The organism is Pseudoduganella sp. GCM10020061 (assembly GCF_042683405.1).
In the GTDB taxonomy this organism is placed as follows: domain Bacteria; phylum Pseudomonadota; class Gammaproteobacteria; order Burkholderiales; family Burkholderiaceae_D; genus Telluria.
This window is the reverse complement of sequence record NZ_JBHUJS010000001.1, coordinates 343,426-456,897: the sequence shown is the minus strand read 5'-3', so window position 1 is coordinate 456,897 and position 113,472 is coordinate 343,426. Positions and strand designations below refer to the sequence as shown.

The window sequence follows — 113,472 nt, the reverse complement described above, 5'->3', positions numbered from 1 at the left end:
GAACACGAGCACGTGCATACGGAGGCATGCGACCACAGCCACGACCATCACCACGGCCACCACAGCGACGACATCGCCGCCTTCGTGTTCAAGAGCACCCGCCCGTTCGACCCGGAACGCCTGGACGAATTCCTCGGCGGCCTGGTCCAGGCTTTCGGTCCGCGCATGCTGCGCTACAAGGGCGTACTCTTGATGCAGGGCGCCGACCGCAAAGTGGTATTCCAGGGTGTGCACCAGATGATGGGCAGCGATATCGGGGCAAAATGGCCGGATGGCGAGGAACGTGGCAGCAAAATGGTCTTTATTGGTAAAAATTTACCGAAAGACGTCTTTATCCGCGGTTTGGAACAATGTTTGGTATAAACTATTCCGGTTTTGCGATGCACGGGGTCTAGGCCGGCGGTATCTGAGGCGGGTCCCGGCGTTGACCAACTGACATATACCGGGATGCCAAATGAAGGAAACCGTGACCAAGACCGCGAAGAAAACCACTGCCGGCGCAGTGGCCGCATCGTCCCGCAAGACGGGTGTGCTGAAAGACGTGAAGGTTGCGGCGAAGGCCGCGCCAGCCAAGGCCAAGGCGGCCGAAGCGAAGCCGAAGACGGCGGCGCGCAGCAGCGCGGCCAAGACCGCGGCGGTCAAGCCGGTCAAGACGACGGCAGTCAAGCCGGCAGCCAAGGCGGCCCCGAAAGCGGCGCCCGTCAAGCCGGCGGCCAAGAAGGCGACGTCCAAGGTAGCGGTCAAGCCCGCAGCAAAACCGGCGGCGAAATCCGCGAAGACGGCTGAGAAGCCGGCCGCCAAGCCGGCGGCCAAAGCAGCACCAGCCGCCAAGGCTGTCAAACCGGCAGGGAAAGCAGCCCCTAAGAAGGCTGTCGCGAACCCCGTGGCACCGGCCCCCAAGGCGCCGGCAGCCCGGAAAACGGCGGCGAAACCGGCCGCGCAAGCAGCCGATCAGAAGGTGCACACCGGACACGAAGCGTCCGGGGTTGTTCCCGAGATAGCTGATAAAATGAAATCCACTGTCGTATCAAAGGTAAGTGAAGTCATGACTACAAAAAAACAATCCGCTGCAGCGGCTGCGAGCGCAGAAGGCAGGCTCCTGACCGAAGACGAAATCCGCGCGATGGATGACAAGGATTATATGAATCCTGCGCAGCTGGCCTTCTTCAAGGCCAAGCTGCAACAGCTCGAGCGCGACCTGCTGAAGAACGCGGACGAGACCACCGAACACCTGCGCGAAACCGTGCTGGTGCCGGACCCGGCCGACCGCGCCACCATCGAGGAAGAACACGCGCTGGAACTGCGCACCCGCGACCGCGAGCGCAAGCTGCTCAAGAAGGTGCAGCAGTCGATCGCGGCCATCGACGCCGGCGACTACGGCTGGTGCGAGGAAACCGGCGAGCCGATCGGCATCCCGCGCCTGATCGCGCGCCCGACCGCGACGCTGTCGCTGGAAGCGCAGCAACGCCGCGAGCTGAAGCAGAAGCTGTACGGCGACTGAGTCTTCCCCGGCACCCACTCCCAACAAAAGCATGCGGCCTCAACCCCGCATGCTTTTTTGTTTCCAGATGCGACAGTGCAACGCAAGGTCTTTCCTATAGGCTACACTTGGTGACTATTTGAGACATTGCGCTACATGCGGCGCAGGCGTGCACGATTTTTTGGCGCGCCGTGCTAATTTTGGCCGGCAACGACAAGGTAACGGACAGCGACGTGGGACTTTTCTCCATCTTTAAGGGAAAAAGCAAGGGCCAGCCGGCAGACCCGGACGGCTTCCCCGACTCGCGCCTGTTGCGCGGGGAGACCACCCGCCTGGGCGACAGCGAGGAAGAGCGCGCGCGCCAGCGCGAGGTGGCGCGCGCCACCGCCCTCAAGATCGACGCCATCGAGCAGGCCATGGCTTCGGACATCTTCGACAACGAGCCGGCCTGGGGCAGCGAGCGCCTGCGCGGCACGCGCCATGCGGCCAGCAACGACGCGGCCAACCCCACCCTGCCGATGGAAGAGCTGGCCACCACCCAGCTGATCGGCGACGACGCCCTGCCCGACACCGCGGTGGAGGCCGAAAGCGCCCCGCTGGCGGAGGAAGTGGCCCTGATCTGGGCCAGCGGCGAAACCGAACTGGCGCGCCATATGCTGCAGGGCGGCCTGGGCGCCGACCGCGCCACCTGGTGGATGCTGTTCGACCTGTACCAGATCGCCGGCGACCAGGCCGCCTTCGACGACCTCGCGATCGACTACGCCAGCCGCTTCGAGACCTCCCCGCCGACCTGGAAGCCGCTGGCCTACGGCGGCAGCGCCGTGGTCGGCGTGACCCCGACCGAAGCCTTTGCCGGCCGCCTCGATGCGGGCGTCGCGCCGCAGGTCGAGCGCCTGCGCGGCCTGAAGGATGCGCGCCTGCGCGTGCGCCTGGAATTCGACCGCGTGACCGACTTCGACGAGGAAGGCTGCGCGCTGGTGCTGGCCGCGCTGCAGTCCCTGCGCGCGCGCCGCGCCGAACTGGTGCTGTCCGGCGCCGCGCACCTGTGCTCCCTGCTGCGCGCCACGCTGGCCGTGGGCCGGCGCGACTCCGGCGAAGCGCCCTGGCTGCTGCTGCTTGAGCTGCAGCTGCTGTCCGGCAGCGAAAAAGCCTTCGAAGAAACGGCGATGGACTACTGCGTCACCTTCGAGGTCTCGCCGCCCTCCTTCGAGAAGCCGGCCGGCGTCGAAACCGCACCCGCTTCCCCCGCGCGCGCCGCCACCGGCGACCGCTTCCTGCTGCCGGCCACCATCGGCGGCGATCCGCACGAGCTGCTCGACCAGGTCGACCTGTACATTTCCCAGTACGACCCGGCCGTGCTGGACTGCTCGCACCTGGTGCGGGTCGACTACGCCGCGGCCGGCGCGCTGCTGAACCGCATGCGCCCGCTGGCCGGGGAACGCCGCATCGAACTGCGCGACATGAACCACCTGGTCGCCGCATTATTCAGGCTGGTCGGCTACGCCGACATCGTCCGGATGTTTCCCCACAAATACTGAAGTATCTTGCAATTCTGGTTTCCGGCCCCACTTTCTGAGGCATCGAATACTTTGAGGCAGATATGGAGCAATTTCACGGCACCACCATCCTGTGCGTACGGCGCGGCAGGAACGTCGCGCTGGGCGGAGACGGCCAGGTAACCCTGGGCAACGTGGTCATGAAGGGTTCGGCGCGCAAGGTGCGCAAGCTCTTCAACGGCAAGGTCCTGTGCGGCTTTGCCGGCGGCACCGCCGACGCCTTCACCCTGCTCGACCGCTTCGAGGCCAAGCTGGAAAAACACCAGGGCAACCTGCTGCGCGCCTCGGTCGAACTGGCCAAGGACTGGCGCACCGACCGCGTGCTGCGCCGGCTGGAAGCGATGCTGCTGGTGGCCGACCACGAATCGACCCTGATCATCACCGGCAACGGCGACGTGCTGGAGCCGGAAGACGCGATCGGCGCGATCGGCTCGGGCGGCAGCTATGCGCTGTCGGCCGCCAAGGCCCTGCAGGAGCACACCGACATGCCGCCGGCGGAAGTGGTCAAGAAGGCCCTCACCATCGCCGGCCAGCTCTGCATCTACACCAATCTGTCCCACACCATCGAAACCCTGGGCGAAGAATAAATGAACATGACACCGCTGGAGATCGTCTCCGAACTGGATAAACACGTCGTCGGCCAGGGCAAGGCCAAGCGCGCGGTCGCGATCGCGCTGCGCAACCGCTGGCGCCGCCAGCAGGTCGCCGAGCCGCTGCGCCACGAGATCACGCCCAAGAACATCCTGATGATCGGCCCGACCGGCGTCGGCAAGACCGAGATCGCGCGCCGCCTGGCCAAGCTGGCCGACGCGCCGTTCATCAAGGTCGAGGCGACCAAGTTCACCGAAGTGGGCTATGTCGGGCGCGACGTCGACACCATCATCCGCGACCTGATCGACATCGGCGTCAAGCAGACCCGCCTGGCCGAGATGGCCAAGGTGCGCAAGCGCGCCGAGGACGCGGCCGAGGAGCGCATCCTCGACATCCTGATCCCGCCGGCGCGCGACTTCGGCTTCAAGGTCACCGAATCGGACTCGCAGCAGCACGAAGGCGATGCCACCCGCCAGACCTTCCGCAAGCGCCTGCGCGAAGGCGCGCTGAACGAGCGCGAGATCGAGATCGACATCGCCGAGGCCGGCCCGCAGATGGAAATCATGGCGCCGCCGGGCATGGAAGAGATGACCGAGCAGATCAAGTCTATGTTCTCGGGCGTGGGCGGCGGGCGCAAGAAGGCGCGCAAGGTCAAGATCAGCGAGGCGATGAAGCTGCTGACCGACGAGGAAGCGGCCAAGCTGGTCAACGAGGACGAGCTGAAACAGAAGGCGATTGTCAACGTCGAGCAGAACGGCATCGTGTTCCTGGACGAGGTGGACAAGATCGCGTCGCGCTCGGAAGTGGGCGGCGCGGACGTGTCGCGCGCAGGCGTGCAGCGCGACCTGCTGCCGCTGGTCGAGGGCACGACGGTGAACACCAAGTACGGCATGATCCGCACGGACCACATCCTGTTCATCGCTTCGGGCGCCTTCCACCTGGCCAAGCCGTCGGACCTGATTCCCGAGCTGCAGGGCCGCTTCCCGATCCGCGTGGAACTCGAATCGCTGTCGATCGCCGACTTCGAGCGCATCCTGACCAGCACCGACGCCTGCCTCACCAAGCAGTACGAGGCGCTGCTCGCGACCGAGAACGTGACCGTGGACTTTACGCCGGAAGGCATCACGCGCCTGGCCGAGATCGCGTTCTCGGTCAACGAGCGCACCGAGAACATTGGCGCGCGCCGGCTGTACACGGTGATGGAAAAGCTGCTGGAAGAAGTGTCGTTCAGCGCCAGCGAGAGCGGCGGCCAGACGGTGCGGATCGATGCGCCCTACGTCAACGAGCGGCTGGACAAGCTGTCGGTCAACGAAGACCTGTCGCGCTACGTGCTCTGACCATGGCGAACAAGGCGCTTGCGACCCGGCAGAAGATGCGGCTCAAGGTGGAGCCGTCGCAGGCGTACGGCAAGCCGCGCAATCCGGTCGCGGTCGCCGCCAAGCAGCGTTCGGCCGGCTCGCACGAGCGCAGCAAATCGGCCGAACGCCAGCTCCTCAAGCGCCTGCTCGCCAAAGCTCCCCTGAAACCCGAGGACAGCGAATAGAGGGGACTGTCCCTGGCTACCAGATCGGCCCGAGGAACAGGTACAGGGTCGCATCCCCTCCCCTGGTCGCCCCGGCCGCGAAATACGCCGGCCCGAACCGCGTATCCACCGAGAGGAAGGCGCTGCCCGCCTGCTTGAACCTGCGCTTCTGCTCCGGATCGGCGTGATCGTAACCGCCCCCGACTTCCAGCGAGAACCCGCCGCGCACCGCGCCGCCGAGCGTGAAAGGCAATGAGGCGAATTTGCGCGCCATGACCAGCCGCGCCAGCGCGGTGCTGCGCGCTTCCACCGATCCCACCGGCGTGCCGGAGAGCCGCATGAAGCCGCCCAGCATGCGCGGGGCCGTGCCTTCCTGCGCGCGCGCCCACTCGCCATACACATGGCCGGCCCATTTATCGAGCTGGAAGGCCGACAGCGCCACCACTTCCGACTGCGCCAGGCCATCCGTGCCTTCCGACGAGCGCGAGCGCTCCAGCTGGGCATCGATCAGCGTCCCGCGGGTCGGGAAGCCGGGCGCATCCAGCGTATCGAGCCGGTAGCGCACGAACTGCGTGGTGTCGTAAATGCGCAGGGTCTCGAACGACGGATCCTCCGGGATCGCCGGCCGCACGTCGGCCGAGTAGCGCGCCACGCCCAGCTGCACGTCGCCCCAGTCGCCCAGCCCGCGGCCCAGCACCATGTTCACGGAGCGCACGTTGTAGTCGACCCGGCTGATGCGCCGCCCTTCATTGAACACGTCGCCCCAGGCCGAGGCGGTACTCAGCGACGACGCCGCGTACCACTGCGATCCCGGCGCCAGCGGCTGCCACCACTGCATGCCGAACTCGCGGTGCGTGCCGATGCGCGCCACCGTGCGCAGTTCCGCGCCCAGCGGATTGAGGTTCGACTTCACGTGCATCAGCTTGATCGCGTAGGTGTTGTCGTCGTCGAAGTCGCTGGCCAGCTCCAGGCCGACGCGCACGCGGTTGCTGGCCCACGGCGCTTCGGTGGTGCGCACCACCACGCTGCGCTCCTGCCCTTTGTCGGTCACCTCGGTTTCGACCCGCGCCAGGTCGCCGCGGCCGTACAGCGTGCGCGCGGCCTGCCGCACGTCTTCGCGCGTGACCGGTTCGCCTTCCTTCAGGCCGGTCTGCACCGCCAGCGCCTTGGGGTTGATCGAGCCGGAGGCATGCACCTCCAGCTTCGCCAGGCGCAGCGCCGAGTCGCCCTGGACCGGCGTGGAGACCCGGCGCTGTTCCAGCGCTGCGTATTCGTCGGCGCTGATCGCCAGCGGCGCGAGGCGCGCCGCCAGCGCACGGGTAGCTTCCTCGCCGGCGCGGATGGCGCGCTCGTAGCGGGCAAAGTCGAGGAAGGTGACGCCATCAAGGTCGGGCGAGACCAGGATGTCGTGCGGCTTCAGTTCCTGCAGCGAACGCTGGACGTTCTGCTCGGTGAGGATGTTGATCATCTGCTGCGCCACGCCCACCGCGCTGGTCAGCTCCTTCTCGGGCGCCAGCGGCGTGCCCACGTTCACGGCGATCACCACGTCCGCGCCCATCGCACGCGCCAGGTCGACCGGCAGGTTGCGCACCAGGCCGCCGTCCACCACCAGGCGCTGGTTGATGCGGATCGGCGCGAACACGCCCGGCACCGCCAGCGAGGCGCGCATGGTCATGAACAGGGGCGTGTCGACCAGGTCGACCAGCTCGCCGGTGACCAGATCCGATGCCACCGAACGGAACGGCAGCGGCAGCCGGCTCACCGGGGTGTTGCGGGTCCCTGCCGGCAGCAGCTTGTCCAGCGCGGCCTCCAGCGCCGCATTGCCTGCGGCGGCGGGCGGCAGGGAGGCACCCTTGCTGCTGACGCCGAACTCGATCCGGGACGGCAGCAGCAGGTCTTCCTCGCGGCGCCGGAACGCCAGGTCGTCGCGCGCGGGACGGTCGGCGACTACGCGGTCCCAGTCGGTGTTGCGGGCGGTCGCTTCCAGCTCCTGCAGGGTGGCGCCGGCTGCATACGCGCCGCCCACCACGCTGCCCATACTGGTGCCGACCACGTAGTCGACCGGCACCCGCATCTCCTGCAGCACGCGCAGCACGCCGATGTGGGCAAAGCCGCGCGCACCGCCGCCGGACAGGACCAGCGCGACGCGCGGCCGCTTGACGGCCGGGGCTGCGGCCGGGGCCTGCGCCGCAGCGGGGTGGGGAATCAAGATGGCGAAGGCGCACAGGGCCATCGCTGCACGGGTGAACGACATCCTGCCTCCTGCGGCTGCGGTTATCGGGTGGGGACGGTGGTGGGCTGCACCGGCGGCGGCATGCGCACCGGCGGCGGCTGCTGTTCCTGCTGCGGCACGAACGCCGGCGGCGGCACATAGGGCTGTGCCGGCTGGCCCTGCGGCGGCGCCAGCGGACCCGGCGCGTTGGTCACGGTGCCCGTCACCTCGACGTAGGCCTGCTGCGCAGGAGGTGCGGGCGGCGGCGTGGCCGCCTGGACGGCAGGCTGCGGCGCCGTCCCGGCCTGGACCGGGGCGGACGACGCAACCGGCGCGGCCATGTCCGGCGCCGGGCGCGCTTCCTGGACCAGGTCGATGCGCTTGGCCACGCCGCCCTCGGACAGCATGACGTAGCGCGGATGCACTTCCTGCACCACGACGCCAGGCACGATCTCGCGGCCGATGAGCACCGCCTTGGCAGGGTTGCCGTCGGCGACGATGATCGCCACGCTCTCGCGTCCGGCCGCCACCACGCCGGTCAGCTGGTAGTTGCTGGCGACCGCCGCCACCTGCGCGCCGCCGAACAGGCCGATGGCGCTGGCGACCGACGGCGCGGGGCGCTCGGCCGGCGGCGGCGCCGCGATCGGACGCTGCTCCGGCTTGTACAGCTGCAGGGCCCAGTAGGCGCACGACGCGGACAGTGCGGCCACGGCAAGCACGTTCAGAATAAGGGGCAGGCGCTTCATTGTTCTCCTTCGTTAGCGCACCAGCTGGTTAATCTCGATGATCGGCATCAGCACGGCGAGCACGATCAGCAGCACCACCAGGCCCATGGCCAGGATCAGTACCGGCTCCAGCAGGCCGGCGATGGTCAGGGTGCGGCGTTCCAGGTCCGCCTGCTGCGCGTTGGCGGCCCGCTCCAGCATCTGCGGCAGTTCGCCGGTGATCTCGCCGGCGCGGATCATGTGGATCAGCATGGGCGGGAACAGCTTTTGGGCGGACAGCGAGCGCGCCAGGCTGGCGCCTTCGCGCACGCCGGCGCTGGCGTCTTCCACCAGGTCCTTCATCGCCACGTTCGACAGCGTGTCGCGGCTGGTTTCCAGCGCGCGCAGGATCGGCACGCCAGAGCCGGTGGTGATCGCCAGCGTGCTGGCGAAGCGCGCCGTGTTGAGGCTGCGCTCGAACTTGCCGTAGATGGGCGCGGTCAGCAGCCAGGTATGCCAGCGGTGCTTGAGCACCGGATTGCGCAGCGCGCGCCGCCACAGCATGAACGCGCCGGCCAGCAGCAGCGCCACATAGATGCCGTAGGCGCGCACGAAATCGGAAATCCCCAGCATCACCACCGTCAGGAACGGCAGCTTCTGCTTGGTGTTGGCAAACACCGAGACGATCTGCGGCACCACGTAGGTGAGCAGGAAGATCACGATCGAGAACGCCACCACGGTCACGATGGCCGGATAGGTAAACGCCAGGCGCACCTTCTGCACCAGCGCGTTGCGGCGCTCGATGTAGTCGGCCAGGCGCGACAGCACCCGCGACAGCTGGCCGATCTGTTCGCCGGAGGCGACCAGCGCGCGGTAGATCTCGGCAAAGTCGCGCGGGTGGCGCGACAGCGCGTCGGAGAACGAGGCGCCGCCCATCACTTCGGAGCGGATCGATGCGACCAGGTCGCGCACATAGGTGCGCTCGGCCTGTTCCAGCAGGGCCGTGAATGCCTGTTCAAGCGGCAGGCCCGCTTCCAGCAGGCTGGCCAGCTGGCGCGTGAACAGCGCCAGCTCGACCTGCGACAGCTTCTCGCCGAATGCCCTGCCTTTGGCCGCGCCGGTTTCATCCACCTGCGCGGCGATGGCCTCGACGCTGATCGGCGTCAGTCCCTGCGCGCGCAGGTCGGTGCGCGCGGCGCGCGGGCTGTCCGCGTTGACCACGCCCTTGCGGGTGGCGCCGCTGTCGTCGGCCGCTTCGTAACGGAATGCCGCCATCCTAGTCCTTCGTCACGCGCAGCAGTTCGGCCTGGGTGGTCACGCCTTCGCGCAGCCAGCGCTCGCCGTCTTCGCGCATGGTCTTCATGCCGGCCTGCTGCGCCGCTTCGCGCACTTCCGCTTCCGACGCGCGGTTGTGGATCTGCGCGCGGATCGATTCGTTCGTCTCCAGCAGTTCGTACACGCCGACGCGGCCCTGGTAGCCGGTAAAGCCGCACTTGTCGCAGCCCACCGCGCGCCATTCGGCGCCGTGCTGGGTCTTGCAGGCCGGGCACAGCTTGCGCACCAGGCGCTGCGCCAGCACGCCCAGCAGCGAGGACGACAGCAGGAACGGCTCGATGCCCATGTCCAGCAAACGCGTCACCGCGGCCGGCGCATCGTTGGTGTGCAGCGTGGCCAGCACCAGGTGGCCGGTCAGCGAGGCCTGCACCGCGATCTGCGCGGTTTCCAGGTCGCGGATCTCGCCGATCATGATCACGTCCGGGTCCTGGCGCAGGATCGCGCGCAGCGCCTTGGCGAAGGTCATGTCGATGCGCGCGTTGACCTGGGTCTGGCCGACGCCGGCCAGGTCGTACTCGATCGGGTCCTCCACCGTCATGATGTTGGTGGTGGCCGCGTTCAGGCGCGACAGCGCTGCGTACAGCGTCGTCGTTTTACCCGAACCAGTCGGTCCGGTAACCAGCACGATGCCGTGCGGCTGGTTGATCAGGCCGTCGAAGTGCGGCAGCATGTCGGCGCTCATGCCCAGGTGCTGCAGGTCGAGCCGGCCCGCTTCCTTGTCCAGCAGGCGCAGCACGGCGCGTTCGCCGTGGCCGGTCGGCAGGGTCGAGACGCGCACGTCCACCGGTTTGCCGCCGATGCGCAGCGTGATGCGTCCGTCCTGCGGCAGGCGCTTTTCGGCAATGTCGAGCTGCGACATGATCTTGATACGCGAGATCAGCGAGGCATGGATCGCCTTGCGCGGCCGCACGATGTCGCGCAGCGCGCCGTCGATGCGGAAGCGCACCACCGAGGTCTGCTCGAACGGCTCGATGTGGATGTCCGATGCGCCTTCGCGCAGCGCCTGCGTCAGCAGCGCGTTGATCATGCGGATCACCGGCGCGTCGTCGCTCGATTCCAGCAGGTCCTCGATCGCCGGCACGTCCTGCAGCAGGCGGGTCAGGTCGAGTTCCTGCTCGAACTCGTCGGCCACCTGCGAGGCGTTGCCGCCCGCGCCGGCGTAGGCGCGCGCGATCGCTTCCTCGAGGTCGGCGCGCTCCATCGGCTTGAGGTGGACACGGCCGAAGCGGCGGCTGACCTCCGCGATCGCGGCCGGGCTGGTCGCGCGCGACACCCACACCTCGACCGGCTGGCCTTCCGCCTCCACATGGGCGAGCACCGCGTTGTCGCGTGCGAACGCGAACGGAAGCAGCGTATTCATTTCTTCACTGGCCGGGCTGGCGGTGCGGGAGGCATCGGCGCCATCGCGCCGCCCGCCGGCGGCTGGCCATTGACCAGGGGCGGCAGCACCGGCGCGCCCAGGTTCTCCAGCAGGATGGTGTCGTCGGCCGGCTTGGCCTTCTCGCCGGTGGCGCGCATGTACTCGTAGCGGTCGGTCGACAGCGTGTTGCTCTGCTCCTTGGTGCGCACGATGACCGGGCGCAGGAACACCATCAGGTTGGTCTTGCGGCGCTGGCGCGTCTCGTACTTGAACAGGTTGCCGATCACGGGGATGTTGCCCAGGCCGCGCACCTTCTCCTCGTTGTCGCCTTCGCGGTCCTCGATCAGGCCGCCCAGCACGATGATCTGGCCGTCGTCGGCGATCACGTTGTTCTCGATCACGCGAATGTTGGTGGTCACGCCGGCCGGTGCGTTCACGCTGGCCGGGTCCACGCTCGAGGTCTCGTGGTAGATCGCCATGTTGATGGTGCCGCCTTCCGAAATCTGCGGGCGGATCTTCATCATCAGGCCCACGTCCTTGCGGTCGATGGTCTGGAACGGATTGGTGTTGTCGCCGCCGGTGGTGGTGAACTGGCCGCTGATGATCGGGACGTTCTGGCCGACCTTGATGGTGGCCAGCTCGTTGTCCAGCGTGAGCATGTTCGGCGTGGACAGGATGTTGGCGTTGCCGTCGGTCTCCAGCGCATGCGCCAGCGCGCCCAGTCCCAGCTCGCCGTTGATCTGCTTGAAGATGCCGATCGACAGGCCCGGACCCGGCACCTTCTTGGTGATCATCTCGACCAGGCCGTTGCCGGCGCTGGCGTTGAACACCTGCGCGCCGCCGACGCGGTACTTGCTTTCACTGTCGCCCGACAGTCCCAGCCACTGGATGCCGAATTCCGACGCCTTGGCCGAGCTCACCTCCACCACCAGCGATTCGATGTAGACCTGCGCTCGGCGCACGTCGAGCATGTCGATCACGCCGCGCAGGTTGCGGTACACCGCGTCGCTGGCCGTGATGATCAGGGTATTGGTCGAGGCGTCCGCCTGGATGAAACCGGCCGCCGACGAGCCGGCCGACATCGCGCCCTGCTGCGCCTGCTGTGCGAGGCGAATGCCGCCCTGCTGGTTGCCCGGCGCCTGCACGGTGCCGAAGCCGGCGTTGCCGACGCTCTGCGTACCCGACCCCACCGAGCCGCCCGCGGTGCCGGTTTCCGGCGCCGGGATCGCGCTCGGATCGCCCGACACCACCGCGCGCAGGGTCTGCGCCAGCTTGGTGGCGTCCGCATTCTTGAGGTAGACCACGTGCACGTTGCCCGCCTGCGAAGTCGGCTGGTCCAGCTTGGCCACCAGCGAGCGCGCCAGGTTGGCGCGTGCCGGCGACGGCGCGCGCAGCAGCAGCGAGTTGGTGCGCGGATCGGCCATCACGCTGACGCGGCCGGAGTCGCCCGTCTGCGAGGCAGGCTCCATCAGCTTGTTGATCATCGGCGCGAGGTCGCTGGCGATCGCGTGGCGCAGGTTGATCACGTCCACGTCGGCCGCCACCGGCGCGTCGAGCGCGGCGATGATCTTGGTCAGGCGCTGCAGGTTGTCGGCGTAGTCGGTGATCACCAGGCTGTTGTTGCCCGGGTTCGCGCTGACCGTATTGTTGGGCGAGATCAGGGGACGCAGCACGCCCGCCAGGTTCACCGCCGACTCATACTGCAGGTGGTAGATGCGCGTGGCGATCTGGTCGCCCTGCGTGCTGGACCGGCCCATGCCGACCTGGGTCGGCGAGCTCTGGATCTTGGCGTCCGTCTCCGGCACGACCTTGGCAAAGCCGTCGCCCATCACCACCGAGTAGTTCTGCAGGCGCAGCGCGGAGCTAAGCAGCGCGAATGCCTGCGACTTGCTGACCGATTTTTCGGACACCAGCGTGATCGTGCCCTTGACGCGCGGATCGATGATGAAGGTGATGCCGGTGTAGTGGCCGACCGCCTTGATCACGGACTCGATGTCGGCGCCCACGAAGTTGAGCGCGGCCGACGACGACGATTGTCCCGCCTGGGCATAGGCCGGCAGCGCGGGCGCGGCGCCCAGCGCCACGGCGCAGCACATCATCAGCGCGGCAGGGAGGCGGCGCAGGGCCGGGGAAGTGTGAAGCCTTGGCTCTTTAGTCATCATTTGAACTCTAACGCGATAATTTTCTTGTCGCCCACCTGGCGACGTTGGCCCAGCAAATTCAACAGGTTGCCCATCGTATCCTCATACCCGTGGCCGGCGCTGGCCTGGCCGGAGAAACGCAGGCGCCCGTTCTCGAGCGCGCCGGTCCCTTCCAGCACCAGTGCGCCGCTCACGGTCGACAGCAGCAGCTGCGCATTGGCGCCCTGCCAGTCCATCGCCAGGCGGTAGGAACCCAGCGGGCGGATCGGCGACAGGCGCGAACTCATGTCCTGCATCTCGAGCGTGGTGCGGCCGGTGACCGCCACCGTCTTGTCCTGGCGCGCCAGGTCGAGCGAAGTCCACGACATCTGCATCACGCCCGACGGCGCGATCGTGTTCAGCGGCGCGCCCAGCCCTGCCAGCGCTTCGGCCGGCAGCTTGAGCGCACCGGCGCTGACCTGCCACGCCGACCACGATCCGGTAATCGTCACGGGCTGCACCAGCGCATCCGGATTCTGCAATGTCATGTTCACGCGGCCCAGCAGCGCCAGCGGCGACAGGGTCCACTCGAAGCGGCCCGGCAGCAGCGGCGTGACGGCGCCGGACGGGCCGGGAGCGCCGCCCAGGAAGGCGGAGCCGTTCCACAGCGTGCCCTGCGCGTCGCCCAGGGTCAGGCGCCCGCCGGTCTGCTTCTCGACCAGGCTGCCCAGCCAGCTCGCGGGCAGCGACACGAGCAGCGTCACCGCGACCGCCAGCAAGGCCGCGCCGCCCCACAGGAGGACGCGCTTCATTGGCCGCCCCCGCCGTTCTGGCGCAGCGTCAGCGTGCCGCCCACCATGCCTTCGGCGCCCTGCGCCGACAGGTCCATGTCCTGCACCAGGATGCGGCTCTCGCTGCGCTGCGCGTCAAGCCAGCTGACGAGGTTGGCGAACGCGACTTCCTTCACCTGGATCTTGGCGAATTCACCGGTCATCGTGATCGACTCGGCCTTGATCGAGCGCGCGGCCAGGCTCGCCGTCAGGCTCTCCTGCGTCATCGGCGCGACCTGCGGCATGCCTGCACCCTTGAGCGCCTGCGCCTCGGCCGCCATGGCCTGCAATTGCGCGGCCTGCTGGCGCAGCTCGGGCAGGGCCTTCTTCAGGTTGGCGCGGCCTTCCACCGCCGGCTCCACGAACAGCGAGTACACCAGCGCCAGCGCAACCACGCTGCCGCCCACCGCCAGGTACCTGCGCTCCTGCGCGGTGCGCGCATTCCAGTACACCAGCACGCCTTCCTTCAGCTGGTTGTAGACGTTCTCGCCCTTCATCGCGTGCCTCCATCGCTGCGCAGCTGCCAGGTGTTCGGCGCCGTCTCTTCCAGTGTCACGCCCTGCGTGGACAAGGCATCCTTCAGGCGCGTCGCGGTCGCGGCATCGGTGGTGGACGGGTCGGCTTTCACCACCAGCGCGCCGTCGCGGTACTGCATATTGGCGACCACGGGGCGGCGGCCCAGCGCGCCGCCAGCCTCGCCCAGCGCGCCGGCCAGGTAGATGAATTCGCTGCGCCCGACTTCGCCCGTGCTGGCCTTGGCCGCTTCCAGGTTCTTGCGCATCTGCGCGACCGGGTCGAGGATGGTCTCGTTCGGATAGGCGGCCTTGAAGGTTTGCGTCATCGACTGCTGCACGGCGGCGGCTTCGCGCTTCATGCGCAGCCATTCGACGTTCAGGCCGAACAGGTTGACCACCACCGCCGCGACCGCGAGGCGCACCGGCCAGCGCCAGCGCTTCCAGTCGCGCGGCTGCGCGCCTGCGCTGCCCAGCGCCGGCACCAGGTCGAGCGTGGTCGTCTTCGATCCGTTGATCAGGTGTTCCCAGCGCTCTTCCTCCAGCCGTACCCCGTCCGCGGCCGCACGCAGCTCGTCCAGGATGGCGGCCGGCGCGTACACCGTCAGCGGCGCCTCGCCGGCGAACGTGCGCGCGGCGAGCAAGGATTCCGCGGGGCTGTCCGCCAGCGCGATGCCGAAGCCTTCGTACAGGCCGGTGCGCAGCGCCAGCTCGTCCGGGCCGATGTGAGCGCTTGCTTCGCCCGGCTGGAGCGGCAGGCAGAGCTGGGTCGGCACGGCAGCGATGCTGCGCGCGCCCAGCGCCAGCAGCGCCTTGACGACCGCTTCCAGCCACGCGCGCTGCGTGACCGCGATCGAGCGCATCCCATCGGGCGATGCGGCCGGCGCGGCGACCAGCGCGCAGTCGAGCGGATCGGCCAGGATGTGGTCTTCCACGAGTCCGGGCAGCGCCGCTTTCAGCTTGGCGGCCGGCAGCGGCGGCACCTTCAGGTGCAGCATGGTGACGGTCGACGCGGGGAGCAGCAGCACCACCTTGCGGGCGGCGGCGATCAGTTCTTCCAGTCCCTTGAGCGCACCGGCGCCCTGCTGCAGGATGGCGCCGTTATCGCCGACCAGTGCAAAGCCGCATGCGGCGGCCTCGCCCTCGAGCCGTGCCGGATACCGGATATATAGTGTCGTCAAATCGTTTGCTCTCGTTCTCAGTTTTGCCGGATCCAGACCAGCGTCGTGCTACGGGGTGCGGCCAGCTGGCGGTTGATCAGCGCCTGCGTATTCAACGCTGCCCGGTCCAGCCTGATCCGGCTCTCGACCAGGAACCACTCGCTGACCACCGCGTAGGTCTTCAGGCCTTTCGGGGTGAACCGCGCCCGGTTCTCGAAATCGGAGTCTTCCTTGAACGCTGCCGTTTTCCGCGCCGCGACCAGCGCATTCGCCTCCCCGACCGACTTGCCCATGACCGCCGCCAGCACTTCCGCCGATGCCGTATTGACGTTCACCCGGCTCCGCTTGGGCAGCACGATCACGAACTCGCGCAGCTTCGCCACCATGGCCGGCGTGAACCCTTCCACCGCCAGCAGGTCGTCCACGCTCGACAGCCCGATCGGCCTGCCCTGCCCCGAAGCCTGCGGCGCGGCGCCTCCCGCTCCCTGCTGCGGCGGCGCGCCCACTTGCGCGCGCAGCACCGCCTGCGCCACCCGCTGCGCCAACGCGCGATTGAGCTGCAGCCGTTCCAGCAGGTTCCCGAACACTTCCACTTCTTCCGGAATGATCATCCCGCCGTCGGCCAGACTCCTGAGATTGTAACGCGAGGCGGCGTCAATAATCCGTCCCGAAAGTGTCGCATCGAAAGATTCTCCTTCGATGCGCTCGCGTTCGATGTACTGGTCCAGGCGCGTTTCGGCCAGCGGCGTGGCCCAGACCTGGTCGAGCGAGGTCCACTGGTTGAAGCTGGCGTCCGAGTGCAGGATCAGGCGCGCGTAATCGAGCGCGCCGCGCAGGATCCACCGGGTTTGCAGCTGCAGGCGCTGGTTTTCCATGGTGCGCACCTGCACCTGCTGCTGCCAGAACAGGCTGGCGACGATGGTGACGGCGAGGGTGGTGAGCAGCAGCGCCGTCACCACGGCCACGCCACGCTGGCGGGTCAGCCGCATCACACGCCCCCCAGCAGGAAGACTTTGGTCATCGGGACCTGCTGGCCTTCGACCGTGATCGCCACTTCCATCCCGGCCGGCGCCTCGTTCATCATGGCGGGGGCGGCGACCGCGTTGGGCGCGGCGGTCATGCCCTGCGGCGCCATCGCGGGCGACGCGGCGGGCCGCCACATGCTGGTTTCGAACACGCGCACGGTGAGTTCGTTCACGCCCTGCTGCAGCACCACAGGCGTCGCGGGATTGGCGTTCGAGACGGCCGCCTTCCACATGATGTCGATCTGCGCCATGTCGCGCGTGGCGAGCGACTCGCGCCGCACCAGGGTGCCGTTCTCGATGCGGTAGGAGACCACCTGCAGCCGGCTCGGCTGGTTTTCGGCGTACACCATGCGCACCAGGGCCAGCTGGGTATTGTCGGCCGCCAGCATGCTGCGCCGGCCCAGCACGGCGGGCGTGGCCAGGTGCTCGCCATCGCTTTGCATCTGCGCGAACGCCAGCTGCATGCCGCGCGTGGTATTCATCTGCGCAGTGAGCGCTTCGCGCGCGCGCACGATGCCGTCCAGGCCGCGCCAGCCCAGCACCGCGACCAGCGCCAGGATGGAGATCGCGACCAGCAGTTCGACCAGGGTAAAGCCGCGGTTCTTCATCGTTCGCGCATCACCAGTTGGACCAGCTTGATGATCCGGCGCTCCGGCGCTTCGATCTCGAACACCGAGACTTCGATGCGGCGCAGGCGCGGGTTGGGCGATGGCAGGACTTCCTCCTCGCACACGAGGTTCAGGTCGCCCTGCGGGCAGGGGAAGGAGCGCTTGCCCACCTCGGGGAATTCGCGGCGCAGGCGCACTTCCACCAGGCGGTTCTCTGCCGACCAGGTGGCCATCATGGCCGCGCGCAGCCCGCTGCTGTTGGAGGCCAGGCTGCCGACCGCGCGCAGCGAGGCGCCGAGGGCGGTGCCGACGATGACCAGCGCGACCAGCACTTCGAGCAGAGTGAATCCGCCCACACGCGCAGTTCGACTCTGCCGGAAATTCAGCATGGATACCAGCCTTCGCTGGTATGACGGTGGCATCTGGTGTTGGCTCATTGAACGGTAAAGTGGCCGATGCCGTCGGCATGGATGGCGACGGCATGAGCGCCGTCGGCCAGGGTCAGCACGAACGGCCGGTCGACCGGCTCGCGGCCGAAGGTGATGCGCAGCGGGTTGGCCTGCCCCGCGCCGGGCGGGTCGAGCGACAGCGAGATGGGGCTGTGGCTGAAGGCGCGCTCGCGCAGCATGTCGTCCTGCGGCAGCGCTTCCCAGCCGGTGTCGGTGCGCACCAGGAAGCGGTAGCGGTCAGGCTGCGCCTCGAATACCACCTGGCGGTTGCGCACGATCGCTTCGTCGCGCGCCAGCTGGAGCAGCAGCGCGATGCGGTTCGCCTCCTTCTCCAGCGCTTCGCGCGGGCCCGGCACGATGTTCAGCGACACGACGCCCAGGGCGATCCCGATGATCACCATGACGACCATCAGCTCCACCAGGGTGAAGCCGCGTGCCGCCTTCCACTGCTTCATCTCACTCCCAGGAACCGACGTCGGCGTCGTCACCGGCGCCGCCCGGCTGGCCATCGGCGCCGAGCGAGAATATGTCTACCTCGCTGTGGATGCCCGGCGACAGGTACTGGTAAGGGTTGCCCCATGGGTCCTTCGGCAGCTTCTCGACATAGCCGCCGCCTTTCCAGCCGTTGGCGGACGGGCCGGTGGTCGGCTTGCTGACCAGGGCCTGCAGGCCCTGTTCGGTGGTCGGGTAGCGCTGGTTGTCCAGCTTGTAGAGCTTGAGGGCCTGGCCGAGCATGGCGATGTCGGCGCGCGCCGCGGTCACGCGGGCTTCGCCGGTGCGGCCCAGCAGCTTCGGCACGACCAGCGCGCCGAGGATCCCGATGATCACCACCACGACCATGATTTCGACCAGCGTAAAGCCGCGCTGGCGGCGGTTTTCAACAGTGTGCATATGTGTCTGTTTTAGAAAGGGTGGGAAAGTATAACCACTTTTACTGCTGGGTAACCGCACGAAGTGCAGGCGACTCCTGCACGAACGGCGCGATGCCCAGCTCTTTGTGAACCTCGGACGGAATCACCAGGTGACCGCGGGTGATCACCGCGGCGACCTTGCGGATGTCGCCGATGTTGCGGGTCGGGTCGCCATCGACCAGCACCAGGTCGGCCAGCTTGCCCGGGGTGACCGAGCCGCGCTCGTGCGAGGTCAGCGTGTACCTGGCGCCATTCCTGGTGGCGACCTGCAGTGCCTGGGCCGGGGTCAGGCCTGCTTTCACCAGCATTTCCAGCTCTGCCTGAAGGGTAAAGCCGGGCATTTCATCGGTGCCGGCGACGATCGGCACGCCTTCCTTGTACAGGCGGCCCACGAATTCGACCATCTTGCGGTACGACTTTTCATAGCGCGCCAGCGTTTTATCGTCCGGGATCTTCATGGTGCCGACGCGGAATCCGCGCGCGACGTCAGGCGGCATGTGGTCGGCGACCGGCGCGAATGGCTCGTTCATGTCGCCGTCCTTCTGCTTCAGGAACGCGAACGTGGCGAGCGTGGGGTCGATGACAGTTCCTTTCATTTTCAGTCTCGAAATGAAATTTTTGATCACCGGCGAATTGAAATCCAGGTCCGCGGTCTTCTCGGACGGGAGCACGAAGCGCTCCAGCGTGCGCGTCTCGGTCTGCGGCGTGGCCAGGAAGTTCAGCATGACCTGGTTGATGTGGTTGATCTCGTCGTAGCCCGCGTCCAGCGCCTCGAACGCGCGCAGGCCGGCCGGGATGTGGCCGGACACGCGCAGGCCGCGCTGGTGCGCGTACGCCACCGTGTCCTTCAGCAGCGTCGGCGGGAACGAGTTGTAGATCTTGAGCTGCGGGTAGCCGTGGCGCGCGTACCAGTCGATCGCGTTCTTGGCTTCGGCCAGCGTCTTGACCACGAAGCCGTTGTTGGCCGAGTACGGGCTATCCCCTTCCAGGAAGCCGGCCGGGACGATGTGCGGGCCGAACAGCGTGCCCTTTTCCAGGTCGTCCATGATCGACTGCAGCTGCTCGTTGTCGTTGCCCATGTCGCGCACCGTGGTCACGCCGGCGGCCAGGTTCAGGCCACCGTCCCAGCGGCTCGCGTGGCCGTGCATGTCGAACAGGCCGGGCAGCAGCACGCGGCCCTGCGCGTCGATCTCGCTGTGCGCGCCCGACACCTTCGAGCCGGCCGGCAGTACGGCGGTGATCCGCCCGCGCAGGACGTACACGTCGGACTGCTTCGTCAGCACCGCCTTGTCGCTGTCGAACACGCGCGCGTTGCGGATGACGGTCAGGCCAGGCATCGGGTGCATCAGCCTGGCCGACAGCTCCTGCAGCATCTTGGCCTCGGCCGCCTTCTGGCGCTCGGTCAGCGGCTTGACCGCATCCTTCCAGCCTTCCTCGATCAGGGCCGCGTAGCCGGGATAGATCGATGCGAACACGCGCGGCGCGGCGCCGGTGGTGGCCCACACCAGCTGCGGACGCAGGCCGATGCCGGTCTGCGCGATCAGCTGCACCTTCTGCTTGCGCCCATCGGCGGCGGTGACGTCGAACTCCTCGATCGTGCGCTGCGACAGCGTCCCCGTCGGCAGCAGCGGCAGCGGCGCGCCGTTCCGCGCGGCGATCGCGCCGATCGACGCCGACACCGGCACCATCGAGCTGTTCAGCGGCACGTAGAACGCGCCGCCATTCAGTTTCGTGCTGCCCTGCTCCGTGGTGGAACGCCAGCTCGCCACGCCATCCTTCACTTCGAAGCGCTCGTCGACCACCGCGCCGTAGGTCGAGTTGCCCTTGACCGCATATTCGCTCATGGTGCCGTCGGCAGCAAAGCGGATGGTCTCGGTCAGCTCCGGTCCGCGTCCGTTGTCCTTGAAGATGTACCTGACCCGCGTGACCCCGTCGTCGCCCTGCTCGACTACCTGCTCGCCGGCGCGCTTGCCGTTATCGACAAAGATGTCGTAGCGCGTGGTGGTGGCGGCGTGCGCCTGCACGCCAAAGCCTGCCGCGAGCAGCAGTGCATAGATGGGCTTCATTCAGGTCTCCTTGTTGTTATCGTGATGGCATACGGGGCATTGCGGATCGCGCGCCACGGCGATGGTGGTCCATTCCATGCGGCGCCCGTCCAGCATCGACAGGCGTCCGGTGAGCGGCTCGCCGGCGCCGGTGACGAGCTTGAGCGCCTCGGCCGCCTGCATCGAGCCGGCGATGCCGACCAGCGGCGCGAACACGCCCATGGTGCTGCAGGCCGCGTCCTCGAAGCGCTGCCCCTCGGGGAACAGGCAGGCGTAGCACGGCGAGGCCACATCGCGCGGATCGTACATCGACAGCTGCGCGTCGAAGCGGATGGCGGCGCCCGACACCAGCGGCACGCCATGCGCGAAGCAGGCCCGGTTGACCGCATGGCGGGTGGCGAAGTTGTCGCAGCAGTCGAGCACCACGGAAGCGCCGCGCACGATCTCGCCGAGTCGGTCGCCGGACACGCGCTCGCGCAGCGCAAGGACCTCGATGTCGGGATTGATCGCCAGCAGGGCGTCGCGTGCCGACTCGACCTTAGGCGCGCCCACGCGCTGCGTGGTGTGCACGATCTGGCGTTGCAGGTTGGTGAGATCGACGTCGTCGTCGTCGACCAGCGTGATGCGGCCGATGCCGGCGGAGGCCAGGTACATGGCGGCCGGCGAACCCAGTCCGCCCGCGCCGATCACCACCGCGTGCGCGGCAAGGATCTTCTCCTGCCCTTCGATGCCGATGTCGTCGAGCAGGATGTGGCGCGAGTAGCGCAGCAGCTGTTCGTCGTTCATCGGCCGGGATTACTTGACCGCGGCAGCCGGGGCGGCTGCGACCGTGGCGCGCGCGGCCGGTTTGGACAACTGGACCGGCAGGCCCTTGAAGTGCCGGATCGCCTGCGCCAGCTGGAAGTCCTGCGCGCTGCCGTATTCGAACTGCTCGCGCTCGCGCAGCAGCGCCAGCGCGCGCTGTTCCTCTTCCGGGTCGCGCACCTGGCGCGCCGACTCGGGCGAGGACTTGTTGGCCAAATGCCGTTCCAGGTCCGCTTCGCGCATCAGCAGCGCATCGACCGTGTCGCCCTCGGCGGTTTCATCGACCGGCAGGTCCGGCACGATGCCGTGCGCCTGGATCGAGCGGCCCTTCGGCGTGTAGTAGCGCGCGGTGGTCAGCTTGAGCGCGGTGTCCTCGGTGAGCTGGCGCAGGGTCTGCACCGAGCCCTTGCCGAAGGTCTGCGAACCCATCACGACGGCGCGCTTGTAGTCCTGCAGCGCGCCGGCCACGATCTCGGACGCCGACGCCGAACCGGCGTTGACCAGCACCACCAGCGGCACGGTCTTGAGCTGTCCCGGCAGGCGCGCCAGCGGATCCTCCTCGCCCGGCTCCACGTAGTATTCCTTGCGGCCGTAGAACACCTGGTTCGAATCGGCGACCTGGCCCACGGTCGAGACGATCGGCTGGTTCTTCGGCAGGAACGCCGCCGTCACCCCGATCGCGCCCGGCAGCAGGCCGCCCGGATCGTTGCGCAGGTCCAGCACCAGGCCCTTGATCGCGCTGTCCCTGGCGTACAGCTCGCGCAGCTTCTTCGCCAGTTCGGTGAGCGTATCGTCCTGGAACTGCGCCACGCGCACCCAGGCGTAGCCCGGCTCCACGAAGGCCGCCTTGACGCTTTTGACATTGATTTCCTCGCGCACGAGGGTGAACGGCAGCGGCTTTTCGGTACCGCGGCGGGCGATGGTCAGCGTGACGCGGCTGCCCGGCTCGCCGCGCATCCGTTCGATGGCGTCGTCCAGCGACAGCCCGCGCACCGGCGTGTCGTCCACGCGGGTGATCAGGTCGCCCGCCTTGACCCCGGCGCGCCACGCCGGCGAATCCTCCATCGGCGCGACGATCTTGACGTAGCCGTCCTCGCTGGCGACCTCGATGCCCACGCCGACGAACTTGCCCTCCACGCTCTCGCGCATTTCGCGGAACGCTTCCTTGTCCAGGTACACCGAGTGCGGATCGAGCGACGCGACCATGCCGCCGATCGCGTCGGACAGCAGCTTGCCGCCGTCGACCTTTTCGACGTAGTCGGTCTGGATCAGGGTATACACGTCGGCCAGCTGGCGCAGCTCTTCCAGCGGCAGCATGGCCGGCCCGCCCTTCTGGGCGAAGGCGGAGAACTGCACCGAGACCGCGATCCCGGCCACCATGCCGATGCCGACCAGGCCCAGATTCTTCAATTTCATGCGCGCCACCCGCTTCGTCAGAACTTGACCCAGCTCGCCGGATCGAATGCGCGGCCGAGATGCCGCAATTCGAAGTATAGACCCGATTCTTCGTTACCGCCGGTGTTGCCGGCCGTGGCGATGGCGTCGCCGCCCTTGACCGCGTCGCCGGCCCGCTTGAGCAGCGACTGGTTGTTCCCGTAGATGGACAGGTAGTCGTTGCCGTGGTCGACGATGATCAGGTTGCCGAAGCCGCGCATCCAGTTGGCGAACACCACCCGGCCCTGCGCCACAGCGCGCACTTCCGCGCCCTCGTTGGCCTTGATGAACATGCCTTTCCAGCTCGGTCCTTCGTTGCCGCGCTTGGCGCCAAAGCGCGCCGCGACCGTGCCCGCCACCGGCGCCACCATGCGGCCTTTCAGGTTCACGAAGCTGCCGTTCGGCGCGGCCGGGGCCAGCGTCACCTCAGGCACTTCCTCTTCCTCGACCTTCGCTGCGGCGACCTTCGGCGGCTCGACATCGTCGATCGGGTCGGTCGGCTTGAACGGCGCGGGTGGCTTGGCGCCCGGCCTGGCCGCGTTCTCTTTGGCGATGCGGTCCGCTTCGGCCTTGGCTTTGGCGGCAGCCAGCTTCGCGGCCCGCTGTTCCTCGCGGCGCTTGGCGGCGGCTGCGGCCTTGGCCTGCTGCTCGCGGATCAGCACGGAGAGGTTGTCCACCAGGCGGCCGAGGCGCGCTTCGTCGCGTTCCAGGCTGCCCACCTGCTTGCGCTGGGTGACCAGCTTCTGCGACAGGGTGCTGAGCAGTTGCGCGCGCTTGGCCTTCTCCTGCTCCAGCTTTGCCTTCTGCTGCAGCTCTTCCTGCGCGATCTCGTCCAGCTCGGCCTTGGCGTTGAGCGCGTCCTGCGTATTGGCTTCCGCCGCGGCCAGGTTGGCGCGCAGCGAATCGAGCAGGCGCGCCTTGGCCTGCGACACGTAGGCCATCATCTGCAGGTCGCGGTTGATGCGGTTCGGGTTGTCGCCGGACAGGAGCAGCTTCATGCGGTCCTCGCTGCCGGCCACGTAGTGCTCCTTGAGCAGCCGGGCAAGCTGGCGCTTCTGCGCCTCGACCGTGGCGGCAAGCTGTGCGCGCTTTTCCTCCAGCTGCAGCACCTTCTGGTTGGTCTGCGCGGTTTCCTCGGCCAGTTCGCGCAGCGAACGGTTGGCGTCCGAGATCGCTTCCTCGGATTCCGCCAGCTCGTCGGCCACGTCCTCCTTCTGCGCCTCGGTGCGGCTGATCTCCTTCTTCAGCGCGCTGAGCTTCTCGCGGATGTTCTCGCGCGACTTCTCCGCCACAGCCTTTTGCTTGCTGCGTTCCGTGGGTTTGGCGGCAGGTGCCCCGGACGCGCCGGCTGCGAGCAGCGCCAGGGCGGCGGCCAGCGCCACCCGTTGTACAAACGATTTCAAGCTTACTTTGCCTTACCCTGGTTCGCGACAGCGTGCATCTTGGCGGCGATCGCTTCCTGGTCGCCCAGGTAATAGTGGCGGATCGGCTTGAGGTCGGCATCCAGCTCATACACCAGCGGCTGCCCGTTGGGGATGTTCAGGCCGACGATGTCCTTGTCGCTGATCCCGTCCAGCATCTTGATCAGGGCGCGCAGGCTGTTGCCGTGGGCGGAAATCAGGATCTTGCGGCCGGCGCGGATCGCCGGGGCGATGTCCTCGTCCCAGGCTGGCATCACGCGCGCCACGGTGTCCTTCAGGCACTCGGTGAGCGGGACCTGCTCGCGCGGCACGTTGGCGTAGCGCGGGTCGTCGAACGACGCGCGCGGATCGTCGCGGGCCAGTTCCGGCGGCGGGATGTCATAGCTGCGGCGCCATACCAGCACCTGCTCGTCGCCGAATTTGGCCGCGGTCTCGGCCTTGTCCAGCCCCTGCAGCGCGCCGTAGTGGCGCTCGTTCAGGCGCCAGTCGTTCTTCACCGGAATCCACATCAGGTCCATCTCGTCCATGGTCAGCCACAGCGTGCGCACCGCGCGCTTGAGCACCGAGGTATAGGCCAGGTCGAAGGTATAGCCCTCCTCCTTGAGGATCTGGCCGGCGGCGCGGGCTTCCGACATGCCCTGCTCGGTCAGGTCGACATCGGTCCAGCCGGTGAAACGGTTTTCGCGGTTCCAGGTGGATTCTCCGTGGCGCATCAAGACGATTTTGTACATAGCTTCCGGTCAAAAGTGGTTTAAGGTCGAAAAACGCCTTCTATTTTATAATGGCCGGATTGCATGAACCATTGGAACTTTGTGTGGAATTTTTAATCGATAACATCTTGCTCGTCGCCATCGCGGCTTTTTCCGGCATCGCCCTGATGCTTCCCGCGTTTCGCGGCAGCGGCCGGCGCTCGAGCCCGACCGAAGTCATCCAGTTGATAAATCGTGGTAAGACCACCATCTTGGACGTAAGCGATGCTGCAGAGTATGCCAAAGCACACCTGCGCGACGCCAAGCACATCCCATTGGGTGAACTCCCTGCCCGCATCGGCGAGCTCGGCAAGGCCAAGGACCGCACGGTCGTGGTCGTGTGCCAGCGTGGCAACCGCGCCGACCGCGCCGTGCGCCAGCTGGCCGCCGCCGGCTTCACGGATGTAACCAGCCTCGACGGCGGACTCGCGGCATGGCAGGCAGCCGGCCTGCCGGTCGCCAAGTAAAGAAAGGAACAACGATGACAGCCCAAGTACTCCTCTACAGCACCGCCATGTGCCCTTACTGCGTGCGTGCCGAACGCCTGCTGGAAGCCAAAGGCGTGAAGAATATCGAGAAAATCCGTGTCGACCTCGACCCGGACCAACGCGTCGTCATGATGGAACGTACCGGGCGCCGCACGGTTCCCCAGATTTACATCGGCGACACCCACGTGGGCGGCTTCGACGACCTGTACGCACTCGACCAGGCCGGCAAGCTCGACCCCCTGCTCAACGGCGAATAAGCGCCGTACCAGGCGCGGCGGCGAAACTGTTCTACCGAACAATTGGTTTTGATACAATTGCCGTCGCGTTTTTAAAAAGCTACCGCTACGCAGTCGGACGGCCGGAGCCGTCCCTTAATTTTTAAACGAAAGCGTTCCATGTCCGAAGAAAACCAGCAACCAGTATTCCAAATCCAGCGCGTCTACCTGAAAGACATGTCGCTGGAACAACCGAATTCGCCATCGATCTTCCTCGAGCAGGATGTGCCGCAGATCGAAGTGTCGCTGGACGTTGGCGCCGAGACCATCGCCGACAGCATCTACGAAGCTTCCGTGACCATCACCATCACCGCCAAGGTGAAGGACAAGGTCGCGTTCCTGGTCGAAGGCAAGCAGGCTGGCATCTTCGAAGTGCGCCACGTTCCTGCAGACCAGATGGAGCCACTGCTCGGCATCGGCTGCCCGAACATCATCTACCCGTACCTGCGCGCGAACATCGCCGACGTGATCACCCGTGCCGGCTTCCCGCCAGTGCACCTGGCCGAGATCAACTTCGAAGCGTTCTACCAGCAGCGCCAGCAAGCCCTGGCACAGGCGGCTGCAGGCACGCCGGCAGCATCGACCGAGCAGCACTAAGCAGCACAGGGGCCTTCGGGCCCGGGGCGGCCTGGCGCCGCCATCCGTCACGCCGGCATGCCGGCGTGACGCCATTTACTGGGCCTGGTCATGACATTCGCACGCCTGATCGCAGCCACATCCATCGTCGCCCTCGCTCCCGCCATCTGCGCGGCAACCGACTTCAAGACCGTCGGACCGGCGCCGGCCATCTTCTATGACGCACCCTCGCCCAAGGCGCCCAAGCTGTTCGTGGCCCCGGCAGGCATGCCCGTCGAAGTCGTGCTGCGCTACGGCGAATGGGTCAAGGTGCGCGACTTCCACGGCGACGCCGCATGGACCGAAGCGAAGCGCCTGATGCCGCGCCGTAGCGTCGTGGCGCGCTTCGACGGCGTCGAAGTGCGCGCCTCCGGCGAGGACGGCGCGCAGGTCGTGATGTTTGCGGACAAGGGCGTCGTGCTGGAACTGGCCGATCCCGAGATCGCGGCCTGGGTCAAGGTGCGGCACAAGGACGGCATCATCGGCTACGTCAAGGCCTCGGACCTCTGGGGCATCTAGAAATCACCATGCAATCACATCACACACCGCGCAAGGTCAGCGTGCTGGGCGCAGGCGCCTGGGGCACCGCCGTTGCGATCGCGCTCGCCGCGCGCCACGACGTCGTCCTGTGGGGACGCAGCGCCGACACCATGCAGGCCATGCAGCGCGACCGCGAGAACGCGGCCTACCTCAAGGGCTATCCCTTCCCCGGGTCGCTGCAGGCCAGCGCCGACTTCGACGCCGCGCTCGCGCACGTGGGGGCGGACGGCCTCCTGATCGCCGCCACGCCGGTGGCCGGACTGCGGCCGCTGCTCATGCAGCTCAAGGGCCGCAACATCCCCAATATCGTCTGGCTGTGCAAGGGCTTCGAGTACGACACCGGGCTGCTGCCGCACCAGGTCGTGGCGGAGGTATTGGGCGACGGCGTGCCGGCCGCCGTACTGTCGGGACCTTCGTTCGCGCAGGAAGTCGCGCGCGGACTGCCGTGCGCGCTGACGGTGGCGTCGCTGTCGCAGCCGCTGCGCGAAAAAGTGGTCGCCACCGTGCACGGGGCGAACCTGCGCCTGTATTCGTGCGACGACGTGGTCGGCGTCGAGGTCGGCGGCGCGGTCAAGAACATCATGGCGATCGCCACCGGCGTGTCGGACGGCCTGGGGCTCGGGCTGAACGCGCGCGCGGCGCTGATCACGCGCGGGCTGGCCGAGATCACGCGGCTGGGCACGGCGCTCGGCGGACAGGCCAGCACCTTCATGGGCCTGACGGGGATGGGCGATCTGATCCTCACCTGTACCGGCGACCTGTCGCGCAACCGGCGCGTGGGGCTGGGGCTGGCCGAGGGCAAGAGCCTCGATACCGTCGTGCGCGAGCTGGGGCACGTGGCCGAAGGCGTGCCGTGCGCCAAGGCGGTGCGGGATCTGGCGGCGAAGCTGGGGGTGGATATGCCACTCACCAATGCGGTGGCGGGCGTGCTGTTCGACGGCGTCGATCCGCGCACGATGGTGGCGGCGCTCCTGGCCCGCGATCCCCGCGGCGAGTGAGGATGGATGGGGACGGTCCCTGCGGGGACAGTCCTCTGTCCTTGCTAGCAGGGGTGGAGCAGGATGGTCATCAGGCCAATCGAGTCTTCGCTGGCGCGGATGGCGTGCGGGACGCCGCCGCTCAGGTACAGCATTTCCATCGGCTTGAGCGTGGTCGTCGTGCCGTAGGCGTCCACGGCGAGCTCGCCTTCCAGGCATACCAGCGACATCTCCCCTTCCAGCTTGTGCTCCGGGATCGGCCTGTCCTTGGTGACGAGGATCCGCATCAGTTCCATGTGCTCGGTCTTGGCCAGCGCGACCGACGTGAACGACGCAATGTCGTCGTCGCTGCGTTTGAGCGAAATCCTGTCTCCCGATGCCGCATGTTGCAAAGCCATTGGAACTCCTCCGTTATTGTTCGCTTACCTTCACGCCGCGCAACCACTCGACCAGCGCATAGGCGTCCTTCATGCCGCGCACCAGGTCCGGCACCAGCCGGTCCGGCTCATTGACCTTGAGCGGCACCTCGTTCCAGACAAAGAAGCTCTTGAATTTAATGTACTCGATGTGCTCGTGCGCGGGATCGAATCCCTTGGGCGGCCGTTGCAGGCGCTCCTCTTCCGCGAGGTCGCCGTAGCTTGCTCTCAAGGCCTTATTTTTGAGTACTTTCGAAAATCCTGTCGCATCGTTGGCAATGCGCTCGCGGATCGCTTTCAGGCGCGGCGCCGGCGGAATGTATTCGCCGGCGCCGTACAGCAGCTTGCCGTCCTGGATGTGGAAGTAGTAGGTCGGCCCGCCCGCATGCGTGGGGCGGCGCTTGTCGTTCGGCGCCAGCGCGGCGGAAAAATTGGTCTTGTACGGCCGCTTGTCGGCGGCAAAGCGCACGTCGCGGTTGATGCGGAACATGGCCTTCTTCGGATTGCAGTCCGCGATCAGCGGATCGAACTTGCCCAGCTCGCGGATCAGTTCCGTCACCACCTGCAGGAACTCCTCGCGCAGGATGTCGTAGCGCGGCTTGTTCATGATGAACCAGGGACGGTTGTTGTTCTCGGAAAGTTCGTTCAGGTATTGCGTCAGGTCGCGCAGGTGCATCGGGGTCCTCTTAACGGGCGCGTGGCCGCTTCCCGACGCTGACGTCCAGCGTGGCTTCGCGGTTGCTGCGCAGGACCGTCATTTTAGCCTTGCGGCCGGGCGGCAGCTTGGCGATGAGGTTGAGCATGACGGTGGTGTCCGGGACCGGCTGCCCGTTCACCGCCAGGAGGATGTCGCCCGGCTTGATCCCGGCACGGTCGGCCGGGCCGTTGCGCACCACGCCGGCGATGATGGCGCCCTTGTCGCGCGGCAGGCCGAAGCTCTCGGCCAGCTCCGGCGTGATGTCCTGCGATTCGACGCCGACCCAGCCGCGCTCCACATAGCCCTTGAGGATGATCGATTCGAGCACAGAACGCGCGGTCGACACGGGGATGGCGAAGCCGATGCCGACCGAGCCGCCGGTCTGCGAGAAGATCGCCGAGTTGATGCCCAGGAGGTTGCCGCGCGTGTCCACCAGCGCGCCGCCCGAGTTGCCGAAGTTGATCGCCGCGTCGGTCTGGATGAAGTCCTCGAATTCGTTGATGCGCAGGTTGGTGCGGCCGACCGCGGAAATGATGCCCATGGTGACGGTCTGGCCGACGCCGAACGGATTGCCGATGGCGAGCACCACGTCGCCGACCTTGGCCTGCTCCGGGTGGCCCAGCATCATGACGGGCAGGTTCTTCAGGTCGATGCGCAGGACCGCCAGGTCGGTCTCGGGATCGGTGCCGACCACCTTGCCGATGGCGCGGCGGCCATCGGGCAGCACGACCTCGATCTGGTCGGCGGCCTCCACCACGTGGTAGTTGGTCAGGATATAGCCATCGGGACTCACGATCACGCCCGACCCCAGGCTGGCGTTTTCCGCCTGCGGGTTGCGCTCGCCGAAGTAGCGGCGGAAGAACGGGTCGTTCAGCAGCGGGTGGTTGGGCGGCAACGCCTTGGAGGTGAGGATGTTGACCACGGCCGGCATGGCGCGGTCGGCCGCCTCGCGGTAGCTGCCGGACGGCGGCAGGCCGGGAGACTGGATCAGCGCGGCGGGACGGGCGCCTGTGCCCAGCTCCACGGTGCGGACGGGACCGCGCAGGAGGTCCGGACGAACCGCCGCGATCACCATGTACAGCGCAAGGCAGATGGTGACGGCTTGGGCAAACAGCAGCCAGTAACGTCGCATGTCCCCAGTCTCTCACAAAAAGGGAAAAGGCTCTGTCACCGCTAAAGGAAAGGCGGTCATCCCGGCGAAGGCCGGGATGACCGAAGCGCTAGCGCCTGAGGCTGTCGCGGATCTCGCGCAGCAGCAGCACTTCTTCGGCGGCGACGGCCGCGGCGGCGGCATCCGGACCGCGGCGCGCCTTGTTGATCAGGCGAACCATCTGGAAGATGATGAACGCCAGGATGAGGAAATTCAACACGACCGAGAAGAAGTTGCCGTACGCGATCACCGCGCCCAGCTTCTTCGCCTCCGCCAGGGGCAGCCCGGCGGCCTGGTTGTTCAGCGCAATGTAGTAGTTCGAGAAATCCAGCCCGCCCAGCAGGTAGCCGACTGGCGGCATGATGATGTCGTTGACCAGGGAATCGACGATCTTGCTGAACGCCGCGCCGATAATCACGCCGACGGCCAGGTCCACCACGCTGCCCTTGACGGCAAATTCTTTGAATTCCTGCATCATGCCCATGCCTGCCTCCTCTGTATTGACCGGTAACCGGTGACTGATATTACCAAAGTTGCAAGAGGATGGGCGACCGCCGGTACCCGCCGCGGCGTATTTTCGACGGTCCGGCTGCCAAAAAGCCATGAAAAGCCGCCTTCGGATGGGGCTGTCAACAACTTTTTATTTAACTCGCCATCTGCTTCCCTTATAATTTAAGGTTGCTAGAAGCTCCCTTTGCTTCTCAAGATTCCGCATTTTTGACTGATTGGGGTTGGTATGAGTAACGAAAAGCAGGTCGATTCAGGTCGACGCGGCTTGCTCGTCGCGACGTGCGCGGCGGGTGGTGTCGTCGGTTTGTCCACCGGGGCGGCGCTGGTAAGCACGTTCCAGCCGTCGGAGCGCGCGAAAGCGGCCGGCGCGCCTGTAGAAGTGGATATCGCCGGCATGCAGCCGGGCGAAATGAAGACCGTGGAGTGGCGCGGCAAGCCGGTATGGATCATGCGCCGTTCGCCGGAGATGGTCGAGTCGCTCAAGAAGACCGATGACCAGGTCGCCGACCCGAACTCGGAGCGCGCACCTGACGTACTGACGCCGGAATACGCACGCAACGAATGGCGTTCGATCAAGCCGGAGTACCTGGTGGCCGTGGGCATCTGCTCGCACCTGGGCTGCTCGCCGACCGCGCGCGTGACCCCTGGCGCGCAGCCGAACCTGCCGGACGACTGGGCAGGCGGTTTCCTGTGCCCATGCCACGGCTCCACCTTCGACCTGGCCGGCCGCGTGTTCAAGAACAAGCCTGCACCGGACAACCTCGAGGTACCACGCCACATGTACCTGTCGGACACCCGCATCATCATCGGTAAAGACGAGAAAGGCGAAGCATAATGGCCGCGTTTAAAGAAACCAAACTGCCGGCCGACGCGCCGGCAGCACAAAAGGCGCTGGCCTGGGTCGACGACCGCTTCCCGGCCTCGAAGCTGTGGTACGACCAGTGGGGCCGCTACTACGCCCCGAAGAACTTCAACTTCTGGTACATCTTCGGCTCGCTGGCGATGCTGATCCTGGTGCTGCAGATCGTCACCGGCATCTTCCTGACCATGCACTACAAGCCGGACGCCGCGCTGGCCTTCGGCTCGGTCGAATACATCATGCGCGAAGTCCCGTGGGGCTGGCTGGTGCGCTACATGCACTCCACCGGCGCTTCCGCGTTCTTCATCGTGGTGTACCTGCACATGACCCGCGGCCTGCTGTACGGTTCGTACCGCAAACCGCGCGAACTGATCTGGCTGTTCGGCTTCGCGATCTTCCTGATGCTGATGGCCGAGGCGTTCTTCGGCTACCTGCTCCCATGGGGCCAGATGTCCTACTGGGGCGCACAGGTGATCGTCAACCTGTTCGGCGCGATTCCGCTGATCGGCCCTGACCTGTCGCTGTGGATCCGCGGCGACTACGTCGTCTCCGACGCGACCCTGAACCGCTTCTTTGCGTTCCACGTGATCGCCCTGCCGCTGGTCCTGCTGGGCCTGGTGGCTGCGCACCTGATCGCGCTGCACGAAGTCGGCTCGTCCAACCCGGACGGCATCGAAGTGAAAGAGAACCTGGGCCCGGACGGCCATCCGGTCGACTCGATCCCTTCGCACCCGTACTACACCGTGCACGACCTGTTCGGCGTATCGGTGTTCCTGGTGATCTTCTCGGCGGTGGTGTTCTTCGCCCCTGAGATGGGCGGCTACTTCCTGGAGTACAACAACTTCATCCCGGCAGACTCGCTGAAGACCCCGGCGCACATCGCTCCGACCTGGTACTTCACCCCGTTCTACTCGGTGCTGCGTGCGATCACCTCGGACTTCCTGAACGTGCTGATCGTCGCGATCGCTGCGTACGTGGTATTCGTCTGGATGAAATCGAAGCTGTCGTTCAAGACCAAGGCAGCGATCGCCGTCATCGCGCTGCTGTGCATTATCGGCATGCTGCCTGGCATGCTGGATGCGAAGTTCTGGGGCGTCCTGCTGTTCGGTTCGTCGGTCGTGATCCTGGCCTTCCTGCCATGGCTGGACAAGTCGCCGGTGAAGTCGATCCGCTACCGTCCTGACTGGCACAAGTATGTGTACGCCGTGTTCGGCCTGTCCTTCGTGACCCTGGGCTACCTCGGTACCCAGCTGCCAACCCCGGTCTACACGATCCTGGCGCAGGTCTGCACCCTGGTCTACTTCAGCTTCTTCCTGCTGATGCCATGGTGGAGCCAGATGGGCAAGTTCAAGCAGGTGCCATCGCGCGTGACCTACCACGCGCACTGATAGACGACAGAGGATAACAATGACTTTTTCGAAAAAACTGATCGCTATCCTGGCCCTGGCTGTGCCGGGTCTGGTATTTGCGTCCGAAGGCGGCTTCCCGCTGGACAAGGCGCCACAGCGCAACAGCGTGACCTCCCTGCAGAACGGCGCGCGCCTGTTCGTGAACTACTGCCTGAACTGCCACTCGGCCACGTCGATGCGCTACAACCGCCTGCGTGACCTGGGCCTGACGGAAGACCAGATCAAGAACAACCTGCTGTTCTCGGCAGACAAGGTCGGCGAAGTGATGCATACCGCGTTGCGCCCATCGGATGCCAAGGAATGGTTCGGCGTGGTGCCACCAGACCTGTCCGTGATCGCGCGCGCCAAGGCGTCGCCGGCCGGCAGCGGTGCGGACTACCTGTACACCTACCTGCGTACCTTCTACAAGGACGACACCCGTCCGACCGGCTGGAACAACATGGTGCTGCCGAACGTGGCGATGCCGCACGTGATGTGGGAGCTGCAGGGCGTGCGTACCGCCAAGTTCGTGGAGGAGAAGGATCCGCACGACGCCAGCAAGATGGTGCACAAGTTCGCCGGTTTCGAGCGCGTCTCGCCTGGCAAGCTGAGCGACCAGGAATTCGACGCAGCAACTGCCGACCTGGTGGCCTACATGGAGTGGATGGCCGAGCCGGTCGCTGCCCAGCGTAAGCAGCTGGGCGTATGGGTCCTGATGTTCATGACCCTGTTCGCACTGCTGGCATGGCGCCTGAACGCGTCCTATTGGAAAGAAGTGAAGTAATCCGTCACAAGAAGCTTTCTTCGTACACGTTCGCTGCCCGCTCGCGCGGGCAGTCATTTTCGGGGTGGACCGCTAGCCGTTTCACCCCATTTGCTTCTAAGGAACACACATTATGATGGTTCTCTACTCTGGCACCACGTGCCCGTTTTCCCAGCGCTGCCGCCTGGTCCTGTTTGAAAAAGGCATGGACTTCGAAGTGCGCGACGTCGACCTGTTCAACAAGCCGGAAGACATCTCGACGATGAACCCGTACGGCCAGGTGCCGATCCTGGTCGAGCGCGAACTGATCCTGTACGAGTCGAACATCATCAACGAATACATCGACGAGCGCTTCCCGCACCCGCAGCTGATGCCGGCTGATCCGCTGATGCGCGCGCGCGCCCGCCTGATGCTGTTCAACTTCGAAAAAGAGCTGTTCGTGCACGTGCATGTGCTCGAGTCCGAGCGCAACAAGGCCAACGACAAGAGCCACGACAAGGCACGCGCCGAAATCCGCGACCGCCTGACCACGCTCGCGCCGCTGTTCCTCAAGAACAAGTACATGCTCGGCGACGAGTTCTCGATGCTGGACGTGGCGATCGCCCCGCTGCTGTGGCGCCTGGACCACTACGGCATCGAACTGTCGAAGACCGCCGCGCCGCTGATGAAGTACGCCGAGCGCATCTTCTCGCGCCCTGCCTACATCGAAGCGCTGACCCCGTCCGAAAAGGTCATGCGCCGCTGATCGCGCTAGAATGGGGACTGTCCTGCCGCCCTGGCGCTGCGGGACTGTCCCTGTCTTTGCAGTACAACGTACCACCGTCTCTCAATGTCCGAAATCTCCACCAAACCCTACATGCTGCGCGCCATCTACGAATGGTGCACCGACAGCGGATACACGCCCTACATCGCGGTCAAGGTCGATGCGGCGACGACCGTGCCGATGGAATACGTGAAGAAGGGCGAGATCGTCCTGAACATCAGCTTTGGCGCCACCGCCGCGCTGAAGATGGACAACGATGCGATCACGTTCAACGCGCGCTTCGCGGGCGTGTCGCGCCAGATCTACGTGCCGGTGCAGAACGTGCTGGCGATCTACGCCAACGAGAACGGCCAGGGCATGGCATTCGAAGTCACCAAGACTGCCGCCGAAATGCCCGCGCCAGCCAGCGCCGCGCCTGCGCCTGCGCCGGCCCCCGCACCTGCGGCCGCCTCGCCATCCCTGTCCGCGGTACCGCCAGGCAGCGATGCGCCGGCCGCCAGCCCGTCGCCCGACGGCGACGACGAGCCGCCCCGCAAGGGTCCGCGCCCGACCCTCACGCGGATCAAATAGCGTATAATTTGGGCAAAGTTACCGCCGGCTTAGCTCATTTGGTAGAGCAGTTGATTTGTAATCATCAGGTGGCCAGTTCGAAACCGGCAGCCGGCACCAGCATGCGAAAGCCCAGCCCTCACCGGCTGGGCTTTTTGTTTGGAACGCCAACGATCGCTGACCCGGGCTGCTAGCGGTCCGGGCCGAATACCGCGGCTGCCCCGTCCAGGATACGCCGTACTGCCGGGTGACTGTACACCCGCTGCACCGATACCACATAGAACTGCTCGATCATCGACGGCACTGTTCCTACCTGCTCAAGCCCGTATTCCGTACGAATCGCACTCGCCAGCACCGCGGGCGCAACGATAAAGCCGGCAGCGGCGCGGGCGAACGACTTCAGCAGCGCGCCGTCATCGAATTCGCCCACCACGATCGGCCGCAAGTCGTTTGCATCAAACCAGGAATCTAGCTGGCTCCTGACTGCTGCTTCCGGCATCGGCAACAGGAACGGCGCGAGCCTTAACCGGTCCGGAAAAGCGCCCGGCCACTGCCGGCACAAGTCCGGGTGGCCCAGCACCGCCAGTTCGCTCACACCGAGCAGGCGGCTGTGGCCGCGCAGCGCCCCGCCCGGTGGCAATGCGCGGTCGGAGATCACCAGGTCGAGCTTGTGCGCGGCCAGGTCGACGACCAGGTCCTCGAATCGTCCTTCGCGGCAGCTCAGGTGCATCGCCATGCCGGCTTCGCGGGCGGGCTGCATCAGGCGGAATGCCATTGTCTTGGGAATGATGTCGCAGATGCCGACGCGCAGCGTTTCCTGTCCAGCCAGTACACCGCGGCGTACTACCTGCTCCAGCTCGCCACCCAGGTCGAAAATCCTTGCCGAATAATCCAGCACCGTCTTGCCGGCGTCGGTCAAATATAACAACCGCCCTCTTTTCTCGAACAGCTCAGCGCCCATCTGCTCTTCCAGCAGTTGCAGCTGCATGCTGATCGCCTGTGCCGACACGTGCAGCTTCTCGGCCGCACGCACGACGGTCCCAAGCGTGGCCACGGTGTGGAAATAGTGCAGGTGTTTATAGTTGAGCACGGGGACACCTCAATAAAAATTGATGGTCCATATAGTTTATTCGATTTTACTTTCGCATCTGGCGCACCTACAGTGAACCTATCCCCCAATCATCCGTGGAGAGAAGATTATGGAATGGTTAACTGTCCTGTGGCTTGGTGCACCTGCCTGGACCTGGCTGGTTTTCCTGGCGATGGTGCTCGCGCTACTGGTGCTCGACCTGGGAGTGCTCAATCGTGACGATCATGTGATCGGCGTGCGCGAAAGCCTGAAGTTGTCCGCGCTTTACGTCACGGCCGGCCTGCTGTTTGGATTGTGGGTGTGGCATGAATTCGGCGGCGAGAAGGGGATGCAGTTCTACACGGGCTTCCTGATCGAAAAGAGCCTGTCCCTGGATAATATTTTCGTCATCTCCCTCATCTTCGCCACCCTGGCGATTCCCCCTGCATACCAGCATCGCGTGCTGTTCTGGGGCATCGTCGGCGTGATCCTCACGCGCGGCGTGATGATCGGTTTCGGTTCGACCCTGGTGGCCAGCTATTACTGGACCCTCTATATCTTCGGGGCATTCCTGATCGTTACCGGCATCCGCATGTTCTTTGTGCACACGGGCAGGGAGGACATTCGCAATAGTGCGGTCCTGTCCTGGCTCCGGCGCCACCTGCGCGTGACGGACGGGCTGCATGGCAACGCCTTTCTTGTGCGCATACCTGACCAGGCCGGGAAACCGCTGCTCTACGCCACGCCGCTGTTCCTTGCGTTATGCATGGTCGAAGCGACGGATGTGGTGTTCGCGGTGGATAGCGTGCCTGCGATCTTCGCCATCACCAGCGACCCGTTTATCGTCTACACCTCCAATATCTTCGCGGTGCTCGGCCTGCGCGCCCTGTACTTCGCCCTGGCGGCAATGGTGGAGCGCTTCAGCTACCTGAAGTATTCGCTGGCAGCCGTGCTCGTGTTCATTGGTTCGAAGATCTTCATTGGCGACTTTGTGTTCGATGGCAAGGTACCCGCATGGCTGTCGCTTGCCGTCACTGGCGGCCTGATCCTGTCCGGTATCGCGTATTCCTTGTGGCGTACACGTCGGCACGGCACCGGGACGCCGGCGCACGGGGCCGGCTAGAGCTGGCCGCAGCCCGACCGTGGAACCGACGAGTTGAGAGCATGACAATTTCCCGACAATTTTGTCGTTGATGCGGCCAAGCGCCCGATGGTAGCGTGGGCGCTCCTGCTCATTCATCTCCATTACCATGAAAACTTTCGTTCTCTGCGCAGTGACGGTTTGTTTGCTCGCCGGCTGTGCGTCCAGCAAAGATATCGCAACCAAGGAAGAAGCCGCCGACATGCCGGAGTACACAACGGGCAGCATCATTGCGCAGAAGTCGAAATCGAAGAAGACCGACGTCCAGACCTTGCCCACGGAAAAGCTGGGCGAGATCCAGCAGAACAGCTCCATCCCGATGCGCTGACACAACAAGGGGGTATATCGCCGCTGATGCCCTGCGGCAACATACCCCCCTCCTTTTTTTGGTTTCCTCTAGGGAAGAGCGATACTCCCCTCCCCCGCATCGAGACGCTGAAATGTGCGCGTCATTCGTGTGGTAGTTTTTGCGGCATGCTGCTAGGATAGTTGGCGGAACGCAAATCCAACCTCCCCCACCATGACCACTCAACCTCAGCCAGAACTGGCGTTCCTCTCGGACGCCGGAGACGTCGGGATGCGCTTGCGCGATTACGATTGGTCAACTACGGCGCTGGGGCAGCCAGCCGATTGGCCATCGGCAATGCGCACTGCACTCGGCATTGCGCTGCATGGCCCTCTGCCCAGCTTCCTTTGCTGGGGCGACGATCTGCTGACCTTCGCCAACGACGCTGCATTTTCCCTGCTGGGCAACCTGGACCTTCCCTGCGCGCCTGCGCAACAGCTGTTCGCTCCTGCCTGGGAGATCGTCGGGCCGGCGCTGGCATCCGCCATGGACGGGAAAGCGCACTGCTCAACTGAACTGGCACTGGTCCAGCAGCTCGCCGGTGTGGCCGAACATCGCCCCTGCACGTTTTCCTGCACGCCGGTGCGCGACGACAGCGGCGCCGTCGCCGGCGTCCTGTGCACGCTCACGGAAAACGGTGGCCGTGCCAATGCGATCGCGGAACTGAAGGAGAAGGAGGACGCGCTGCGCGACCTCAGCGCGCGCCTGGCCGACGAAGCGGCGGCCTACGCCGCCGACCGCGACCGCGTCTGGCGCATTTCGCAGGACATCATGGGCGCGGCCTCGCTCGCCACCGGCAAGTTCCTGACCGTGAACCCGGCATTCACCCAGACCTTCGGCTGGAGCGAGGAGGAAGCGACCTCGCGCCCCTTCATGGAGATGGTGTATCCCGACGACCGCGAGGACGTCGCGCTCCACATGCACAAACTGGCGACCACCGGCGAGCCGCTGGTGCGCTACGACACGCGCGTGCTGCACAAGGACGGTTCGCACCGCTGGGTTTGCTGGACCATCGTCCCGGAAGGCGAACTGCTCTACGGCGTGGCGCGCGACATCACGGCGGAGAAGCAGCAGGCCAGCGCGCTGCGGCTCGCGGAGGAAGCGCTGCGCCAGTCGCAAAAGATGGAAGCCGTCGGCCAGCTGACGGGCGGCCTCGCGCACGATTTCAACAATATGCTGGCCGGCGTATCGGGCCACCTGGAGCTGATGAAGCTGCGGGTGCGCCTGGGCCAGTCGGATGACCTGATCCAGCGCATCGATTCGGCCATCGGCATTACCAAGCGCGCCGCGGCGCTCACGCACCGCCTGCTCGCGTTCTCGCGCCGCCAGGCGCTGGACCCCAAGCCAACCCGGGTGAACGAACTGATCATGTCGATGAACGACCTGTTCCGCCACTCGACCGGCCCGTCGGTCCGGATCCTGACGGACCTGTGCCCGTCACTCTGGACCACCCTGTGCGATCCCAACCAGCTGGAAAACGCGCTGCTCAACCTCGCCAACAACGCGCGCGATGCCATGCCCGGCGGGGGCGACCTGCGCATCGAGACCAGGAATATCACGCTGTGCGAATCGACCGCCTCGCAATACGGCGATGTGGCACCCGGCGAATACATCGCCATCACCGTGAGCGACAACGGCGTCGGCATGGAGCCATCGGTTGCCGCGCGCGCGTTCGACCCGTTCTTTACCACCAAGCCGCTGGGCCAGGGCACCGGCCTCGGCCTGTCGATGGTGTACGGCTTCGCGCAGCAATCGGGCGGGCACGTGCGCATCTCGTCGGTTCCGGGGGCGGGCACGTGTATCCTGCTGCGCCTGCCGCGCCATATGGAAGTCGCTACGCTGCCCCATCCGCCGGAGCAGGTGGATGCCGACGAAGGCATCGGTGGCTCGGCAGTGATCCTGATCGTGGAAGACGAAACGGAAGTGCGCGATGTGATGACCGACGCGCTGCGCCTGCAGGGCCACACCGTGGTGGCAGTGGGCGACGCCAGCGCCGCCCTCCGATATCTCCAGTCGAACAAGCTGCCGGACATCCTCGTGACCGATATCGGCCTGCCAGGCAGCATGAACGGACGCCAGCTGGCCGACCTGGTGCGCGCGGATGCGCCGGGCCTGCCCGTGCTGCTGGTGACCGGCTACGCCGAGGGCATCGTGATGAAGAACGAAAGCCTTCCCGCGCAGATGGAACTGCTGATCAAGCCGTTCGCGCTCACCTCGCTGGTGACCAAGGTCGGACAGATGACTGGCCAGCGGCCGCCGCAACCGGCCGCCGTCTCCCTGTAGTTCCTGCAACTAACCCGGCAACTGCACCCCACTACCCATGAAATTGATTCCGCTGCTCGCCGCCTGTGCGTTCATGCCTGTAGCGTTTGCCCAGCAGGCGGCCTTTGCCACCCACGCCGCGACGCCGGCAGGAAACCGCCATGACCGGGCGGTGCAAGGGATTTACGAACAGCGCGAAAAGGATTGGCGCAACGGCGCCGTGGTGTACCAGGTGCTGGTGGACCGCTTTGCCCCCAGCGCCAACCTGGCGGCCAAGCGGGCGCTGTACCCTGCCCCCAAGGTCCTGCGCGGCTGGGACGAGGTGCCCAGGCGCGGCGTGTACCTGGAGGGCGAACGCCTGTGGAGCCACGAGATCGAGTTCTGGGGCGGCGACCTGGCGAGCCTAGTGGGCAAGCTCGGCCACGTGCAATCGATGGGCGCGGATGTGCTGTACCTCAATCCCATCCACCTTGCGTACACCAATCACAAGTACGACGCGTTCGACTACAACGCCGTGTCGCCGGAGTTCGGCACCCGCGCCGACGTGAAGGCGCTCGCGGCCAACGTGCACCAGCGCGGCATGAAGCTCGTGCTGGACGGCGTGTTCAACCACATGGGCCGCAACTCGCCCAGGTTCCGCGACGCGTTCGCCAATCCAAAGAGCGAGTGGCGCGACTGGTTCTACTTTGGCCCGCAGTACCAGAGCGGTGCGCGGGTGTGGTGGCTGGCGGAAAACCTGCCCGAGCTGAACCTGGAGAATCCGAAGGTGCGGGCCCATGTCTACGGCGCGCCCGACTCGGTGGTGCGCAGCTACCTGCGTGACGGCGTCGACGGCTGGCGCCTCGACGTCGCGGTAGACATCGGCTTCAAGTGGCTCGATGAGCTGACGCAGGCCGCGCACAAGGAAAAGCCCGGCTCCCTGGTCGTCGGCGAGATCGCCAATTATCCGAAGGAATGGTTCCCCTCGGTCGATGGCGTCATGAACTTTACGCTGCGCGAGATCGTGCTGCGCCTGGCGGGCGGCAAGCTGGAAGCGCCGCAAGCCCAGCGCATGGTGGACCGCATGGTGGCCGAGTCGGGCACCGACAATTTGCTCAAGAGCTGGCTGATGCTCGACAACCACGATACCTCGCGCATTGCCACGGTGCTGCCCGTCGAGCAGCAGCGCAGGCTGGCGCAGGTGCTGCAGTTCACGCTGCCCGGCGCTCCCAATATCTATTACGGCAGCGAAATCGGCATGACGGGTGAAGGCGACCCCGCGATGCGCGCGCCGATGCGCTGGGACCTGGTGCGCGACGACAACCCGACACTGGGCTGGACGCGCCAGCTGGTCAGGCTGCGCAAGCAGCACCGCGCACTGCGCATCGGCGACTACCGGCCCGTGACCAGCCACCGCCTGTTCGCGTTCGAGCGCCACACCGACCGCGCTCGCGATACCGTCATCGTGCTGGCCAACCCGTCTAGCGCGGACGTGGCGGAAACCGTCATGCTCGGCAACAGCAAACTGATGAACAACTGGATGATGGTGGACGCGCTGACCGGCGCGAAGATCCAGCTCGTCTCGGGCCTGCTCGACGTAAAGCTCCCGGCGCACACGGTGCTGGTGCTGGTGCCGGAACTCTCGCCCGGCGGCGGCTACAGCGCCTACAAACGCGTGCAGTAGCGGCAGGCGCGGCCGCTTCCAACCGGCGTAAAACGCACTTCATCGCGCAAAATCCGCAGCTCGTCGCAATGCGATGGTTGACGTGGACGGACCTCTCTATAGTTCAATCAACCCCACCGCATTTCGACAAGGAGCATTGACATGAACATCGCACGCAACATGGAAGCCATCTTCGTTCTCGTACTCGGCACCCTGGTCGCACAGGGCGTAGCGACGGCAGCGATCAACGCGAAACCTGTCAACGCTTCGGTCGCCACTTACACCGTCAACGACGCCGGCATCGCCGTCGTGACGGTTACCGCCAAACGCCTGACTGCTGCCCAGAAAGCAGTCGACGCCTAAGCCGCGCATCTCCAACACTGCCCCAAAGCCCAGCTTTCCCAGCTGGGCTTTTTTTCGTCCATGTCACCCGTCGTCCCAGCGCAGTCCGGGCCCATGCTGAGCTGCATTCACCGAGGCGCCTCCAATGGCGACGGCAAGGAATGGCGATTCGTACCAGGCCTCATGTGGCGAAAACTGCAGTTCAGCGCGCGATTCGTGCAGCTCGTCGCAATGCGATGGTTGACATCGGCGGGCCTATTTATAGTTCACTCAACCCAACGCATTTATCGACAAGGAGCACTGACATGAACATCGCACGCAACATGGAATTCATCTTCGTTTTCGTCCTGGGCACCCTGGTGGCACAAGGCATCGCGACGGCAGCCATCAATGCGAAATCAGTCAATGCTTCGGTCGCCACTTACACCGTCAACGATGCCGGAATCGCCGTCGTGACGGTCACCGCCAAACGCCTGACCGCCGCACAAAAAGCGGTCGGCGCATAAGTTCGCCAACCACAATACGAAACACGGAGAACACAACCATGACCCGACTCTTCCAGGCAGCAGTCATCGCCACCGCCTTGTGCGCCAGCGGCGCCGCCCTCGCTCAGCAGGTGAGCGAAACCCGTCCCGTCGACGGCCGCGTCTCCCGCATCGAGCTTGGCGGCGTAATCGAGCTGATCGTCAAGCAGGGTCCGACCGCCTCGCTCACGCTGTCCGGCGACAAGCGCCTGGTGTCGCGCGTCACCACCTCGCAGAAAGGCGACGTGCTGGTCATCGATATGGACAAGAGCACCTTCAGCTGGGGCCGCGACAACGGCTCGGTCAAGGTGCACCTCACGGTTCCGCAACTGAGCGAGCTGACCTCCACCGGCGTGGGCGCATCCACGCTCACGGGCTTCTCCGGCAACAGGATCTCGCTGGTACAGGAAGGCGCCGGCTCGATCAACATGAACAGCAACTACAAGTTCGTGAAGGTCCGCCTGGGCGGCGTGGGCAGCATGAAGATCGAATCGGGCGCCAGCGAGGAAGTCGACCTGTCGCTCGCAGGCGCCGGCAAGATCAGCATCAGCGGCAAGGCCAAGGTGCTGCGCGCATCGCTCGGCGGCCTGGGCGGCCTGGATGCCAAGGAGTTGTATGCGGATTCGGTCGACGTCGATATGAGCGGATTGGGTGGCGCAACCGTCTACGCAAAGCATTCGGCCAACGTGAACCTGTCGGGAATGGGTTCGGCAACCGTGTACGGCAAGCCCGCACAGCGCACCACCAACGACCACGGCATGGGCTCGGTGAGCTGGAACTGAACGACAGGCCGGCTTCAGCCCCGCGCACCCGGGGCAGCCGGCCGCACGGCCTTCCCGGCCGCTGCCGATTCCCTCCCCTTCGCCGCGCCTTGCAGCTTTGCAGCCGCGGCGGAGGCCACCACCGCAGGACGCGTACTCACCTGATCCTTGCCGATCACCAGCCGCATGTCGGCCTTCCAGCACTGATCCACCTGTACCATCGTTGCAGCGCCGAAACGTTGCGCCAGCTTTGACGCGGCATCCTGGAATCCGCTCACGTACTCGATCCGGGTGCGATCGACATTGAATCCTTTTTCGTTGGTCAGCCTCACCACGCGCAGCTTGTCGCTGGCGAGCTTTCGGGCAGTCGCTGCGGCCATGCCGCGCACGCCATTCCCGTTGCGAACCTCCAGCCGCACCAGCGCTTGCGCGGATTCCACCGCGCTCTCCACCGTGGAAGGCAAGTCCACCGGCGCGGTCACGACTTGCGGCGGCGCCTCCTCCGCATACCCGTCGGGCGCCTGCGCGATACGGACCGGCTCTGCCGGCAGCGGCGCCACGACGGCCTGGGGCTCTCCTTCCACCAGCTGCGGCTGTGCAGTGATGGTGCGCAGGTCGATCACGCCGCCGCTTGCGTCCAGCACACGCGCGGCCCAGTCATCTTTCGGACGCGCAGGCGCCTCGACGGCACTGACAATGGCTGGCACGCGCGAGCCCCTGGCCAGCGCGTAGTCGACAGTAAATTCGTGGCGTTCCAGCGTGGCGGCTTGCCGGAACATCATCTCGGCGCGCGCGTGCTTGCCAAGCTTGCGCAGCGCGCTGCCCAGGTGCATCCAGCCGCGCGGATTGAGCGGATCGAGCAGGCAGGCCTTCTCCAGCGAAGCGAGCGAGGCTTCATATTCGCCGTTGAGGAACAACGCGTAGCCGAGATTGCGGTAGAGGTAGGCCGCCTCCGGCCCTGTCTGCGTAGCCGTCAGCGTGCGCCAGATCCGGATCGCGCCGGCGTAATCGGCCTTTTCGGCCAGCTGGGTGGCGATAAGGTTGCGCGCGGAAGGAGAATCGTCCGCCAGCTCGGGAATGCGCGCCGGCCTGTCGTCCGGCGTATTGGCGCAGGCCAGCAACAACGCGCTGGCGCAGGCGGCGGAGATGCGTTTCATCGTCGTGCTCATGTCGGGCTCCGTGGTCATCCAGGTTTCGCAAAGATGGCCATGGCCTGGATGACCGCAGGGCCGAGCAGGACCATCATGAGGGTCGGGAAGATGCAGAAGATCAGCGGGAACAGCAGCTTGAGCGCAATCTTGGCGGCGGCCTCCTCCGCCACCATGCGGCGGCGCACGCGCAGGTTATCCGAGTGCACGCGCAGAGAGTCGCCCATGCTGGTGCCGAAGCGCTCCGACTGGATCAGCATCGCCACGAGCGAATCGACGTCCTCCACGCCGCTGCGCAGGGCCAGGTTGCGCAGCGCCTTCTCCTTGGTGAAGCCGGCGCGCATTTCCATCAGCACCAGCTGCAGTTCCTGCGCCAGCGTGACGCTCTTGATATGGATTTCGGACGCGACTTTCACCAGCGCGCGCTCCAGGCTCATGCCGGCCTCCACGCACACGGTCAGCAGGTCGAGCGCGTCGGGGATGGTCTCGAAGATCTCGCGCTGGCGCCGCGCCGCCACCCGCCGCAGCACCAGGTTGGGGATGTAATAGCCCGCAGCCGTGCAGGTCAGCAGGATGACGAGGTAGCGCTCGCCCGCCAGCGACGGCTGCGTTACCAGCAGGACCAGCGCGGCCAGCAGCGGCAGCGCTAGCGCCAGCACCGATTTGGCGGCCAGGAACAGGATCGGCGCGCCGCGCTTGCGCCAGCCGGCATTCATGAAGCGGGTGCGCAGCGCGGATTTCTCCCAGCCTTCTTCGGGCACCGACAGCTTGGTGAAAGGCTCTGCCACCCGCGCCACCCGGTCGACCCAGCCATCGCCTTCCAGCGGCGAAGGCTCGTCGTGGCCGGTCAGCCTGCGCAGCCGGGCTTGCAGGCTGCGCGGCGAGAACAGCGACAGCGCGACAAACACCAGCGCGCCCACAACCACGAACACGATCAGGAGAAAGACGATCTGGCGTGATTCCATGGCTGCCCCCTAGACTCGGATGTGGATCACGCCGCGCAGCCAGGCGATACCGACCAGGATCATCGTCAGCCCGAGCCAGATGATCGTCACGCCGCTGGGGTGGTTCCACAGCACGCTGATGTATTTGGGATTCACGATCGACATCGCGGCGACGATCACGAACGGCATCAGCGACAGGACCCAGGCCGACAGGCGCCCTTCCGCGGACAGCACGCGCACGCGCGCCCGCAGCTGCAGGCGCTGCCGGATGATCGCACTGATGCTGGCCAGGATCTCGGCCAGGTTGCCGCCCGACTCGCGCTGGATCACGACCGCGATCACGAGGTAGCGCACGTCGGTCAGCGGCACCCGCACGGCCAGGTTGTGCAGCGCGTCCGTCATCGGCACGCCGTAGTGGATCTCCTCGTGCGCAGTGCGGAACTCGACGCCCAGCGGCTCGGGCAGCTCGGTGCCGGCCATCTGCAGCACGTTGGCAAACGAGTGGCCCGCGCGCAGCGCCCGCGAGATGAAGTCGGCCGCCTCCGGCAGCTGCTCTTCGATCTTCTTCATGCGCTTGGTGCGCGCCCGGACCAGTATCCCGTACGGGATCGACGCGAGCATGAGAATGATGCAGGCCGCGGCCGGCAGCGGGACCGGGAAGGTCATCACGAGCGCCACGCCGAGCAGCAGCGCGCCGGCCGTCAACCCGAGCGCGCGGCTCACCAGCCAGGGCAGGCCGGCCTGGACGAGCAGCCGGTCGACCCGGGCCGCGCCGGGCAGCGCATGCAGGAATTCGTCCAGGCTCTCTCCGTTTGCATAGCGCCGCTGCTTGAGGATCGAAACGTCCTCGCTGGCCGCGCCGGTGCCGGTGGACATCAGGCGCAGGCGCATGCCAATGCGGCGCGCGCTGGCGCCGTAGCGTTCCGTCCACCAGACAAAGGCTCCCTCCAGCAGCAGCACTACCGCGGCGAATACCAGGACGGCGAATATGTAGAAGAGATTGTCCATTATTCGTACACCCTCATCGGATCGAACACATCGTCGGGAACCGGCACCCCGAACAGGCGCAGGCGTTCGGCGAAGCGCGGACGCACGCCGGTGGCGCAGAAATGCCCCTTGACGCGGCCGTTGGCATCCATGCCGCTCTGTTCGAACTTGAAGATCTCCTGCATGGTGATGATCTCCCCTTCCATGCCGGTGATCTCCTGCAGGCTGACCAGCTTGCGGCAGCCGTCGATCAGGCGCGCCACCTGCACCACCACGGTGATGGCGGAACAGATCTGCTGGCGCGTGGCGCGGATGGTCAGGTTCACGCCGGACATGCTGACCATGTTCTCCAGCCGCGACAGCGCGTCGCGCGGAGTGTTGGAGTGGATGGTGGCGAGCGATCCCTCGTGGCCGGTGTTCATCGCCTGCAGCATGTCGAGTGACTCGGCGCCGCGCACCTCGCCCAGGATGATGCGATCGGGACGCATGCGCAGGGCGTTTCGCACCAGTGCGCGCTGCGTGACCTCGCCCTTGCCCTCGATGTTGGGCGGGCGCGTCTCCAGCCTGACCACGTGCGGCTGGCGCAGCTGCAGCTCAGCCGCGTCCTCGATGGTGACGATCCGTTCCGAGGCCGAGATGTATCCCGAGATCAGGTTGAGCAGCGTGGTCTTGCCGCTGCCGGTGCCGCCCGAGATCAGGATGTTGACCTTGGCGCGCCCCAGTGCCGACAGCACCTGCACCATCGGCGGCGACAGGCTCTTGAAGCCGAGCAGGTCCTCGGTGGTCAGGGGAACGGCGGAAAAGCGGCGGATCGAGAGCAGCGGCCCGTCCACGGCCAGCGGCGGGATGATCGCATTCACGCGCGAACCGTCCGGCAGGCGCGCGTCCACCATCGGGCTGGCTTCGTCGACGCGGCGGCCCACGCGCGAGACGATCTTCTCGATGATCTTCATGAGGTGCGCGTTGTCGTGGAACGAGATGTCGGTCAGTTCGAGCTGGCCGCGCCGCTCCACGTACACCTTGGAATAGGTGTTCACCAGGATGTCGGACACGGTCGGATCGGACAACAGCGGCTCGAGCGGGCCGAAGCCGAGCATCTCGTGCTGGATGTCGAGCACCAGGTTGTGCCGCTCGTGCTGGTTCAGGACGATGCGCTCTTCCTCGATGATGCGCCCGACCAGCAGCGCCAGCTCGTGCTTGAACTGCTCGCTGGTGAGCCGCCTCAGGCGTTCCAGGTCGATGCGGTCCAGGATCAGCTGGTGCATCGTCTTCTTCAGCTCCTGGTAGGCCAGGTTGACGGTGTCCTGCGGCACGTGCAGCGGCGCCCGCACTTCGTCGCGCACTGCCAGCCGTTCGCGTATGGTCATGGTGGCCTCCGCCGGCTATTCGTTGATCGCGGCCACACGGCCGAACAGGCGACCCAGCAGGCCGCGCTGCTCCTGCGCCACCGGTCGTGCCGTTACCGTTTCCACCAGCTCGGCCAGGCTGCGCGCGGCGGCGCTGCTGCGGGCCAGCTGCAGCACTGGCACGCCCTGGTTGATGGAGTCGATCACTACTGCGTAATCGTTGGGAACGGTGTGCAGGACTTCCGCACCCACAGCCTTCTGCATGTCGTCCAGGCGCAGCCGTCCGCCCTTCTCGTAGCGGTTGACGATCAGGTGGGTGCGTTCCGCCGGATAGCCGAGCGAGCGGAAGATGTCGATCAGCCGGCGCCCGTCGCGCATGTCCGGCAGCGCCAGTTGCAGCACCGGATAGGTTTCGTCGGCGTTGTCGAGTGCGCGCAGGGATAGTGCGTCGATCTGCCGTCCCACGTCGAGCAGGATGTAGTCGTAGTGCTGCCGTGCGACCCGCAGCACCGTGTCCATGTGCTCGGGCTTGAGCGCGGACGACTGGGACTGGTCGTCGGCCGCGGCCAGGATGCCGTAGCCGTTCGACACGTGCACCAGGCAGGAATCCAGGAAGGCGCCGTCGATGCGCGAGATCTGCGAGCACACATCCGACAGCGTCATCGCGGCCTTCTGGTCCGAGACGTACAGCGTGGCGTCGCCGAACTGGCCGTTCAGGTCGATCAGCATCACCTTCTTCTGCGCCAGCGTCGCCAGCGCGTAGCCGAAGTTGGTCGAAATGAAGGTGGTCCCGCTGCCGCCCTTGCACGAGATGAAGGACAGCACCTTCCCCTCGCGCAGGCTGGACATGCGGCCGGCCTCGGACAAACGGTCGAGCGCCTCATGGAAGGCGCGGTGCACCAGCGGCAGCTGCAGCACCTCGCGCACGCCCGCACGCATCGCGCGGATCAGGAGGTCCTGCTGCTGCTCGCGCGTGACCAGCATGAAGCAGGCGGGCGCATATTGCTTGCACAGGCGTTCCAGGCTGTCCGGTTCGCCCAGGTCGCTGACGCTGGCGTCGATGATGACCAGTCCGGTGCCGCCGCTTGGTATCTGCTCGAGCGCGTCGCGCAAGCTCGACCGGGTCGCGCCGATATCGAGGGGGGGCACGCGCGCGCTGCCCTGGGTGGCGATTTCCGCGCAGAGCTGCGAATCGCGCGAAATGACAAGGCCTTTCATCATCCACTCCTCATGTCATGGGCAGCCGCCCGGCTGGTAGCCGAGCGCACCCACTGGGGTCACCGTCTGGAAAGTTGGGAAGTACAAGGTGGTGTTACCGAATAACAGGCTGGTGACGCCGGCCAGCGGCGTCACCGGAACCGGATCGCAGGTGTCGCCGCCGCCGGGCTGGCACAAGCGCACCCTGACATAGCGCACACAGCTCGCGTCGCCGGGATTCGTCATGCAGGTCACCACGTTGTCGGAAGGGCATACCGGCGGCGTGGCGACCGGTTCCCGGGCAGCGTTGAGGTAGGTGACCTGGAGATAGCTGCCATCGACCGTGGGCGACGTCAGCGGCACGCCGCCTAAGGCAGCCTGGTTGAGCGCTGCGCTGTGGTCGGCGCCGGGCGCGGCCGCCGCCACCGCCGCGGCGCCACGGCGCGTCACCGCCGACATCGTGTTCCAGAGGAACAGCATGCGCGCCACTTCCAGGATCCCGAACACCATCATGCAGAACAGGACCATCAGGCCGGCAAGCTCGATCGCTACCGCGCCGGCGTGCTGGCGCCTAATGAAACGCGAAGCGGCCGTCATACGGCACCTCCACACTAACGGTCACAGCCAGGCCGTCCCCGCCAAGCGCAGGGAACACGGTTTCCGGCAACAAGGCCTCAGCCTCCAGGCGAATGACCCTCAGGCCAACGGCGGAGTTACAGACTATGCTGCCGTCGCAGGCAATATCCAGTCCTGCGAAGTCGATGCCGCTCTCTTGAACTGCTGCCTCGACCAAGGCATTGGCATTCGCGATCGCTGTATTAAACTGGCTTGACGAGGTCAGCTCGCCCGGGGGCGTGCTAGCGATCAGGCGCGCCGCATCTCGTGCCGCGGCCTCCAGTAGGCTGCGTTGCCAGTAAGCGCGGCCTGCCCACCAGCAGAATTGCATGATCACGATCGCCACCACGGCAATGATGGCAAATTCGATGGTCGCAACGCCGGCACTGCGCCGACAGAGAGTGCGGGACCCAGCCTGTCGGCCGCGTCTACTGGAACGCGAAGCGGCCGTCATACGGCACCTCCACAGACAAGGTGACAGGAATGCCGTCCCCACCAAACGCCGGGAACACGGTTTCCGGCAGCAGGGCCTCGGCCTCCAGCCGGATGACCCTGAGACCGACCGAAGAGGTGCACAGAACGCTGCCATCGCACAAAATGTCCAGTCCCAGGAAGTCGATGCCGCTCCTTTGCGCCGCCTCCGCAACCAGCGCGTTGGCGTCTGCAACCACGGTTGTGAAGTTGCCATAGGTGGTCAGCTCGCCCGGCGGTGTGGAAGCAATGAGCCGCGCAGCGTCGCGCACAGCGCCTTCCAGTACCGTGCGCTGCCAGTACGCCCGCCCTGCCCACCAGCAGAACTGCATCATCAACACCGCCACCACGAATACGATGGAAAACTCGATGGTCGCGACGCCTGCGCTGCGCTGACGGAGACGGCGTTTCATCTGTAAAGCCTCGTCATGAGGGGACGAGCGCCCGTCAGCAAGCCGCCGAATTCGCCTGCAATGTAGGGGGAGGTGCCGGCCACCGCGCGCGAAGTCAACGCGAATCTTCCGATTGCCAGTACGGTCGCCACCTTCCCGGACACCGGGCAGTCCAGCAGGGGCACGTTGATGATCCTGCGGAACAGCACCGAGGTGCCCGACGGCGTGGTCGAGGACCCGATGCGGCGCGCAATGTAAGGCGGCTCCTTGTCGTCGTCCCAGGTCAGCGTGAGAGCGCTGCCGCCGTTATCGACCGGGTACAGCAGCGGTACCGCACTCTTGCCGAATGCATCGCCCACGTGGCCGGCCGCGGTGGCGCTGTACTGTACCGGACGCGCGTACGCCCACAGGTTGCCGTAACTGTCGCGCGTGCGCACCTCCCCGGCCGGGATGCCGGTACGCGCGGCCGCCTCCAGGTCGGCCATCGGTGCCAGCCGGTTGTCGCCATCGGTCGCCTCGCTGGCGGCATCCTGGGCGTACGGCAAGGTGGGCGTGTTGGTCAGCCAGGAGACATCCTTGTATTCCATGACGTTCTTGTCGGGCCACGCAGTGGTCGCGTGGCATGCCGAGGCCAGCTTGAAGCGCGAGTTCAGCTCGGGAATCAGCTCCAGCGGGAAGTCCGGCTCGACATATAACTTGTTGCCGGTCGGGCGCATGAGGGAACCGGTGCAGATGAAGGGCCGCACGACGGACGCGGAAAAATTGCTGTCCCTGGGCGTGCGCCCGTCTTCCGGGAACTCGACCGGGTTGACCACGAAATGGGCCGGCGCGTCGCCAGCCGGGTTGAGGCCGAGCAGGTTGTAGGAAACACCGCGCCGGAATCCGTATTCCACCAGCTCGAAGGTATCCGGCACCATGCCCTGCACCTTGCGCGGATAGGCTGGCGTCTCGCTCATCGCGCACACCGCCAGGGGCGCGATCGGCATCAGCTCCTGCCCCGCGACGGCGACTTCGCCAAAGGTGATCGGGGTCGTTCCCTCCGGTGCGAAGAAACGTTCGACCTGGGTCAGCGCGCCGTCCAGGGTCGATGTGTCCACGCGCGCAAAGCGCAGCGTATCGAGCTGCGCCGCGGACAGGCCGGCCGCAGCGCCCGCCGTGGTCCACGGACCATCCGGGCTGGCGCCGAGCTGCAGGGCTCCGTTCTGCAAGGTGGCGGCGGTCGCGCCAAGGCCGTTGGCGGTGGCGAGGATGGCAAGCGCCTGCTGCACCGCCGCGTCCACGCCGGCCGGCGTTCCGTCCAGCTCATGCGCCGCGGCCAGCGCGGCAGATTCCGCGAAGCTGCGCATCTCAGCCTGGCGCATGTACACCCTGCTGACATCCAGCGCCAGCCCGACCGTCGACAGCAGCGCAGCCAGCATGACCGCGAACTGGATGGTAAAGGTGCCGTGCTGGCATGCAGGGTCGCGCAGTTTCATTTCAAGACGCTCGCGTCAAGCGATTCGGCTTTTTTGGGCGCGCTGAAGGTCTTCTCGTAGCGTTCCTGCGCCTGCCCTGCGGCGCGGCCATCGATGCCGGTGACCTGGGTACTGTCGCGCACTCCGGCCAGGTCGATGGCCTGGGCAGCCATCACCGAGCGCACCGCATGGGAGGACGCGTCGTCCGCGCGCATCAGTTCGGTCGAGCAGCCGCCCAGCGCGAGGCTGGCGGCGGCAGCTATCAGCAGTCGGTTCATCGCGGCCTCCTATCGGGTTTCGAAACCGCCAGGCGTGGTGCTGGTGGCGGGTACGGCGGCGCCCCCTGGCGCGGGAGGGCCCTGCAGGTTGTTGAATTTCCCGCCCAGCAGCACGTCCACGCGGTTCGGCGTCGGCACCGCGTCGGTCGGCAACGGCACCGGGCCGACCAGCGGCTTGACCAGGCGTGCGGTCACGACGAACACCAGCTCCGACTTGTCCTGCTGGTAGTCGACGCTGCGGAACAGCGCGCCCAGGATCGGCACTTCGCCCAGGCCGGGCAGGCCACGGAAGTTGTTCACCAGGTTATTCTTGAGCAGGCCGCCGATCGCGAAACTCTGCCCGTCCATGAGCTGGATGGTGGTGCTGGCGCGGCGCCGCGTGATCAGCGGCAGGATCGAGTTGCCGGCCACGTTGAGGGCCGTGATGCCCAGGCCTTCGCGCGAGATCTCGGAGACTTCCGGCGAAACGCGCAGGTTGATGCGTCCGCCCGCCAGCACCGTCGGCAGGAAGCGCAGGCCGACGCCGAACTCCTTCTCCTCCAGCGAGACCTTGTTGTTTTCCTGGGCGACCGGGATCAGGATGCTGCCGCCCGCGAGGAAGCTGCCCTCCTGGCCGCTCAGCGCCAGCAGGTTCGGTTCGGCCAGCATGCGCACCAAGGCGTCCTGCTTCTGCGCGCCGGCGGTGATGCGGTTGCCGTTGGTCTTGGTCGCATCCAGCAGCGACTGCGTTTTCCCGCTCAGGAAATTCGACAGCAATGTGGCCGCCCAGCTGCCGGAATCCATGTGGAAGGTGGTGCCGGTTTCCATCCGCTCCATCAGCGACTTGGACACCTCGGCGATCTTCACCTCCAGCATGACCTGCTGCGGCGCCTCGACGTTGAGCAGGTTGATAACGCGGACGCTGGCGTTCTCGCGGGTCTGCTGCAGGCGCGTGTCCGGCGCGTCCGCGTCGTTTCGCGACAGCAGCGACATCGTGGGACGGCGCACGAAGGCGGTGGCCAGCTCGGTCGCGCGCAACACGGCGGCGCCATCGGCCACGGTGCCGGTGAGGACCACCGAATCGGCGGCGGCGGCGACATGGATGTTCTTCTCGTCCGGCATCGCCTGTGCCAGCGCCGACTGCAGCGCGGACGCGTCCAGGCCGACCACGATGTCGACCACGGTGCAGGCACCGCTGCGCCCCTGTACGATCATGTTGGTGGTGCCGATATCGACGCCGACCACGTACATGGTGTCGGGCGAGACCAGCATGGCCTGCACCACCTGCGGGTTGCCCACGCTGCGGTTGACCGCGGACTCGGGCAGCCGCATCAGGGTGGACTTGCCGAGCTGTAGCGGCAGGCGCAGCGGCGCCGGCGAGATGCCGGAACAGCGCGGTCCGGTGTCCAGCCTGGCCTGCTGGCCGGCAGTCCGTTTGTCCGGCTTGCCGCGGGCCGCGGGACTGGCGCCGGCCTGGGCGGCCGCCGGGCCCGCGGCTGGCGCCGGCGCGGGTGCTTCCGCCTGTACCTGGGGCAGGCAAAGGGTCAGCGCGGATGCCGCCAGGAGTCGGGGGATCAGCTTCATTGGAAACACTCCTTCGTGGTGCGGGTACCGCTGATCACGCCGACGCAGTTGCGTGGCGCGGGCGCGGGCGCGACGACTTTGTGGACGCGGGCCGGGGGCGGCGCGGCCGGCGGCGGGGGCGGCGGATCGGCCTCCGCCAGCAGCGTCTTCTTGGTGGCGCCATCGGTGCCCGACGGGCGCGGGTCGATCTGGTTGCGCAGCACCAGCGAGAGCGTGCCGACGCTGCGCGCCAGGTCGAGCGCTTCGGCCTGCTCCGGCGTGACTTCCAGCGTCACGGCGTTGACCACCTTGGGCTTGGTCTCGTCGCGGTCGACTTCCTGCGCCACCGCCAGCACCAGGATGCGCTCCAGGACGATCTTGGAGATGTCCTGGGCCTTGCGTTCGCTGCCGTGGGTCTCGCGTTCGGTGTGCACGATGATGTCGACGTAATTGCCCGGCAGCGCAAAGCCGGCCACGCCCACCACGTCGTTGACGCGCACGGTGATCGCACGGCGCCCTTCGGTGATCAGCGCCGACAGGCCGCCAATGGTGCCGACCGGCGCCAGCTTGGCCTCGGTCAGCGGCTCGCCGCGCAGCACGCTGGTCTTGAGTACCCGGCCGGTGAGCCTGGCCTGGTCGTGGAAGGAACCGGGCGGCGCGCTGCCGGCCGGCCAGTCGGTCATCTTCATCATGTCCGGCGACAGGCGCTGCCCCAGGCTGACATCGGTGGCGGCGAGGACGATTTGGGTCGTCTTCGCGCCCGGCTGCTTGAGCAGCCACCTGGAAGCCACCATGACCGCGCCTACGCCCAGCAGGACAGCGACGGTCATCATCCAGATCGCGCGCTTGTTCTTCATGATTTAGTCCTCCACTGGAATGGGTGCTGCGAACATGCTGGCCCAGACCTGGTCCAGCGCAGCGGTCGAGAGGCGCGGCGCCGTGCCGGCGTAGCTGGCAAGCTCGGTCATCCGGGCCAGCAGCTCGCGCGGATGGCAGGCCAGCATCGGCCTGCCGCTGCGCCGGTGCAGGCAGCCGACCAGGTAGTCGAGCACGGTTTCGTCGAACGCAATCCCCAGCGCGTGGCACTGCTGGCGGAACAGCTGGCGGTACAGGCCTTCCGGGAGCGGCCCGATGTGGACCTTGTAGTCGATGCGGCGCAGCTGCGCCTTGTCCAGCAGCGTGCCGGGATCGAGGTTGGTGGCGTACACCGTCATCACGTCGAACGGCAGCTGCAGCTTGTTGCCGCCGTCGACCGCTAGCTGGTCGAAACGCGATTCGGACGCGCACGCCAGGCGGTTGAGGATGGCGCCGGCATCGATGCGCTGGCGCCCGAGATCGTCGATGACCAGCATGCCGCCGTTGGCCTGGATGTGGGCGGGCGCGTGCATTACGCCGTTGGTGTCGTCGCGCCGCATCTCCATGGCGGAGGCGTCGAGCTGGGCGTCGATCATGACCAGCGGGCGCTGGCACAGGGCCCAGCGGCTGTCCACGCTGCGGCGCTCGCCGTGCAGCCGCACGTGCAGGCAGGACGGGACGATGTGGATGGCCGGGTCGAACAGCTGCACGATGCGCGAGCCGACCACCAGCGCGTACGGGACGGCGATCACGCCCTTCTGCAGGCGGCCCAGCTTGCGCGCCAGCGTGCTCTTGCCGCTGCCCGGCGCGCCGTACAGCAGCAGCGAACGGCCTGCGTGCATGGCCGCGCCGATGACGTCGCGCACGCCGTCGGGCAGGCAGGCGCCGGCAAACGCATCGTGCATGTCGGCGGCGCCGATGCGGTATTCGGGCAGCTCGCGCAGGGACTGGCGCTGCAGCATCTCGGCATAGGCTTCCAGCGTCACCGGCGCCGGGCCGCAGTAGCGGCAGGCGGCCAGCGCGGCCGCCGCGTGCTGCCTGCCGGCCGCGGTCAGTTGGTACTGGACATCGAGGTCGGTCTCCCCGCGCCATGCGGTATCGACCAGGCCGTCGGCCTGCATGGCGCCGAGCACCTCGCGCAGCACGCTGACAGGAAGGCGCAGCAGCGAGCCGAGTACCGGCACATGGACCTTGCCGCGCTGCGCGATGGCCTTGGCCACCAGGTCGACCACGAGGCGCGGCTCGAGGCCTGTTTCCAGCAAGGTCTTGGGGGGCATCGGCAGGCGCGGCGCATGGCTTGCCGTGCGGGCCGCGGCGCCGGGAACTGCGAGCAGCATTTCGCTTTCGAGCATCTTGCCCTCCGAGACTTTTTCTTCTTGAAATTGATTCTAGTAAGCAGCACCTCTCTTGCACTTGAGAATGGACAACGTGTCGGCTGGTTCAGATCACGTTGGCAAACCGGTAAGCCAGCACGGTGGCCGTGCCCATGGCGATCGCAGGTCCGTAGGGCATGTGGCTCTTGGCGCTGGTGCGCGGCGCGGACAGGTAGCCCAGCGACAAGCCGCCCCCCGCGATGCAGGATGCGGCGGCGATCTGCAGGGTCAGGCCCGGCCCGGCAAACGCGCCGATCGCGAGCATCAGCTTGACGTCGCCCGCGCCCATGCCGCCCAGCAGGTACATGGGAAGGAACAACAGGAATCCGGTGAGCGCGCCGGCCAGGAACATCAGCCAGCCGGCCGGAGCCAGCCAGAGTTGCAGGACGAACGCCAGCGCCAGCGCTGCTGCGATCAAGCGGTTCGGAATGGTGCGTTCGGCAAGGTCGCGTCCCGCTGCCAGCACCACCAGCAGGCCCAGTGGGACGAGGAGCGCAATGGGCAAAGTCATGTCCGTCTCCTGAAAGGGAAAAAGCCCTCCGGACAAGTTGCCTGTCCGGAGAGCGCGTCTGGGTCAGACGTGCGGAGCGTTTAGGCTGCCGAAAGCTGCGTGGCGATATCGGTAAACTTCGCGCCAATGGCCGTCACCAGGCCTTCGCCGACGGTGATGAGGCCGATCGCAATCACCGCCGCGATCATTGCGTACTCGATCGTGGTGATGCCGGTTTGGTCCCGCCTGAAATAACGGACAAACTTGGCGATGGATTTCATGATTACCTCCTCCTTTAAGTTAAAGGACATCCCTGGCGCCGCGTGTTGCCTGTTGCGTTTGCCGCGCCATTGGGGCCACTATAAGTTTCCACATGGCATCTCACCTTGACAGCAAACAACCTTGCCTCATGGAAAATTGTTAGCTGAATTTGGTTTGACAGAGGACAAATTTCCTACGCGAAATGAAACTGTTGTGCGCGTGCGCAACACGCCCAGTCGGTAGCTTCCGAGGTGCAAGGTTTCATTGCCTAAATTGCAAAAACGAATTATCCTGCTCCCCTTAATCATTTGAATGCTCCAAGCCACCGCGCCTGTTGCGACGGGGAAAAAATGGAGTCGCGTACTTTACGGAACACATGGATTCCCTCCTGAAACACATGGTGGACATGACGGGTCACCGCGACCACACCAGGCTCGACCTGTCGGTGGTGGCGGCCGTGCAGGAGCTCGCCCAGGCAGTGCGGACGCGCGTACTCACCATCGCCACCGTGCGCAACCAGCGCTTCATCCGGCCACGCGCCTTCGTCGACCGCGATACCCCGGCACGCATCGAGGAAAACACCGACGGCCTGGGCGAGCCGCTCGCCAACTATCCTGCGCTGGAAGCCTGCCTGGCCAGCCATGGCGCCAGCGCCGAGCAGGTGAATGCGGATGGCGTACTGGTGCTGTGGCTGCCGATCTGGATCGGCGACAAGGCCGACACCTGCCTCGAGATCGTGCATGGCTCCCCATACGGTCCCGACACCACGCAGCTGATCAGCGGCGTGGTCAGCGTTTACCGCAACTTCCAGAACCTGCTCGACTACAGCGAGCGCGACTCGCTCACCGGCCTGCTGAACCGCAAGACTTTCGACGACCAGCTGGCCAAGATCATGGGCGAGAGCTGCCGCGGGCTGGTGCCGCCGGGACAGGAGGAGCGCCGCCACGAATGCACCGAACAGAAGCAGTGGCTGGCGGTGGTGGACGTGGACCACTTCAAGAACGTGAACGACCGCTTCGGCCACCTGTACGGCGACGAGGTGCTGATCCTGATCGCCAACCTGCTGCAGTCGTCGTTCCGCTCGCACGACCGCGTGTTCCGCTTTGGCGGCGAAGAGTTCGTGGTGCTGCTGCGCTCGACCACGCTGGAAAATACGCGCAAGATCATCGAGCGCTTCCGCAGCAACGTCGCCGCGCACGAGTTCCCGCAGGTCGGCAAAGTGACGGTGAGCGTGGGCTTCGTCGCCCTCAATGCCTACGAACCGCCGGTGGTCATCCTCGGGCGCGCGGACCAGGCGCTGTACTACGCGAAAACCCATGGCCGCAACCAGGCCTGCCACTACGACGAACTGGTCGAACAGGGACGTCTGAAGACTGTCTCGTCCAACGCCACCGCCGAATTCTTCTAAGCCGTCATCCCACGGTGTACTGCATCCGGCATATCGCCGGCGGCGGCATCGCATCCGCCTGCCTCCAGCGAGGACCAGCAGGGTGACTGGAGGCAAACGCCTCGTCTCTCATCGTTTTTGCTCGTTTCTGCTCGCGCCCGCGACGCCGGTTGGCGCTCTTTCATTCGCGGACCGGCCACCGGCCGGAATGTCACGCGAGGTTAAACGAGCAAATACCGGGTTAAACGAGGCGTTTGCCGGCGGGATAGCCCCCGCACGCTCGCGGGCGTGGCGGAATCGCACCAGTTATGACGGAATCCGCCAACGCGGACGACAGCGCCGCTCCTGCGCACCTGCGTCGCGGTGCGTCCGGGGGATGTGCGCGGGGACGGCGGGGACTATTCGGCGATTTGCAGGAAGCGCATCGGGTCGACATTCCACTTCGCGGGCGACTCGTGGCTGACGATGCGGTCCGCCCCGCCCTTGCCGAACGGTCGCGCCAGGTCGATCGCGATGGGCGTGATGTAAGCCTTGCGGCCGGTGTGGAAGAACACGTTGATCTTCGGCTCGAGCAGCTTGGTCTCGTGCGGTTCGGTCACCACGCCCAGGCGGCCCGATTCGAGCAGCACCAGGGTGCCGACCGGGTAGATGCCGACGCAGCGGATGAACTCCTGCGCGAGCTTGGGATTGAAGTGGAATTTGCTCCACTCGAAGATCTTGCGCAGCGCATCGGCCGCCGGCATGCCCTTGTGGTAGCAGCGGTCCGAGGTGAGCGCGTCGTACACGTCGACGATGGCGGCCATCTGCGCCAGCTCGCTGATCTGCTCCCCGGCCTGCCGCTCGGGATAGCCGGAGCCGTCGCAGCGCTCATGGTGGTGCAGCGTGATGTCGAGCGGGATCGGGCCGATCTCGGGCGACTTGCGCAGGATGTCGTAGCCGTCGCGCGGATGGCGCTTGATGATGTCGAATTCTTCGTCGGTCAGGCGGCCCGGCTTGTTCAGCACATGGTCCGGCACCAGCGCCTTGCCGGTGTCGTGCAGCAGGCCGCCCAGGCCGGCCTGGTACGTGGTTTCCGCGTCCATCCCGCGCGAGCGGCAGAACGCGACCAGCAGCGTGCACACCGCCACGGAGTGCAGGAAGGTGTAGTCGTCCGCCTTCTTGATGCGCAGCAGCCCGACCAGCGCGCCGGGATTGCGCAGGATCGAGGCGGTGATGTTCTCGACCACCGCGCCGACCTGCTCGACCTGCACGGCGCGGCCGAGGCGCGCATCCTGCATCACGCTGCGCACGAGGCCTGCCGCCTGGCTGCGCACGGTCGCGGCGCGCTGCAGTTCCGCCGACAGTGACACCCGCTGCACCGGTGCCGGCACGCTGGACGCCAGTTCGACCAGCTCCGCCTCCGTGGCCGCCTGCGCTTCGGCCAGCGTCGGCGCATGCTGCACGTCGAGGCCGCGCGAGGCGTCAATCACCACTTGCCGGATCCCTGCTTGGTGGATCTTGCGGATCTCCTCTTCGCTGCCGATCAGGAAGCGGTTGCGCGCGAACGGATGCTCCATCCATCCCGCATTCAGGTCATGGATGTACATCCCAACGCGAAGTTGTGAGGTGTCGACTTTCTTGAGCATGGCGGAGTCCAGCTGTGGTCTAATGCCGGCAATTCGGGCGCAGTACCTATAAGTATAACGGCTGTGTTGATTGCCCGTAAGCATTTTGTTAATAAACTGCAACACATATCCTCATAGAGAAAGATTTCTCCATGGAATTTCGCCAGCTGCGCTATTTCGTCGCGATCGTGGATCACGGCTCGCTGTCGCGCGCGGCCGGCGTATTGCACGTCGCCCAGCCGGCGCTGACGCAGCAGCTGAGGCAGCTGGAAGACGAACTGGGCGCCCAGCTGCTGCACCGCTCGGCGCAGGGGGTGGCCTGCACCGACGCCGGCAAGGTGTTCTACGAACATGCGCAGGCCATCCTCAAGCAGCTGGCCGACGCCCGCTCGGCGGTGGTGCAATCGACCACGCGGCCGTCCGGCGCGGTCACGCTGGGCCTGCCGCACAGTATCTCGGGCGCGCTGGCGCTGCCGCTGCTGATCGCGGCGCGCGCCCAATATCCCGAGATTACGCTGCAGCTGACCGAGGAAATCTCCGGCAACCTCACCGAGCAGCTCAAGTCCGGGCGCATCAACCTGGCCGTGCTGTTCGACGACGGGCAGCTCGGCCAGTTCGACGCGGCCGCGCTGGTGGAGGAGCAGATGATGTTCGTGTGCCGCGCCGGCTCCGGGTTCGCCCCGGCCCCTGGCGCGGTGACGCTGGCGCAGGCAGTGGCCGGGCCGCTGATCCTGCCCGCGCAACAGCAGGGCGTGCGCCCGCGCATCGAGAGCGTCGCCCGCGCGCAGGGACTACAGTTGTCCACCATCATCGAGATCAATTCCATCGCCATCCTCAAGTCCGCGCTGCTGGCGGACATGGGCGCGACCATCCTGCCGGTGGCGCCGGTGCAGCAGGAAGTGCAGACCGGCGCGCTGGAGGCGCATCCTTTGCGCGAGCCGGCCATCTCGCGCACGGTGATGCTGTGCGCCTCGCGCAATATCCCGCTGACCAATGCCGCCGCGGCCATCCGCCGGCTCACGGTCTCGGTGGCCCACGCGCTGTGCGAATCGGGCAGCTGGCCGGGCGCCAAGCCATCGGTTTAGCTTATACCCCCATCGTCAAACCCTATCACGGCCTTATACGCCCCTGCGTAAAATAGCGGCCATCAGCCCGGGGACCGTCCCCCGGCGCGCGCACAACCATCCCTCGGAGACACCCCATGCCGCTCGACGCCCCGTCGCGCCTGACCACGGTCACGCTTGACGATAAATACACCGCCACTTCCGGCGCCATCTTCCTCTCCGGTATCCAGGCGCTGGTGCGCCTGCCGATGATGCAGCGCGAGCGCGACAAGGCCGCGGGCCTGGACACCGCCGGTTTCATCTCCGGCTACCGCGGCTCGCCGCTGGGCGGCCTGGACGAAAACCTGTGGAAGGCCAAGGGCCGCCTGGAAGCGCACCACGTCCAGTTCGTCCCCGGCGTGAACGAGGACCTGGCCGCCACCGCGGTGTGGGGCACCCAGACCGTGGACCTGATCGGCCCGGCCAAGTACGACGGCGTATTCGCCATGTGGTACGGCAAAGGCCCGGGCGTGGACCGCTGCGGCGACGTCTTCAAGCACATGAACCACGCGGGCACCGCGAAGCACGGCGGCGTGCTGCTGGTGGCCGGCGACGACCACGGCGCGTATTCCTCCACGCTGCCGCACCAGTCCGACCACATCTTCTCGGCCTGCATGATCCCGGTGCTCTACCCCTGCAATGTGCAGGAATACCTGGATTTGGGCGTGCATGGCTGGGCCATGTCGCGCTTTTCCGGCTGCGCGGTGGCGTTCAAGGCGCTGGCCGACACGGTCGAATCGTCCGCTTCGGTGGATGCCGACCCGCACCGCGTGCAGGTGAAGATCCCGCAGGACTTCCAGATGCCGGAGGGCGGCCTGAATACGCGCCTGTCGTCCGACCCGCTCGGCCTGCAGGCGCGCAAGCAGGAAGCGCTGATGCAGGACTATAAGATCTACGCGGCGCTGGCCTATGCGCGCGAGAACAAGCTCAACCGCGTGACCATCGACAGCCCGGACGCCAAGCTGGGCATCATCGCCTCCGGCAAGTCCTACCTGGACGTGCTGGAAGCGCTGGAAGACCTGGGCATCGACGAGGCCATGGCGGCGAAGATCGGCCTGCGCCTGTTCAAGGTGGCGATGATCTGGCCGCTGGAACCGGACGGCGTGCGCGAGTTCGCGCAGGGCCTGGACGAGATCCTGGTGGTGGAAGAAAAGCGCCAGGTCGTCGAGTACCAGCTCAAGGAACAGCTGTACAACTGGCGCGACGACGTGCGCCCGCACGTGGTCGGCAAGTTCGACGACAAGGGCGAGTGGGTCGCGCCGCGCGGCGAATGGCTGCTGCCGCCGAAGGCCGACTTCTCGGTGTCGCAGGTGGCGCGCGTGATCGCCGCCCGCATCGCCCGCCTGGTCACGGACGAGGCGACGAAGGCGCAGATCAAGGCGCGCCTGGCCTTCCTGGATGCCAAGGACGCAGTGCTGCAAAAGGCGATCGGCACGCCGTTCCGCCCGGCCTTCTACTGCTCCGGCTGCCCGCACAACACTTCGACCAAGGTGCCGGAAGGCTCGTTCGCGCTGGCCGGCATCGGCTGCCACGTGATGGCGACCTCGATCTACCCGGAGATGAACAAGCTGACCACCCACATGGGCGGCGAAGGCACGCCGTGGATCGGCCAGCAGGCGTTCTCGAAAGTGCCGCACGTGTTCCAGAACCTGGGCGACGGCACCTACTTCCACTCCGGCTACCTGGCGATCCGCGCGGCGGTGGCGGCCAAGGTCAACATCACCTACAAGATCCTCTACAACGACGCGGTGGCGATGACCGGCGGCCAGCCGGTGGACGGCACCACCTCGGTGCCGCACATCGCGCAGCAGATGGCGGCCGAAGGCGTGAAGCGCATCGCGCTGGTGACCGAGGACCTGTCGCGCTACGAGGACCGCTCCGCCCTGCCGTCCATCGTCACCCTGCACGACCGCAAGGACATGGACGCGGTGCAGCGCGAACTGCGCGAGCTCCCGGGCGCCACGGTCATCATCTATGACCAGACCTGCGCGGCGGAGAAGCGACGCCGCCGCAAGAAGGGCGAGTTTGCCGATCCGGCCAAGCGCATGGTGATCAACGAAGCGGTGTGCGAAGGCTGCGGCGACTGCGGCATCCAGTCCAACTGCGTGTCGATCCTGCCGAAGGAAACCGAATTCGGGCGCAAGCGCACCATCGACCAGAGCTCCTGCAACAAGGACTACTCCTGCGTGAAGGGCTTCTGCCCGTCGTTCGTGACGGTGGAAGGCGGCGCGCTGAAGAAGTCCAAGGCCGGCGTCGAGAAGAAGGGCGAAGACGACGGCTGGGGCGCGCTGCCCGCGCCGGTACTGCCGGCGATCACGCAGCCGTACAACATCCTCATCAACGGTATCGGCGGCACCGGCGTGATTACCGTCGGCGCGCTGATGGGCATGGCCGCGCACCTGCAGGGCATGGGCGCGTCGGTGCTGGACATGACCGGCATGTCGCAGAAAAACGGCTCGGTGACCTCGCACGTCAAGCTGGCCAACAAGCCGGACGACCTGCGCGCGCAGCGCATCGCCACCGGCGAAGCTGACCTGGTGCTGGGCTGCGACATGCTCACCACCGGCGCGCAGGACGCCATCTCCAAGATGAGCCCCGAGCGCACCGCCGTCGTGGTCAACCTGCACGAGCAGCCGCCCGGCACTTTCGCGCAGAACGCCGACTGGCAGTATCCGGCCGCCGAAGTGAAGGCGCTGATCCTGGAATCGGTGGGCGGCGAAGCGTCGCACCACGCCGACTTCATCGACGCGACCAAGCTGGCGACCGCGCTGATGGGCGACTCGATCGCGGCCAACCTGTTCATGATGGGTTACGCCTGGCAGAAGGGCCTGATTCCGCTGTCGGAAGCGGCGCTGCTGCGCGCGATCGAACTCAATGGCGTGGCCGTCGCCGCCAACAAGCGCAGCTTCCTGTGGGGCCGCCGCGCCGCGGTGGACCTCAAGCGCGTGGAGCGCGTGGCGACGCCGTCGCAGGCGATCGTGGTGCAGATGCCGCAGTCGCTCGACGCGCTGGTGCGCAGCCGCGTCGAACACCTGACCGGCTATCAGGACGCCATCTACGCCGCGCAGTTCGAAGCGCTGGTGCTGAAGGTGCGTGCGGCCGAAAGCGCGCTCGGCGCCGGCAACAAGCTCGCGACCGCGGTGGCGAAGTACTACTCCAAGCTGATGGCGTACAAGGACGAATACGAAGTCGCGCGCCTGTACACGGACGGGCGTTTCGTCGAGCAGCTCGAATCGCAGTTCGAAGGCAAGTTCTCGCTCAAGTTCAACCTCGCCCCGCCGCTCCTTGCCAAGAAGGACGGCAAGGGCCACCTGGTCAAGGCGGAATACGGTTCGTGGGTGTGGTCGGCGTTCAAGCTGCTGGCCAAACTCAAGGGCCTGCGCGGCGGTGCGCTGGACATCTTCGGCTACACGGCGGAGCGCAAGATGGAGCGCGCCCTGATTGCGGAATACCGGGAGATGATCGAAGCGCTGCTGCCCAAGCTGTCCGCCGACAACCTGCCGCTGGCGGTGGAACTGGCGCAGCTGCCGGAGCAGATCCGCGGCTTCGGCCACGTCAAGGAAAAGGCGGTCGCCCAGTTCCGCGTCCGCAAGGCCGAACTGCTCGAAAAACTGGCAGCTCCCGCCAAGCAGGTCGCCTGACCCCGTCGTCCCCGCGGAGGCGGGGACCCATACCGAGCATGCAGCACCATCACGCAGACCCGGTATGGGCCCCCGCCTTCGCGGGGTGATGTATCAGCTTACGTTTACGTTAACGTCACTCGTTAACGGCATATAATCAGCAATTATCCCGAATTTCACCGGATCGCGCCCATCATGAACGACATCACGAACGCCTCCCGCCTCACGAATCCCGAGCACACCGTCACCAACAAGGTGCGCTTCGTCACCGCCGCATCGCTGTTCGACGGCCACGACGCCTCGATCAACATCATGCGCCGCATCCTCCAGACCAACGGCGTCGAGGTGATCCACCTCGGCCACAACCGCTCGGTCGACGAGGTGGTGACCGCGGCCCTGGCCGAGGACGTGCAGGGCATCGCCATCTCCAGCTACCAGGGTGGCCACGTCGAGTACTTCAAGTACATGATCGACCTGCTCAAGCAGCGCGGCGGCGCGCACATCAAGGTGTTCGGCGGCGGCGGCGGCGTGATCGTCCCGTCCGAGATCCAGGAGCTGCACGAATACGGCGTGACCCGCATCTTCAGCCCGGAAGACGGCCAGCGCATGGGCCTCGTGGGCATGATCCGCTCGATGATCGAGGCATGCGACGTCGACCTGTCCTCCTACGCCCCGACCTCGCTCGACGCGCTGCAGTCCGGCGAAATCGCCGAGCGCCACCGCCCGCTGGCCCAGCTGATCACCGCGCTGGAGAACGGCAAGGCCGACGCAGGCCTCGTCAGGCAGATCCACGACACCGCCGAAGGCATCAAAGTGCCGGTCCTCGGCATCACCGGCACCGGCGGCGCGGGCAAGTCCTCGCTGACCGATGAACTGATCCGCCGCATCCGCCTCGACCAGGGCGACGCGCTGAACATCGCCGTGATCTCGATCGACCCGTCGCGCCGCAAGTCCGGCGGCGCGCTGCTGGGCGACCGCATCCGCATGAACGCGATCGCGCCGTGGAACGGCCAGGCGCGCGTGTTCATGCGCTCGCTGGCGACCCGCGAGGCGGGCTCCGAGATCTCGCAGGCGCTGCCGGACGTGATCGCGGCGGCCAAGGTGGCGGGCTTCGACCTGGTGATCGTCGAGACCTCCGGCATCGGCCAGGGCGACGCGGCCATCGTGCAGCACGTGGACGTGTCGATGTACGTGATGACGCCGGAATTCGGCGCCGCCTCGCAGCTGGAGAAGATCGACATGATCGACTTCGCCGACTTCGTCGCGATCAACAAGTTCGACCGCAAGGGCGCGCAGGACGCGCTGCGCGACGTGGCCAAGCAGTACCAGCGCAACCGCGAGCTGTTCTCGAAGCGTCCGGAAGAAATGCCGGTGTACGGCACCCAGGCCTCGCGCTTCAACGACGACGGCGTCACCGCGCTGTACCAGGGCCTGCTGCCGAAGCTGGCCGAGTTCGGCCTCAAGGCCGCGCCTGGCAAGCTGCCGCAGGTCGATGTGCGCTTCTCGAGCGGCAAGAACGTGATCGTGCCGCCGGCACGCGCGCGCTACCTCGCCGAGATCTCGGACACCGTGCGCGGCTACCACAAGACCACCGCCAAGCAGGTCAAGCTGGCACGCGAGCGCCAGCAGCTGTCCGCCGCCAAGGCGATGCTGCAAGCGGCGTCGAAGTCCGCCGACTTCGACGACCTGATCACCGAACGCGACAGCCAGCTCGACGCAGGCGCGAAGAAGCTGCTGCAGATGTGGCCCGACATGCAGGCCGCCTACGCCGGCGACGAATACGTCGTGAAAATCCGCGACAAGGAAATCCGCACCGGCCTGGTGTACAACACCCTGTCCGGCACCAAGATCCGCAAGGTGTCGCTGCCGAAGTTCGAGGACCACGGCGAAATCCTGCGCTGGCTGATGCTGGAAAACGTGCCCGGCTCGTTCCCGTACACCGCCGGCGTGTTCGCGTTCAAGCGCGAAGGCGAAGACCCGACCCGCATGTTCGCGGGCGAAGGCGACGCGTTCCGCACCAACCGCCGCTTCAAGCTGGTCTCGGAAGGCCTGGACGCCAAGCGCCTGTCGACCGCGTTCGACTCGGTCACGCTGTACGGCGCCGACCCTGCGCTGCGTCCCGACATCTACGGCAAGGTCGGCAACTCGGGCGTCTCGATCGCGACGCTGGACGACATGAAGGTGCTGTACGACGGCTTCGACCTGTGCGCGCCATCGACCTCGGTGTCGATGACGATCAACGGCCCTGCCCCGACCATCCTCGCGATGTTCATGAATACCGCGATCGACCAGCAGATCGCCAGGTTCGAGCAGGACAACAAGCGCCAGCCGACCGACGACGAAACCGCGAAGATCAAGGCATGGGTGCTGGCCAACGTGCGCGGTACCGTGCAGGCCGACATCCTCAAGGAAGACCAGGGCCAGAACACCTGCATCTTCTCGACCGAGTTCTCGCTGAAGGTCATGGGCGACATCCAGGAGTACTTCGTGCATCACCAGGTGCGCAATTTCTATTCGGTGTCGATCTCCGGTTACCACATCGCCGAAGCGGGCGCGAACCCGATCTCGCAGCTGGCGTTCACGCTGTCGAACGGTTTCACGTTTGTTGAAGCGTACCTCGCGCGCGGCATGCACATCGACGATTTCGCGCCGAACCTGTCGTTCTTCTTCTCGAACGGCATGGACCCCGAGTACACGGTGCTGGGCCGCGTGGCACGCCGCATCTGGGCCGTGGCGATGCGCGACAAGTACGGCGCGAACGACCGCAGCCAGAAGCTCAAGTACCACATCCAGACGTCCGGCCGCTCGCTGCACGCGCAGGAAATCGACTTCAACGACATCCGCACCACGCTGCAGGCGCTAATCGCGATCTACGACAACTGCAACTCGCTGCACACCAACGCCTACGACGAAGCGATCACCACGCCGACCGACGAATCCGTCCGCCGCGCGCTGGCGATCCAGCTGATCATCAACCGCGAGTGGGGCCTGGCGAAGAACGAGAACCCGATCCAGGGCTCGTTCATCATCGAGGAATTGACCAACCTGGTCGAGGAAGCGGTGCTGCAGGAGTTCGAGCGCATCGCCGAGCGCGGCGGCGTGCTGGGCGCGATGGAGACCGGCTACCAGCGCGGCAAGATCCAGGAGGAGTCGATGCTGTACGAGCACAAGAAGCACGACGGCTCGCTGCCGATCATCGGCGTGAATACCTTCCGCAATCCGAAGGCGACCGAAACGCCGGCCACGATCGAGCTGGCCCGTTCGACCGACGACGAGAAGCAGTCGCAGCTCACGCGCCTGGCCGACTTCCACGCCCGCAATGCAGGCAAGGCGCCGCAGATGCTGGCCGACCTGCAGCAGGCCGTGATCGACAACCAGAACGTGTTCGAGAAGCTGATGGACGCAGTGCGCGTCTGCTCGCTGGGCCAGATCACCACCGCCCTGTTCGAGGTCGGCGGCCAGTACCGCCGCAACATGTAAGCAAGGACAGAGGGGGGGTATGCCACGGACGACGCGTCCGGACGGCATACCCCCCTTTTTTTTGCGCTCTTTTCAGGAAGCCGGGATACTCCGGGGGAGTATCCGCTCAGGCAGGGGACCGTCCCCGATAACGCAACCGCCTATCTGGCGCGCTACCAGAAACTTACGGCATACACCGGCGGCAGCAAGTTCGATACCGCCTTCCAGCTATCCCCCCCATCCGCCGACGCCCATAGTCCCCCGGTCGTCGACCCCACCAGCAACCCCTTCCCGTCGTCATCGACAGCCAGCCCGTGCCGGTACACCAGGTCATAGCAATGCTCCTGCGGCAGTCCATTGCGCAGCTGGTCGAACTCGCTGCCATCGCCGCGCGTGCGGTGCACCGACATCGCCGCTCCCACCGGGAAGCGCCGCTCGTCCTTCTCCGCCGGCACGAACCACGCCCTGTTCCCGTCGGCCGGGTCCACCGCCACCGCGAACCCGAAGCTGGAATCGGGCGCCTTCAGCTCCGTCCAGTTGCGCCCATTGTCGGTGCTGCGGAAGATACCGTTGTGATGCTGGATCCACAGGTGATCCGGCTGCCCCTTGCAGCGGACCATGCGATGCGGGTCCTGCGCCACTTCGTCGAACTGCATTTCAGGGGGCATGTACTCCGCGCGCAGTCCTTTCGCGCTCAGTGACCACGACAGGCCGCCGTTGACGGTGCGCCACACGCCCGCCGACGAAATCGCCACCAGGATTTCGCGGCTGTCGCGCGGATCGACGCAGATGCTGTGGATGCCCGGGGTATCGTAGCCGCCGCCGAACCAGCCCGGCCGGCCGGGCTGGTCCCACAGCGCCCGCACCAGTTCCCAGGAGCTGCCGCGGTCTTCGGACTTGAACAGGCCACCGGGCAGCGTGCCCGCCCACAGAACGCCGGGCTGGTCGTCGCCGCCTGCCTCCAGCGACCAGATCATCTTCAGGCTCCAGTCGGTCTTGTCCTCGCTGCCGTCCGGCTTGGGCGGGTAGACCGGAACGGCGATTTCCGTCCAGGCGGCCGAACCGGGGTCCCTGCGGTGCAGCTTGACGCCAAAGTGGCCCAGATTGAGTGCCGCGTAGAGGGTGCCGTCGCGGCGGTCGTGCAGCGTCATCGACACCGGATCGCCGCGGAAGTGGACGTCCCCGATCTCCCACGCGCCGCCGCGCCTGGACAATTCGAACAGTCCCTTGCGGGTCGAAACGAAAGCACGGTCACCCATGGTCAGCCTCCTGATAGCGCCTGCAGGACGTACACCATGCTGGCGGGATTGAGCGGATCGTCGAGCAGGCGTGGATCGCGCGTCCGCTTGCCGTCCACGAAGATCGTCACGTTGGCGCGCATGGCGCCCTGGTCGTCCAGCACGTAGCTGCGCAGTGCGGGGTTGGCGGCGAACGCCTCCTCCAGCCCTTCGCGCAGGCTGGCCGCACCGGTATCGACATGCGGTACCGGGAGGAACCTCGCCAGCTGCTGGGTGAAATGGATGCGCGCCATGATCCGCCAAATTCTATATCACATCGGTGCGACGGGGCTTGTCCCTGCTTTTATGTGCGCACGGCGCCGGCCCGTTTCGGTCTATGATGATCCCGAGCCCACAACCGGGAGCCGGTCCATGCCGATCAAGCCTGCGGAACTTGCCGCACTGATGCACGAAGTAGAACGCGAAGACCCCATCGACTTCGCCGACCTGCCCTTCAAGGAGGAGGAACTGCGCGAACTGGTCGCCAGCCACCTGTGCGAAATGGCAGCCTCGATGGAAAACTTCAGCACCGAGGACAAGATGCTCACCCTGCTGGCCGTGTCGGCCAAGCTGGTGCTGGAGAACCTGGTCCTGAACATCCAGCTGCTGCGCCGTCACGGCGAGCCGGTCGGCGAGAGCGCCGACAGCCTGCTCAGGCGCCTGCGCGGCGGCTAGCGCCTACGCGGCCAGCGCCGCCGGATAAGTCAGGTTATGCGCCAGCCGCAGCGCGAAGCGCAGGGGGCTCCGGTCCCAGGGCGTGAAGCGAGGCAGCTGGAACGCATCCCCGCCCGCACCCCATGCCGTCGAGACGGCGCCGTCGAACCCGAGCGCGCGCACCATGCCGACATGCTCGGGCAGGTAGTCCTGCCCCGGCTTGCCGTTCGGGTAGGCGAACAGTCCGACCTTGCCTCCGGTGATGGCCTCGAGCGCATCGCGGCCGCAGGCGATCTCGTGGCGCGCGGCCGGCGCGCGCAGCGTGGCCAGGATCGGGTGATGCACGGTGTGCGCGCCGATCTCCATCCCGGCCGCATGCAGCGAGCGCACCTGCGCCGTCGTCATCATCAGGTCATTGGGCAGGCGGGCGTGGCTGCCGTCCGCAATGCGTGCGGCCAGCTCCACTCGCTCGTGCATCGGCCGGTACTTGAGCGCACCAAGCAGGAGGTCCACCGCCATTCGCTTTTCGACCGGCGTGCCGACGGGGACCATGCCCAGGCCCAGGCAATCGCAGGCCAGGGTATCGACTGGCGCCCGGCGCACGGTTTCGATCACGGTGTCGTTCCACATCCGTCCCCCGTCCAGGAAGCCGGTAGCGATGAAAAAGGTTGCGTGCAGGCCGTGTGCGCGCAACAGCGGCAGCGCCACCGCTTCGTTGTCGGCGTACCCATCGTCGAACGTGATGCAGGCCGCGCGCGGCGGAAGGCTTCCTGTGCGCATCCGCGCCAGCGCTTCCGGCAGCGGCAGCACGTTGAAGCAGCGGCGCAGCAGGTCGAGCTGAAGCGAAAAGCGCTCCGCGTCCACGATGGCCGGGAACAGCGGGTCCGCATGCGGCAGCACGCGGTGATAGACCAGGATCGACAGGCCGCGCGCGCCGCCCGGTGCCACCACCGACAACAACGCGCGCGTGAACGGCCGCCGGCTCATGCTGGTGCGCCGACGATGGACCGGAACAGGCGGAGCTGTCCCCGCGTGGTGTCGTCCCAGCTGAAGCGCTCCGCATAGCGCCGGGTGGCGCCGCGGTCCGGCTGGCCTGCGCGCAGCTGCCTGACCGCCTCCGCGATCGCTGCGCCAGTCCGCTCGCGGTACAGCAGCCCGGCCGCCGGATCGGCGACGACCTCGGGAATACCGCCCACGCGCGGCGCCACCACGGGCGTCCCGCACGCCATCGATTCGAGCAACACGTTGGCCCAGCCTTCGCTGGACGACGCCAGCAGCAGCGCGTCGGCCGCGCCGTAATAGCCGCGCAGCGCATCCTGCGGTAGCGCTCCGAGGAAGCGCACCCGCCCCGCGACACCGAGCCGCGACGCCGCGGCCTCCAGATGGCGGCGCAGCGGTCCCGCCCCGGCGATCAGCAGGCGGACATCGGGCAGCAGCGGCAGCGCTTCGATCATCAGTTCGTGGCCTTTGAGCGGCACCAGGTTCCCCACCGCCAGCAAGGTAAAGCCGGCGATGTCCAGTTGCGCGCGGACGGCATCGCGCTCGACGGGACGGAACAGCTCGAGGTCCACGCCGTTGCGCAGTGTGCCGATCTTTGCCGCCGGGATCCCCAGCCGCACCATCGCTACGCGCAGCGCATCGCACACCGCGACCAGCCCGCGCGCCTGCCGGGCCGCCCAGACGATCTGCCGGCGCGCCAGGGGATACGCCGGAATCACGCCGATATCGGAGCCGCGCGCCGTGATCACGACGGGCTTGTTGAAGTAGCGGCCCAGCATGGCCGCGGCCACGCCGTCCGGATAGAAGTAATGCGCGTCGATGACATCGAAGCCGTGGGCGTCGAGAATGTTCCCCACGCAGCGGCGCGCGCCCGCAGCCAGCAGGATCGGCGCCACGCCCATCCCCACGCGCGGGATGGAAGCAAAGCGTGGCCGCACCACATCGATGCCATGCCGGCATTCGCGGCGCGGAATGCGCGCATAGCTGGCGTAGCGTCCGAAGGCCGGGTGCCGGACCGGGAACCACGGCACCGGGGCCACCACGCGCGATTCCGCCTGCCCGGATGCGAGCAGGTGTCGTAGCCGGGTTTCGACAAAGATGCCGTGGCTGGGCTTTTCCGGGTGCGGGTACAGGCTGGTGAAGGTGAGCAGCCTCATGCAAACGCCTCCCCGGCCAGCGACCGGTACACGTCGCGATAGCGCGCCACGCTCGCGCTCCAGGTGCGCTCCCGCTCGACGAAGCGTCGCGCCTGTTCGCGCAGGTCCGGCCACCGTTCGGGCGAGGCGAGCAGGCGGCTGACGCTGTGCGCCAGCGCGTTCGGGCAGCCGGCTTCGAACAGCACGCCGGTGCGCCCGTCCTCGATCAGTTCGCGGTGCCCGCCCACGTCGGATGCCGCGAGGATGCGGCCCTGCGCCATCGCTTCCAGCGGCTTGGACGGCGTGACCAGGTCGGTCAGCCGCATTTTCAGGCGCGGATAGACCAGCACGTCGACCAGGTCGTAGTACTTCGTCACTTCCCCGTGCGGCACGCGGCCCGTGAACACGACGCAGCCCTCCACGCCCAGCATGCGCGCCTGCGCGCGCAGTGCCTTTTCCTGTTCGCCCCCGCCCACCAGCAGCACGCGCACCGCCGGGTCGGCCCGCAGCATCATCGGCAGCGCGGCCAGCAGCACGTGCAGCCCCTCGTAGGCGTAGAACGACCCGATGAAGCCGAGCACGCGCTTGCCCGCGATGCCGAGCCTGCGCGCCAGCGTTTCGTCGCGCAGCGCGCCGCCGCTGAACGCCGCGGTGTCGACCGCATTCGGGATCACGGTGATCCGGCTGGCATCGATTCCCCTGCCCGCGATATCGCTGCGCAGGCCTTCGCAAATCGTCGTGACCGCGCTGGCCCGGCGCAACGCATGGGTTTCCAGCGCACGGCTGATGCGGTATCGCAGGCTGCCCTCCGTCGTGGTGCCATGGTCCACCGCCGCGTCTTCCCAGAAGGCGCGCACTTCGTACACCACCGGCAGGCCGAGATTGCGGCCCGCGCTCAGTGCCGCCAGCGCATTGAGCGACGGCGAATGCGCGTGGATCAGCGCGGGGCGCACTTCGCGCGCGACTTGCTGCACGCGCGCGGCGAGTGCGCGCACCAGCGCCATATGCCCCAGCAGCGGCAGCCGTGCGACCCGGGGGTCGAGAGCCTGCGTGCGATGGAAGCGCAGCCCGTCCGCGTCCTCCACCAATGCATTCACCCTCCCCTGCTTGGGGCCGGTGACGTGGACGGTCTGCCAGCCCAGCGCGCGCTGGTGTTCGAGGATCGCGCGCGTGCGAAAGGCGTAGCCGCTGTGCAGCGGGATCGAGTGGTCCAGCACGTGCAGGATGGGACCGGCCATGTTCACGCTCCGCTCTCCCTGCGCAGGAACGCGTCGAACACCAGCAGGCTCCAGATCGGCGCGCTGTAGTCCCGTCGGCCGGCCTGGTGCTGCTCCACGATCTCGTGCAGGTATTTCTTGTTGAAGAATCCGGTGTCGGCCAGCCGCGGGCCGAGCAGCGACTCGCGCACGCGCTCGCGCAGCGGTCCGCGGAACCACTGGGCCAGCGGCACCGCGAAGCCCTGCTTCTTGCGGTACAGGATGTGGCGCGGCAGGTAGGGCTCCAGCGCCTTCTTGAAGATGTACTTTCCCTCCCCGCTGCGCAGTTTCAGGTGCGACGGCAGTGTAGCGGTCCACTCCACCAGCTCGTGGTCCAGCAGCGGAACGCGCACCTCCAGCGCATGCGCCATCGATGCGCGGTCCACTTTGGTCAGGATGTCGCCCGGCAGGTAGGTCTTGAGGTCGAGATACTGGATCGTCGACAGCGCATCGTGCACCTGTGCGCCGCGCAGGTGGCGGCGCATCACTTCGATCGCGTGGTAGTCCTGCAGCTGGCAGCGCAGCGACGCGGAGAAAAGCTGCGCGCGCATCGCGTCCGTCATCAGCGAGACGCCATGGAAGTATCCTTCCACCAGGTCGCGCGACAACGCTTCGAAGGTGGTCTTGGCGCGAAACACCCGCGGCGCCCAGTCGGCTTTCGGATACCAGCGTCCCAGCGCGCCGAACACCGGACCGCGCAGCGCCGCCGGAAAGCACCCGCGCACGTTCTGTTCGGCCACCGCATGGCGGTAGCGGCGATACCCCGCCAGGTTCTCGTCGCCGCCGTCGCCCGACAGCGCCACCGTGACCCTGGTACGCGCCAGCTCGCAGACCCGGTAGGTGGGGATGGCGGAACTGTCCGCGTAGGGCTCGTCGTACAACGCCGCCAGCGTGTCCAGCAGGCCGTAGTCGTCCGGATCGACGGTCCTGCTGTAGTGCGCCGTGCCATACCGGGTGGCGACTTCGCGCGCATAGGCCGACTCGTCGAAATCGCGGTGCTCGAAGCCGACCGAGCAGGTGTTGACCGGTCCGTCCGTCAGGCCGGCCATCATCGCGACGACAGCGCTGGAATCGACGCCGCCGGACAGGAAGGCGCCCAGCGGCACCTCGGCCACCAGCCGCATGCGCACCGCCTCGCGCAGCCGCGCGGCCAGCTCCTCCTGCACCTGCTGCTCCGGCTGCGCCCTGCCCAGTTCGAACCGCACGTCCCAGTACGGGCGCGGCGCCGCAGGCGCGGCGCCTTCCTGCAGCAGCAGGGTATGGCCCGGCGCCAGCTTGAACGCGCCGCTGTAGATGGTGCGCGGGTCCGGCACATAGCCGTAGGCGAAATACTCTTCCACCGCCTGCACGTCGATGGTGCGGGGCAGCCAGGGAATCGCCCGCAGCGCCTTCAGCTCGGAGCCGAACGCCAGCGTCCCGTCCGGCAGCATGGCATAGAACAGCGGCTTCACCCCGAGACGGTCGCGCGCGAGGAACAGCTGGCCGCGGCGCGCGTCATGCAGGGCGAATGCGAACATGCCGCGCAGGCGCGTGACGCATGCTTCGCCCCACTCTTCCCACGCGTGCACGATAACTTCCGTATCCGAGCGCGTGCGGAACACATGGCCGAGCGCACGCAGCTCCTTGCCGAGTTCGCGGTAGTTATAGATCTCGCCGTTGTAGCAGACCATCACGCTGCCATCCTCGTTGCCGAGCGGCTGGCGTCCGGAGGCGATGTCGATCACCGATAGCCGCCGGTGCGCGAGGCCGACGCCGGGCGCCGTCCAGATGTCGTCCTCGTCAGGACCGCGATGGCTCAGCGTTCCGTTCATCGCCGCCAGCAGCACGCGGTCGACCTGGCGCCGGCCGCGCGTATCGAACAGACCGGCTATTCCACACATGACTTCACGCTCCTTACATATCCCAGCTTGCGCTCGCACAGCGCGTCGTACATCGCCTCGTAGGCGGCCACCATTGCGGCCATGCCGTGGCTGCGCACCACCTTCTCGCGCCCGGCCGCGCCATGCCAGCGTCCCAGCGCGGGATTGCGCACGTAGTCCTCCAGCGCATCGGCCAGCGCCTGCGGGTCCGACGGCGGCACCAGGCGCCCCGTCTCGCCGTCGTCGACCGCTTCGCCGATGCCGCCCACGCGGGTAGCGACCACCGGCAAGGCACAGGCCATCGCCTCCAGCACCGAAGCGGGCATGCCTTCGGCGATGGACGAATTGGCAAACACGCGCCAGCCGCGCAGGAGCGCCGGAATATCGGTGCGCGAACCGGGCAACCAGCTACAGTGCGCGATGCCCTCGCTGACCGCCAGCGCGCGCAGCGTGGCAAGCTGCGGGCCGTCGCCGACGATCGCCAGCTGCAGGCGTTCGCTCAGCTCGGGCAGGCGTCCGCGCAGGAGCACGAAGGCGTGCATGAGCGTGGTGTGGTCCTTGACTGCGTCGATCCTGCCCACCGTGCCGATCACGATCGGACCGCCGGGGTCGATGGCTGGCGGTGGCGTGAAGCGCTCGGTGTCGATGCCGTTGGCGAGCAGGCGCGTCTTGTGCCGGGGAACACGCACGGTGGCGCGCAGCCACTCGAGCATGGCAGCGGAGTTGGCGTAGCAGCAGTCGTAGAAGGGCGCCATCAGCCGGCGCAGCCAGTTGTGGACGCGGTTCACGCCGTCCGGGTCCGAGGCGTCGCGGCCATGCGCTCCGTTCACGCGGATAGGTACACCGGCCAGGAATCCGGCCAGCGCATACTCGACTGCCGCCAGGTTGTAGGTGTGCAGGATGGCGGGCCGCATGCGCCGCAGCGCCAGCCACACGCCCACATGCGTCTGCAGCGACCATCCCGGCCGCTTGCCAAGGTCGATCACCTCGACGCCGGCACGGGCGATGCGGGCAGCGAAGCGGGGATCGTGGCCGGCCAGGCACAGCACCGCGTGGCGGTAGGAAGACGCAGGCATGCGGTTGATGCGCTCGACCAGCAGCGTTTCAAGGCCGCCGAAATCGAGTCGGTAGATCAGGTGCGCCACCAGCGGTACCTTGTCCATGGCTATTCCTCCCGGCTGGCGGACAGTGCCGCTTCGAGCGGCGCAAGATTGGCATCCAGGAAGGCGCGCAGCACGGCGCGCGCCTCGCCGGGGTCTTCGTCGAAAGGCGCGTAGGCCAGCACCGCAGCGCCGTCATCGCGGCCGGTGGCCAGCAGCGCGCGCGCCTGGTACACCTTGCCCGCGTAGTCGCTGGCGGTGGTGCGTCCTGCGATCCAGTACCACGACCACACCAGCAGCTTGCGCGAGCCGTCGCTCACCACCGACTCGCGCAGTTGCAGCGCGCGCCCGCCGGCCTGCACATCGCGTTCCGCCTGGCTGAGCTGCCACCAACGCGAATCCGGCCCGGCCAGGCGGTTGGTGGACGAGATCAGCTTGACTCCCGACCTGCGCTGGTCCCGGTAATACAGCACCGACAGGCCGGCGCGGTGCGGACCGTGGGCGTATGCGCCATGCAGCTGCGCGCTGGCGTTCGCGAATTCGGGCCGCCATGTGGTGACGCCGTCCGCATGCGCCCACGCCAGGCGCAATTGCGAGAGGTCGACCGCGCGCCCGGGCGCGCCGGCCAGCGCGGCGTCGAAGGCAAGCGGCGGGGAAGCGGCCGCCAGGACAGCTGCCGCCAGCGCCGCCGCAGCCTTCGCAGGCACGCGCGCGGCGCGATGCGGCGTGGCCGGGGCGGATTGGCCCCCCGCGTCCTCCCGCCAGCCGCTCCCGATCCAGAACAGCAGGAACATCACCACGCCGAAGAAGATCCATCCATAGATGAAGTGGTCGATCCCGACTGCCAGCGTATTGCCGCTCAGGTGCCCGATCATCACGATGCCGTAGGCCCGCACCACGTTGGCGCCGATCGGCACCACGGCAGACAGCAGCACGAACACCGCCTGCCGGACGCGCGAGCGGTAGTTCAGGTGCGCGAACAGGAATCCGAGGCTGACCGAGGCAATCAGGTAGCGCACCCCGCTGCACGCTTCCACCACGGACCAGCGCCCGCTCGGAATGGTGAACTGCGTGCCTTCGCGCAGCACCGGAATGCCGGTGGCGGACAGCGCGGCGACGGTAAAGTCGGCCGTCAGGTCGATCAGCGGCGGGATCAGCGATTCCCCAAACGGCACCGCGAGCATGATGAAGGCAAGCGGAAATGCCAGCGCGCGCGCCACCGCCCTGCCCAGCACCGCCAGCACCGTCACCGGCAGCATGGCGGCCAGCGCGTACTGCCGTGCGACCTGCACATCGGCCAGGTCGGCGGCGAACCACGCGCTGCCCAGCAGCGCGAGCAGGAGCAACGCCGGCCAGAAAGGCGCCACCGGCAGCGCGGCGAGATAGGCGCGCCGTTGCCATATCAGCCACAGCGCCACCGGCACCACGGCATAGCCATGGGCGAAGGTGTTGGAACTGTTCCAGACCGCGACCACCGAACGCGCAGTGTCGGTATAGACGGCCAGCGGCGCTGCCAGCGCGAGCGCCAGCAGCACCAGCACGGCGGGAAAGCGGGCGGCGTCAGTGCGCATGCGCCCTCCTCCCGCCCTCGATCTGCTCGACCACCCGGTCAAGGCTGGTGCTCCAGGCGTAGCGGCGCCGGACTCCCAGGCGCGCGGCGCGGCCGATGCGCGGATCGGGCCGCGCCAGCGTCCGCAGCACCTGCGCCGCGAACTCGCCGGCGCCGTTGGCGAGCAGCAGTTCCTTGCCCGGCGTCGCCTCGATGCCGCCCAGCGCCTGCGGCGACAGGACAACCGTCTTGGCCATTGCCATCGCTTCCAGCACCTTGGTCTGCACCCCGCGCGCGATCCGCAGCGGCGCGACCGACAGCCTGGCGTGGGCCACGTAGGGCCTGACATCGGCGACGGTGCCCGTCACACACACGGCGCCCGGCTTTTCCAGCCTGCGCACCTCGGCTGACGGCCGCGCGCCAACGACGTAGAACACCGCAGCGGGACGTGCGCGCTTCACCTGGGGCATCACCTCGAGCGCGAACCAGCGCGCCGCGTCCACGTTGGGCCAGTAATCCATGGCGCCGCAGAACACGATCGCCTCGGCGCCCTGGGGGTAGGGATCGGGGTATGCGCGCGCCGGCGAAAAATACGCGCTGTCCACGCCGATGTTGAAATAGGCGGTCTTGTCCGCGCTCTCGGGCGCGAGGCTGCGGAACAGGTGCGCTTCCGGCCGCGACACGAACAGCGCGCTGTCGGCGCGGCGCGCCACCTCCCGCTCGTAGGCGAGCAGCCTGCGCGCCTCGCGCGCGTACAGCCAGCTCGCCGGCCACGGCCGCGCGCTGGCGTACTGGCGCCATTTGTCCGAGTCGACATCGCAGAAATCGATCACCTGGCGCGTGCCGGCGTAGGGCCGTGCATATTGCGCCATCGCCGACGAGAACACGACGATCCGGTTAATCCGCTCGCGCGCCATGGCCGCCCGCACCCACTGGTCCATCCTGGCGTCGCGGTACCACGCCAGCGAGAGCGGCTCGTCGCCGCACAGAGCGCCCAGGCAGCGCAGCCTTGCCGGCCAGGGGTGCAGCGCACCGAAGTAGGCATCCGCGCACATCTCGCGCACCACCGGCGCGTAGCGCCAGTCGTCCGGATCGTCGACGAAAGTGCCCAGCACCACGCTGTAGTGCTGCGCCAGGTGGCGCAGCATATGGTACGAACGGATCTTGTCGCCCTTGTTGGGCGGGTAGGGAATGCGGTGGACCAGCATCAGGAGCTTTTCCATGGCTTACCCCAGCTGCCGCGAGATCAGCGGCCCGACCGCGTTGGCGAGGCCGAGCGGCAGGCGCTGCCACATGCGGATGAAGGCGCGGTATTTCGGATTGAGGGGCTGGTTGTCCGGCATCCGCTCGCCGCGCACCAGACGGTATTCGTACCCGAGCGGCTGCGGCTCGAAGCCCCAGTACTTCTTGAAATCGAAGGCCCCGGTGCCGATCTTGCTGCGTCCGAAGTCGAACATCGTGCAGCCCCGCCCGGCCGCGTCGCGCATCAAGCTCCAGTACATGAAATCGTTGCCGGCCAGCTGGCGCGCGATATCGCGTCCGCCGCCGTAGTAGGGAATCACCTCGTCGCGGAAGTAGAAGCTGAGCACCGCCGCAACCAGTTCGCTGCCCTGCACGATCACGCGCACCTCGCACTGGTCGCGGAAAACGCGCTTGAGCAGGGCGAAGTAGCGCTCCGGCAGGACCGGCGTGCCGAGCCGGTGGACGCTGGCCGAAAACGCCTTGAACATGCGGCGCACGCCGTCGTCGATTTCGCTCGCCAGCCCCAGCTTTTCGCCCTTGCGCACCATGGCGCGCTGCTTGCGCGGGATCGCCAGCAGGTTTGCCTCGTTGTCCGGGCCGATCGCCTTGCGGAAGGTGTAGTAGAGGTCGCGCGTCGCGTAGGCCGGGTGGCCCGGATGGGCGGGCAGGATGCTGCGGTATTCCAGGTGCCCGACGCCCAGCTCGCTGGCGAGGTCGTGCGCCGCATCGTCCAGCAGCATGCGCGCCGCCGCCGTATCCGCGACCACGCCGCCATACACGCAGAACGGCAGCGCGACAAGCGAGTGCCCGAACAGCCGGCTGCGGATCTCCCCCAGCGGCAGCACGCCCACGATCTCGCCCTCCTGCTCGGCGTAGTAGAACCAGGTGCGGTGCCCGAACGCCTCTTCGATCACGCGCTGCCAGCCGGAGAGGTGGAAGAAGGTCGCTGCGGGAGTGCGCCGCACGTACTCGTCCCAGCGCGCGCAGTCGGCGCCGCTCATCAGCTTGAGTTCAGTGCGCATGCGCCGCCCCGTCGAGGAAGATGCGGTCCATCCGGTCCCATGCGAAGTCGCGCAGCAGCGAGCGCAGCCGCCCTTCCGTGCGGTGCAGGTTCACGTAATGGCGGAAGCGCGTCTTCAGCCCCGCGCCGCGCGGACGCGGCTGGCCGGGGTCGAGTTCCCACGGATGGAAGTAGAACACCGCCGGCATCCCGTCCCTGCGGTTGACGCGCGCCAGCATCCAGCGCGACAGCGCGTACGGCAGCAGGCGGAAGTAGCCGCCGCCACCGGCCGGCAGGTTGCGCCGGCCCACGCGCACGGTGGCGACCGGCACTTCCAGCAGGCCGGTCGCGCACTGCGGGCGGAACGCGAATCGCGGAGCACCCGGCATGCCGTAATGGTCGTGCACCACCGGGTAGATGCTGGAGCTGTAGCGGTAGCCCGCCTGCGCGAGCCGGTCGAGCGCCCACAGGTTGTCTTCGCCAATCGAAAAGCTGGGGGCGCGGTAGCCCAGCACCGCCTTCCCGCACAGGTCTTCCAGTAGCGCCTTGCTGGAGCGGATGTCGTTGTCGAAGTGCGCCATGTCCTGGTCGCTGGCGCGCAGGTGCGCGTAGCCGTGGCTCGCCACCTCGTGTCCCTGCGCCGCGATACGCCGGATCACCTGGGGATAGCGCTCGGCGATCCAGCCCAGCGTGAAGAAGGTGGCCTTGACGGAGGCCTCGTCCATCAGTCCCAGCACGCGCTCCACATTGCGTTCGATGCGGCACTCCATCCGCGTCCACTGGTCGCGCGCGATCACGGGGGCGAACGCGGACACCTGGAAGTAGTCCTCCACGTCGCAGGTCATCGCGTTGCGCAGCGCCGTCATGCGGCGGCCTTTCGCGTCTCCATCCAGGCCAGCACCGCCGCAACGATGCGGTCCGAGGCATGGCCGTCCCAATAGCGCGGCACGCGTCCGGCATCGCGCCCTGTGGCCAGCGCACGGTCGAAGGCCGAAAAGATACTGCGCGGGTCGCGCCCGGCGATCGTGTTGGTGCCTTCGGTCACCGTGATGGGACGCTCGGTGGAGTCGCGCAGGGTGATGCAGGGCGTGCCGAGCGCCGTGGTTTCCTCCTGCACGCCACCCGAATCGGTCAGCACCACGCGCGCGCCTTCCATCAGCCCCAGCATCTCGAGATAGCCCTGCGGCGGCAGCGGCAGGAAGCTGGTTCGCATCATGATCTCCGCCAGGCCGGCGCTTTCGATCATCATCCTGGTGCGCGGATGAACAGGAAAGAAGATGGGCGTGCGTTCGGCCAGCCGCGCGCAGGTTTCGATCAGCGTGCGCAGCACGTCGGGCCGGTCGACGTTGGAAGGCCGGTGCAGCGTGAGTACCGCGTAGCCCGCCGGCCCGGATCCGAAGCCGGGGCGGCCGTGCCGCTCCGCCGTGTGCGCGGCCGGCACCGCCCGCGCCAGGTTGGCACGCAGCGTATCGATCATCACGTTGCCGGCGAAATGGATGCGGTGCGCGTCGACGCCCTCGCGCAGCAGGTTGGCGCGCGCCGATTCCTCCGTCGTGAACAGCAGGTCCGACAGCTGGTCGGTAAGGATCCGGTTGATCTCTTCCGGCGTCGTGCGGTCTCCGCTTCGCAGTCCGGCCTCGACGTGGATGACGGGGGTGCCCTTCTTTGCAGCCACCAGCGCGCACGCGAGCGTGGAGTTGACGTCGCCGACCACCAGCACCGCGCGCGGCGCGGCCGCATCGAGCGCAGGTTCGAAGCGGCGCATCACCTCCGCCGTCTGCACCGCGTGCGTGCCCGACCCGACCTCCAGGTCCACGTCCGGCCGTGGGATCCCGAGCTCCTCGAAGAACTGGCAGTTCATCGCATTGTCGTAATGCTGCCCGGTGTGCACCAGCGTCATCGGCAGCCGCGGCGCCATGCGCGCAAACGCGGACATCAGGGGCGCAATCTTCATGAAATTCGGCCGCGCGCCCACCACGCAGACGATCCCGCCGCCACCTCCTCCCGACTGCTGCATTGAGTCGCTCATGGCATCTCCTAGAACTGCATCGACACCGACGCAGAGATCGAGTTCTCGCGGTACTTGTCGTCGCCCGACAGCAGCGTGCCGCGCACGTGGCGGACCTCGGCGGCCGCCCGCAGCCGGGGCGTGAACAGGCGGGTCAGCGCGACGCTCAATGCCTGCGTCTCGTCGGTGCGGCCGGTGCGCAGCGACTCGGTGCGCGAATTCCTCAGGCTGACATTCAGGGCCGAGCGCGGATTCAGTCGCCAGTTCCAGATGCCGTTCACGCCGCGCTGGCGCGTGTTCTCGTTCAATGTGGCGAGCTGGTTGCCCAGCAGGCGGCTGTCCGCTTCGAACAGCGACAGCGCGCGCCGGCGCACGTCGTACAGGCTGATGGTGAAGCCGGAGCGGGCCGTGCGGAACATCGCCGTCGCCGCCAGCTGCTTCTGTAGCATGTAGCGGTTGCTCAGGTAATTGACCTGGTCGGCCAGCGCAGGCGGCAGCCCGGTGGCGCGCATGTATGCCATGACAGCCAGGCGGCGCATCAGCGGATCGGGGTAAAGCGGCAGGAACAAGCGGTCCAGCAACGCCGCCGTGTCCACCGCGGCAGGCAGGAAGAACTGCGAACGGGTGGTGGTCACTTCCTCGTTATAGCTGATGTCCCACACGGTGTTGCGGCTGCGGTGGTTGGCGGCGAGATAGTAGGTGCGGCCGAAGAAGCGCTCGCCCACGCTGGCCGACAGGCTGGTGCGGGGAGACGGCTGCCACGCGAACCCGATACGCCAGAACGATCCTTCGGTCGCGCCCTCGTGCGAGTTGAAGTCGTACTTGTCGTAGCCGCCTGTCACGCTGACGCTCAGTTCCCGCGACGTGTTCCAGCGCAGCGTCGCACTGGCATTGGTGGTCTCGCTCTCCTCGGCGATGCTGTCGTCCAGTTGCTGGTGCGAGGCGTCGATGCTCCAGGTCCAGCGCCGGAAGTTGATCCCGCTTTGCAGCGAGAACACTGCGGTATCGCTGTCGCTCTTGCCGAAACCCACCGTGTCGCTCGTGGCCGAATCGTGCGCGTAGCGCAGCAGAGCGCGTGCGGTGCCGCCGAACTGATGCACCGCATAGGGCGAAATGCGCCAGGTACGCACCTCGGTACGGTTGGCTGCGACGTAGGGGTTGTCGGTGTCCTGCGGGCCGAACGCCGATACCGCCTGGTCTTCGATCGACGCGGCCGCATCCAGGTACAGCATCTCCGGCACCAGCCGCGCCTTGGCGTAGGCCGACAGGTGATTGGTACGGCGCTGGGTATCCTGCGCATCGTCGTCGTTGAACACGAAATAGCGCAGGCGGTAGCGGGCCGACATTTGCAGCGACGGGCTGTTGCTTGCGATGGACAGGCTGGGCGTGATCTCGGTGACGAAGCGGCCCCGTTCCTGGCCTTCGCGCGCCAGCGTCACGTTGTCGGTGTAGCGTTCGCGCAGGTCGAGCCCCGGCACCACCCGGACCTCGGCATGGCAGTCCAGCGCCAGCATGACCGCCAGCGCGAGCGGGGCCACATGCAGCGCAGCGGGACAGCGGCGATTTGCGGTCTTCGGTTTCATTCGGCCTCGCGCTTGTCGAATGGCGTCGGTGAGTGCTTCAGGCGGCGGCCGGAATGGCGCGCGCAGATCCGATCAGAGCATTTCTGACAATGCCGGGGCTTGACATAAATTAGGATCAGGCCGCTTTCAGGAACTTCCGCCCGCGCGGGCAACACATGCCGGCACGCCGACCTACGCCACATCAAACTCCGGTCGCGAAGCGCCCGCGCGCGCGCCGCTTCGCTGCTATGGTGAAGTTTTCACAACAGGTGAACGCCACCATGCGCATTCCTGTCTGTACCATCGCCCTGCTGGCCATGCTGTGGGCGCCCGCACCGTTGCCGCGCGCCGCCGAGCTGGCCAAGGTCATCGCCGCCGTCAAGCCGTCGGTGGTGGCGGTGGGGACGTTCGAAAAGACGCGCACCCCGCCGGTGGTCTTCAACGGCACCGGCTTTGCCGTCGGCGACGGCCTGACCATCGTGACCAACGCCCATGTAGTGCTCGATGCGGACGCGGTTCCCGGCCGCGCGCTCGGCGTGATCGTGACGGGCGCCGGCGCCTACGAATTCCGTCCCGCGGTCGCGGTGGAGCTGGACCGGGAACACGACCTGGCGCTGCTGCGCATCACAGGCAAGCCGCTGGCGCCGCTCACGCTGGCGGATTCGGACCAGGCGGCGGAAGGGCACACGCTCGCCTTCACCGGCTATCCGCTCGGGATGGCGCTGGGACTGAACCCGGCCACCCACCGCGCCATGCTGGCCGCGGTCACGCCCGCCTTCATGCCCCCGCTCAATGCGCGCAAGCTCGATCCCGCGATAATCGGGAAGCTGGTCAGCAAGCCATTCGCCATGTTCCAGATCGACGGGACAGCCTTCCCCGGCAACAGCGGCAGTCCGCTGTACCGGAGCGAAGACGGCTCCGTGGTCGGCATCATCAACATGGTGTGGGTCAGGGACCCGAAGGGTTCGCCCGGTTCCGGCCCGAGCGGCATCTCCTACGCGATCCCGTCCAACTTCATCAGGGATCTCGTGAACAAGCAGCCAGCTGCGACTAACCAGGAAAGGAACACGCCATGAACCATCGCCAATCGATCGCCGCCCTGCTTGCGCTGGCGGCGATGACCGTGCTCACCGGATGCGCGACCAGGCACGCCGCCGCGCCGGTACAGGATGCCGCGCCGCCGGCCGACTACGTGATCGGCGCCGGCGACAACGTCAGCATCACCGTATGGCGCAACCCGGAGGTATCGGGATCGTTTCCCGTGCGGCCGGACGGCAAGCTGACCACGCCGCTGGTGGAAGACCTGCAGGCGTCGGGACGCACCGCCACCGAACTGGCGCGCGATATCGAAAAGGCGCTGTCCAAATTCATCCAGCAGCCGGTCGTGACGGTGATCGTGACCGGCTTCGTGGGCAGCTACGACCGCCAGGTGCGCGTGATCGGGCAGGCGGCGCGTCCGCAGGCCCTGCCCTACCGCCGCGACATGTCGCTGATGGACGTGCTGATCGCAGTGGGCGGCGTGACCGAGTTCGCGGCCGGCAACCGGGCTTCCATCATCCGGACGGTCAACGGCAAGCAGACCACCTACGGGGTGCGCCTCCATGACCTGATCAAGAAGGGGGACATCTCGGCCAACATCAAGATGCGGCCGGGCGATGTGCTGGTGATCCCGGAGAGCTTCTTCTAGCGCCCAGGCTCCGCCCGGTCCGGGACTGGCGGGCGGCTCGCGCGCTGCTGGAACCACTGTTCCAGCATCATCAGCACCCAGACCATGGTGCCGTGGTAGCCGGGGTGCTCGGGAAGGTGGCGCGCAAGCAGGTCGTCGATGAATTGCGGGCGCACGATGCCACGCGACTTCAGGCCGGACAGGCTGTCGCCCGCAAGCTGGCGCAGCCTGTCGTGCTGCCCGAGCCAGACCCCGAACGGCAGGCCGAAGCCATGCTTCTGCTTGGCGATGATCTCGTCGGGCAGGAAGCCGCGCAGCGCCTCCTTGAAAAACCAGCGCAGCTTGAGTCCCCTGAGCTTGTAGGAAGGCGGCAGCCCCGCCGAGAAATCGACCACGCGATGATGCAGGAAGGGGAAAGCGACATCGATCCCCGCCATCTGGCAGGCGCCCGTCACCTTGGGCAGGTCGTTGTCCGCCAGCGTGATCTTCAGGTCCAGTTCCAGCATGCGGTTGATGAGGGTGCGGGCCTCGCTCCAGCTCCAGGTCTCCTCCAGGCTGGCGAGCGGACGCGCGCTGTCGGCGTGCGCCAGGAACTCCCGCTCGAACACGGCGCCGGCGCCATAGCGCCCCAGCAGGTTGTAGGTTTCCAGCCGCGCAGGCATCGGCACCCTGGCCTGCTCGACGTAGCTGCGCGCCTTGCGTACTGGCGCGATGGCCCCGCCCAGCGGGAAGAGGCGCAGCGCAGGCTCGATCAGTGCCCCCCTCAGCGGCTGCGGTAGCTTCTCGTACAGCGCGAACACATGCTGCCGCGCGTAGCGCTCGTTCCCTCCGAACAGCTCGTCGCCGCCGTCGCCGCCCAGCAGGCGCTCGATGCCGTCCTGCCGGGCCAGGCGCGCGCACATGTAGGCCGGGACAGCGGAAGCGTTGCCGAAAGGCTGGTCGAATGCGCGCGCCACCTCGGGGATCGCGTCCGCCACATCGTCGGGCGTGACGTAGTACTCATGGTGGTCCGTGCCGAAATGGCGGGCCGCGATGCGGGCGTACTCCATTTCGTCGTAGCCCTGCGCGTCGAAGCCGATCGAGTACGTGCGCGCGGGACGGCCGCCGACCTGGCACAGCATGCCGGCGATGGTGGAGCTGTCGGTGCCGCCGGACAGGAAGGCGCCTGTCTCGCAGCCGGCGCCCGCTTCGCGCACGCTGTCGCGCACCGCATCGACAAAGCGCTCCTTCATCGCGCCGAAGTCGGGCCGCACGTCCTCGTCGAAGCGCATCTTCCAGTAGCGCCGCACGCTGGCGCGCCCGCCGCGGTACTCCAGCATTTCTCCCGGCAGCAGGCGGCGCACGCCCTGCCAGACGTGGCCGGGCGACGGCACCATGTGGAAGTAGACGTAATCGAAAATACCCTGCGGGTCGGCCTGGAGCTGGCGGCCCAGCGGGTGCAGCGCGATCGCATCCGCATGCGACGCAAACACGAGCGCGCCATCGTCCGCGCGGTACGACAGCGGGTGCGCGCCCATCCGGTCGACCGCCAGGAGCGCATCGCCACTGCCCGCGTCCACCAGCGCCAGCGCGAATGGACCAGTGAGGGCGCGGCAGAGCGATTCCGGTGCCGTGCGCCACCCGCTGGCGAGCGCGCTGGCAAGGCCTTCGGCTGCCGCCTGTTCAGCCAGGGGCCCGTCGTGCAGTGAAGCGCCGCCCCACAGCGCCACCAGCACGCTGCCATGGCGCGCGACGTGCGCACGGCCGGCCGCGGCCACGGCGCAGGTGTCCGCGGATGCTACGTGGACAGTGTTGCGATCGTAGCGCGAGAGGGGAGATGCCATCGCGTGCGCCAGGCGGCGGTTGGCGTCGGCGCCGCTGCCGTGGTTCGTCCAGCCGCATAAACCAGACATCGCACCTCCTGCATGTTTTTTGTCAGACCAGCACTTCGAGCGCGCCCGGATGACTGAGGAAAGCGGCCGGGCTGGCCGTAAGTCCGTAGGCGCCCGACTGGAATACCGCGACCAGGTCGCCCACATCGGCGCGCGCAAGTTCCATCTGGTCGGCCAGCAGGTCGAGCGGCGTGCACAGCGGCCCCACCACCGACACCAGTTCGCGCTCCGTTCCCACCACGCGGTTGCCGATCGCCACCGGATAGTTCTTGCGGATGACCTGTCCGAAGTTCCCCGACGCCGACAGGTGATGGTGCAATCCGCCGTCCGTCACCAGGAACACCTGCCCGCGCGAGACCTTGCGGTCGACCACACGGCACACGTACACCCCTGCCTCGGCCACCAGGTAGCGCCCCAGCTCCACCACGATCCGCGTGCCGGGCAACCGCACGGCGGCTTCCGGCATCAGGCTCTCCAGGTTCTCGCCGACCGCGGCCAGGTCGAGCGGCTGCTCGCCCGGGAAGTACGGCACGCCGAAGCCGCCGCCGATGTTCAGCGTATTGAGCGGAGCAGGCGCATGCTGCGCCAGGCGGTAGGCCAGCTCGAACGTGTTCTGGTGCGCCTCCTGCAAGGCGCTGGCTTTCAGGTTTTGCGAGCCGGTAAAGATATGGAAGCCTTCGAACGCAAGGTCCAGCGCGCGCATCCGGTCGAGCATGGCCGGCACGCGCTCGGCGTCGACACCGAACTGCTTGGGACCGCCGCCCATCTTCATGCCGGACGACTTGAGCTCGAAGTCGGGGTTGACGCGCACGGCCGCCCTCGGACGGATGCCCAGGCGCGTGCCGGCCATGGCCGCGCGCTCCATCTCCGATTCCGATTCCAGGTTCAGCACCACGCCGGCCGCCACCGCGCGCGCGATCTCCGCATCGCTCTTGCCCGGGCCCGCGAAGCTGATGCGACCCGGGTCCATGGTGGTGTCGAGCGCCACACTCAGCTCGCCGCCGGACGCGATATCGAGCCCGTCGACCAGGCCAGCCATGTGCTGGACCACCGCCGGCATCGGATTCGCCTTCATCGCGTAGTGCAGGTGGACCTGCTGCGGCAGGTGCCGGCGCAGCAGCGCCACGCGTGCGCTCATGCGGGCACGGTCGTAGGCGTAGAACGGGGTCTGGCCGACGCGCTGCGCGAGGCGCGACAGCGCGATGCCGCCTACCTGCAGCTCGTCGTCCACCACGTCGAACTGGGTCATTGGCGCGTGTTGCGGGCGTGTGCTCATCGGGTTACCTGGGTAAATGCATCGGCATGCTGGGCAGCCAGCAGCTTGCGGTCGATTTTGCCGTTCGGGTTGCGCGGCAGCGGCGCGTCGGCGACGACCACCTTCTGCGGCACCATATAGCCGGGCAGGTGCGCCTTCAGCGCCGACAGCAGCGCCGCGCTGTCGGTGGCGGCGCCCCCGCCCACATAGGCCACCAGCACGATCGCCTGGCCGAGCGCCGGATGGGCCGCGCCGATCGCCGCCGCTTCGGCCACGCCGGCGCGCGCGTACACGATCTCTTCCACCTCGGTCGGGCTGACGCGGTAACCGGAGGTCTTGATCATTTCGTCATTGCGGCTGATGAAGTACAGGAAGCCTTCCTCGTCGCGGCGCACGGTATCGCCGGACCACACCGCCAGCTCCGGCAGCGGCAGGCCGTCGTGCTGCGCAGGGATGGGCCGGAACCGCTCCGCCGTCTTGGCCGGGTCGTTCCAGTAGCCCAGCGACACCAGCGCGCCGCGGTGCACCAGCTCGCCCGGTTCGTTGATGTCGCATTCGCTGCCGTCCGGGCGCAGCACCAGCACCTGCGCGTTCGGGATCGCGCGGCCGATCGAGCCCGGGCGACGCGCCACTTCCGAGGGCGGCAGGTAGGTCGAGCGGAACGCTTCGGTCAGGCCGTACATGAGGAACGGCTGCGCCGCAGGCAGCGCCCGCATCAGCGCCTCCAGCGTCGGTCGCTGCATGGCGCCGCCGGAGTTGGTGAAGTAGCGCAGCGTGCAGTCCTGTGGCCACGGCAACGGCGCCAGCTGGATCCACAGCGGCGGCACTGCCGCCAGTCCGGTGATGCGCTCCGCGACCACGGCGTTGAGCACGTCGCGCGGCAGCAGGTGGTTGATCAGGACTGCGGTCGCGCCGGCGTGGAAGGCCGTGGTCAGCTGGCTCAGCCCATAGTCGAAACTGAGCGGCAGCACGGCCAGGATGCGGTCGTCCGCCGTGTTCCCGAGATACTGCGCTACGCTGCGCGCCCCCGCCACCATGTTCCGGTGCGACAGCACCACGCCTTTCGGCTTGCCGGTGCTGCCGGACGTGTAGAGGATGGCAGCCATGTCGGCGTCGATGGCCGCATGGGGAGCGCTCTCGGGCGCTTCCGTCATCGCGCGATCCCAGCGCAGCACCGGCACCCCGCCGACGGCGGAGGCATGCTCCGCCGCGCCGGTGGCGACCACCGCGTGCAGGTCGGGGCAGTTGTGCAGCACTGCGGACAGCAGGCGCAGGCGCTCGACCGACGTAACCAGCACGCGCACGTTGCAATCGGCCAGGATGTACGCCACCTGCTCCGGCTTGAGCAATGGGTTGACCGGCACGAACACGCAGCCCGCCATCGCCGCGCCGAACATCGCCGTGACATTTTCGACATTCTTTTCCAGGTAGACCGCCACCCGGTCGCCGCGCTGGAGGCCCAGCGCCAGCAGCCCGTGCGACACCCGCGCCACGGCGGTGGCGAGCGTGGCGTAGTCGAGGCGGCGGTCGCCATGCACGAGCGCCTCCGCGCCGGGCGTGCGCCGGGCGGCATCGAAAATGAAGTGGTGAATCAGCTCGTTCATAGGGATCGGGGTGGTTTGGCCGCGGCCAGGCCGCTATTTTATGTGCTGGCGCACACCTGCGCCAAAGATTGCCTCATGCGGCGGGCCGCGTGGGTACAACACAACACAGCGTTGACCGCCCTCAATCGGCGACCCGCCGCTGCCGTAGACCATCGTGCGCCGCACCATGTACCATGTGGACTTCGGGGCGGGCCCGCGTTTCGGCTGCCTGCCCCTTCCCACAATCCGGAGCACGAATGTATCTCGAAGAAGTCAAATCCATCCTCGGCGAAGTGCTGAGCCTTTCCGAACCTACCCTGCGCTCGCTTGACGAACAATCAAGCCTGCTGGGCACCCTGCCCGAGCTGGACTCGATGGCGGTGGTGAACCTGATCGCGGCGCTGGAAGAGACGTTCGGGATCACCGTGGAAGACGACGAGATCGGCGCCAGCACCTTTGCAACCCTGGGCAGCCTGGCCGGCTTCGTGCGAGCAAAGATGGCGTAAATGGCCGCCCCGCCGGAGTCGCCCGGTAGACCATGCCCCGGCGGCGCGTCCGACGCGTCCTACCGCGAGCAGGCAGTCCTGATCGACTGCGAGGGCGACACGCTGGTCGGCATCGCCAGCATTCCGGCCCGGCCCGGCCCGCGCGGGATCCTTGTCATCGTCGGCGGCCCGCAGTACCGCGCCGGCAGCCACCGCCAGTTCGTCCTGCTGGCGCGCGACCTGGCGCAGGACGGGATTCCGGTACTGCGCTTCGATTACCGCGGCATGGGCGACAGCGCCGGCGGCATGCGCAACTTCGAACAGGTCGGCGCGGACATCGCGCGCGCGCTGGACCAGTTTACCGCCACCGTCCCCTCCCTGCAGGATGTCGCTGTCTGGGGCATGTGCGACGGCGCCGCCGCCGCCGCGTTCCATGCGCCGCTCGACCCGCGCGTGGTGGGCATGGTCCTGCTCAATCCCTGGGTGCGCACCGACGGCGGCATCGCCCGCACCACGCTGCGTCACTATTACCGCGCGCGCCTGTTCGACCGCGCACTGTGGGGCCGCATCCTGCGCGGCCGTTTCGACTATCGCGCCGCCCTGCGGTCCCTGGCCGGGCTGCTGTCCCAGGCAGCCGGCGGCACGCGCCGCGCGGGCGGCAGCCAGCCTGCGCTGCCCGACCGCCTGCTGTCCAGCCTTGCAGCCTTTCCGGGACGGATCCTGGTGATCCTCAGCGGCCAGGACCTGACGGCCAGGGAGTTCATGGACCTGGCAGGGTCCTCCGCAAAATGGAAGCGCGCGCTCGGCCCCCACCGCACCGGCTGGCGCCACCTGGAGGAAGCCGACCACACCTTCTCGTGCCGCGCATGGCGCGACCAAGTGGCGCGCTGGACGCGCGAATGGGTCCGGTCATGGTGAAGAGCGTGCTGATGATCGCTTTTCACTACCCGCCCATGCGCGGCAGCAGCGGCATCCAGCGCACGCTGAAATTTTCACAACACCTGCCGCAGGAAGGCTGGCGGCCCTTAATGCTGTGCGCCTCGCCGCGCGCCTACCACGATCACTGCGAGGACCTGTCCAGCGAGATCCCGCCCCAGGCGGTGGTCACGCGCGCCTTCGCGCTCGACACCGCGCGCCACCTCTCCGTGCTGGGACGCTACCCGCGCTGGTTCGCCCTGCCCGACCGCTGGGTAAGCTGGCTGCTGGGCGCAGTGCCGGCCGGACTGCGGCTGGTGCGCGTGCACCGGCCGGCCGCGATCTGGTCCACCTACCCGATCGCGACCGCCCACCTGGCCGGCCTGGCGCTGCGCAAGCTCACCGGCCTGCCCTGGATCGCCGACCTGCGCGACCCGATGACGGACGATGCCTACCCGCCCGACCCGCTGACCCGCCGCGTGTACCGCTGGATCGAGCGCCAGACGGTCGAACAGTGCGCGGTGGCGGTATGCACCACGCCCGGCGCCCTGCGCGCGTATGCAACGCGCTACCCGCACGTGCCAGCGAGCCGCTTTGCGCTGATCGAGAACGGCTTCGACGAAGAGAGCTTCGCGGCGGCGCCCCCCGCCGCTGCCGCGGATGGCCAGCCGTTCACGCTGGTCCACAGCGGCGTGATCTACCCGTCCGAGCGCGACCCGGCCGCGCTGTTCACGGCGCTGGCGATACTGCTGCGGCGGGGCGCGATCGCCGCCGGCAGCTTCAGGCTGGTCCTGCGCGCCACCGGCCACGACTCCCACTTGCGCACTCTGGTGGCGCAGGCGGGCGTGGAATCGGTGGTGGCCCTGGAGCCGCACATCCCCTATACCGCGGCGCTGGCGGAGATGCTTTCCGCGAGCGGCCTGCTCGTGCTGCAGGGAGCCAGCTGCAACGACCAGGTGCCGGCCAAGATCTACGAATACTTCCGCGCGCGCCGTCCGGTCCTGGCGCTGACCGATCCTGCCGGCGACACCGCGGCGACGATGCGCAGCGCGGGCATGGACACGATCGCGCCGCTGGACGATGCGACTGCCATCGCGGCAGCACTGGAGAGCTTCATCGCCCGCGCGCGCGCAGGAACCGCACCGCTGGCGTCGGCCGAGGCTATCGCGGCGTGCTCGCGGCGCGCGCGCTCCCGCGAGCTGGCGCGCCTGCTCGCGAAAGTCACGGAGCCGGGGGACTGATGCCATGGGCCCTGCCGCGCTCCGGATCGCCGGCCTGGCCCTGCTGGCCTGCCTGCTCATCGCAGCGGCACATTACCCGGCCGACCCGCTCATCGTCTGGCCCGCGCTCGGCGGTTACGCGCTGCTGATCTGGTGGCGCCCGCGCGCATGGCTGTTCGCCGTGCCCGCCCTGCTGCCGGTGTTCGACGCCGCACCGCACACCGGCTGGTTCTACCTGGGCGAGATCGACCTGCTGCTGCTCGCCACCGCCGCCGTCGGCTACCTGCGCACCGCGCGCGATGCGCCAAAGGCGATGCTGCCGCGCCCGGTGGCAGTCGCGCTCGCGCTCTTCGCCGCCGCATGGACCGCGAGCATGGCGGCAGGACTGCTTCCGCTGCAGCCCGCGGACGCCAACGCCTTCGCCGGCTACTTCAGCTCGTGGAACGCCCTGCGCGTGTATTCCGGCTTTGCCTGGGCCGTGATCCTGCTGCCGCTGTTCCTGCGCACCGCAGGTGACGGCATGCACAGCGTCGGCGCCTGGTTCGTCCCCGGCATGCTGGCGGGGATGGGCATGACGGCGCTCACCGTGGTGTGGGAGCGCGCCATGTTCCCCGGCCTGCTCAATTTCGCGGCCGACTACCGCCCCACCGGCCCGTTCTCGTCGATGCACACGGGCGGCGCCGCGCTCGATGCCTACCTAGCGCTCTCGCTACCGTTCATCGGCCTGTGGCTGGGTGCTCCCGGCGCGCGGCTGCGGCATCTGGCGGCGCTGGGACTGCTGCTGCTCGGCTGCTACGCCAGCTTCGCGATCTTCTCGCGCGACATGTACCTGGCCTTCGCCGGCGCGGCCCTGGCTGCCGGCGGCCTGGCTGCCGCGCATCGCCTGCGGCGCGGCGCCTTCGACGTTCGCGCCCTGCTGCTGGCAGCGGGTCTGCTGGCACTGACGGCGACGGTGTTGTTCAGGGTATTCGCCACTTCCGGCTACCGCGGTCTGGGCGCATCGATTACGTTGATGGTCGCGGCCATGATTCTCTCGGCCAGCCCGGCGCGCCTCGCCGCGCCGGGGGCCGCCGTCGCCGGAGTGCTGGCGGCGGGCATGCTGGCGGCGCTGCTGGAAAAAGGCTCCTACATCGCCGTTGCAGTCTCGGCGCTCGCATTCGGCGCGGGAGCGCCGCTGCTGTATGGGGCGCGCAGCAGGAACGGCGCGGCGCTGCCGGTGGCCGCGTTTGCCGCGCTGGCAGTCGGCGCGGCGGCAGTCGCCCACCACTGGGGCGGTCCGGATGCCGCGCCCCCTGCGCTGGCGGTGGCGGCGCTGGCGGTCACGATCGTGGCGGTGAGCCAGATGACGCCTCGTACCCTGTGGCAGCCGCGCGCGGCCATCACCGCCACCCTGTTCTTTGCCGTCGTGCTGGCCACGCTGATACCGGCCGCCGCCAGCTACTACCTCGGCACCCGCTTCGCCACCACCGCCGGCGACCTGGACGTGCGCGTGCGGCACTGGACCGGTTCGCTGGCGATGATGGACCGCGATCCGGCCACTTCCCTGTTCGGCATGGGACTTGGCAGCTATCCCGAGGCCTACTACTGGCGCAACAGCGCCGGCGAGACGCCGGGCAGGTTCAGCTTTGTCGATACCGGCGATGCCAACCGCTTCCTGCGCTTGGGCGTCGCCCGCTACCAGGCCGGCTACGGGGAGGCGCTGCGCATCCTGCAGCGCGTGGATGCGCCAGCCGGTGGCCGCTACCTGTTCAGCGCCGATGTCCGCCGCAACAGCGCCAAAGCCGTCCTGCAGGCGGCCGTGTGCGAGCGCTGGCTGCTGTACCCGCAGAACTGCTCCGCCGCGCACATCCGGCTCGGCCCGCCGGGCGACGAGTGGCGGCACTACAGCGTGATCCTGCGCGCGGTCCCGGCCAATCCTTCCATCGGAATCCTGCAGCCGCCCACCCAGCTGGAACTGGCGGCCGCCGGGTCCGAAGGCGGCATCGATATTGACAACGTGAGCCTGGTCGACCTGTCCACGCGCGAGGAACTGGTGCGCAACGGCGCGTTCTCGCGCGCGAATGAAGGCTGGTTCTTCAGCAGCGACCGCAGCCACCTGCCGTGGCACGCCAAGAACGTCGTGGTGCATATCGTGTTCGAGATGGGCTGGGTGGGGCTGGCGGCGGCGGTCTTCGTACTCATCACCGCCGCAGGCGTGCTCGCGCGACGCGCGCTGCGGGGTGACGCCAGCGCCCTGGTGTACGTTGCCGCGCTCACCGGATTCCTGATGGTCGGCCTGTTCGACAGCCTGTTCGACGTGCCGCGCCTGACGCTGGCGTTCTTCCTGGTGCTGATCGTTGCCTGTGCTACGCCGCGTCCGCCCCGCCGATCCGGCCAGCCTCGTGCAAGGGCAGCGCAATCCGGAAAGTAGTGCCGCACAGCGGCTGGCTCGACACCTCCAGGCGGCCGCCCAGCTCGCGGATGTACTCCCGGCTTTCGAACGCGCCGATGCCCATGCCCGCAGCCTTGGTGCTTTCGAACGGCTTGAACAGGCGCTCGCGAATGAATTCCTCGCTCATCCCGGCCCCGGTATCCGTCACCTCCACCAGCGCTTCGCCACCGGCCGTGCGCAGGCTCACCGCCACCCTGCCCTCCTTGGGCGTCGCCTCGATGGCATTCTGGATCAGGTGGCCGACCACCCGCTCCAGCCGTTCGGCATCGGCCAGCACTGCCGCGTCGCCTTCGCAGGCCAGCACGGGACGCGGCTCGAAGGCCGCCTTGAGCGCCACCGCGCGCCCGAGCAGTTCCGCCATCGACAGCGGGCCGGTTCGTTCCAGCGCGCCCCCGCGGCTCAGCCTTTGCAGCAGCAGCTTCATCTTGCGCACCGAATGCGCGACCGTCTCGGCCATATCGCGCTGGAACTCCGGATTGGCGCTGTGCGTCTGCGCATTGGAACTGAGCAGCGACAACTGCGAGACCAGGTTCTTGAGGTCATGCACGATAAAGGTGGACATCCGGTTGAACGATTCGAACTGGCGCGCCACCATCAGCGCATCGGCCGCCTCCTGCTGCGCCAGGTGGCTGGCGGCCTGGCTGCCCGCAATCTTGAGCAGGTCGATCACCTCCCAGTTCAGCGCGATCCTGCTGCGCGGCTCCAGCAGCAGCATGAAGCCGGCCAGGCGCCCGTGCAGCACCAGCGGCACGACCAGTCGGGCGCGAGGCAGGGCAGCGATCGCCGCCGGAATCGCGAGGCCGTCGTACGCGCCCGGCGAGGCCGCCAGCTCGCGCAGGTCGACCACCCACTGGCGCGCCTCCAGGAACATACACAGCGGATCGCCAGCAGGCAGCGCCTCCTGCGCGGGCGTGGTGTTGATGTGCGCCGCCAGCTCGAACCTGCTGTCATCGCGGCGAACCCACAAGGCGCCGCCCGGACTTTCGACCAGCGCGCCGAGCGCATGGATCGCGCGTTCCGCGACACCGTGCCCGTGCTCGGACAAGGCGCGCGTCAGGCGCATCCACTCTTCGCGGTAGTCATAGTGGTAGGTGTAGAAGTGCTTGCTGATGAAGACCTTGAGCCAGGCGCGGAACGAGCCCGAAAACAGGATCACGGCCAGCAGGACCCCGGCGCCGAACAGGAACGCCAGCTGCATCACCGGCCCCCAGCGCCCGCCGAAATAGCGCAGGAAGTAGCCCGCGGTCCCCATCAGCAGCAGGTAGACCGCGCAACCGGCCAGCGCCGCGGAGTGGAACAGCATGCTGCGCGACACCGACAGGCCGGTCGACCACGACGCGCTGCGCGCGACCGAGATCGCGAGCAGCGGCGCGCACAGGGCCGCGCCGAAGCCGCGCGCCGCCCAGATGTCCGGATTCACCCCGCGCAGCAATGCCGCGTCGCTGTACATGTAGAAGTCGAACACGAACATCGCCAGGATCGCCATGCAGGCAAACTTGATCGCCCACCGCTGCTGCGCGGTCTTGTTGCGGTACAGGTGCTCCACCAGCAGCATGCCCAGCACGGCGAATCCCAAGCGCGCCAGCACCAGCGCCTGGGTCCCGGCCAGCTGCGCCACCGGCTCGCTCACCTCGCGCAGTCCCGCCGCCAGCGCGTACAGCGCATACGCGGCGGCCACCGGGATCAGGATGCCCCGCTGCTCGCCACGGTAGCCCAGCAGGATGAAGAGGAAGGCAGTCCAGGCCGCGCCGCGTACCGCTTCGAGCAGGTCCGCCACGGCCGTCCACGGCGCGCCCAGCAGCGCCGCCGCAGCGCAGGCGGCAGCCCAGGCGCAGGTGCACATGCAGGCAAGGGCGAGCATGCGGCCGTGCGGGCGGCCGCGCCAGACCGTCGCCACTGCGGCGGCGAGCAGCAGGAACGCCAGCGCGGCGCTACCGTAGCTCCATCCCGCGACCGGGTTCATAGATGGCGCACGTACCAGTCCAGCGCTTCGTGCAGCCCGTCCCTGAGGTGGTAGGTGGGCGCGTAGCCGAGCAGCGCCTGCGCCTTGGAGATGTCGGCCTGCGAGTGACGCACGTCGCCCGCGCGGAAGGGGCCGAAGCGCGGACTGTGCGTCGCCGCATGCGGCATGCGCCGCGCCAGCAGCTCGCGCATCAGCTCATACAGTTCCAGCAGCGTGGTGCGCTCGCCCAGCGCGATGTTGTACACCTGGTTCAGCGCGTCCGGCGAGTGCACGGTGGCCGCCAGCAGGTTGGCCTGTACCACGTTGTCGATGTAGCAGAAATCGCGGCTGGTTTCGCCATCGCCGTTGATGACCACCTCGCGCCGGCCGATCATCGCCGCCAGCCACTGCGGAATGACCGCGGCATAGGCGCCGTCCGGGTCCTGGCGCTGGCCGAACACGTTGAAATAGCGCAGGCCGACCGTATCTATGCCATAACAGCGGTGGAACACGTCCGCATACAGTTCGTTGACGTACTTGGTGACGGCGTACGGCGACAGCGGCCGGCCGATCAGCTGTTCGACCTTGGGCAGGCCGGGATGGTCGCCGTAGGTGGAGCTCGATGCCGCGTACACGAAGCGGCGCACGCCCGCGTCGCGCGCGCTGGCCAGCATGTTGACGAAGCCGCCCACGTTCGTGGCGTTGGTGGCGATGGGGTCCTCGATCGAACGCGCGACCGACCCCAGCGCGGCCTGGTGCAGCACGATCTCCACACCCTCGCAAGCTGCCCTGCAGTCCTCCAGCGACCGGATGTCGCCTTCGATGAAGCGGAATCCGGCCCATTGCGCTTCGCCCGTCGCCGCGCGCACCTGCTCCAGGTTGTGGCGGTAGCCGGTCGCAAAATTGTCCAGCCCCGTCACGCGCTGGTCCAGCGCCAGCAGCGCCTCCACGAGATTGGAGCCGATGAAGCCGGCCGCCCCCGTGACCAGCCAGTGGTAGCGGCGCCCTTCCAGCTCGCGCCGGATGTAGCCGTACCGCCGGGCGAGGCGGCTGTTCACAGGCGCCAGACCGAAAAGCCGGCCGCACGCAGCGCCTGCCGGTCGAAGCGCGCCTTCACGTCGATGAAGCAGCCGCCCTCCTTCAGCTTGTCCTGGTAATCGGACAGCGGGCGCTCCAGCAGCTCCTTGTGCGACACCGCCGCGATGATCGCCTCCGCCCGCGGCAGGCTCTCCCAGCGTTCCAGCTCGATGCCGTATTCGTGCAGCGCCTCCGCGCCCGGCGCGACCGGATCGTGCACGTGCACCTGCACGCCGTAGGTACGCAGCTCGCTCACGATGTCCGCCACCTTCGAATTGCGCAGGTCCGGACAGTCCTCCTTGAAAGTGAGGCCGACCACGTTCACGCGCGCGCCTTTGACGTTGAAGCCCGCGCCGATGATCGCCTTGACGGTCTTCTCCGCCACGAACTTCGCCATGCCGTCGTTGATGCGCCGTCCTGCCAGGATCACCTGCGGGTGGTAACCGATCATCTCGGCCTTGTGCGTGAGGTAGTAGGGGTCGACGCCGATGCAGTGGCCGCCCACGAGGCCCGGCCGGAACGGCAGGAAGTTCCACTTGGTGCCTGCCGCCTGCAGCACCTCCAGCGTATCGACCCCGATGCGGTCGAAGATAATGGCCAGCTCGTTCATGAGCGCGATGTTCAGGTCGCGCTGCGTGTTCTCGATCACCTTGGCCGCCTCCGCCACCTTGACGCTGGACGCGCGGTACACGCCGGCCGTGACGACCGATTCGTACAGCTGCGCGACCGCCTCCAGCGTCGCCTCGTCGTCGCCCGAGACCACTTTCCTGATCGACGTGAGCCGGTGTTCGCGGTCGCCCGGATTGATGCGCTCCGGCGAAAAGCCGATGTGGAAGTCCTGCTTCCACATCATCCCGGACTCCCGCTCCAGGATCGGGATGCACACTTCCTCGGTCGCGCCGGGATACACGGTCGATTCGTACACCACGATTGCGCCGCGCTTCATGTGCCGCCCGACCGAGCGCGACGCCCCGGCCAGCGGCGTGAAGTCCGGATTGTGCGCGATGTCCACGGGAGTGGGCACCGCGACGATGATGAAGTCCGCCTGCGCCAGCGCGGCCGGGTCGGTGGTCACTTCCAGGTGCTCCGCCGCGCGCAGCTCGCCGGGATCGACCTCACCGGTCGGGTCCACGAAGTTCCGGTAGTTCCGGATCTTCTGCTCCGACAGGTCGAATCCGATCGTGCGCTGCCTCTTGCCGAATTCGACCGCCAGCGGCAGCCCGACGTAGCCCAGCCCCACCACCGCGACCACCTTTGACTTGTCCATGCGCCGCCCCCGTCAACGAGAAATGCACGCAACGTGCCTCGTCGATTCTCGGCCATGGAGAGCGCAGGCTAATGAGCTACCACAAACGCGGCCGGATCCGGACCCTGCGCTCGCGCAAGGTCGCGCCGGGAGACTCAGGCCACGATGCGCCCGTCCACCAGTTCCACGATGCGGTCGCAGCGCTGCGCGAGCGCCATGTTGTGGGTCACGAACAGGAAGGCGGTGCCGTTCTCGGCGCTGACGCGGCGCATCAGGTCGAACACGGCGGCGGCGGACTTGGTATCGAGGTTGCCGGTCGGCTCGTCCGCCAGCACCAGCGGCGGGTTGAGCGCCAGCGCGCGCGCGATCGCCACCCGCTGCTGCTGCCCGCCGGACAGGTTGTTGGCCAGGTGGTCGCGCCACTCTGCCAGCCCGACATGCTCGAGCAGCTGCAGCGCATGTTCGCGCATGGCCTGGTCGGGGCGCCCGCGCTCGAGCAGCTCGGGCATCATCACGTTCTCGAGCGCGGTGAAGGCGGAGATCAGGTAGTGGTACTGGAATACGAAACCGATGCTGTGCCCGCGCATCCGGGTCAGCGCGTCGTCATCGAGCGTGGCCGTGTCGTGGCCGTCGATGAACAGCCTGCCCCCGCTGGGCCGGTCCAGCAGGCCGATGATGTTCAATAAGGTGCTCTTGCCGGAACCGGACGGCCCCATCAGGGCGACGAACGCGCCGTGCGGCAGGCGCAGGTCGATCCCGTGCAATACCTCGGTGGCCGCCGGCGTGCCCACGCCGTACGACTTGGTGATGCCTTCCAGGCGCAGCACGTCCTCAGCCACGGATCGCCTCCACCGGTAGCATCCGGGCCGCGCGCAACGCCGGCGTGACCGCCGCCACCAGGCCGGTAAGGGTGGCCAGCAGCGCCGTCAGCAGGTACAGGCCCGGGCTGATCTGGAGCGCGAACATCGGCGTGCCGTCCGGATTCCTGGCCAGCATCCGCCAGGCTGCCACCAGCAGCGTCGCCATGGCCGAGCCGGCAACCGAGCCGAGCAGGCCGACGATCGCCCCCTGCAGCAGGAATACGCGCATGACCTGGCCGCGCGAGCCGCCCATCGCGCGCAGGATTCCGATCTCCTTGGAGCGCTGCACCACCGACACCACCAGCACGCTCGCGATCCCGGCCGCCACCGACAGTCCGACGAACACGCGGATCGCCTGGCTGGTGATCTTTTGCGCGTTCAGGCCGAGGAAGAACTGGTTGTTGCTGGCTATCCAGCTGAGCGCCTCCAGCCCGGTCTGGTTGGCCACCGAGCGCGCGATGATCTCGGCGTCGAACGGGTCGGGCACGGTCAGGTTGATGCTGGAGACGCCGCCGGTCAGCCCCAGCAAGTTTTGCGCGGTCGCCAGCAGCACGTAGATGGCGCGCTGGTTGGCGCCGCGGCTGCCCAGGTCGACGATGCCGGAGATGTTCAGCGTGACGGCGCGGCCGGCCGCCGCCTGCAGGCGCAGCTTGTCGCCCAGCCGCAGGCCCAGGTCGCTGGCCAGCGTCTGGCCGATCAGCACGTCGGTGGTGGTCATGCGGTAGCTGCCGGCCACGATCTTTTCCGGCAGCGGCACGATGCGGGCGTACTGCTCGGGGTCGATGCCGGTCACCGAGACCGACTGGCTGCTGGCGCCGCGCACCACGAACGCCGGACCGCTGACGGTGGGCGCCACCGCCAGGATGTCGCTGCGCAGGCGCACCTCGTCGCGCACCTTCTGCCACTGGTCGATCACGTCCGGGCGCGGCGACGGCACCTGCAGGATGGCGGCGCCGGCCTGTCCGTGCTCCGGCTGGCGCAGCGGGCGCGCCGCCTCCTGCGGCCGTTCGAGCACGATGTGCGGCTGCGAACTCAGCACGCGGCGGAACAGGTTCCCCTGCATCCCGGTCAACAGCGCCGACATGAACACGATGACCGCCACGCCGATCGCGGCGGCGACGATGATGAACAGCGACTGCATCCTGCCCTCGCGCAGGAAGCGGACCGCCGCGATCCATTCGAACGGCATCTCACCCTCCCCGCCGGCGCTCGTTGGGCGCCGACCGGACCGGCCGGATCCGGCTGCCATCGGCCAGCGCGGCATTGGCCGCCGGCGCCACCAGGTCGCCCGGCTTCAGGCCGGCGATGATTTCGGTATTCCCCGAGCCGCTCACGCCGGTCGTCACCGGCTGGCGCCGCAGCCTGCGGCCGTCGAGCTTCAGCACCCAGGGCTCGCGCCCGGCGCTGTCGCGCAGCGTCTCGGTCGGCACCACCACCGCGTTCGCGCGCCGCGCGACCTCGATATCGACCGACACCGTCATGTCCTGGCGCAGGTAGGGCGGCGGCTTGTCGACGTCGAACTTGACCTCGACCGAGCCGCGCTGCGGATCGACCGCCGGGTTCACATAGGCCAGGCGCGCGGCAAAGCGTCCTGCCGGATACGCATCGGCCGAGGCCAGCGCCTTCTGGCCGATGCGCAGCAGCGCGATGTTTTTTTCATCGATGTCGACCACCAGCTGGGTGCGGCCGCGCGGCGAGAGCACCATCAGCACCTTGCCCGGCTGGACCACGTCGCCACGCTCGGCGTTGCGGGCGATCAGCACGCCGTCGACGGGCGCCACGATGGTGGTATAGCCGAGCTTGACCCTGGCCATCTGCAGCGCGGCACGGGCCTGCGCCAGGTTGGCGCGCGCGATCAGCACGTCGCTGCCGTCCCCGGCCATGCTGCGTGCCTGCGCGCGCGCGCTGGCGGCCTGGCTCTCCGCCACCGCCAGGCTGCGCTGGGCCTCGTCGAGGGCGGCCTGGCCGACGTAGCCCTGGGCGAACAGTTGCTGACTGCGCTCATACTGCCGGCGCGCGTTGCCGAGATTGGTCTCGGCCTGGCGCAGCGCCTGCTCGGCAACCGGCAAACCGAGCTGCTGCACCTGCAGCAAGCGCGCCTGCGCCTGGCTCACGGCAGCGCGCGCCTGCTCCACTGCAGCGCGCGCCTCGTCGTGCTCGAGTTCGATCAGGACCTGGCCCTTCTTCACCGCCTGCCCCTCGGCCACTGGAATGGCCGCGATCGCGCCGGTCACCTGGCTGCCGATGTCGACCCGCAGCGGCGTCTCGACGCGGCCGGTTGCCACCACCGTCTGCACCAGCTCGCGCCGCTCCACCGGATAGACCCTGACCTCGGGCCCGAACAGCAGCGGGCGCGCGGCGTATGCGCCTCCCAGCAGCAACGCCAGCGCCAGTGCGGCCGCGCGGCCTTTATGCCTGATCCTGCCGAGTTTTTCGCCAATCGACATCTGCACTCCCGTGCTGAGGCCAAAGGTATCCCATGTGCTGGAATATACGCTTTCCGGCGGCGCGAGGCAGGAGCGGAAGTTGTCGGAATGATGATGATCGCGTGGCGCGGCTGGCTCGGATCAAGAACCAGCGTTCAGCGCTTGGCCCTCCGTGCGGGGATCGACACCATCGATGGCTTGCTCGGGTCGGGGACGTAACTCATCTTCATATCGCCGGCCTCGCCCTGGTTGAATTCCATCGTCACATTGCCGTCGCCGGAGACGAACTTGTTCTTCGACACGGCCCTGAGCCGCATCGACGGTTGGGTGTCGATGGTCGCGTCAATATAATCGGGCTTGCCGCGCACTTCCAGTTGCCAGCCATTCTCCATGTCATAGTTGCCGGCAATCTGCTTGACCTCGTCGGGCATGAGCCGGACCCCTTTTTGTGCAGGCGTCACTTTCACGGTCGAGATCGGCGCCGTATCGGGTGGGGGATAGGCCTGGGTTTGCGCACCGGCGCTCGCAGCAAGCGCCAGCAGACAGGCGGGAATGATGGTAGTTGTTAGTCGTCGCATGATCATTCCTTCACAAAGAGAGTTCTTTGGGCAGACGTCGCGCCGACTCGGCCTCGTGGCGGGCGTCGGATGCCGCAAAGCCGGTATTGCACTTGCGGTATTTCAGTCTAGGCTAGCGCCGATTACAAACAAGGGACGCGGGCGCGGCATCACGAAACTGTCTCGAAATGGGAAAAATCAGAACCGGGCGACATGAGGCGGGCAGCGGTGGCCGCTGTTGCGTTTTCTGCCTGGAAAGGTGAAGTGTGGCGCGGCTGGCTGGGATCGAACCAGCGACCCTTGGCTTCGGAGGCCAATACTCTATCCACTGAGCTACAGCCGCGCGGGGGTGTTGCGGAGAGATGCGAAGGATACATTCTTTCCGCACACCCGTCCATGAAAAGCGTGGAAAACCCGGCCAAACGCGTTCCCAGGCAATATGATTGCGTCTATAATCATAGGTTTGGCGCATCTTTGCGACCCTTCAGGGTTCCCGGCGCCCGACAGTTTCGAACATACGTACCAAGGAAATCATGAGCGACGCACATAACGAACACGAATCCGCCATCAAGACGCCCAAGCAGCTCATCGCCGCGGTGATCGGCTTCTTTGCAGTCATTGTCATCGGCATCATCCTGATCGTGCACTTTGTGACGACCAACAAGCTGACCGGCGCCGGCACCGAAGCCCTCGGCAACGAGGCGGTCGCCGCCCGCATCAAGCCCGTCGCCGACGAAGGCTTCACGCTGACGGATCCGAACGCGCCGCGCGTGTTCCAGACCGGCGAAGCCGTGTACACCTCGACCTGCGTGGCCTGCCACGGCTCCGGCGCCGCTGGCGCACCGAAGACCGGCGACGCCGCTGCCTGGGCGCCACGCCTGGCTGCAGGCTACGACACCGTCGTCAAGCACGCCATCGAAGGCATCCGCGCGATGCCGGCGAAGGGCGGCAACCCTGACCTGGACAACTACGAAGTCGCACGCGCAGTCGTGTTCATGGCAAACCAGTCGGGCGCCAAGTTCCAGGAACCAGCTGCACCGGCAGCACCTGCAGCGGCAGCTGACGCAGCGCCAACGCCGGCAGCAGCGGAAGCAGCACTCGACGCCGATGCGGCGCGCGCTGCGGCAGCACCAGGCGCAGCGCCAGCCGCGCCAGCCACCGCACCCGTGGCGGCAGCGCCAGCAGTCGACGGCAAGAAGGTCTATGACGCATCGTGCGCGGCCTGCCACGGCGCTGGTATCGCCGGTGCACCGAAGGTCGGCGACAAGGCCGCCTGGGCCGCGCGTATCGCCCAGGGCAACGCAACCCTGTACGATCACGCGATCAAGGGCTTCCAGGGCAAGAGCGGCATGATGCCACCGAAGGGCGGCTCGACTGCCCCGGACGCGGACGTCAAGGCGGCTGTGGACTACATGGTCGGCGCTTCGAAGTAATCGGCGCCTCCGGAAAAGGAACCGCTCTTCGGAGCGGTTTTTTTTCGTCCTGTGGTTCCGGCAGGACGACTGCGGCAGCCGCACGAGCGGGACTCGCGCCGCAGCATTCCCGTCATCCCGGCGAACGCTGGGATCGATGCCGAGGTCGCGCGCAAGCGGCGTCTCCTTCCCTACCCAGTACGGGGCCGTGGCCTCCTCCGCCTTGGGCGCGACGAGCCGTGACACTTTGGGTGTATCGAAATGGCCCCTGTGATACTTTAAAAATATCGCCAAAATCGTGGTGATTAGCCCGGCGCAGGCGCAAAAAAAGGGCAACGCGGATGTGCGTTGCCCTTCTCTCTCGCTAGCTTAGCCTGGTCCCTGCCGGGTGCAACCCGGCCAGGGACGCCTGGCGTTACCAGATGATGACGCGGTCCTTCGGCTCCAGGTACATCTTGTCGCCCTTCTTCACGCCGAACGCTTCGTAGAAGCCAGGCTGGTTCTTGAGCGTGCCGTTGGCGCGGAACTCGCCAGGCGCGTGCGGGTCGGTCTTGATCTGCTGGATCTGCGCCGCTTCACGCATCTTGCTGCGCCATACCTGGCCGAAGCCGGCGTAGAAGCGCTGCTCGCCCGTCAGGCCGTCGATTACCGGTGCCTTCTTGCCCTTCAGGGACAGCTTGTACGCCTTGTACGCGATCGCCAGGCCGGAGTTGTCGGCGATGTTCTCGCCCAGCGTCAGCTTGCCGTTGACGTTGTAGCCCGGCAGCGGGCTGTAGCCGTTGTACTGAGCGACCAGCATGTCAGCCTTGGCGCCGAAGTTCTTGTGGTCCGATTCGGTCCACCAGTTGCGCAGGTTGCCGTCACCGTCGTACTGCGAACCCTGGTCGTCGAAGCCGTGGCTGATCTCGTGGCCGATCACCGCGCCGATCGCGCCGTAGTTGACCGCGTCATCCGCCTTCGGATCGAAGAACGGCGGCTGCAGGATCGCGGCCGGGAACACGATCTCGTTCAGTTCCGGGTTGTAGTACGCGTTGATGGTCTGCGGCGTCATCAGCCACTCGTCGCGGTCGATCGGTGCGCCCAGCTTGGCCAGCTCGCGGTTGTGCGCCAGCGCACGCGCACGCGCCACGTTGCCCACCAGGTCGTCCTTCGACACGGTCAGCGCGGAGTAGTCTTTCCACTTGTTCGGGTAGCCGATCTTCGGGGTGAACTTGGCCAGCTTGGCCTGCGCTTCCTTCTTGGTGGCAGGGCTCATCCAGTCCAGCGTGTTGATCGAGTCCTTGTAGGCGACCAGCAGGTTCTTGACCAGCACTTCCATGCGCGCCTTGTACTCGGCCGGGAAGTGCTTTTCGACGTAGACCTTGCCCAGCAGGTCGCCCATCGCGGTCTCGACGCTCGACACGCCGCGCTTCCAGCGCGGACGCTGCTCCTTGGCGCCGGACAGCGTGGTGCCGTAGAACGCGAAGTTCTCGTCCGCGAACGGCTTGGACAGGAAGCCCGCATACGAACGGATCGCCTGCCACTGGAAGTAGGTCTTCCAGGTCTCGAGCGGGGTCTTGTCGGCGATTCCGGCGAAAGCTTTCAGGTAGCTCGGCTGGCTGACGATCACCGAGGATGCCTTGGCGCTGATGCCGGCCGCGTCGAGGTAGGCCTTCCAGTCGTGGCCCGGGGCGATCTCGCCCATCTTCGCGATCTCGACCTTGTTGTAGGTCTTGACCGGGTCGCGGTTCTCGACCTTGGTCCACTGCGCCCTGGCCAGTTCGGTCTCGAGATCGACCACCGCCTTGGCGTTGGCGGCGGCGTTGGCGTCGCCCGCCAGCGCCAGCATCTTGCCGACGTGCGCGAGGTAGGCGGTGCGGATCGCGGACAGCTTGGCGTCGTCGTCCTTCAGGTAGTAGTCGCGGTCCGGCATGCCCAGGCCGCTTTGCACGATGTCGGCCACGTAGCGGGTCGAATCCTTGGCGTCCTGGTGGATGTAGAAATCATACGGCGCGGCGATGCCGCGGCTGCTCGCGTGCGCCATGTAGGCCGGCAGTTCCGCCTTGTCCTTGAGCGCGGCGATCTTCGCCAGTTCGGCGGCCAGCGGCTGGATGCCCAGTTGCTCCAGCTTCGCTTCGTCCATGAAGCTGGCGTAGAAGTCGCCGATCTTCTGCTGGTCCGAGCCGGCCACCTTGTTCGGGGCCTTGGCTGCGCCGTCGATGATCGCCAGCAGCTTCGGCTGGGTGTCTTCGATCAGCTTGTGGAACGAGCCCCAGCTCGAACGGTCGGCCGGGATCTCGGTGTTCCTCATCCAGCCGCCGTTCAGGTGCAGGAAGAAGTCGTCCTGGGCGCGCACGCCCTTGTCCACGTGCTGCATTTCGATGCCGGACAGCGCGGCGCTGGCGGCGGCTTTGGTCATCGGCTTGGCGGCGCCGCTCTTGGCGCTGTCCGCCGAATGGGCAAGGCCTGCGATCAGGCTCAGTGCGAGTGCACTTACGAGGTAACGTTTCATTCGTCTCTTTTCTCCGTAGTCTTGTCTTGTCTTTGTTCTAATGATGAAAAAAGGGCTGGTCGCCCAGCCCTTCACTTTATCACCGTTCGGTGCTTACCAGATGATGACGCGCTTTTCCGGCGCCACGTACATCTTGTCGCCTTCCTTCACGCCGAAGGCTTCGTAGAAGCCCGGCTGGTTCTGCACCGTGCCGTTGGCGCGGTACATGCCCGGCGAGTGCGGGTCGGTCTTGAGCTGCACGATCATCGCTTCATCGCGCATCTTGGCGCGCCACACCTGGCCGAAGCCCATGTAGAAGCGCTGCTCGCCGGTCAGGTTGTCGATCACCGGGGCCGGCTTGCCGCCCAGGGAGATCTTGTATGCCTTGTAGGCGATCGCCAGGCCCGAGTTGTCGGCGATGTTTTCGCCCAGGGTCAGCTTGCCGTTGACGTTGTAGCCAGGGACCGGGCTGTAGGCGTCGTACTGCTTGGTGAGCGCGTCGGCCTTGACCATGAAGTTCTTGCGGTCTTCCTCGGTCCACCAGTTGCGCAGGTTGCCGTCGCCGTCGGACTTGCTGCCGTTGTCGTCGAAGCCGTGGCTGATTTCGTGGCCGATCACGGCGCCGATCGCGCCGTAGTTGACCGCGTCATCCGCGTTCGCGTCGAAGAACGGCGGCTGCAGGATCGCGGCCGGGAATACGATCTCGTTCATGGTCGAACGGTAGTACGCGTTGATGGTCTGCGGCGTCATGCCCCACTCTTCGCGGTCGATCGGCTTGCCCAGCTTGGTCACGTTGCGCTGGTAGCCGAATTCCGATGCGCGCATGATGTTGCCGACCAGGTCACCCTTGACGACCTTGTACGCCGAGTAGTCGCGCCACACGTTCGGATAGCCGATCTTGGTCGAGAACTTGGCCAGCTTGGCTTGCGCTTCCTGCTTGGTCGCTGGGCTCATCCAGTCCAGCTGGTCGATGCTGTCCTTGTAGGCGGCCATCAGGTTCTTGACCAGGACTTCCATCTTGGCCTTGCGCTCTGCCGGGAAGTGTTCGGCCACGTACAGCTTGCCGACTGCCTCGCCCAGCACCGATTCGGTGGCGGCGGTAGCGCGCTTCCAGCGTGGACGCTGCTCGGTCACGCCGCTGATGGTCTTGCCATAGAACTCGAAGTCCGCGTCGACGAAGTCCTTCGAGAGGTATTCCGCGTAGCCGCGCAGCAGCTGGAATTCGAAGTATGACTTCCATGCGTCCAGGCTTTGCGATTCCAGCACCTTGTGGAAGCCGGTCACGTAGCTAGGCTGCGACACGATCACGTACTGCGACTGGCCCAGGCCCGATGCGGCCAGCGCGCCCTTGAAGTCGAAGCCCGGCGCGAGCGTGTCGAGCTTGGACACTTCGAACTTGTTGTAGCGCTTGTTCGCGTCGCGGTTGTCCACGCGGGTCCACTGCACTTCGGCCAGCGCGGTTTCCAGCGCGAGGATCTGGGCTGCCTTGGCTGCGGCGTCCTTGTTGCCGGCCAGCGCCAGCATGGTTTCGACGTGTTTCACGTACTTGTCGCGCACTGCCGACAGCTTCGGATCATCCTTCTTCAGGTAGTAGTCGCGGTCCGGCATGCCCAGGCCCGCTTGCGACATGTAGGTCGCGTACACGGTCGATGCGCGCGCATCCTGGCTCACGCCGAAGCGGTACGGGGTCGCCACGCCGATTTTCGACAGGTGGGCGATCAGGCCGGGGATGGCCTTCTTGTCCTTGATGGCGCGGATGCGCTGCAGTTCGCCCGCCAGCGGCTTGTAGCCAAGCTTCTCGACGGCCTGCTCGTCCATGTAGGAGGCGTAGAAGTCGCCGATCTTGCGCTTCTCGGAACCCGCCTTGGCGCTGGTGTCCTTCTGCGCCGCTTCGATCAGCTTCTGGACCTGCGGCACGGTGTCTTCGCGCAGCTTGGCGAAGCTGCCCCAGCTCGAGCGGTCAGCCGGGATTTCGGCGGTCTTGATCCAGCCGCCGTTCAGGTACTGGTAGAAGTCGTCCTGGGCGCGCACGCTCTGGTCGATGTGCTGGGTCTCGATGCCGGACACCGGCGCCGCGTGCGCGCCGCCGAATGCGGCGGCAAGGGACAGTGCCAGGGTGGTCAGGATTTGTCTCTTCATTGCGCTGCTCTCTCTTTCAGGTTGGAGTTATCAGAATTTGGTTTCGTAGCGGATGCCAAACGTCGTGTATGTGCGGCTGATGGTATCCGAACTGTGGGTGTACAGGGGCGCCATGCCAGGGCCGGACCGCACCACCACATCGCGGCTGGTATCGTAGTCGCGCGGGCCCACGTTGTTGGCCGAAATGCGCAGCTGGGTGCGCGGATCGATTTTCCACAGGCCGTACACGTCGATCTGGCGCTTGGTGTCGAGGCGCGAAATCTCGTCGGCATTCACCTGGATGGCATAGTCCGGCGTCCAGTTGATGCTCCCGCCCAGCGTCAGCGGCAGCTCCTTCATGCGGTAGTCGATGCCGAGATTGCCCGTCTGCGAAGGCTGCTCGGCCAGGCGGTTGTCCGGGCCGGGGATCCCGTCGACGCTCGACCAGAAGCGGCTATAGTTGGCGCGCAAGTCGATGTTCGGCGCCGTCTTGACCAGTTCGACCAGCTGCAGCTTGGCTTCGAGTTCGATGCCGCGGCTCGTGGCGCTGCCGATGTTGACCGGCATGGACACCCAGCGCAATTCGCCGCGGTCGTTGACGCGTTCGGTGGTCTCGCGGCGGGTCAGGTCGTCGATCTTGCGGAAGAACGCGCTGGCCGAGATGATGCCACTGCGGCCGATATAGCGCTCGTACGCGAGGTCGATGCCGGTGGCCAGCTCCGGCTTGAGGTCCGGATTGCCCATGACGTCCGGCGAGGTGCGGGTGTTGCGCGTGCTGATGAACGGCGCGGCAATCAGCTCGTTGATGCCGGGCGCCTTGTAGCTGCGCGTCAGGCTGGCCCGGACCTGGTCTTTCTCGCGGCCGGGAATGCGCCACACGCCGTGCAGCACCGGACTCCAGACGCTGGACGTGTTGCGCACCTCGTAGCCCACGGTGGCGCTGTTGGTGCGGATGCCTTCCCACCGCAGGCCGAGGTAGGTGGAGAACTGCTTGCTGACGTCCCACTCGTCCTGCACGAACGCGGCCACCCGGTGCGTGTCCGCTGAGACCTTGCGTCCGGATTCGCTGAACAGCGGCTGGCCGTTGCGCACCGAGATACGGGTCTCGTTGCGGGACTGGGATTCGATGTCCCAGCCGGCAGCCAGCAGGTGGCCTTCGCCCATCGGCGAGGTGTATTTGCCGCCCGTGGAGACACCGGTCTGGCGCAGATTGAAGTCGTCCATCCAGAGGTTTTCCTGCGCGCCGATGACGCCGACGCGGTTGGCCTCGTTCTTGGCACGGCCGCCGCCAAAGCCGAACTTGACGTCCAGCTTGGCGCCTTTGTCCATCTTGTGCAGCCAGTTGCCGAAGCCACGCGTGAACATCGCCGTGTTTTCGCTGCGCGAATCGAGGTGCGTGTACTCCGGCGCTTCGCCGTACGCATGCGCGATGTCGCTGCTGGCATTGCTGCGCGAGCGGTTCGCCATCACAAACTGCTGGTAAGTCAGCGTATCGCCGTTGTCGAACTTGTACGAGACGCGCGGCGCCAGGTGGAAGCCGGTACTGCGGCTGGTACCGCGGTCGGAGATATCCTGCAGCGTACGCGGCGAACCGTCGATGTTGGTCTCGACCAGGTGCGTGGTGCTTTCGTCCGAGCGCGCGTTGCTGTTGATCGTGCCGTTAAGCAGCCAGGTCAGCTTGTCTTTCCCTCCGGGGATCGTCAGCGACACGTTGGCGCCGTGGCGGCCGTTCTCGATATTATCGGCCACCGTGATCGTACGGTCCTTCTGGCGATAGCCCTCGCGCAGCACGATGTTGATGGTGCCGGCGATCGCCTGGGTGCTGTGCTCCGCGACCGGTCCGCGCATCACTTCGATGCGCTCGACCTGCTCGGGCGGCAGCGATTCGAGCGAGAAGCCTGGAGGCGGACGCTCGCCGTTCACCAGCATCTGGGTGTAGTTGCCGCTCATGCCGCGCATGCGCACGCCGCCGCCGCCGCGACCCGGCGCCCCGCCGATGGTCACGCCCGGCAGGCGCTTGAGCACTTCCGTGATGCTGGTGTCGCCGTTGCGGTCGAGTTCTTCGCGGCCGATCACGATCTTGGCTGCGGTCGACAACTGGCGCTGCTCGTTCTCGTTGGAGCGGGTGCCGCTCACGTTCACCTGCGGCAGCACGCCTTGCGGCGCCTGCGCGGCAGGCTGCTGTGCAGGCGCTGCCTGGACCGTGCTGTTTTCCGTGGGTGGAGTCTGGGGAACCGCTGCCTGGCCGGCGGCATATGCCTGGGCTGCAGGGAACATCGCGGCAATGCATGCCGCCAAAGGAATCAGTTTATTCATGTCTTTTTGATAGGTACCGCGAGCCGCAATGCTGGCGGTGGTGAACATTCTAGCTCTGATGGATCAGCCCGGCTCACCTGTTACTTAACGATACAAGCCAGCGATAAAGCCGCAACAATGGGCATCGTAACTATAGCGAGCCATGCAGGCGCGGCGCGGGTTTTCCGACGAACCGCAGCCAGGCGGGGACCGTTGAGCAAAATCGGGGGACGAAATGCACCGGACGTGCGAATCGTGCGGGCAAAAAAAGCCCGCAGGGGGCTGCGGGCAAGACCACTTTACTGTGGAGAGAGAGAAAAACAGCTTCATCTTAGGAGCCGGATTCGCGCACGGATGAACTTCTTACAATTATTTACCGGTCGCGCCGCGCATTCACACTTCCGTTACAACTCAGGCAATTGAATCGCGCATCAACCGCTGTTCAGTTTCGGGTTTATACTCGGCCCATCGACGCTGACAGGGAATGACCTCGTGCGAACCCTTGGCTCCAAACTCAAGAATGTTGGCCTGGTGGGAATCGGCGTCGTCGCCGGCGTGGCCATTTCGATGCAGTTTTCAGCGATTGCCCAGCGCCCGGTGGCGCCGTCGATTCCGGTCGAGCAGCTGCACCAGCTGGCCAATGTGTACGGCCTGATCAAGTCCGACTACGTGGAGTCGGTGGACGACCGCAAGCTGCTGACCGAAGCGATCAACGGCATGGTCGCCTCGCTCGACCCCCATTCCGCCTTCCTCGACAAGAAAGCCTATCGCGAGCTGCGCGAGGGCACGCAGGGCCGCTTCGTCGGCCTGGGTATCGAAGCGGGCGAGCACGAAGACGGCTACCTGCGCATCGCCGCGCCGATCGAAGGCTCGCCGGCTCACCTGGCCGGCATCAAGGCCGGCGACCTGATCGCGCGCGTCGATGCGGTCTCGGTCCGCGGCATGCCCATCTCCGAGATCATCAAGAAAATCCGCGGCGAGCCCAATTCCACCGTCGTGCTCACCGTGCTGCGCAGCGGCGAACCCGCGCCGCTCACGTTCACGCTCACGCGCCAGGAAATCGTCCAGAAAAGCGTCAAGGCGAAGATCGTCGAACCGGGCTACGCCTGGCTGCGCATCGCCCAGTTCCAGGAACCGACCGTGGAGGACATGGCGCGCAGCCTGGCGGCGCTGCACCAGCAGGAACCGCGCCTCAAGGGACTCGTGCTCGACCTGCGCAACGATCCGGGCGGCCTGCTGCAGGGCGCCATCGGCGTCGCCGCCGCCTTCCTGCCGCGGGGCGCCCACATCGTGTCCACCAACGGCCAGCTGGCCGACTCGCGCCAGCAGTACCTTGGCCGGCCCGAATACTATGTGCTGAGCGGCGACGCCGATCCGCTGGCCGTGCTGCCCGCTGCCTTCAAGCACCTGCCGATGGTGGTGCTGGTCAATTCCGGCTCCGCCTCCGCTTCCGAAATCGTGGCAGGCGCGCTGCAGGACCACCGCCGCGCCACCATCATGGGCTCGCGCACTTTCGGCAAGGGTTCGGTGCAGACCGTGCGGCCGCTGGTCAACGACACCGCGGTCAAGCTGACCACCGCGCGCTACTACACGCCGAATGGCCGCTCGATCCAGGCGCGCGGCATCGTGCCCGACCTGCCGGTGGACGAAACGGTGGACGGCGACGGCCTGAACGCGCTGCGCGTGCGCGAGGCGGACCTGGCGCACCACCTGTCCAACGAACGCGGCCACGATACCGTGCGCGAGGCGCGCGCCAGCACCGGGCAGGAGCTCGCCCAGTACCTGGCGCAGGGCAAGCGCAAGCCGCCGGAATTCGGCGCCCCGGACGACTTCCAGCTGCTCCAGGCCATCCGCCACCTGAAAGGCGAAAGCGTGGCGCTCTCCGCGTCCGCCACCCGCACCGCAGCGCTGCCGCCCGCGAACGCAGGACATTAGAGTCCGCGCACCAATGCGGATGTGTAGAATTGGCCGCTTGCCAGCACAGGATATTTACACATGAAACAAGTCGTCATCAGCGGCACCGGACTGTTCACGCCCCCGCATTCGATCTCGAATGACGAACTGGTAACGGCGTTCAACGCCTATGCCGAAAAATTCAACGCCGCCAACGCCGAGGCGATCGCTGCGGGCGAGGTGGCCGCGATCGAACCATCCAGCAGCGCCTTCATCGAAAAAGCGTCCGGCATCAAGTCGCGCTACGTGATGGAAAAGACCGGCATCCTCGATCCGGAGCGCATGGTGGCGCGCATCCCCGAGCGCGGCGACGACGAGCTGTCGCTGCAGGCGGAAATCTGCGTGGCCGCCGCGCGCGACGCGCTGGCCCGCGCCGGGCGCAGCGCCGCCGACATCGACATGGTGCTGGTTGCCTGCTCCAACATGCAGCGCGCCTACCCGGCGATGGCGGTGGAAGTGCAGCAGGCACTGGGCATCGACGGCTTCGGTTTCGACATGAACGTGGCCTGTTCCTCCGCCACCTTCGGCATCCAGACCGCCGCCTCGGCCGTGCAGAGCGGCCAGGCGCGCGCCGTGCTCGTGCTCAATCCGGAGATCACCAGCGGCCACCTGAATTT

102 protein-coding genes and 2 tRNA genes (2 of these 104 cut by a window edge) are annotated in these 113,472 nt (G+C 66.9%); 38 read left to right on the top strand and 66 right to left on the bottom strand.

Annotated elements, in window-relative coordinates; all coding sequences use genetic code 11:
- The 6 genes from ACFSQR_RS02030 to ACFSQR_RS02005 form a co-directional block, all read left to right on the top strand.
- A protein-coding gene (locus ACFSQR_RS02030) for a CobW family GTP-binding protein (RefSeq protein ID WP_377727535.1) crosses the window boundary here: on the top strand, positions 1-363 show its 3' end. The gene continues 681 nt to the left of window position 1, outside the view; the window shows 363 of its 1,044 coding nt (coding positions 682-1,044); its start codon lies off the left edge, out of view; its stop codon occupies positions 361-363.
- 91 nt (positions 364-454) lie between these two features.
- On the top strand, positions 455-1,501 hold the full coding sequence (dksA, locus tag ACFSQR_RS02025) for an RNA polymerase-binding protein DksA (protein ID WP_377727533.1): 1,047 nt from the start codon (positions 455-457) through the stop codon (positions 1,499-1,501).
- Between the two features lie 497 nt (positions 1,502-1,998).
- Entirely contained in the window at positions 1,999-3,018 is a 1,020-nt protein-coding gene (locus ACFSQR_RS02020; RefSeq protein WP_377728292.1) for an STAS domain-containing protein, read from the top strand.
- A gap of 62 nt (positions 3,019-3,080) precedes the next feature.
- Positions 3,081-3,623 (top strand): ATP-dependent protease subunit HslV, encoded by a 543-nt coding sequence (gene hslV, locus ACFSQR_RS02015; protein WP_377727531.1) that lies wholly within the window; start codon positions 3,081-3,083, stop codon positions 3,621-3,623.
- Positions 3,624-4,964 carry an ATP-dependent protease ATPase subunit HslU gene (gene hslU, locus ACFSQR_RS02010; protein WP_377727529.1) on the top strand — a complete coding sequence of 447 codons (1,341 nt, stop codon included), beginning with the start codon at positions 3,624-3,626 and terminating at the stop codon, positions 4,962-4,964.
- A 2-nt stretch (positions 4,965-4,966) separates the two neighbouring features.
- The gene (locus ACFSQR_RS02005; RefSeq protein ID WP_377727527.1) at positions 4,967-5,170 is read left to right on the top strand and encodes a hypothetical protein; all 204 of its coding nucleotides are present in this window, start codon (positions 4,967-4,969) and stop codon (positions 5,168-5,170) included.
- Positions 5,171-5,186: 16 nt separating this feature from the next.
- Here ACFSQR_RS02005 and ACFSQR_RS02000 read toward each other — a convergent pair whose 3' ends face one another.
- The 18 genes from ACFSQR_RS02000 to gpmA are packed head-to-tail and all read right to left on the bottom strand — an operon-like array spanning position 5,187 to position 24,810.
- Positions 5,187-7,403 (bottom strand): patatin-like phospholipase family protein, encoded by a 2,217-nt coding sequence (locus tag ACFSQR_RS02000; protein ID WP_377727525.1) that lies wholly within the window; start codon positions 7,401-7,403, stop codon positions 5,187-5,189.
- Positions 7,404-7,423: 20 nt separating this feature from the next.
- A complete protein-coding gene (locus ACFSQR_RS01995) occupies positions 7,424-8,107 on the bottom strand; it encodes a type II secretion system protein N (RefSeq protein ID WP_377727523.1) in 684 nt (227 codons plus the stop codon).
- Positions 8,108-8,119: 12 nt separating this feature from the next.
- Entirely contained in the window at positions 8,120-9,340 is a 1,221-nt protein-coding gene (gene gspF / locus ACFSQR_RS01990) for a type II secretion system inner membrane protein GspF (protein ID WP_377727520.1), read from the bottom strand.
- A gap of 1 nt (position 9,341) precedes the next feature.
- Complete coding sequence (gene gspE, locus ACFSQR_RS01985) at positions 9,342-10,760, bottom strand: type II secretion system ATPase GspE (RefSeq protein ID WP_377727517.1); 1,419 nt, start codon at positions 10,758-10,760, stop codon at positions 9,342-9,344.
- Complete coding sequence (gspD, locus tag ACFSQR_RS01980; protein WP_377727514.1) at positions 10,757-12,922, bottom strand: type II secretion system secretin GspD; 2,166 nt, start codon at positions 12,920-12,922, stop codon at positions 10,757-10,759. Before gspD ends, gspE begins: the two co-directional genes overlap by 4 nt.
- The gene (gspN, locus tag ACFSQR_RS01975) at positions 12,919-13,692 is read right to left on the bottom strand and encodes a type II secretion system protein N (protein ID WP_377727512.1); all 774 of its coding nucleotides are present in this window, start codon (positions 13,690-13,692) and stop codon (positions 12,919-12,921) included. Before gspN ends, gspD begins: the two co-directional genes overlap by 4 nt.
- On the bottom strand, positions 13,689-14,207 hold the full coding sequence (gspM, locus tag ACFSQR_RS01970; RefSeq protein WP_377727509.1) for a type II secretion system protein GspM: 519 nt from the start codon (positions 14,205-14,207) through the stop codon (positions 13,689-13,691). The genes gspN and gspM overlap by 4 nt, the downstream gene beginning before the upstream one ends.
- Positions 14,204-15,403, bottom strand: a complete 1,200-nt coding sequence (gspL, locus tag ACFSQR_RS01965; protein ID WP_377727506.1) for a type II secretion system protein GspL — start codon at positions 15,401-15,403, stop codon at positions 14,204-14,206. Before gspL ends, gspM begins: the two co-directional genes overlap by 4 nt.
- 17 nt (positions 15,404-15,420) lie before the next feature.
- On the bottom strand, positions 15,421-16,371 hold the full coding sequence (gene gspK / locus ACFSQR_RS01960; protein ID WP_377728291.1) for a type II secretion system minor pseudopilin GspK: 951 nt from the start codon (positions 16,369-16,371) through the stop codon (positions 15,421-15,423).
- The gene (locus tag ACFSQR_RS01955; RefSeq protein WP_377727503.1) at positions 16,371-17,015 is read right to left on the bottom strand and encodes a prepilin-type N-terminal cleavage/methylation domain-containing protein; all 645 of its coding nucleotides are present in this window, start codon (positions 17,013-17,015) and stop codon (positions 16,371-16,373) included. Before ACFSQR_RS01955 ends, gspK begins: the two co-directional genes overlap by 1 nt.
- Positions 17,012-17,404 carry a type II secretion system minor pseudopilin GspI gene (gene gspI / locus ACFSQR_RS01950; RefSeq protein ID WP_377727500.1) on the bottom strand — a complete coding sequence of 131 codons (393 nt, stop codon included), beginning with the start codon at positions 17,402-17,404 and terminating at the stop codon, positions 17,012-17,014. Before gspI ends, ACFSQR_RS01955 begins: the two co-directional genes overlap by 4 nt.
- A 44-nt stretch (positions 17,405-17,448) precedes the next feature.
- Positions 17,449-17,919, bottom strand: a complete 471-nt coding sequence (locus ACFSQR_RS01945) for a GspH/FimT family pseudopilin (RefSeq protein ID WP_377727497.1) — start codon at positions 17,917-17,919, stop codon at positions 17,449-17,451.
- Position 17,920: 1 nt separating this feature from the next.
- The gene (gene gspG, locus ACFSQR_RS01940) at positions 17,921-18,355 is read right to left on the bottom strand and encodes a type II secretion system major pseudopilin GspG (RefSeq protein ID WP_377727495.1); all 435 of its coding nucleotides are present in this window, start codon (positions 18,353-18,355) and stop codon (positions 17,921-17,923) included.
- A gap of 40 nt (positions 18,356-18,395) precedes the next feature.
- Entirely contained in the window at positions 18,396-20,441 is a 2,046-nt protein-coding gene (locus tag ACFSQR_RS01935) for an amidohydrolase family protein (protein ID WP_377727492.1), read from the bottom strand.
- Positions 20,442-21,206 (bottom strand): HesA/MoeB/ThiF family protein, encoded by a 765-nt coding sequence (locus ACFSQR_RS01930; RefSeq protein WP_377727489.1) that lies wholly within the window; start codon positions 21,204-21,206, stop codon positions 20,442-20,444.
- A gap of 9 nt (positions 21,207-21,215) precedes the next feature.
- On the bottom strand, positions 21,216-22,640 hold the full coding sequence (locus tag ACFSQR_RS01925) for a S41 family peptidase (RefSeq protein WP_377727487.1): 1,425 nt from the start codon (positions 22,638-22,640) through the stop codon (positions 21,216-21,218).
- Between the two features lie 17 nt (positions 22,641-22,657).
- Positions 22,658-24,061, bottom strand: a complete 1,404-nt coding sequence (locus ACFSQR_RS01920; protein ID WP_377727484.1) for a murein hydrolase activator EnvC family protein — start codon at positions 24,059-24,061, stop codon at positions 22,658-22,660.
- Positions 24,062-24,063: 2 nt separating this feature from the next.
- Positions 24,064-24,810: a 2,3-diphosphoglycerate-dependent phosphoglycerate mutase gene (gene gpmA / locus ACFSQR_RS01915; protein WP_377727482.1), complete on the bottom strand. Its 747-nt coding sequence runs from the start codon at positions 24,808-24,810 to the stop codon at positions 24,064-24,066.
- A gap of 83 nt (positions 24,811-24,893) precedes the next feature.
- On the opposite strand from gpmA, the gene ACFSQR_RS01910 reads away from it, so the two are divergent.
- From ACFSQR_RS01910 to ACFSQR_RS01890, 5 genes are all read left to right on the top strand, one after another.
- Complete coding sequence (locus ACFSQR_RS01910; RefSeq protein ID WP_377727480.1) at positions 24,894-25,295, top strand: rhodanese-like domain-containing protein; 402 nt, start codon at positions 24,894-24,896, stop codon at positions 25,293-25,295.
- A gap of 14 nt (positions 25,296-25,309) precedes the next feature.
- Positions 25,310-25,573: a glutaredoxin 3 gene (gene grxC / locus ACFSQR_RS01905; RefSeq protein WP_377727478.1), complete on the top strand. Its 264-nt coding sequence runs from the start codon at positions 25,310-25,312 to the stop codon at positions 25,571-25,573.
- A gap of 138 nt (positions 25,574-25,711) precedes the next feature.
- Complete coding sequence (secB, locus tag ACFSQR_RS01900) at positions 25,712-26,188, top strand: protein-export chaperone SecB (RefSeq protein WP_377727475.1); 477 nt, start codon at positions 25,712-25,714, stop codon at positions 26,186-26,188.
- A gap of 90 nt (positions 26,189-26,278) precedes the next feature.
- The gene (locus tag ACFSQR_RS01895) at positions 26,279-26,725 is read left to right on the top strand and encodes an SH3 domain-containing protein (protein WP_377727472.1); all 447 of its coding nucleotides are present in this window, start codon (positions 26,279-26,281) and stop codon (positions 26,723-26,725) included.
- Positions 26,726-26,733: 8 nt separating this feature from the next.
- Positions 26,734-27,744 carry an NAD(P)H-dependent glycerol-3-phosphate dehydrogenase gene (locus ACFSQR_RS01890; RefSeq protein ID WP_377727469.1) on the top strand — a complete coding sequence of 337 codons (1,011 nt, stop codon included), beginning with the start codon at positions 26,734-26,736 and terminating at the stop codon, positions 27,742-27,744.
- Positions 27,745-27,788: 44 nt separating this feature from the next.
- Here ACFSQR_RS01890 and ACFSQR_RS01885 read toward each other — a convergent pair whose 3' ends face one another.
- The 4 genes from ACFSQR_RS01885 to mscL all read right to left on the bottom strand — a co-directional run bounded on the left by ACFSQR_RS01885 (position 27,789) and on the right by mscL (position 30,470).
- On the bottom strand, positions 27,789-28,121 hold the full coding sequence (locus tag ACFSQR_RS01885) for a hypothetical protein (protein WP_377727466.1): 333 nt from the start codon (positions 28,119-28,121) through the stop codon (positions 27,789-27,791).
- A gap of 13 nt (positions 28,122-28,134) precedes the next feature.
- Positions 28,135-28,815 carry a DUF2461 domain-containing protein gene (locus tag ACFSQR_RS01880; RefSeq protein ID WP_377727464.1) on the bottom strand — a complete coding sequence of 227 codons (681 nt, stop codon included), beginning with the start codon at positions 28,813-28,815 and terminating at the stop codon, positions 28,135-28,137.
- Positions 28,816-28,825: 10 nt separating this feature from the next.
- Positions 28,826-29,968 (bottom strand): S1C family serine protease, encoded by a 1,143-nt coding sequence (locus ACFSQR_RS01875; protein WP_377727462.1) that lies wholly within the window; start codon positions 29,966-29,968, stop codon positions 28,826-28,828.
- Positions 29,969-30,056: 88 nt separating this feature from the next.
- Positions 30,057-30,470: a large conductance mechanosensitive channel protein MscL gene (gene mscL, locus ACFSQR_RS01870; RefSeq protein WP_377727460.1), complete on the bottom strand. Its 414-nt coding sequence runs from the start codon at positions 30,468-30,470 to the stop codon at positions 30,057-30,059.
- 252 nt (positions 30,471-30,722) lie between these two features.
- On the opposite strand from mscL, the gene petA reads away from it, so the two are divergent.
- The 6 genes from petA to ACFSQR_RS01840 all read left to right on the top strand — a co-directional run bounded on the left by petA (position 30,723) and on the right by ACFSQR_RS01840 (position 34,938).
- Complete coding sequence (gene petA / locus ACFSQR_RS01865; RefSeq protein WP_377727457.1) at positions 30,723-31,331, top strand: ubiquinol-cytochrome c reductase iron-sulfur subunit; 609 nt, start codon at positions 30,723-30,725, stop codon at positions 31,329-31,331.
- Entirely contained in the window at positions 31,331-32,743 is a 1,413-nt protein-coding gene (locus ACFSQR_RS01860; protein ID WP_377727455.1) for a cytochrome bc complex cytochrome b subunit, read from the top strand. The genes petA and ACFSQR_RS01860 overlap by 1 nt, the downstream gene beginning before the upstream one ends.
- Before the next feature lie 19 nt (positions 32,744-32,762).
- Positions 32,763-33,527, top strand: a complete 765-nt coding sequence (locus ACFSQR_RS01855) for a cytochrome c1 (protein ID WP_377727453.1) — start codon at positions 32,763-32,765, stop codon at positions 33,525-33,527.
- 112 nt (positions 33,528-33,639) lie between these two features.
- Positions 33,640-34,251 (top strand): glutathione S-transferase N-terminal domain-containing protein, encoded by a 612-nt coding sequence (locus ACFSQR_RS01850; protein ID WP_369091431.1) that lies wholly within the window; start codon positions 33,640-33,642, stop codon positions 34,249-34,251.
- 84 nt (positions 34,252-34,335) lie between these two features.
- A complete protein-coding gene (locus ACFSQR_RS01845; protein ID WP_377727451.1) occupies positions 34,336-34,839 on the top strand; it encodes a ClpXP protease specificity-enhancing factor in 504 nt (167 codons plus the stop codon).
- A 23-nt stretch (positions 34,840-34,862) separates the two neighbouring features.
- A tRNA-Thr gene (locus ACFSQR_RS01840) sits at positions 34,863-34,938 on the top strand.
- A gap of 70 nt (positions 34,939-35,008) precedes the next feature.
- Here ACFSQR_RS01840 and ACFSQR_RS01835 read toward each other — a convergent pair.
- Positions 35,009-35,908, bottom strand: coding sequence for a LysR family transcriptional regulator (locus tag ACFSQR_RS01835; protein ID WP_377727449.1), 900 nt, complete (start codon positions 35,906-35,908; stop codon positions 35,009-35,011).
- A gap of 109 nt (positions 35,909-36,017) precedes the next feature.
- Between ACFSQR_RS01835 and ACFSQR_RS01830 the strand changes: the two genes are divergently transcribed.
- The 7 genes from ACFSQR_RS01830 (at position 36,018) to ACFSQR_RS01800 (ending at position 42,926) form a co-directional block, all read left to right on the top strand.
- The gene (locus tag ACFSQR_RS01830) at positions 36,018-37,010 is read left to right on the top strand and encodes a TerC family protein (RefSeq protein ID WP_377727447.1); all 993 of its coding nucleotides are present in this window, start codon (positions 36,018-36,020) and stop codon (positions 37,008-37,010) included.
- A gap of 220 nt (positions 37,011-37,230) precedes the next feature.
- On the top strand, positions 37,231-37,356 hold the full coding sequence (locus ACFSQR_RS01825; RefSeq protein WP_377727445.1) for a hypothetical protein: 126 nt from the start codon (positions 37,231-37,233) through the stop codon (positions 37,354-37,356).
- 315 nt (positions 37,357-37,671) lie between these two features.
- Positions 37,672-39,657: an ATP-binding protein gene (locus tag ACFSQR_RS01820; RefSeq protein WP_377727444.1), complete on the top strand. Its 1,986-nt coding sequence runs from the start codon at positions 37,672-37,674 to the stop codon at positions 39,655-39,657.
- 37 nt (positions 39,658-39,694) lie between these two features.
- On the top strand, positions 39,695-41,299 hold the full coding sequence (locus ACFSQR_RS01815; RefSeq protein WP_377727442.1) for an alpha-amylase family glycosyl hydrolase: 1,605 nt from the start codon (positions 39,695-39,697) through the stop codon (positions 41,297-41,299).
- A 141-nt stretch (positions 41,300-41,440) separates the two neighbouring features.
- A complete protein-coding gene (locus tag ACFSQR_RS01810; RefSeq protein WP_377727440.1) occupies positions 41,441-41,641 on the top strand; it encodes a hypothetical protein in 201 nt (66 codons plus the stop codon).
- A 284-nt stretch (positions 41,642-41,925) separates the two neighbouring features.
- A complete protein-coding gene (locus ACFSQR_RS01805; RefSeq protein ID WP_377727438.1) occupies positions 41,926-42,126 on the top strand; it encodes a hypothetical protein in 201 nt (66 codons plus the stop codon).
- A 38-nt stretch (positions 42,127-42,164) separates the two neighbouring features.
- Entirely contained in the window at positions 42,165-42,926 is a 762-nt protein-coding gene (locus tag ACFSQR_RS01800; protein ID WP_377727436.1) for a head GIN domain-containing protein, read from the top strand.
- A 14-nt stretch (positions 42,927-42,940) separates the two neighbouring features.
- Here ACFSQR_RS01800 and ACFSQR_RS01795 read toward each other — a convergent pair whose 3' ends face one another.
- From ACFSQR_RS01795 to ACFSQR_RS01725, 15 genes are all read right to left on the bottom strand, one after another.
- Positions 42,941-44,074, bottom strand: a complete 1,134-nt coding sequence (locus ACFSQR_RS01795) for a LytR C-terminal domain-containing protein (protein ID WP_377727434.1) — start codon at positions 44,072-44,074, stop codon at positions 42,941-42,943.
- Between the two features lie 14 nt (positions 44,075-44,088).
- Entirely contained in the window at positions 44,089-45,018 is a 930-nt protein-coding gene (locus ACFSQR_RS01790) for a type II secretion system F family protein (RefSeq protein ID WP_377727432.1), read from the bottom strand.
- A gap of 9 nt (positions 45,019-45,027) precedes the next feature.
- Positions 45,028-46,005 (bottom strand): type II secretion system F family protein, encoded by a 978-nt coding sequence (locus ACFSQR_RS01785; RefSeq protein WP_377727430.1) that lies wholly within the window; start codon positions 46,003-46,005, stop codon positions 45,028-45,030.
- On the bottom strand, positions 46,005-47,351 hold the full coding sequence (locus ACFSQR_RS01780) for a CpaF family protein (RefSeq protein WP_377727428.1): 1,347 nt from the start codon (positions 47,349-47,351) through the stop codon (positions 46,005-46,007). Before ACFSQR_RS01780 ends, ACFSQR_RS01785 begins: the two co-directional genes overlap by 1 nt.
- Before the next feature lie 15 nt (positions 47,352-47,366).
- Positions 47,367-48,548, bottom strand: coding sequence for a CpaE family protein (locus ACFSQR_RS01775; protein ID WP_377728290.1), 1,182 nt, complete (start codon positions 48,546-48,548; stop codon positions 47,367-47,369).
- Positions 48,549-48,563: 15 nt separating this feature from the next.
- Entirely contained in the window at positions 48,564-49,124 is a 561-nt protein-coding gene (locus ACFSQR_RS01770) for a TadE/TadG family type IV pilus assembly protein (protein WP_377727426.1), read from the bottom strand.
- The gene (locus ACFSQR_RS01765) at positions 49,099-49,596 is read right to left on the bottom strand and encodes a TadE/TadG family type IV pilus assembly protein (RefSeq protein WP_377727424.1); all 498 of its coding nucleotides are present in this window, start codon (positions 49,594-49,596) and stop codon (positions 49,099-49,101) included. Before ACFSQR_RS01765 ends, ACFSQR_RS01770 begins: the two co-directional genes overlap by 26 nt.
- Positions 49,571-50,026, bottom strand: coding sequence for a TadE/TadG family type IV pilus assembly protein (locus ACFSQR_RS01760; RefSeq protein ID WP_377727422.1), 456 nt, complete (start codon positions 50,024-50,026; stop codon positions 49,571-49,573). The genes ACFSQR_RS01765 and ACFSQR_RS01760 overlap by 26 nt, the downstream gene beginning before the upstream one ends.
- A complete protein-coding gene (locus ACFSQR_RS01755; RefSeq protein ID WP_377727420.1) occupies positions 50,023-51,480 on the bottom strand; it encodes a pilus assembly protein TadG-related protein in 1,458 nt (485 codons plus the stop codon). The genes ACFSQR_RS01760 and ACFSQR_RS01755 overlap by 4 nt, the downstream gene beginning before the upstream one ends.
- Positions 51,477-51,737, bottom strand: coding sequence for a hypothetical protein (locus ACFSQR_RS01750; protein ID WP_377727418.1), 261 nt, complete (start codon positions 51,735-51,737; stop codon positions 51,477-51,479). Before ACFSQR_RS01750 ends, ACFSQR_RS01755 begins: the two co-directional genes overlap by 4 nt.
- Positions 51,738-51,746: 9 nt before the next feature.
- Positions 51,747-53,300, bottom strand: a complete 1,554-nt coding sequence (locus ACFSQR_RS01745) for a type II and III secretion system protein family protein (protein ID WP_377727416.1) — start codon at positions 53,298-53,300, stop codon at positions 51,747-51,749.
- Positions 53,297-54,136: a Flp pilus assembly protein CpaB gene (gene cpaB / locus ACFSQR_RS01740; protein WP_377727414.1), complete on the bottom strand. Its 840-nt coding sequence runs from the start codon at positions 54,134-54,136 to the stop codon at positions 53,297-53,299. The genes ACFSQR_RS01745 and cpaB overlap by 4 nt, the downstream gene beginning before the upstream one ends.
- 3 nt (positions 54,137-54,139) lie before the next feature.
- Positions 54,140-55,486 (bottom strand): ATP-binding protein, encoded by a 1,347-nt coding sequence (locus ACFSQR_RS01735; protein WP_377727412.1) that lies wholly within the window; start codon positions 55,484-55,486, stop codon positions 54,140-54,142.
- Positions 55,487-55,574: 88 nt separating this feature from the next.
- The gene (locus tag ACFSQR_RS01730) at positions 55,575-56,018 is read right to left on the bottom strand and encodes a prepilin peptidase (RefSeq protein WP_377727411.1); all 444 of its coding nucleotides are present in this window, start codon (positions 56,016-56,018) and stop codon (positions 55,575-55,577) included.
- An 80-nt stretch (positions 56,019-56,098) separates the two neighbouring features.
- Positions 56,099-56,278, bottom strand: a complete 180-nt coding sequence (locus ACFSQR_RS01725) for a Flp family type IVb pilin (RefSeq protein ID WP_377727409.1) — start codon at positions 56,276-56,278, stop codon at positions 56,099-56,101.
- Positions 56,279-56,634: 356 nt separating this feature from the next.
- Between ACFSQR_RS01725 and ACFSQR_RS01720 the strand changes: the two genes are divergently transcribed.
- Positions 56,635-57,666 (top strand): GGDEF domain-containing protein, encoded by a 1,032-nt coding sequence (locus ACFSQR_RS01720; RefSeq protein ID WP_377727408.1) that lies wholly within the window; start codon positions 56,635-56,637, stop codon positions 57,664-57,666.
- A gap of 377 nt (positions 57,667-58,043) precedes the next feature.
- Here ACFSQR_RS01720 and ACFSQR_RS01715 read toward each other — a convergent pair whose 3' ends face one another.
- Positions 58,044-59,270: an HD-GYP domain-containing protein gene (locus ACFSQR_RS01715; RefSeq protein ID WP_377727407.1), complete on the bottom strand. Its 1,227-nt coding sequence runs from the start codon at positions 59,268-59,270 to the stop codon at positions 58,044-58,046.
- Between the two features lie 131 nt (positions 59,271-59,401).
- On the opposite strand from ACFSQR_RS01715, the gene ACFSQR_RS01710 reads away from it, so the two are divergent.
- From ACFSQR_RS01710 to icmF, 3 genes are all read left to right on the top strand, one after another.
- The gene (locus ACFSQR_RS01710) at positions 59,402-60,334 is read left to right on the top strand and encodes a LysR substrate-binding domain-containing protein (protein ID WP_377727405.1); all 933 of its coding nucleotides are present in this window, start codon (positions 59,402-59,404) and stop codon (positions 60,332-60,334) included.
- 116 nt (positions 60,335-60,450) lie between these two features.
- Positions 60,451-63,993, top strand: a complete 3,543-nt coding sequence (locus ACFSQR_RS01705) for an indolepyruvate ferredoxin oxidoreductase family protein (RefSeq protein WP_377727403.1) — start codon at positions 60,451-60,453, stop codon at positions 63,991-63,993.
- Between the two features lie 174 nt (positions 63,994-64,167).
- On the top strand, positions 64,168-67,452 hold the full coding sequence (gene icmF, locus ACFSQR_RS01700; protein WP_377727401.1) for a fused isobutyryl-CoA mutase/GTPase IcmF: 3,285 nt from the start codon (positions 64,168-64,170) through the stop codon (positions 67,450-67,452).
- Positions 67,453-67,604: 152 nt separating this feature from the next.
- Here the strand turns inward: icmF and ACFSQR_RS01695 are convergent, their stop codons facing one another.
- Together ACFSQR_RS01695 and ACFSQR_RS01690 are read right to left on the bottom strand one after the other, a co-directional pair.
- Positions 67,605-68,690 carry a WD40/YVTN/BNR-like repeat-containing protein gene (locus ACFSQR_RS01695; protein ID WP_377727399.1) on the bottom strand — a complete coding sequence of 362 codons (1,086 nt, stop codon included), beginning with the start codon at positions 68,688-68,690 and terminating at the stop codon, positions 67,605-67,607.
- Between the two features lie 2 nt (positions 68,691-68,692).
- Positions 68,693-68,962, bottom strand: coding sequence for a MoaD/ThiS family protein (locus tag ACFSQR_RS01690; protein WP_377727397.1), 270 nt, complete (start codon positions 68,960-68,962; stop codon positions 68,693-68,695).
- A 118-nt stretch (positions 68,963-69,080) separates the two neighbouring features.
- Here ACFSQR_RS01690 and ACFSQR_RS01685 point away from each other — a divergent pair, with 118 nt between their 5' ends.
- On the top strand, positions 69,081-69,383 hold the full coding sequence (locus ACFSQR_RS01685; protein ID WP_377727395.1) for a hypothetical protein: 303 nt from the start codon (positions 69,081-69,083) through the stop codon (positions 69,381-69,383).
- Between the two features lie 3 nt (positions 69,384-69,386).
- Here the strand turns inward: ACFSQR_RS01685 and ACFSQR_RS01680 are convergent, their stop codons facing one another.
- Genes ACFSQR_RS01680 through ACFSQR_RS01630 form a run of 11 tightly spaced genes read right to left on the bottom strand, consistent with a single transcriptional unit; the run spans position 69,387 to position 83,094 of the window.
- Complete coding sequence (locus ACFSQR_RS01680) at positions 69,387-70,349, bottom strand: polysaccharide deacetylase family protein (protein ID WP_377727393.1); 963 nt, start codon at positions 70,347-70,349, stop codon at positions 69,387-69,389.
- Complete coding sequence (locus tag ACFSQR_RS01675) at positions 70,346-71,518, bottom strand: glycosyltransferase (protein ID WP_377727391.1); 1,173 nt, start codon at positions 71,516-71,518, stop codon at positions 70,346-70,348. Before ACFSQR_RS01675 ends, ACFSQR_RS01680 begins: the two co-directional genes overlap by 4 nt.
- On the bottom strand, positions 71,515-72,735 hold the full coding sequence (locus tag ACFSQR_RS01670) for a TIGR04063 family PEP-CTERM/XrtA system glycosyltransferase (protein WP_377727390.1): 1,221 nt from the start codon (positions 72,733-72,735) through the stop codon (positions 71,515-71,517). Before ACFSQR_RS01670 ends, ACFSQR_RS01675 begins: the two co-directional genes overlap by 4 nt.
- Before the next feature lie 2 nt (positions 72,736-72,737).
- The gene (locus ACFSQR_RS01665) at positions 72,738-74,633 is read right to left on the bottom strand and encodes an XrtA/PEP-CTERM system amidotransferase (RefSeq protein ID WP_377727388.1); all 1,896 of its coding nucleotides are present in this window, start codon (positions 74,631-74,633) and stop codon (positions 72,738-72,740) included.
- Positions 74,621-75,775, bottom strand: a complete 1,155-nt coding sequence (locus tag ACFSQR_RS01660) for a glycosyltransferase (RefSeq protein ID WP_377727386.1) — start codon at positions 75,773-75,775, stop codon at positions 74,621-74,623. Before ACFSQR_RS01660 ends, ACFSQR_RS01665 begins: the two co-directional genes overlap by 13 nt.
- A 2-nt stretch (positions 75,776-75,777) precedes the next feature.
- Complete coding sequence (gene xrtA / locus ACFSQR_RS01655) at positions 75,778-77,283, bottom strand: exosortase A (protein WP_377727384.1); 1,506 nt, start codon at positions 77,281-77,283, stop codon at positions 75,778-75,780.
- A complete protein-coding gene (locus ACFSQR_RS01650) occupies positions 77,273-78,484 on the bottom strand; it encodes a TIGR03087 family PEP-CTERM/XrtA system glycosyltransferase (RefSeq protein WP_377727382.1) in 1,212 nt (403 codons plus the stop codon). The genes xrtA and ACFSQR_RS01650 overlap by 11 nt, the downstream gene beginning before the upstream one ends.
- A gap of 3 nt (positions 78,485-78,487) precedes the next feature.
- Positions 78,488-79,525 carry a FemAB family XrtA/PEP-CTERM system-associated protein gene (locus ACFSQR_RS01645; protein ID WP_377727380.1) on the bottom strand — a complete coding sequence of 346 codons (1,038 nt, stop codon included), beginning with the start codon at positions 79,523-79,525 and terminating at the stop codon, positions 78,488-78,490.
- Complete coding sequence (locus tag ACFSQR_RS01640; RefSeq protein ID WP_377727378.1) at positions 79,515-80,369, bottom strand: XrtA system polysaccharide deacetylase; 855 nt, start codon at positions 80,367-80,369, stop codon at positions 79,515-79,517. Before ACFSQR_RS01640 ends, ACFSQR_RS01645 begins: the two co-directional genes overlap by 11 nt.
- Positions 80,366-81,532: a non-hydrolyzing UDP-N-acetylglucosamine 2-epimerase gene (gene wecB, locus ACFSQR_RS01635; RefSeq protein WP_377727376.1), complete on the bottom strand. Its 1,167-nt coding sequence runs from the start codon at positions 81,530-81,532 to the stop codon at positions 80,366-80,368. Before wecB ends, ACFSQR_RS01640 begins: the two co-directional genes overlap by 4 nt.
- Before the next feature lie 8 nt (positions 81,533-81,540).
- The gene (locus ACFSQR_RS01630; RefSeq protein ID WP_377727374.1) at positions 81,541-83,094 is read right to left on the bottom strand and encodes a TIGR03016 family PEP-CTERM system-associated outer membrane protein; all 1,554 of its coding nucleotides are present in this window, start codon (positions 83,092-83,094) and stop codon (positions 81,541-81,543) included.
- A 260-nt stretch (positions 83,095-83,354) separates the two neighbouring features.
- Here ACFSQR_RS01630 and ACFSQR_RS01625 point away from each other — a divergent pair, with 260 nt between their 5' ends.
- Both ACFSQR_RS01625 and ACFSQR_RS01620 read left to right on the top strand, forming a co-directional pair.
- Positions 83,355-84,149: a serine protease gene (locus ACFSQR_RS01625; protein WP_377727372.1), complete on the top strand. Its 795-nt coding sequence runs from the start codon at positions 83,355-83,357 to the stop codon at positions 84,147-84,149.
- Positions 84,146-84,760, top strand: a complete 615-nt coding sequence (locus ACFSQR_RS01620; protein WP_377727370.1) for an XrtA/PEP-CTERM system exopolysaccharide export protein — start codon at positions 84,146-84,148, stop codon at positions 84,758-84,760. Before ACFSQR_RS01625 ends, ACFSQR_RS01620 begins: the two co-directional genes overlap by 4 nt.
- Here the strand turns inward: ACFSQR_RS01620 and ACFSQR_RS01615 are convergent.
- The 3 genes from ACFSQR_RS01615 to ACFSQR_RS01605 are packed head-to-tail and all read right to left on the bottom strand — an operon-like array spanning position 84,757 to position 89,469.
- Complete coding sequence (locus tag ACFSQR_RS01615) at positions 84,757-86,631, bottom strand: asparagine synthetase B family protein (RefSeq protein ID WP_377727368.1); 1,875 nt, start codon at positions 86,629-86,631, stop codon at positions 84,757-84,759. The two genes, ACFSQR_RS01620 and ACFSQR_RS01615, sit on opposite strands and share 4 nt — an antisense overlap.
- 22 nt (positions 86,632-86,653) lie before the next feature.
- Positions 86,654-87,886, bottom strand: coding sequence for a pyridoxal-dependent decarboxylase, exosortase A system-associated (locus ACFSQR_RS01610; RefSeq protein WP_377727366.1), 1,233 nt, complete (start codon positions 87,884-87,886; stop codon positions 86,654-86,656).
- A complete protein-coding gene (locus tag ACFSQR_RS01605) occupies positions 87,883-89,469 on the bottom strand; it encodes an acyl-CoA ligase (AMP-forming), exosortase A system-associated (protein WP_377727364.1) in 1,587 nt (528 codons plus the stop codon). The genes ACFSQR_RS01610 and ACFSQR_RS01605 overlap by 4 nt, the downstream gene beginning before the upstream one ends.
- Before the next feature lie 236 nt (positions 89,470-89,705).
- Here ACFSQR_RS01605 and ACFSQR_RS01600 point away from each other — a divergent pair, with 236 nt between their 5' ends.
- Genes ACFSQR_RS01600 through ACFSQR_RS01585 form a run of 4 tightly spaced genes read left to right on the top strand, consistent with a single transcriptional unit; the run spans position 89,706 to position 94,478 of the window.
- Complete coding sequence (locus tag ACFSQR_RS01600; RefSeq protein WP_377727361.1) at positions 89,706-89,954, top strand: acyl carrier protein; 249 nt, start codon at positions 89,706-89,708, stop codon at positions 89,952-89,954.
- Positions 89,955-90,851, top strand: a complete 897-nt coding sequence (locus ACFSQR_RS01595) for a hydrolase 1, exosortase A system-associated (protein ID WP_377727358.1) — start codon at positions 89,955-89,957, stop codon at positions 90,849-90,851.
- The gene (locus tag ACFSQR_RS01590; protein WP_377727355.1) at positions 90,833-92,089 is read left to right on the top strand and encodes a glycosyltransferase; all 1,257 of its coding nucleotides are present in this window, start codon (positions 90,833-90,835) and stop codon (positions 92,087-92,089) included. The genes ACFSQR_RS01595 and ACFSQR_RS01590 overlap by 19 nt, the downstream gene beginning before the upstream one ends.
- 4 nt (positions 92,090-92,093) lie before the next feature.
- Positions 92,094-94,478 carry a hypothetical protein gene (locus ACFSQR_RS01585; RefSeq protein WP_377727352.1) on the top strand — a complete coding sequence of 795 codons (2,385 nt, stop codon included), beginning with the start codon at positions 92,094-92,096 and terminating at the stop codon, positions 94,476-94,478.
- Here ACFSQR_RS01585 and prsK read toward each other — a convergent pair.
- The 8 genes from prsK to ACFSQR_RS01545 form a co-directional block, all read right to left on the bottom strand.
- Positions 94,414-96,462, bottom strand: coding sequence for an XrtA/PEP-CTERM system histidine kinase PrsK (gene prsK, locus ACFSQR_RS01580; RefSeq protein WP_377727349.1), 2,049 nt, complete (start codon positions 96,460-96,462; stop codon positions 94,414-94,416). The two genes, ACFSQR_RS01585 and prsK, sit on opposite strands and share 65 nt — an antisense overlap.
- Complete coding sequence (locus tag ACFSQR_RS01575) at positions 96,459-97,499, bottom strand: SDR family oxidoreductase (RefSeq protein ID WP_377727346.1); 1,041 nt, start codon at positions 97,497-97,499, stop codon at positions 96,459-96,461. The genes prsK and ACFSQR_RS01575 overlap by 4 nt, the downstream gene beginning before the upstream one ends.
- On the bottom strand, positions 97,496-98,785 hold the full coding sequence (locus tag ACFSQR_RS01570) for a nucleotide sugar dehydrogenase (protein ID WP_377727343.1): 1,290 nt from the start codon (positions 98,783-98,785) through the stop codon (positions 97,496-97,498). Before ACFSQR_RS01570 ends, ACFSQR_RS01575 begins: the two co-directional genes overlap by 4 nt.
- Before the next feature lie 134 nt (positions 98,786-98,919).
- Complete coding sequence (locus ACFSQR_RS01565; protein ID WP_377727341.1) at positions 98,920-99,603, bottom strand: ABC transporter ATP-binding protein; 684 nt, start codon at positions 99,601-99,603, stop codon at positions 98,920-98,922.
- Complete coding sequence (locus ACFSQR_RS01560) at positions 99,596-100,813, bottom strand: ABC transporter permease (RefSeq protein WP_377727338.1); 1,218 nt, start codon at positions 100,811-100,813, stop codon at positions 99,596-99,598. The genes ACFSQR_RS01565 and ACFSQR_RS01560 overlap by 8 nt, the downstream gene beginning before the upstream one ends.
- Position 100,814: 1 nt before the next feature.
- Complete coding sequence (locus ACFSQR_RS01555; protein ID WP_377727336.1) at positions 100,815-102,071, bottom strand: efflux RND transporter periplasmic adaptor subunit; 1,257 nt, start codon at positions 102,069-102,071, stop codon at positions 100,815-100,817.
- Positions 102,072-102,205: 134 nt separating this feature from the next.
- Entirely contained in the window at positions 102,206-102,628 is a 423-nt protein-coding gene (locus ACFSQR_RS01550) for a hypothetical protein (RefSeq protein WP_377727334.1), read from the bottom strand.
- Positions 102,629-102,874: 246 nt separating this feature from the next.
- Positions 102,875-102,950 (bottom strand) — tRNA-Arg (locus ACFSQR_RS01545).
- Positions 102,951-103,140: 190 nt separating this feature from the next.
- On the opposite strand from ACFSQR_RS01545, the gene ACFSQR_RS01540 reads away from it, so the two are divergent.
- A complete protein-coding gene (locus ACFSQR_RS01540) occupies positions 103,141-104,040 on the top strand; it encodes a c-type cytochrome (protein WP_377727331.1) in 900 nt (299 codons plus the stop codon).
- Between the two features lie 394 nt (positions 104,041-104,434).
- Here the strand turns inward: ACFSQR_RS01540 and ACFSQR_RS01535 are convergent, their stop codons facing one another.
- The 3 genes from ACFSQR_RS01535 to ACFSQR_RS01525 form a co-directional block, all read right to left on the bottom strand.
- Positions 104,435-106,510, bottom strand: coding sequence for a M13 family metallopeptidase (locus ACFSQR_RS01535; RefSeq protein ID WP_377727329.1), 2,076 nt, complete (start codon positions 106,508-106,510; stop codon positions 104,435-104,437).
- A gap of 93 nt (positions 106,511-106,603) precedes the next feature.
- Positions 106,604-108,628, bottom strand: coding sequence for a M13 family metallopeptidase (locus tag ACFSQR_RS01530; protein WP_377727327.1), 2,025 nt, complete (start codon positions 108,626-108,628; stop codon positions 106,604-106,606).
- Between the two features lie 30 nt (positions 108,629-108,658).
- Positions 108,659-110,923, bottom strand: a complete 2,265-nt coding sequence (locus ACFSQR_RS01525; protein ID WP_377727324.1) for a TonB-dependent receptor plug domain-containing protein — start codon at positions 110,921-110,923, stop codon at positions 108,659-108,661.
- Positions 110,924-111,469: 546 nt separating this feature from the next.
- Here ACFSQR_RS01525 and ACFSQR_RS01520 point away from each other — a divergent pair.
- Together ACFSQR_RS01520 and ACFSQR_RS01515 are read left to right on the top strand one after the other, a co-directional pair.
- The gene (locus ACFSQR_RS01520; protein ID WP_377728289.1) at positions 111,470-112,837 is read left to right on the top strand and encodes a S41 family peptidase; all 1,368 of its coding nucleotides are present in this window, start codon (positions 111,470-111,472) and stop codon (positions 112,835-112,837) included.
- A gap of 60 nt (positions 112,838-112,897) precedes the next feature.
- On the top strand, positions 112,898-113,472 hold the 5' portion of the coding sequence (locus ACFSQR_RS01515; protein ID WP_377727321.1) for a beta-ketoacyl-ACP synthase III. It continues 547 nt past the right edge of the window; 575 of the gene's 1,122 nt are visible here — the first part of the coding sequence; its start codon is at positions 112,898-112,900; its stop codon lies beyond the right edge, outside the window.

Bases quoted from the DNA above. Each gene is read 5' to 3' on its own strand.
- dksA (WP_377727533.1), top strand. From the start codon at position 455: ATGAAGGAAACCGTGACCAAGACCGCGAAGAAAACCACTGCCGGCGCA.
- ACFSQR_RS02020 (WP_377728292.1), top strand. From the start codon at position 1,999: ATGGAAGAGCTGGCCACCACCCAGCTGATCGGCGACGACGCCCTGCCC.
- hslV (WP_377727531.1), top strand. From the start codon at position 3,081: ATGGAGCAATTTCACGGCACCACCATCCTGTGCGTACGGCGCGGCAGG.
- hslU (WP_377727529.1), top strand. From the start codon at position 3,624: ATGAACATGACACCGCTGGAGATCGTCTCCGAACTGGATAAACACGTC.
- ACFSQR_RS02005 (WP_377727527.1), top strand. From the start codon at position 4,967: ATGGCGAACAAGGCGCTTGCGACCCGGCAGAAGATGCGGCTCAAGGTG.
- ACFSQR_RS02000 (WP_377727525.1), bottom strand. From the start codon at position 7,403: ATGTCGTTCACCCGTGCAGCGATGGCCCTGTGCGCCTTCGCCATCTTG.
- ACFSQR_RS01995 (WP_377727523.1), bottom strand. From the start codon at position 8,107: ATGAAGCGCCTGCCCCTTATTCTGAACGTGCTTGCCGTGGCCGCACTG.
- gspF (WP_377727520.1), bottom strand. From the start codon at position 9,340: ATGGCGGCATTCCGTTACGAAGCGGCCGACGACAGCGGCGCCACCCGC.
- gspE (WP_377727517.1), bottom strand. From the start codon at position 10,760: ATGAATACGCTGCTTCCGTTCGCGTTCGCACGCGACAACGCGGTGCTC.
- gspD (WP_377727514.1), bottom strand. From the start codon at position 12,922: ATGATGACTAAAGAGCCAAGGCTTCACACTTCCCCGGCCCTGCGCCGC.
- gspN (WP_377727512.1), bottom strand. From the start codon at position 13,692: ATGAAGCGCGTCCTCCTGTGGGGCGGCGCGGCCTTGCTGGCGGTCGCG.
- gspM (WP_377727509.1), bottom strand. From the start codon at position 14,207: ATGAAGGGCGAGAACGTCTACAACCAGCTGAAGGAAGGCGTGCTGGTG.
- gspK (WP_377728291.1), bottom strand. From the start codon at position 16,371: ATGCGGCTGACCCGCCAGCGTGGCGTGGCCGTGGTGACGGCGCTGCTG.
- ACFSQR_RS01955 (WP_377727503.1), bottom strand. From the start codon at position 17,015: ATGAAGAACCGCGGCTTTACCCTGGTCGAACTGCTGGTCGCGATCTCC.
- gspI (WP_377727500.1), bottom strand. From the start codon at position 17,404: ATGCTGAATTTCCGGCAGAGTCGAACTGCGCGTGTGGGCGGATTCACT.
- ACFSQR_RS01945 (WP_377727497.1), bottom strand. From the start codon at position 17,919: ATGAAGCAGTGGAAGGCGGCACGCGGCTTCACCCTGGTGGAGCTGATG.
- gspG (WP_377727495.1), bottom strand. From the start codon at position 18,355: ATGCACACTGTTGAAAACCGCCGCCAGCGCGGCTTTACGCTGGTCGAA.
- ACFSQR_RS01935 (WP_377727492.1), bottom strand. From the start codon at position 20,441: ATGAAGCCCATCTATGCACTGCTGCTCGCGGCAGGCTTTGGCGTGCAG.
- ACFSQR_RS01930 (WP_377727489.1), bottom strand. From the start codon at position 21,206: ATGAACGACGAACAGCTGCTGCGCTACTCGCGCCACATCCTGCTCGAC.
- ACFSQR_RS01925 (WP_377727487.1), bottom strand. From the start codon at position 22,640: ATGAAATTGAAGAATCTGGGCCTGGTCGGCATCGGCATGGTGGCCGGG.
- gpmA (WP_377727482.1), bottom strand. From the start codon at position 24,810: ATGTACAAAATCGTCTTGATGCGCCACGGAGAATCCACCTGGAACCGC.
- grxC (WP_377727478.1), top strand. From the start codon at position 25,310: ATGACAGCCCAAGTACTCCTCTACAGCACCGCCATGTGCCCTTACTGC.
- secB (WP_377727475.1), top strand. From the start codon at position 25,712: ATGTCCGAAGAAAACCAGCAACCAGTATTCCAAATCCAGCGCGTCTAC.
- ACFSQR_RS01895 (WP_377727472.1), top strand. From the start codon at position 26,279: ATGACATTCGCACGCCTGATCGCAGCCACATCCATCGTCGCCCTCGCT.
- ACFSQR_RS01890 (WP_377727469.1), top strand. From the start codon at position 26,734: ATGCAATCACATCACACACCGCGCAAGGTCAGCGTGCTGGGCGCAGGC.
- ACFSQR_RS01885 (WP_377727466.1), bottom strand. From the start codon at position 28,121: ATGGCTTTGCAACATGCGGCATCGGGAGACAGGATTTCGCTCAAACGC.
- ACFSQR_RS01880 (WP_377727464.1), bottom strand. From the start codon at position 28,815: ATGCACCTGCGCGACCTGACGCAATACCTGAACGAACTTTCCGAGAAC.
- ACFSQR_RS01875 (WP_377727462.1), bottom strand. From the start codon at position 29,968: ATGCGACGTTACTGGCTGCTGTTTGCCCAAGCCGTCACCATCTGCCTT.
- mscL (WP_377727460.1), bottom strand. From the start codon at position 30,470: ATGGGCATGATGCAGGAATTCAAAGAATTTGCCGTCAAGGGCAGCGTG.
- petA (WP_377727457.1), top strand. From the start codon at position 30,723: ATGAGTAACGAAAAGCAGGTCGATTCAGGTCGACGCGGCTTGCTCGTC.
- ACFSQR_RS01860 (WP_377727455.1), top strand. From the start codon at position 31,331: ATGGCCGCGTTTAAAGAAACCAAACTGCCGGCCGACGCGCCGGCAGCA.
- ACFSQR_RS01855 (WP_377727453.1), top strand. From the start codon at position 32,763: ATGACTTTTTCGAAAAAACTGATCGCTATCCTGGCCCTGGCTGTGCCG.
- ACFSQR_RS01850 (WP_369091431.1), top strand. From the start codon at position 33,640: ATGATGGTTCTCTACTCTGGCACCACGTGCCCGTTTTCCCAGCGCTGC.
- ACFSQR_RS01845 (WP_377727451.1), top strand. From the start codon at position 34,336: ATGTCCGAAATCTCCACCAAACCCTACATGCTGCGCGCCATCTACGAA.
- ACFSQR_RS01830 (WP_377727447.1), top strand. From the start codon at position 36,018: ATGGAATGGTTAACTGTCCTGTGGCTTGGTGCACCTGCCTGGACCTGG.
- ACFSQR_RS01825 (WP_377727445.1), top strand. From the start codon at position 37,231: ATGCCGGAGTACACAACGGGCAGCATCATTGCGCAGAAGTCGAAATCG.
- ACFSQR_RS01820 (WP_377727444.1), top strand. From the start codon at position 37,672: ATGCGCACTGCACTCGGCATTGCGCTGCATGGCCCTCTGCCCAGCTTC.
- ACFSQR_RS01815 (WP_377727442.1), top strand. From the start codon at position 39,695: ATGAAATTGATTCCGCTGCTCGCCGCCTGTGCGTTCATGCCTGTAGCG.
- ACFSQR_RS01810 (WP_377727440.1), top strand. From the start codon at position 41,441: ATGAACATCGCACGCAACATGGAAGCCATCTTCGTTCTCGTACTCGGC.
- ACFSQR_RS01805 (WP_377727438.1), top strand. From the start codon at position 41,926: ATGAACATCGCACGCAACATGGAATTCATCTTCGTTTTCGTCCTGGGC.
- ACFSQR_RS01800 (WP_377727436.1), top strand. From the start codon at position 42,165: ATGACCCGACTCTTCCAGGCAGCAGTCATCGCCACCGCCTTGTGCGCC.
- ACFSQR_RS01795 (WP_377727434.1), bottom strand. From the start codon at position 44,074: ATGAGCACGACGATGAAACGCATCTCCGCCGCCTGCGCCAGCGCGTTG.
- ACFSQR_RS01790 (WP_377727432.1), bottom strand. From the start codon at position 45,018: ATGGAATCACGCCAGATCGTCTTTCTCCTGATCGTGTTCGTGGTTGTG.
- ACFSQR_RS01785 (WP_377727430.1), bottom strand. From the start codon at position 46,005: ATGGACAATCTCTTCTACATATTCGCCGTCCTGGTATTCGCCGCGGTA.
- ACFSQR_RS01780 (WP_377727428.1), bottom strand. From the start codon at position 47,351: ATGACCATACGCGAACGGCTGGCAGTGCGCGACGAAGTGCGGGCGCCG.
- ACFSQR_RS01775 (WP_377728290.1), bottom strand. From the start codon at position 48,548: ATGAAAGGCCTTGTCATTTCGCGCGATTCGCAGCTCTGCGCGGAAATC.
- ACFSQR_RS01770 (WP_377727426.1), bottom strand. From the start codon at position 49,124: ATGACGGCCGCTTCGCGTTTCATTAGGCGCCAGCACGCCGGCGCGGTA.
- ACFSQR_RS01765 (WP_377727424.1), bottom strand. From the start codon at position 49,596: ATGACGGCCGCTTCGCGTTCCAGTAGACGCGGCCGACAGGCTGGGTCC.
- ACFSQR_RS01760 (WP_377727422.1), bottom strand. From the start codon at position 50,026: ATGAAACGCCGTCTCCGTCAGCGCAGCGCAGGCGTCGCGACCATCGAG.
- ACFSQR_RS01755 (WP_377727420.1), bottom strand. From the start codon at position 51,480: ATGAAACTGCGCGACCCTGCATGCCAGCACGGCACCTTTACCATCCAG.
- ACFSQR_RS01750 (WP_377727418.1), bottom strand. From the start codon at position 51,737: ATGAACCGACTGCTGATAGCTGCCGCCGCCAGCCTCGCGCTGGGCGGC.
- ACFSQR_RS01745 (WP_377727416.1), bottom strand. From the start codon at position 53,300: ATGAAGCTGATCCCCCGACTCCTGGCGGCATCCGCGCTGACCCTTTGC.
- cpaB (WP_377727414.1), bottom strand. From the start codon at position 54,136: ATGAAGAACAAGCGCGCGATCTGGATGATGACCGTCGCTGTCCTGCTG.
- ACFSQR_RS01735 (WP_377727412.1), bottom strand. From the start codon at position 55,486: ATGCTCGAAAGCGAAATGCTGCTCGCAGTTCCCGGCGCCGCGGCCCGC.
- ACFSQR_RS01730 (WP_377727411.1), bottom strand. From the start codon at position 56,018: ATGACTTTGCCCATTGCGCTCCTCGTCCCACTGGGCCTGCTGGTGGTG.
- ACFSQR_RS01725 (WP_377727409.1), bottom strand. From the start codon at position 56,278: ATGAAATCCATCGCCAAGTTTGTCCGTTATTTCAGGCGGGACCAAACC.
- ACFSQR_RS01720 (WP_377727408.1), top strand. From the start codon at position 56,635: ATGGATTCCCTCCTGAAACACATGGTGGACATGACGGGTCACCGCGAC.
- ACFSQR_RS01715 (WP_377727407.1), bottom strand. From the start codon at position 59,270: ATGCTCAAGAAAGTCGACACCTCACAACTTCGCGTTGGGATGTACATC.
- ACFSQR_RS01710 (WP_377727405.1), top strand. From the start codon at position 59,402: ATGGAATTTCGCCAGCTGCGCTATTTCGTCGCGATCGTGGATCACGGC.
- ACFSQR_RS01705 (WP_377727403.1), top strand. From the start codon at position 60,451: ATGCCGCTCGACGCCCCGTCGCGCCTGACCACGGTCACGCTTGACGAT.
- icmF (WP_377727401.1), top strand. From the start codon at position 64,168: ATGAACGACATCACGAACGCCTCCCGCCTCACGAATCCCGAGCACACC.
- ACFSQR_RS01695 (WP_377727399.1), bottom strand. From the start codon at position 68,690: ATGGGTGACCGTGCTTTCGTTTCGACCCGCAAGGGACTGTTCGAATTG.
- ACFSQR_RS01690 (WP_377727397.1), bottom strand. From the start codon at position 68,962: ATGGCGCGCATCCATTTCACCCAGCAGCTGGCGAGGTTCCTCCCGGTA.
- ACFSQR_RS01685 (WP_377727395.1), top strand. From the start codon at position 69,081: ATGCCGATCAAGCCTGCGGAACTTGCCGCACTGATGCACGAAGTAGAA.
- ACFSQR_RS01680 (WP_377727393.1), bottom strand. From the start codon at position 70,349: ATGAGCCGGCGGCCGTTCACGCGCGCGTTGTTGTCGGTGGTGGCACCG.
- ACFSQR_RS01675 (WP_377727391.1), bottom strand. From the start codon at position 71,518: ATGAGGCTGCTCACCTTCACCAGCCTGTACCCGCACCCGGAAAAGCCC.
- ACFSQR_RS01670 (WP_377727390.1), bottom strand. From the start codon at position 72,735: ATGGCCGGTCCCATCCTGCACGTGCTGGACCACTCGATCCCGCTGCAC.
- ACFSQR_RS01665 (WP_377727388.1), bottom strand. From the start codon at position 74,633: ATGTGTGGAATAGCCGGTCTGTTCGATACGCGCGGCCGGCGCCAGGTC.
- ACFSQR_RS01660 (WP_377727386.1), bottom strand. From the start codon at position 75,775: ATGGACAAGGTACCGCTGGTGGCGCACCTGATCTACCGACTCGATTTC.
- xrtA (WP_377727384.1), bottom strand. From the start codon at position 77,283: ATGCGCACTGACGCCGCCCGCTTTCCCGCCGTGCTGGTGCTGCTGGCG.
- ACFSQR_RS01650 (WP_377727382.1), bottom strand. From the start codon at position 78,484: ATGGAAAAGCTCCTGATGCTGGTCCACCGCATTCCCTACCCGCCCAAC.
- ACFSQR_RS01645 (WP_377727380.1), bottom strand. From the start codon at position 79,525: ATGCGCACTGAACTCAAGCTGATGAGCGGCGCCGACTGCGCGCGCTGG.
- ACFSQR_RS01640 (WP_377727378.1), bottom strand. From the start codon at position 80,369: ATGACGGCGCTGCGCAACGCGATGACCTGCGACGTGGAGGACTACTTC.
- wecB (WP_377727376.1), bottom strand. From the start codon at position 81,532: ATGAGCGACTCAATGCAGCAGTCGGGAGGAGGTGGCGGCGGGATCGTC.
- ACFSQR_RS01630 (WP_377727374.1), bottom strand. From the start codon at position 83,094: ATGAAACCGAAGACCGCAAATCGCCGCTGTCCCGCTGCGCTGCATGTG.
- ACFSQR_RS01625 (WP_377727372.1), top strand. From the start codon at position 83,355: ATGCGCATTCCTGTCTGTACCATCGCCCTGCTGGCCATGCTGTGGGCG.
- ACFSQR_RS01620 (WP_377727370.1), top strand. From the start codon at position 84,146: ATGAACCATCGCCAATCGATCGCCGCCCTGCTTGCGCTGGCGGCGATG.
- ACFSQR_RS01615 (WP_377727368.1), bottom strand. From the start codon at position 86,631: ATGTCTGGTTTATGCGGCTGGACGAACCACGGCAGCGGCGCCGACGCC.
- ACFSQR_RS01610 (WP_377727366.1), bottom strand. From the start codon at position 87,886: ATGAGCACACGCCCGCAACACGCGCCAATGACCCAGTTCGACGTGGTG.
- ACFSQR_RS01605 (WP_377727364.1), bottom strand. From the start codon at position 89,469: ATGAACGAGCTGATTCACCACTTCATTTTCGATGCCGCCCGGCGCACG.
- ACFSQR_RS01600 (WP_377727361.1), top strand. From the start codon at position 89,706: ATGTATCTCGAAGAAGTCAAATCCATCCTCGGCGAAGTGCTGAGCCTT.
- ACFSQR_RS01595 (WP_377727358.1), top strand. From the start codon at position 89,955: ATGGCCGCCCCGCCGGAGTCGCCCGGTAGACCATGCCCCGGCGGCGCG.
- ACFSQR_RS01590 (WP_377727355.1), top strand. From the start codon at position 90,833: ATGGGTCCGGTCATGGTGAAGAGCGTGCTGATGATCGCTTTTCACTAC.
- ACFSQR_RS01585 (WP_377727352.1), top strand. From the start codon at position 92,094: ATGGGCCCTGCCGCGCTCCGGATCGCCGGCCTGGCCCTGCTGGCCTGC.
- prsK (WP_377727349.1), bottom strand. From the start codon at position 96,462: ATGAACCCGGTCGCGGGATGGAGCTACGGTAGCGCCGCGCTGGCGTTC.
- ACFSQR_RS01570 (WP_377727343.1), bottom strand. From the start codon at position 98,785: ATGGACAAGTCAAAGGTGGTCGCGGTGGTGGGGCTGGGCTACGTCGGG.
- ACFSQR_RS01560 (WP_377727338.1), bottom strand. From the start codon at position 100,813: ATGCCGTTCGAATGGATCGCGGCGGTCCGCTTCCTGCGCGAGGGCAGG.
- ACFSQR_RS01555 (WP_377727336.1), bottom strand. From the start codon at position 102,071: ATGTCGATTGGCGAAAAACTCGGCAGGATCAGGCATAAAGGCCGCGCG.
- ACFSQR_RS01550 (WP_377727334.1), bottom strand. From the start codon at position 102,628: ATGCGACGACTAACAACTACCATCATTCCCGCCTGTCTGCTGGCGCTT.
- ACFSQR_RS01540 (WP_377727331.1), top strand. From the start codon at position 103,141: ATGAGCGACGCACATAACGAACACGAATCCGCCATCAAGACGCCCAAG.
- ACFSQR_RS01535 (WP_377727329.1), bottom strand. From the start codon at position 106,510: ATGAAACGTTACCTCGTAAGTGCACTCGCACTGAGCCTGATCGCAGGC.
- ACFSQR_RS01530 (WP_377727327.1), bottom strand. From the start codon at position 108,628: ATGAAGAGACAAATCCTGACCACCCTGGCACTGTCCCTTGCCGCCGCA.
- ACFSQR_RS01525 (WP_377727324.1), bottom strand. From the start codon at position 110,923: ATGAATAAACTGATTCCTTTGGCGGCATGCATTGCCGCGATGTTCCCT.
- ACFSQR_RS01520 (WP_377728289.1), top strand. From the start codon at position 111,470: ATGCAGTTTTCAGCGATTGCCCAGCGCCCGGTGGCGCCGTCGATTCCG.